Annotated in this window: 99 protein-coding genes, 1 tRNA gene and 1 pseudogene (2 of these 101 only partly in view); 60 read left to right on the forward strand and 41 right to left on the reverse strand. The window is 34.9% G+C overall.

Features of this window, described 5'->3' with window-relative positions; all coding sequences use genetic code 11:
- From coaBC to BXU11_RS14645, 5 genes are all read right to left on the reverse strand, one after another.
- Nucleotides 1-1005, reverse strand: partial view of a bifunctional phosphopantothenoylcysteine decarboxylase/phosphopantothenate--cysteine ligase CoaBC gene (gene coaBC / locus BXU11_RS14625; protein WP_024980825.1) — the 5' portion only. Its footprint begins 237 nt before the window's first position; 1005 of the gene's 1242 nt are visible here — the first part of the coding sequence; its start codon is at nucleotides 1003-1005; its stop codon lies off the left edge, out of view.
- Nucleotides 1006-1013: 8 nt separating this feature from the next.
- Entirely contained in the window at nucleotides 1014-1331 is a 318-nt protein-coding gene (locus BXU11_RS14630; protein ID WP_024980826.1) for a DNA-directed RNA polymerase subunit omega, read from the reverse strand.
- A gap of 9 nt (nucleotides 1332-1340) precedes the next feature.
- On the reverse strand, nucleotides 1341-2135 hold the full coding sequence (locus BXU11_RS14635; RefSeq protein ID WP_024980827.1) for an outer membrane protein assembly factor BamD: 795 nt from the start codon (nucleotides 2133-2135) through the stop codon (nucleotides 1341-1343).
- Between the two features lie 138 nt (nucleotides 2136-2273).
- Nucleotides 2274-3149: a 4-hydroxy-tetrahydrodipicolinate synthase gene (gene dapA, locus BXU11_RS14640; RefSeq protein ID WP_078213080.1), complete on the reverse strand. Its 876-nt coding sequence runs from the start codon at nucleotides 3147-3149 to the stop codon at nucleotides 2274-2276.
- A gap of 17 nt (nucleotides 3150-3166) precedes the next feature.
- Nucleotides 3167-3685 carry a hypothetical protein gene (locus BXU11_RS14645; RefSeq protein ID WP_078213081.1) on the reverse strand — a complete coding sequence of 173 codons (519 nt, stop codon included), beginning with the start codon at nucleotides 3683-3685 and terminating at the stop codon, nucleotides 3167-3169.
- Nucleotides 3686-3732: 47 nt separating this feature from the next.
- Between BXU11_RS14645 and BXU11_RS14650 the strand changes: the two genes are divergently transcribed.
- The 6 genes from BXU11_RS14650 (at nucleotide 3733) to BXU11_RS14675 (ending at nucleotide 10434) form a co-directional block, all read left to right on the forward strand.
- Complete coding sequence (locus BXU11_RS14650) at nucleotides 3733-4512, forward strand: 5'-nucleotidase C-terminal domain-containing protein (protein ID WP_078213082.1); 780 nt, start codon at nucleotides 3733-3735, stop codon at nucleotides 4510-4512.
- 27 nt (nucleotides 4513-4539) lie between these two features.
- The gene (locus BXU11_RS14655) at nucleotides 4540-5460 is read left to right on the forward strand and encodes a bifunctional UDP-sugar hydrolase/5'-nucleotidase (RefSeq protein WP_024980831.1); all 921 of its coding nucleotides are present in this window, start codon (nucleotides 4540-4542) and stop codon (nucleotides 5458-5460) included.
- Between the two features lie 259 nt (nucleotides 5461-5719).
- Nucleotides 5720-7009, forward strand: coding sequence for a DEAD/DEAH box helicase (locus BXU11_RS14660; protein ID WP_078213083.1), 1290 nt, complete (start codon nucleotides 5720-5722; stop codon nucleotides 7007-7009).
- Nucleotides 7010-7337: 328 nt separating this feature from the next.
- Entirely contained in the window at nucleotides 7338-7895 is a 558-nt protein-coding gene (locus BXU11_RS14665; protein WP_078213084.1) for a hypothetical protein, read from the forward strand.
- Between the two features lie 140 nt (nucleotides 7896-8035).
- Nucleotides 8036-9361: a hypothetical protein gene (locus BXU11_RS14670; protein ID WP_078213085.1), complete on the forward strand. Its 1326-nt coding sequence runs from the start codon at nucleotides 8036-8038 to the stop codon at nucleotides 9359-9361.
- Nucleotides 9362-9555: 194 nt separating this feature from the next.
- Nucleotides 9556-10434, forward strand: coding sequence for a glycosyltransferase family 2 protein (locus BXU11_RS14675; RefSeq protein ID WP_078213086.1), 879 nt, complete (start codon nucleotides 9556-9558; stop codon nucleotides 10432-10434).
- A gap of 181 nt (nucleotides 10435-10615) precedes the next feature.
- Here BXU11_RS14675 and BXU11_RS17710 read toward each other — a convergent pair whose 3' ends face one another.
- Nucleotides 10616-10783 (reverse strand): hypothetical protein, encoded by a 168-nt coding sequence (locus BXU11_RS17710; protein ID WP_189318538.1) that lies wholly within the window; start codon nucleotides 10781-10783, stop codon nucleotides 10616-10618.
- A 143-nt stretch (nucleotides 10784-10926) separates the two neighbouring features.
- On the opposite strand from BXU11_RS17710, the gene BXU11_RS14680 reads away from it, so the two are divergent.
- Nucleotides 10927-11613: a porin family protein gene (locus tag BXU11_RS14680; protein ID WP_139363518.1), complete on the forward strand. Its 687-nt coding sequence runs from the start codon at nucleotides 10927-10929 to the stop codon at nucleotides 11611-11613.
- 466 nt (nucleotides 11614-12079) lie between these two features.
- On the opposite strand, the gene BXU11_RS14685 is transcribed toward BXU11_RS14680, so the two are convergent.
- Nucleotides 12080-12778: a pseudouridine synthase gene (locus BXU11_RS14685; protein ID WP_078213088.1), complete on the reverse strand. Its 699-nt coding sequence runs from the start codon at nucleotides 12776-12778 to the stop codon at nucleotides 12080-12082.
- 129 nt (nucleotides 12779-12907) lie between these two features.
- Complete coding sequence (locus tag BXU11_RS14690) at nucleotides 12908-14443, reverse strand: YifB family Mg chelatase-like AAA ATPase (RefSeq protein ID WP_078213089.1); 1536 nt, start codon at nucleotides 14441-14443, stop codon at nucleotides 12908-12910.
- 221 nt (nucleotides 14444-14664) lie between these two features.
- On the opposite strand from BXU11_RS14690, the gene BXU11_RS14695 reads away from it, so the two are divergent.
- The 5 genes from BXU11_RS14695 to rlmH all read left to right on the forward strand — a co-directional run bounded on the left by BXU11_RS14695 (nucleotide 14665) and on the right by rlmH (nucleotide 21704).
- Nucleotides 14665-17664: an amidohydrolase family protein gene (locus tag BXU11_RS14695; protein WP_078213090.1), complete on the forward strand. Its 3000-nt coding sequence runs from the start codon at nucleotides 14665-14667 to the stop codon at nucleotides 17662-17664.
- Nucleotides 17665-17705: 41 nt separating this feature from the next.
- Nucleotides 17706-19010 (forward strand): amidohydrolase family protein, encoded by a 1305-nt coding sequence (locus BXU11_RS14700; RefSeq protein ID WP_024980838.1) that lies wholly within the window; start codon nucleotides 17706-17708, stop codon nucleotides 19008-19010.
- Nucleotides 19011-19016: 6 nt separating this feature from the next.
- Nucleotides 19017-19391 carry a PH domain-containing protein gene (locus BXU11_RS14705; RefSeq protein ID WP_078213091.1) on the forward strand — a complete coding sequence of 125 codons (375 nt, stop codon included), beginning with the start codon at nucleotides 19017-19019 and terminating at the stop codon, nucleotides 19389-19391.
- Nucleotides 19392-19687: 296 nt separating this feature from the next.
- A complete protein-coding gene (locus tag BXU11_RS14710; protein WP_078213092.1) occupies nucleotides 19688-21013 on the forward strand; it encodes an ammonium transporter in 1326 nt (441 codons plus the stop codon).
- Nucleotides 21014-21230: 217 nt separating this feature from the next.
- Nucleotides 21231-21704, forward strand: coding sequence for a 23S rRNA (pseudouridine(1915)-N(3))-methyltransferase RlmH (rlmH, locus tag BXU11_RS14715; protein WP_078213093.1), 474 nt, complete (start codon nucleotides 21231-21233; stop codon nucleotides 21702-21704).
- 282 nt (nucleotides 21705-21986) lie between these two features.
- Here the strand turns inward: rlmH and BXU11_RS14720 are convergent, their stop codons facing one another.
- Together BXU11_RS14720 and BXU11_RS14725 are read right to left on the reverse strand one after the other, a co-directional pair.
- Complete coding sequence (locus BXU11_RS14720; protein ID WP_078213094.1) at nucleotides 21987-23567, reverse strand: NADP-dependent glyceraldehyde-3-phosphate dehydrogenase; 1581 nt, start codon at nucleotides 23565-23567, stop codon at nucleotides 21987-21989.
- A gap of 49 nt (nucleotides 23568-23616) precedes the next feature.
- Nucleotides 23617-23931 carry a rhodanese-like domain-containing protein gene (locus BXU11_RS14725; RefSeq protein ID WP_024980843.1) on the reverse strand — a complete coding sequence of 105 codons (315 nt, stop codon included), beginning with the start codon at nucleotides 23929-23931 and terminating at the stop codon, nucleotides 23617-23619.
- A 282-nt stretch (nucleotides 23932-24213) separates the two neighbouring features.
- On the opposite strand from BXU11_RS14725, the gene BXU11_RS14730 reads away from it, so the two are divergent.
- From BXU11_RS14730 to cydB, 10 genes are all read left to right on the forward strand, one after another.
- Nucleotides 24214-24843, forward strand: coding sequence for a Crp/Fnr family transcriptional regulator (locus tag BXU11_RS14730; protein WP_078213095.1), 630 nt, complete (start codon nucleotides 24214-24216; stop codon nucleotides 24841-24843).
- A gap of 220 nt (nucleotides 24844-25063) precedes the next feature.
- Entirely contained in the window at nucleotides 25064-25849 is a 786-nt protein-coding gene (locus BXU11_RS14735; protein WP_024980845.1) for a sulfite exporter TauE/SafE family protein, read from the forward strand.
- A gap of 77 nt (nucleotides 25850-25926) precedes the next feature.
- Nucleotides 25927-27342 (forward strand): rhodanese-like domain-containing protein, encoded by a 1416-nt coding sequence (locus BXU11_RS14740; protein ID WP_078213096.1) that lies wholly within the window; start codon nucleotides 25927-25929, stop codon nucleotides 27340-27342.
- Between the two features lie 116 nt (nucleotides 27343-27458).
- Nucleotides 27459-27662 (forward strand): DUF2892 domain-containing protein, encoded by a 204-nt coding sequence (locus BXU11_RS14745; RefSeq protein ID WP_024980847.1) that lies wholly within the window; start codon nucleotides 27459-27461, stop codon nucleotides 27660-27662.
- A 2-nt stretch (nucleotides 27663-27664) separates the two neighbouring features.
- Nucleotides 27665-28498 carry a methyltransferase domain-containing protein gene (locus BXU11_RS14750; RefSeq protein WP_078213097.1) on the forward strand — a complete coding sequence of 278 codons (834 nt, stop codon included), beginning with the start codon at nucleotides 27665-27667 and terminating at the stop codon, nucleotides 28496-28498.
- A gap of 286 nt (nucleotides 28499-28784) precedes the next feature.
- Nucleotides 28785-28973 (forward strand): hypothetical protein, encoded by a 189-nt coding sequence (locus tag BXU11_RS14755; RefSeq protein WP_078213098.1) that lies wholly within the window; start codon nucleotides 28785-28787, stop codon nucleotides 28971-28973.
- 11 nt (nucleotides 28974-28984) lie between these two features.
- Complete coding sequence (gene trxA / locus BXU11_RS14760) at nucleotides 28985-29287, forward strand: thioredoxin (protein WP_078213099.1); 303 nt, start codon at nucleotides 28985-28987, stop codon at nucleotides 29285-29287.
- Nucleotides 29284-29478 (forward strand): hypothetical protein, encoded by a 195-nt coding sequence (locus BXU11_RS14765; RefSeq protein ID WP_078213100.1) that lies wholly within the window; start codon nucleotides 29284-29286, stop codon nucleotides 29476-29478. Before trxA ends, BXU11_RS14765 begins: the two co-directional genes overlap by 4 nt.
- Before the next feature lie 103 nt (nucleotides 29479-29581).
- A complete protein-coding gene (locus tag BXU11_RS14770) occupies nucleotides 29582-30922 on the forward strand; it encodes a cytochrome ubiquinol oxidase subunit I (protein WP_078213101.1) in 1341 nt (446 codons plus the stop codon).
- 21 nt (nucleotides 30923-30943) lie between these two features.
- On the forward strand, nucleotides 30944-31981 hold the full coding sequence (gene cydB / locus BXU11_RS14775) for a cytochrome d ubiquinol oxidase subunit II (protein WP_078213102.1): 1038 nt from the start codon (nucleotides 30944-30946) through the stop codon (nucleotides 31979-31981).
- A 13-nt stretch (nucleotides 31982-31994) separates the two neighbouring features.
- On the opposite strand, the gene BXU11_RS14780 is transcribed toward cydB, so the two are convergent.
- The 9 genes from BXU11_RS14780 to BXU11_RS14820 form a co-directional block, all read right to left on the reverse strand.
- Entirely contained in the window at nucleotides 31995-33941 is a 1947-nt protein-coding gene (locus tag BXU11_RS14780; protein ID WP_189318539.1) for a PAS domain-containing hybrid sensor histidine kinase/response regulator, read from the reverse strand.
- A gap of 329 nt (nucleotides 33942-34270) precedes the next feature.
- Nucleotides 34271-34681 (reverse strand): ankyrin repeat domain-containing protein, encoded by a 411-nt coding sequence (locus BXU11_RS14785; RefSeq protein WP_078213104.1) that lies wholly within the window; start codon nucleotides 34679-34681, stop codon nucleotides 34271-34273.
- A gap of 228 nt (nucleotides 34682-34909) precedes the next feature.
- A complete protein-coding gene (locus BXU11_RS14790) occupies nucleotides 34910-35665 on the reverse strand; it encodes a hypothetical protein (protein WP_078213105.1) in 756 nt (251 codons plus the stop codon).
- A gap of 230 nt (nucleotides 35666-35895) precedes the next feature.
- Complete coding sequence (locus BXU11_RS14795; protein ID WP_024980857.1) at nucleotides 35896-36846, reverse strand: phosphoribosylaminoimidazolesuccinocarboxamide synthase; 951 nt, start codon at nucleotides 36844-36846, stop codon at nucleotides 35896-35898.
- Nucleotides 36847-36929: 83 nt separating this feature from the next.
- Nucleotides 36930-39287: a prolyl oligopeptidase family serine peptidase gene (locus BXU11_RS14800; RefSeq protein ID WP_078213106.1), complete on the reverse strand. Its 2358-nt coding sequence runs from the start codon at nucleotides 39285-39287 to the stop codon at nucleotides 36930-36932.
- 184 nt (nucleotides 39288-39471) lie between these two features.
- Complete coding sequence (locus BXU11_RS14805; RefSeq protein ID WP_078213107.1) at nucleotides 39472-40083, reverse strand: hypothetical protein; 612 nt, start codon at nucleotides 40081-40083, stop codon at nucleotides 39472-39474.
- Nucleotides 40084-40108: 25 nt separating this feature from the next.
- Nucleotides 40109-40924, reverse strand: coding sequence for a Cof-type HAD-IIB family hydrolase (locus tag BXU11_RS14810; protein WP_024980860.1), 816 nt, complete (start codon nucleotides 40922-40924; stop codon nucleotides 40109-40111).
- A gap of 198 nt (nucleotides 40925-41122) precedes the next feature.
- Complete coding sequence (locus BXU11_RS14815) at nucleotides 41123-41629, reverse strand: hypothetical protein (RefSeq protein ID WP_139363519.1); 507 nt, start codon at nucleotides 41627-41629, stop codon at nucleotides 41123-41125.
- A 110-nt stretch (nucleotides 41630-41739) separates the two neighbouring features.
- Nucleotides 41740-42690: a PhoH family protein gene (locus tag BXU11_RS14820; RefSeq protein ID WP_078213109.1), complete on the reverse strand. Its 951-nt coding sequence runs from the start codon at nucleotides 42688-42690 to the stop codon at nucleotides 41740-41742.
- A 107-nt stretch (nucleotides 42691-42797) separates the two neighbouring features.
- On the opposite strand from BXU11_RS14820, the gene BXU11_RS14825 reads away from it, so the two are divergent.
- From BXU11_RS14825 to dnaN, 5 genes are all read left to right on the forward strand, one after another.
- Nucleotides 42798-43625, forward strand: coding sequence for an S-adenosyl-l-methionine hydroxide adenosyltransferase family protein (locus tag BXU11_RS14825; protein ID WP_024980862.1), 828 nt, complete (start codon nucleotides 42798-42800; stop codon nucleotides 43623-43625).
- A gap of 39 nt (nucleotides 43626-43664) precedes the next feature.
- Nucleotides 43665-43961 (forward strand): putative quinol monooxygenase, encoded by a 297-nt coding sequence (locus BXU11_RS14830; RefSeq protein ID WP_024980863.1) that lies wholly within the window; start codon nucleotides 43665-43667, stop codon nucleotides 43959-43961.
- An 80-nt stretch (nucleotides 43962-44041) separates the two neighbouring features.
- The gene (gene gldF / locus BXU11_RS14835) at nucleotides 44042-44767 is read left to right on the forward strand and encodes a gliding motility-associated ABC transporter permease subunit GldF (RefSeq protein WP_024980864.1); all 726 of its coding nucleotides are present in this window, start codon (nucleotides 44042-44044) and stop codon (nucleotides 44765-44767) included.
- Nucleotides 44767-46452, forward strand: coding sequence for a gliding motility-associated ABC transporter substrate-binding protein GldG (gene gldG, locus BXU11_RS14840; protein WP_078213110.1), 1686 nt, complete (start codon nucleotides 44767-44769; stop codon nucleotides 46450-46452). Before gldF ends, gldG begins: the two co-directional genes overlap by 1 nt.
- 103 nt (nucleotides 46453-46555) lie before the next feature.
- Nucleotides 46556-47674, forward strand: coding sequence for a DNA polymerase III subunit beta (gene dnaN / locus BXU11_RS14845; RefSeq protein WP_024980866.1), 1119 nt, complete (start codon nucleotides 46556-46558; stop codon nucleotides 47672-47674).
- 269 nt (nucleotides 47675-47943) lie between these two features.
- Here the strand turns inward: dnaN and BXU11_RS14850 are convergent, their stop codons facing one another.
- Nucleotides 47944-49716, reverse strand: a complete 1773-nt coding sequence (locus tag BXU11_RS14850) for a DNA mismatch repair protein (protein WP_078213111.1) — start codon at nucleotides 49714-49716, stop codon at nucleotides 47944-47946.
- A 408-nt stretch (nucleotides 49717-50124) separates the two neighbouring features.
- On the reverse strand, nucleotides 50125-50775 hold the full coding sequence (locus tag BXU11_RS14855) for a DUF1349 domain-containing protein (protein WP_078213165.1): 651 nt from the start codon (nucleotides 50773-50775) through the stop codon (nucleotides 50125-50127).
- A gap of 190 nt (nucleotides 50776-50965) precedes the next feature.
- Between BXU11_RS14855 and BXU11_RS14860 the strand changes: the two genes are divergently transcribed.
- Entirely contained in the window at nucleotides 50966-51724 is a 759-nt protein-coding gene (locus BXU11_RS14860; protein ID WP_078213112.1) for a response regulator transcription factor, read from the forward strand.
- A 173-nt stretch (nucleotides 51725-51897) separates the two neighbouring features.
- On the opposite strand, the gene BXU11_RS14865 is transcribed toward BXU11_RS14860, so the two are convergent.
- Nucleotides 51898-53709, reverse strand: coding sequence for a long-chain fatty acid--CoA ligase (locus BXU11_RS14865; RefSeq protein WP_078213113.1), 1812 nt, complete (start codon nucleotides 53707-53709; stop codon nucleotides 51898-51900).
- Between the two features lie 809 nt (nucleotides 53710-54518).
- On the opposite strand from BXU11_RS14865, the gene BXU11_RS14875 reads away from it, so the two are divergent.
- Together BXU11_RS14875 and BXU11_RS14880 are read left to right on the forward strand one after the other, a co-directional pair.
- Complete coding sequence (locus BXU11_RS14875) at nucleotides 54519-55352, forward strand: helix-turn-helix domain-containing protein (protein WP_078213115.1); 834 nt, start codon at nucleotides 54519-54521, stop codon at nucleotides 55350-55352.
- Nucleotides 55353-55423: 71 nt separating this feature from the next.
- A complete protein-coding gene (locus tag BXU11_RS14880; RefSeq protein WP_078213116.1) occupies nucleotides 55424-55975 on the forward strand; it encodes a cupin domain-containing protein in 552 nt (183 codons plus the stop codon).
- A 348-nt stretch (nucleotides 55976-56323) separates the two neighbouring features.
- Here the strand turns inward: BXU11_RS14880 and BXU11_RS14885 are convergent, their stop codons facing one another.
- Nucleotides 56324-58174 (reverse strand): hypothetical protein, encoded by a 1851-nt coding sequence (locus BXU11_RS14885; protein ID WP_078213117.1) that lies wholly within the window; start codon nucleotides 58172-58174, stop codon nucleotides 56324-56326.
- A 278-nt stretch (nucleotides 58175-58452) separates the two neighbouring features.
- Nucleotides 58453-60315 carry a hypothetical protein gene (locus tag BXU11_RS14890; protein WP_078213118.1) on the reverse strand — a complete coding sequence of 621 codons (1863 nt, stop codon included), beginning with the start codon at nucleotides 60313-60315 and terminating at the stop codon, nucleotides 58453-58455.
- 409 nt (nucleotides 60316-60724) lie between these two features.
- Between BXU11_RS14890 and BXU11_RS14895 the strand changes: the two genes are divergently transcribed.
- Nucleotides 60725-61249: a hypothetical protein gene (locus tag BXU11_RS14895; protein ID WP_078213119.1), complete on the forward strand. Its 525-nt coding sequence runs from the start codon at nucleotides 60725-60727 to the stop codon at nucleotides 61247-61249.
- A gap of 251 nt (nucleotides 61250-61500) precedes the next feature.
- Here BXU11_RS14895 and BXU11_RS14900 read toward each other — a convergent pair whose 3' ends face one another.
- Nucleotides 61501-62361 (reverse strand): EamA family transporter, encoded by an 861-nt coding sequence (locus BXU11_RS14900; protein ID WP_078213120.1) that lies wholly within the window; start codon nucleotides 62359-62361, stop codon nucleotides 61501-61503.
- A 149-nt stretch (nucleotides 62362-62510) separates the two neighbouring features.
- Between BXU11_RS14900 and BXU11_RS14905 the strand changes: the two genes are divergently transcribed.
- Complete coding sequence (locus BXU11_RS14905; protein ID WP_139363520.1) at nucleotides 62511-64934, forward strand: AsmA-like C-terminal region-containing protein; 2424 nt, start codon at nucleotides 62511-62513, stop codon at nucleotides 64932-64934.
- Nucleotides 64935-65182: 248 nt separating this feature from the next.
- On the opposite strand, the gene BXU11_RS14910 is transcribed toward BXU11_RS14905, so the two are convergent.
- From BXU11_RS14910 to BXU11_RS14935, 7 genes are all read right to left on the reverse strand, one after another.
- Complete coding sequence (locus tag BXU11_RS14910; protein ID WP_078213122.1) at nucleotides 65183-66646, reverse strand: magnesium chelatase; 1464 nt, start codon at nucleotides 66644-66646, stop codon at nucleotides 65183-65185.
- Between the two features lie 255 nt (nucleotides 66647-66901).
- Complete coding sequence (locus BXU11_RS14915; RefSeq protein WP_078213123.1) at nucleotides 66902-68020, reverse strand: VWA domain-containing protein; 1119 nt, start codon at nucleotides 68018-68020, stop codon at nucleotides 66902-66904.
- Between the two features lie 275 nt (nucleotides 68021-68295).
- The gene (locus BXU11_RS14920; protein WP_189318540.1) at nucleotides 68296-68961 is read right to left on the reverse strand and encodes an META domain-containing protein; all 666 of its coding nucleotides are present in this window, start codon (nucleotides 68959-68961) and stop codon (nucleotides 68296-68298) included.
- A gap of 162 nt (nucleotides 68962-69123) precedes the next feature.
- Nucleotides 69124-69504 carry a YchJ family protein gene (locus BXU11_RS14925; RefSeq protein WP_078213125.1) on the reverse strand — a complete coding sequence of 127 codons (381 nt, stop codon included), beginning with the start codon at nucleotides 69502-69504 and terminating at the stop codon, nucleotides 69124-69126.
- A complete protein-coding gene (locus tag BXU11_RS14930) occupies nucleotides 69494-69721 on the reverse strand; it encodes a hypothetical protein (RefSeq protein WP_024980883.1) in 228 nt (75 codons plus the stop codon). Before BXU11_RS14930 ends, BXU11_RS14925 begins: the two co-directional genes overlap by 11 nt.
- Nucleotide 69722: 1 nt before the next feature.
- Nucleotides 69723-69875 (reverse strand): hypothetical protein, encoded by a 153-nt coding sequence (locus BXU11_RS17880; protein WP_169733397.1) that lies wholly within the window; start codon nucleotides 69873-69875, stop codon nucleotides 69723-69725.
- Nucleotides 69848-70417 (reverse strand): hypothetical protein, encoded by a 570-nt coding sequence (locus BXU11_RS14935; protein WP_078213166.1) that lies wholly within the window; start codon nucleotides 70415-70417, stop codon nucleotides 69848-69850. The genes BXU11_RS17880 and BXU11_RS14935 overlap by 28 nt, the downstream gene beginning before the upstream one ends.
- A gap of 91 nt (nucleotides 70418-70508) precedes the next feature.
- On the opposite strand from BXU11_RS14935, the gene BXU11_RS14940 reads away from it, so the two are divergent.
- The 5 genes and pseudogenes from BXU11_RS14940 to BXU11_RS14960 all read left to right on the forward strand — a co-directional run bounded on the left by BXU11_RS14940 (nucleotide 70509) and on the right by BXU11_RS14960 (nucleotide 72933).
- Nucleotides 70509-70754: a hypothetical protein gene (locus BXU11_RS14940; RefSeq protein WP_078213126.1), complete on the forward strand. Its 246-nt coding sequence runs from the start codon at nucleotides 70509-70511 to the stop codon at nucleotides 70752-70754.
- A 163-nt stretch (nucleotides 70755-70917) separates the two neighbouring features.
- Nucleotides 70918-71358, forward strand: a complete 441-nt coding sequence (locus BXU11_RS14945; protein ID WP_024980886.1) for a KTSC domain-containing protein — start codon at nucleotides 70918-70920, stop codon at nucleotides 71356-71358.
- Nucleotides 71359-71526: 168 nt separating this feature from the next.
- Nucleotides 71527-72273 (forward strand): DUF4369 domain-containing protein, encoded by a 747-nt coding sequence (locus tag BXU11_RS14950; RefSeq protein WP_078213127.1) that lies wholly within the window; start codon nucleotides 71527-71529, stop codon nucleotides 72271-72273.
- An 18-nt stretch (nucleotides 72274-72291) separates the two neighbouring features.
- A pseudogene (locus BXU11_RS14955) lies at nucleotides 72292-72678 on the forward strand (peroxiredoxin family protein); the annotation flags it as partial.
- Between the two features lie 174 nt (nucleotides 72679-72852).
- Nucleotides 72853-72933 (forward strand) — tRNA-Tyr (locus BXU11_RS14960).
- Nucleotides 72934-72985: 52 nt separating this feature from the next.
- On the opposite strand, the gene BXU11_RS14965 is transcribed toward BXU11_RS14960, so the two are convergent.
- Both BXU11_RS14965 and BXU11_RS14970 read right to left on the reverse strand, forming a co-directional pair.
- Nucleotides 72986-73681, reverse strand: a complete 696-nt coding sequence (locus tag BXU11_RS14965; RefSeq protein ID WP_078213129.1) for an SIMPL domain-containing protein — start codon at nucleotides 73679-73681, stop codon at nucleotides 72986-72988.
- Nucleotides 73682-73733: 52 nt separating this feature from the next.
- A complete protein-coding gene (locus BXU11_RS14970; protein WP_024980890.1) occupies nucleotides 73734-74372 on the reverse strand; it encodes a rhomboid family intramembrane serine protease in 639 nt (212 codons plus the stop codon).
- A gap of 110 nt (nucleotides 74373-74482) precedes the next feature.
- Here BXU11_RS14970 and BXU11_RS14975 point away from each other — a divergent pair, with 110 nt between their 5' ends.
- Complete coding sequence (locus BXU11_RS14975) at nucleotides 74483-75352, forward strand: lysophospholipid acyltransferase family protein (protein ID WP_078213130.1); 870 nt, start codon at nucleotides 74483-74485, stop codon at nucleotides 75350-75352.
- A gap of 57 nt (nucleotides 75353-75409) precedes the next feature.
- Here the strand turns inward: BXU11_RS14975 and BXU11_RS14980 are convergent, their stop codons facing one another.
- Nucleotides 75410-76897: an aminotransferase class V-fold PLP-dependent enzyme gene (locus tag BXU11_RS14980; RefSeq protein ID WP_078213131.1), complete on the reverse strand. Its 1488-nt coding sequence runs from the start codon at nucleotides 76895-76897 to the stop codon at nucleotides 75410-75412.
- A gap of 283 nt (nucleotides 76898-77180) precedes the next feature.
- A complete protein-coding gene (gene glmM / locus BXU11_RS14985; protein WP_078213132.1) occupies nucleotides 77181-78569 on the reverse strand; it encodes a phosphoglucosamine mutase in 1389 nt (462 codons plus the stop codon).
- Between the two features lie 148 nt (nucleotides 78570-78717).
- Between glmM and BXU11_RS14990 the strand changes: the two genes are divergently transcribed.
- The 12 genes from BXU11_RS14990 (at nucleotide 78718) to BXU11_RS15040 (ending at nucleotide 93911) form a co-directional block, all read left to right on the forward strand.
- The gene (locus tag BXU11_RS14990) at nucleotides 78718-79302 is read left to right on the forward strand and encodes an ACP phosphodiesterase (protein WP_078213167.1); all 585 of its coding nucleotides are present in this window, start codon (nucleotides 78718-78720) and stop codon (nucleotides 79300-79302) included.
- Nucleotides 79303-79393: 91 nt separating this feature from the next.
- Nucleotides 79394-81076: a gamma-glutamyltransferase gene (gene ggt / locus BXU11_RS14995; protein ID WP_078213133.1), complete on the forward strand. Its 1683-nt coding sequence runs from the start codon at nucleotides 79394-79396 to the stop codon at nucleotides 81074-81076.
- 2 nt (nucleotides 81077-81078) lie between these two features.
- A complete protein-coding gene (locus tag BXU11_RS15000) occupies nucleotides 81079-81753 on the forward strand; it encodes a DNA alkylation repair protein (protein ID WP_078213134.1) in 675 nt (224 codons plus the stop codon).
- A gap of 2 nt (nucleotides 81754-81755) precedes the next feature.
- Nucleotides 81756-83555, forward strand: a complete 1800-nt coding sequence (locus BXU11_RS15005; RefSeq protein WP_078213135.1) for a chloride channel protein — start codon at nucleotides 81756-81758, stop codon at nucleotides 83553-83555.
- 74 nt (nucleotides 83556-83629) lie between these two features.
- Nucleotides 83630-84367, forward strand: a complete 738-nt coding sequence (locus BXU11_RS15010) for a hypothetical protein (protein ID WP_024980898.1) — start codon at nucleotides 83630-83632, stop codon at nucleotides 84365-84367.
- A gap of 63 nt (nucleotides 84368-84430) precedes the next feature.
- Nucleotides 84431-87511 (forward strand): hypothetical protein, encoded by a 3081-nt coding sequence (locus tag BXU11_RS15015; protein ID WP_078213136.1) that lies wholly within the window; start codon nucleotides 84431-84433, stop codon nucleotides 87509-87511.
- 113 nt (nucleotides 87512-87624) lie between these two features.
- Nucleotides 87625-88578, forward strand: a complete 954-nt coding sequence (locus BXU11_RS15020; RefSeq protein ID WP_078213137.1) for a Fic family protein — start codon at nucleotides 87625-87627, stop codon at nucleotides 88576-88578.
- A gap of 94 nt (nucleotides 88579-88672) precedes the next feature.
- Nucleotides 88673-89422 carry a LytTR family DNA-binding domain-containing protein gene (locus tag BXU11_RS15025; protein ID WP_078213138.1) on the forward strand — a complete coding sequence of 250 codons (750 nt, stop codon included), beginning with the start codon at nucleotides 88673-88675 and terminating at the stop codon, nucleotides 89420-89422.
- Nucleotides 89406-91445 carry a two-component regulator propeller domain-containing protein gene (locus tag BXU11_RS15030; RefSeq protein ID WP_223253747.1) on the forward strand — a complete coding sequence of 680 codons (2040 nt, stop codon included), beginning with the start codon at nucleotides 89406-89408 and terminating at the stop codon, nucleotides 91443-91445. The genes BXU11_RS15025 and BXU11_RS15030 overlap by 17 nt, the downstream gene beginning before the upstream one ends.
- Nucleotides 91446-91568: 123 nt before the next feature.
- Nucleotides 91569-92333, forward strand: a complete 765-nt coding sequence (locus BXU11_RS18135; protein ID WP_223253743.1) for a sensor histidine kinase — start codon at nucleotides 91569-91571, stop codon at nucleotides 92331-92333.
- Nucleotides 92334-92513: 180 nt separating this feature from the next.
- Entirely contained in the window at nucleotides 92514-93629 is a 1116-nt protein-coding gene (locus BXU11_RS15035; protein ID WP_078213139.1) for a GTPase, read from the forward strand.
- Nucleotides 93630-93656: 27 nt separating this feature from the next.
- Nucleotides 93657-93911: a hypothetical protein gene (locus BXU11_RS15040; RefSeq protein WP_078213140.1), complete on the forward strand. Its 255-nt coding sequence runs from the start codon at nucleotides 93657-93659 to the stop codon at nucleotides 93909-93911.
- Nucleotides 93912-94013: 102 nt separating this feature from the next.
- Here the strand turns inward: BXU11_RS15040 and BXU11_RS15045 are convergent, their stop codons facing one another.
- Together BXU11_RS15045 and BXU11_RS15050 are read right to left on the reverse strand one after the other, a co-directional pair.
- The gene (locus BXU11_RS15045) at nucleotides 94014-94298 is read right to left on the reverse strand and encodes a DUF2442 domain-containing protein (protein ID WP_078213141.1); all 285 of its coding nucleotides are present in this window, start codon (nucleotides 94296-94298) and stop codon (nucleotides 94014-94016) included.
- 7 nt (nucleotides 94299-94305) lie between these two features.
- Nucleotides 94306-94554: a DUF4160 domain-containing protein gene (locus BXU11_RS15050; RefSeq protein ID WP_078213142.1), complete on the reverse strand. Its 249-nt coding sequence runs from the start codon at nucleotides 94552-94554 to the stop codon at nucleotides 94306-94308.
- Between the two features lie 213 nt (nucleotides 94555-94767).
- Between BXU11_RS15050 and uvrA the strand changes: the two genes are divergently transcribed.
- The 7 genes from uvrA to BXU11_RS15085 all read left to right on the forward strand — a co-directional run bounded on the left by uvrA (nucleotide 94768) and on the right by BXU11_RS15085 (nucleotide 106120).
- Nucleotides 94768-97599, forward strand: coding sequence for an excinuclease ABC subunit UvrA (uvrA, locus tag BXU11_RS15055; RefSeq protein ID WP_078213143.1), 2832 nt, complete (start codon nucleotides 94768-94770; stop codon nucleotides 97597-97599).
- Between the two features lie 64 nt (nucleotides 97600-97663).
- On the forward strand, nucleotides 97664-98200 hold the full coding sequence (locus BXU11_RS15060) for a hypothetical protein (protein WP_078213144.1): 537 nt from the start codon (nucleotides 97664-97666) through the stop codon (nucleotides 98198-98200).
- Nucleotides 98201-98369: 169 nt separating this feature from the next.
- Nucleotides 98370-99098, forward strand: coding sequence for a TIGR00730 family Rossman fold protein (locus BXU11_RS15065; protein ID WP_078213145.1), 729 nt, complete (start codon nucleotides 98370-98372; stop codon nucleotides 99096-99098).
- A gap of 319 nt (nucleotides 99099-99417) precedes the next feature.
- Nucleotides 99418-102246 (forward strand): aminopeptidase, encoded by a 2829-nt coding sequence (locus BXU11_RS15070; protein ID WP_223253744.1) that lies wholly within the window; start codon nucleotides 99418-99420, stop codon nucleotides 102244-102246.
- Between the two features lie 188 nt (nucleotides 102247-102434).
- The gene (locus BXU11_RS15075) at nucleotides 102435-104843 is read left to right on the forward strand and encodes a thiamine pyrophosphate-dependent enzyme (RefSeq protein WP_078213146.1); all 2409 of its coding nucleotides are present in this window, start codon (nucleotides 102435-102437) and stop codon (nucleotides 104841-104843) included.
- Nucleotides 104844-104960: 117 nt separating this feature from the next.
- Nucleotides 104961-105641 (forward strand): peptidoglycan DD-metalloendopeptidase family protein, encoded by a 681-nt coding sequence (locus tag BXU11_RS15080; protein WP_078213147.1) that lies wholly within the window; start codon nucleotides 104961-104963, stop codon nucleotides 105639-105641.
- Nucleotides 105642-105643: 2 nt separating this feature from the next.
- Nucleotides 105644-106120: a nuclear transport factor 2 family protein gene (locus tag BXU11_RS15085; RefSeq protein WP_078213148.1), complete on the forward strand. Its 477-nt coding sequence runs from the start codon at nucleotides 105644-105646 to the stop codon at nucleotides 106118-106120.
- 57 nt (nucleotides 106121-106177) lie between these two features.
- On the opposite strand, the gene BXU11_RS15090 is transcribed toward BXU11_RS15085, so the two are convergent.
- Genes BXU11_RS15090 through hutH form a run of 3 tightly spaced genes read right to left on the reverse strand, consistent with a single transcriptional unit; the run spans nucleotide 106178 to nucleotide 109704 of the window.
- Nucleotides 106178-107467, reverse strand: coding sequence for an inorganic phosphate transporter (locus tag BXU11_RS15090; RefSeq protein WP_024980907.1), 1290 nt, complete (start codon nucleotides 107465-107467; stop codon nucleotides 106178-106180).
- 28 nt (nucleotides 107468-107495) lie between these two features.
- Nucleotides 107496-108140 carry a DUF47 domain-containing protein gene (locus BXU11_RS15095; protein ID WP_024980908.1) on the reverse strand — a complete coding sequence of 215 codons (645 nt, stop codon included), beginning with the start codon at nucleotides 108138-108140 and terminating at the stop codon, nucleotides 107496-107498.
- A 49-nt stretch (nucleotides 108141-108189) separates the two neighbouring features.
- Nucleotides 108190-109704, reverse strand: a complete 1515-nt coding sequence (gene hutH, locus BXU11_RS15100) for a histidine ammonia-lyase (protein ID WP_078213149.1) — start codon at nucleotides 109702-109704, stop codon at nucleotides 108190-108192.
- Nucleotides 109705-110504: 800 nt separating this feature from the next.
- Here hutH and thrA point away from each other — a divergent pair.
- From thrA to thrC, 3 genes are all read left to right on the forward strand, one after another.
- Nucleotides 110505-112952, forward strand: a complete 2448-nt coding sequence (gene thrA / locus BXU11_RS15105; RefSeq protein WP_078213150.1) for a bifunctional aspartate kinase/homoserine dehydrogenase I — start codon at nucleotides 110505-110507, stop codon at nucleotides 112950-112952.
- Nucleotides 112953-113056: 104 nt separating this feature from the next.
- Nucleotides 113057-113980, forward strand: coding sequence for a homoserine kinase (locus tag BXU11_RS15110; RefSeq protein WP_078213151.1), 924 nt, complete (start codon nucleotides 113057-113059; stop codon nucleotides 113978-113980).
- A gap of 318 nt (nucleotides 113981-114298) precedes the next feature.
- On the forward strand, nucleotides 114299-115343 hold the 5' portion of the coding sequence (gene thrC, locus BXU11_RS15115) for a threonine synthase (RefSeq protein ID WP_078213152.1). It continues 251 nt past the right edge of the window; 1045 of the gene's 1296 nt are visible here — the first part of the coding sequence; it begins with the start codon at nucleotides 114299-114301; its stop codon lies off the right edge, out of view.

A 115343-nucleotide genomic window follows, 5' to 3' on the forward strand; every position in this document is an offset into this window, starting at 1 on the left:
ACCTACTAAAAATTGTTGTTGCTTAATACCTCCTAAAGCCGCAAGAATATCTTGTGTTTTTTCAAGTTCTAAAACAAATTGATCTGTGTTTTTTTTAATTTTTTGAGTTGCTACATTTTTAGGTCGATAATCTGCCACAGCTGCCGCTGCGATGGCAACATCAACAGTAGGAAAAATTTCCATGCAAGCATCGTACATTTCTTTTGCCGAAACAATTGGAAAAAGACGTATGGAATCATACTCCGTTTGACAATGCGTAGGTCCAGCAACCAAAAAAACTTGAGCCCCTAAAGCAGCTGCTCTGTTCGCAATATCAAAACCCATTTTTCCTGAAGAATGATTACCTATAAAACGAACTGGATCAATAGCTTCATAAGTTGGTCCAGCAGTAATTAAAATTGATTTTCCACGTAAGGGTAACTGCTTTTCAATATCTTTTTCGATAAAAGTAAGAATGTTTTCAGGTTCAGCCATACGACCTTCACCAGAAAGTCCACTAGCTAACTCTCCACTTTCAGCTGGAATCATGATATTCCCATAAGATTGTAACTTTTGAAAACTCTGAAGTGTCGAAGGATGCTTGTACATATCCAAATCCATTGCTGGCGCAAAATAGACAGGGCATTTAGAGGAAAGATAAACAGCAAGTAACAAATTATCACAAGTGCCATTCGCCATTTTTGACAAAGTGTTGGCCGTTGCTGGTGCGATAACCATTATATCGCCCCAAAGTCCAAGATCAACATGATTGTTCCATAACTCTTTGGCTTCTGGATTATGATCAACAGTATCGGCTACTTCTTTATCATAAAAAGTAGAATATACTGGGTTTTTGGATAAAGCGGATAATGTTAATGGGGTTACAAAATCCTTAGAAGCAGGTGTCATGACCACTTGGACTTGAGCACCTGCTTTTATAAATAGACGTACTAACGAGGCGGTTTTATAGGCAGCAATTCCACCAGAAACACCTAGTAAAACCTTTTTGCCTTTTAAAACAGACATCAGTACTATTATTTGTTTGTATCTCTGTGGTAAATTTTACCGTCTAACCATTCTTGTACGGCTAATGCGTGAGGTTTAGGTAATTTTTCATAAAATTTAGAAACTTCAATTTGTTCTTTATTTTCAAAAACTTCCTCAAGACTGTCATTATAAGTAGCAAATTCTTCAAGCTTTTCTGTCAATTCTTTTTTAATTTCAGAATTGATTTGGTTTGCTCTTTTAGCCATAATGGTTATTGCTTCATATACATTACCAGTAGGTTCTTCAATTACAGTTTTATTGTAGGTAATTGTATTTACTGGAGCATTCGTCTTCTTTAAATCCATGACTTTATTTTATTTAGTAAATTTTTGTAACTCGTTTTCAATTTTAGCCAACATTTCATCAGCTTTTTCTTTATATTCTGTATCGGCTTTATAGCGTATCAAAGTGGCATGAGCCAATTTGGCTGCTTGCAATCTTTCTTCCATTTTTTGCGAAATACTATTGATTGCTAGGTTATATGCCGAATCTAATTTATAATATAAAGCTTTCTCTTTATAGGTAGTACCTGGATAATCAGCAATAAAATTATCTAATGAAATCAATGCTGATTTGTAATCCATAATTTTATTATACCCAATAGCATTTTCATAAACCTTCTTTTCGATCTTTTCGTTTAGCGTACGCATCGTTGCATTAGCTTCTTTTAAATACTCCGAATTCGGATAATTATCTATGAAATTCTGCAACTTTTCAATGGCTTTAAAAGTATCCACTTGATCCAAACTGTACACTGGAGAAAGCATAGAATAACATTTTGCTCCTAAAAAAGAAGCTTCTTGCACTTTCTCACTTCTAGGATAATTAGAAGCAAAACTTTCAAACTGATACCCAGCTAATACATATTGTTTGGTTTTGTAATAGGCTTGAGCATACATATAAAACATTTTCTCGGCCTGTGGCTTTCCACGATACGCTGGTGCAATTTGTTCAAAAAGTCGAATAGATTTAGAATATTTACCTGCATCATATAGCTTCTCAGCTAACTCATATTTCACTCCAACATCCTCGGTTTTTAAAGCTTTTTGATATTCTCCGCAAGAACCCAAAACTAGAGCAAGAATTAACAATGCAACTATTTTCTTCATTTAATTTTCTTTTTATTACAATTTAACACCAAATAGTTAAAAATCAAACACAACTTTGGCTGGCAAATTTAGTTATTAATTTAGCGACTACAAAATATATTTTTATTTAAAAAAAAGCTTACTTTTTAAAGTGCCTTTTTAAAACTTTTTTACAAAATCATGAATTCTTTTTGAAAGATTCTCATCAACCGAAACTAATGGAAGACGCACCACATTCTCTGCAATGGCTAATGCTTTAAAAACTTCTTTAATTCCTGCTGGATTGCCCTGTTCAAAAATCATATCAATACTATCTGCTAATTTATAGTGTAACTCAAACGCAGCATCTACTTTTTTATTTAAACCAAGACGAATCATTTCTGAAAATTCTTTAGGAAAACCTTGCCCAATTACTGAAATCACTCCTGCTCCACCTGCTAAAACCATCGGCAAGGCGATCATATCGTCACCGGAAATCACCAAAAAATCTTTCGGTTTGTGTTGAATAATTTTCATAGCCTGAACCAAATCACCAGCCGCTTCCTTTATACCTATTATATTAGGAAAATCAAAAGCCAATCTCAGTACTGTTGAAGGCAACATATTGCTTGATGTTCTGCCTGGTACATTGTACAATAAAACTGGGACAGGAGAAGCTTCGGCTATAGCTTTAAAATGTTGATAAATTCCTTCTTGGGTTGGTTTATTATAATATGGAGAAACCGACAGTATTGCCTGAAATGCAGATAAATCTCTAGTCTTTAATTCCTCAACTATTTGCAATGTATTGTTCCCTCCTACCCCTAAAACCAAAGGCAACCTGCCGTTGTTTGCAGTAACTATGGTTTCGATAACTAATTCTTTTTCTTGAGCGCTTAAGGTCGCGTTTTCAGCTGTGGTTCCCATAACCACTAAGTATTCGATTCCATTTTCAATAGAATAGTTTACTATAGTATTTAAAGCCTCAATATCAACGGAAAAATCTGACTTAAAAGGCGTGACTAAAGCAACACCGGTGCCTAATAATGCTTGCATAATGAAAATAAATGGTATTAGTTTGTATTAATTTGTTTCAAAACTCGAACAAATTCTTGCACGAATTGATTGTAATTGTTTGCATTTGTATTGATCATTAGATCATTCAACCTTTGGTTTGCAGCGTAAAAACCAACTTTAAACCGAGCTTTTGACTGATAAGTAATCCACTCGAGCAATCCATTGCTAGTTTCGTAGTAACTTAATAGGACATCAAAAGGATTTTGAACAAACTCATTGACACATTTCTCTTGAATTTTCATGTCGAAACTAACACTATTCCAACCAAAAACTGGATATTGACGTACTGACTTCAAATCTTTTGAGTTATTAAAAGCCAATACAGCAATGTTGTCACCATGAAATCCTTTCTCAATTAAGGCATTTATCAAAGCACTAGTTTCAGCAAAAAAAACCTCATCCACCAATATGCCAATCGTTTGTACCTTTTGTTCTACAGTAAACCCTCCTGATTTTAACAAGCTATTTTTTAACTTCTTTTTTAAGTAAAAATCTTTAAGATAATTGAAAAACATACTACTTTTACGGTGGCACAAAATTAATTAATAAAGTCACATTATACATGGTAAAACTAAAAAACTATATTCGAATTTTTAAACTTTTTGTTATATCCTTAACATTTTTTTCAATATTTTCATGCGCTTCAAAAACTTATCAAGTAACAAAGATTGAAGGCAAAAGAGTGTCTGTTACTAATGCTTTATCAACTACCGAAAGTATTGAAAACTACATTAAACCTTACCGCGAAAATATTGATAAAGATTTAAACACCGTTTTAGCCTATTGTCCTGAAACACTAGACAAAAGTAGCGGCAAATGGCAAACTACAATTGGTAATTTAATGGCAGATGCTTGTGTGGATCGAGGCAATATTATCCTAGAGGCAAGAGAAAATAAAAAAATAGATATTTGTTTATTGAATCACGGTGGTATTCGAGCCGCATTGCCAAAAGGAAACGTTACTACAAGAACTGCCTTTCAAATTATGCCTTTTGAAAATAGTTTGGTAGTCATTACTTTAAAAGGAGAAACCGTACAAGAATTGATTCAATATTTTATCAAAACAAAAAAACCACAACCCTTGTCGGGACTTACTTTTACCATAGACAAAAACGAGCAAGCCAAAGACATCAAGATAAATGGAATCCCTTTTGATCTTACAAAAGAATATCAGGTAGCTACTAACGATTATCTTGCAAGCGGAGGTGACGAGATGAGTTTTTTCAAGAAAGGCATCAAAACTTACGATTTGAATTACAAACTACGCAATGTGTTAATTGATTATTTTAAAATGATAAAAACGATACCGGTTTTAAAAGACACTCGAATTACAGAAGAATAACTATCAGTTGTATCAAAAAAATAAATTATGAAAAGAAGAGATTTTATTCAAAAAACTGCTGCTAGTTCTGCTTTATTAGCCTTACCAAGCTTGCCATTATTAAGTTTTTCAAAACCTGATATAAAAAAAATCACCATACTACATACCAACGATGTACACAGTCATATCGATCCATTTCCAGCTGATGATCCTAGAAATGCTAATATGGGTGGCGTTTCAAGAAGAGCAGCTTTAATTGATTCAATCCGAAAAGAAAATCCTAATGTCTTGTTATTAGATGCTGGCGACGTTTTTCAAGGCACTCCTTACTTCAATTATTATGGAGGTGAATTAGAATTGAAATTAATGAGCATGATGCAGTACGATTTGGCTACTTTAGGCAATCATGATTTTGATAATGGATTAGAAGGGTTTTATGCCCAAATGCATCATGCTAAATTCGATTTTATTTCTGCTAATTATGATTTTAAAAATACTATTTTAAACTCACACATCAAACCTTATAAAATATTCCACAAAGATGGGATAAAAATTGGCGTTTTTGGTTTAGGAATTGAACTTCAAGGTCTAGTGGACAAAAAAAATTACAAAGAAACAGTGTACCTAGATCCAGTTGAAATCGCTCAAGACATGACACGTATTCTTAAACATGAACAGAAATGCGACTTGGTAATTTGCTTATCACATCTAGGTTACGATTACAGAAAAGGTGCTGATGATGCTAAAATTTCAGATATAAAATTAGCTCAAAAAACTCAAGATATTGATTTGATCATTGGCGGACACACTCATACTTTCTTAGAAAAGCCAACCATTGTTAAGAATGCCATTGGCAATGAAGTCTTAGTCAACCAAGTGGGCGCTTATGGAATCCACCTTGGACGCATTGACTTTTATTTTGATTCCAATAAACAAAATACCGCTAAAGGAAGAGCGATCGTTGTTTAACGATAGCTACAAAAATCAATTAAAATTCTACAAAGAAATACCTGTTATTGGGTATTTCTTTGTTTTAGAAAACCACCTCAACCAAACCTCACCATCTATACTTTTATATTGAATACCTCAGCAATATAAGAGACCAACACAAGTAGAAACATCTCTAAACAGTTAAAATGCTAGAGCTTTTCAAATTAAATCAAAAGTCATAACAGACAACTTTAAAGAAGTGATCTAAAAAATAGAATTTACTTCAACAACACACCATATGTCATTTAACTCATTAGGTCTATCTGATGCTTTATTAAAAGCCATCAGCAAAAAAGGATACACTACCCCATCGCCAATTCAACAAAAAGCTATTCCTCCAGTTTTAGAAGGCAAAGACGTATTAGCATCTGCACAAACAGGAACAGGAAAAACTGCGGGTTTTACGTTACCCATCTTGCAATTATTATCTCAAGGCCAACACTTACGACACCGCCCCATTAGGGCTTTAATATTAACTCCAACTCGAGAATTGGCAGCTCAAATTCTTTCCAACATCAATGAATACAGTGAGTTTTTAGATTTACGAAGTGCAGTTATCTTTGGAGGTGTCAATCAAAATCCTCAAGTTAGTCAATTGCGTCAGGGTGTGGATATTTTAGTAGCAACTCCAGGACGTTTAATTGATTTACAAAATCAAGGCCTAATATCACTTTCCAAAGTAGAAATTTTAGTTTTGGATGAAGCAGACCGCATGCTCGACATGGGTTTCTTGCGAGATATTGAACGCATTTTAAAGATACTTCCTGTAAAAAGACAAAACCTAATGTTCTCGGCAACCTTCTCCAAAGACATTAAGAAATTGGCTATGGGTATTTTGCACCACCCTGTTCAGGTCGAAGCTACTCCAGAAAACACAACAGTAGAAGCGATCATTCAAAAAGTATTTCCAACTGCAAAAGAGAAGAAAACTGAATTAATTATTAAACTTATTTCCGAAGGCAACTGGAAGCAGGTTCTAGTCTTTACCCGAACTAAACAAGGCGCCAACAAGCTCACCGAAAGCATGATTAGCGCTGGTATTAAAGCTGCTGCTATCCATGGCAATAAAGGGCAAGGAGCTAGAACCAAAGCCTTAGCGGGTTTCAAAAACGGAAGTCTAACCGCTTTAGTTGCTACAGATATTGCAGCTCGTGGTTTGGACATCCCCTTGTTACCTCATGTTGTTAATTTTGAATTACCTAACATTCCCGAAGATTACGTGCACCGTATCGGTAGAACTGGACGCGCTGGAGCCAATGGCGAAGCGATTTCTTTATTTAGTCCTGACGAAACTGTTTTCTTACGAGATATCGAGAAATTGATTGGCATCAAACTGCCCAAAGAAAACATTAAAGGTTTTGAACCCGATCCCAATGCCTCTACCGAGCCCATCAAACAAGGACAAGGAAGACAACAGCGCCACTCTACTCCAAAAAAACCAAAAACAGATACTCCAAACAGAAGTAGTTCTACTAGTTTTGGTACGAGACGTCCTTCTCAAAATAATGACAGACGTTCTAATAGATAAGTAATTGATATTTTTCTTAGGAGCAGAAGGATTTCGTTTTTTGAAGAAAGCCTCCTCCTGCTATACTCTACAATCCTTGTGAGGGCTAAACGCAAGCCCTCACAAGGATTTTCGTTACTATCGGGAATAGGAAACCCAAAACCTTTGGTTGGAAGTATAACCCGAAAAGAAACAGTTTTTATCTTTTTTTGTAAGTAAATTTTGTTATATTTGAAAAAACAAAAAGATTTTTTTTTTGCTTAGCTACCCTGGTTGTTGGTGAGTAGTTAAAAAATTGTTTCGCTTATACACTAGTTATAGGGCATTTTATAAGACGACTAACAAACAAATGACAGTAATAAAAAAGACAATTGAATTTAAAGTTTCTGAGTCAGTTGACCTGAGAAAAATGACAATAGGTTATTTTCAAAAATCGGGCTTTAAGAACGTAGACAACAAGAACACTAACAATAGAATAATATTTGAACGTGGTTCAATGTCGTCAAATTTGTGGACGTTTAATCCGCTGAAATGGAAATCGACAATCGACATTGAAATTAGCGGACAACACGTTAAGGCAAACTTTAATATAAATGCGACAGGTCAAATTCCAACAAACAAAGACGAATTGCTTTGGGAAACATTCATTGGCAATTATCAGAAATATTTGCTTGACTCAAAGTTTGACTTCCTTGCTGAGAACTCAAAGAATTTAAAAACAACTAAAAGAAAAAATTTAGAATATATATGTTGGGCTGCACTTGGTGGACTAATTGGCGGACTACCAGCAGGACTAATTGCATATTGGACAGGAATAAATTCAATTGTTTCTGTTGGAGCAGTAATGGGAGCTCTTACACTAATGACAAAGAAAATCACTGACGACAAAAAGAAAAACGCCCTATAACACACGCTACAAGCAAGCTGGGCAATTGGCTTAATTTGAAAATAGTTTATATTTAACACATTTGTTTTTAACCGAAAGATTACGCATCTTTAATCCCAGCCTGCGTGTAGCGCGGGAACGTTGTACTATATTATTAAAAAATGGACTTCATAAAAAACATTCAAAATTGGAAAAAATTCCCAAGTATAGAAACTTTAGGCTATTTTAGTCCTTTAGGAAACTATATTTATCTGAACGAATATATTGATGAAAAAGATTTTGAAAAAAGTTTAAAAAATCCTCTTTTAGACAGGAATAGATTTAGTGTGTTTATTCACGAATATCAGCATTATTTGGACCAAGTAAGCACACTTTGGGGTGTAAAGAATATTTATAAAATTTATAGAGCTTTTGATGCAGCCATAATGCCAGACGAATATAAGTTCTTCAAATTTAGAGACTTAAATTTAGAATTAAAAAGGAACTATTTTTTAGATTATTATACAGAAACATATAATCATATAGTTGGTGATTACCAAAATAGATGGAAATTTCAGATTACATCTGGATTAAGATTCGACCACAATGGAAACGTTAATGAAGACTGTCCAATACCATTTATATCTTTCGCAACAAATCAAGATGTAAAAATAAGTAGAGTTCCAATAAGTGTAGTTTCGCTTTTGGAAACAACAGCAACTAATGCTGAATATGAATTTCAAATAAGTGCAATTTCTAACCTTGAATCACCACATAGAGAATTACAACTTTCCGCAATCTCAAAAAAATTAGAAAACAAATTATATCATCCTGAACTAACGCTATATTCTGCAGCAGTTCATTTAACATCAGTCAATCTTAAAATTGACAATCCTATAACCGCTTATAAAATATCTTCGCTTTTCGCGAAAATAGCATTAAATATTCCTACTTCCTTGTTTTCATCAATAACAATTCCGAATGAATTTAACTCAACAGATGAATGGAACAAGAGAAGTAAAAAGATGGTTGAAAATTTAGACCGTGGATTTACATTTTATTTACTGATTCGCAATTATGTAGATAAGTTTGGAGTTTATAATGATACAGAAATTGACGTCGAAAATATCCTTTCAGCATCAGATCTTCCTGAAGAAAAAGAGCTGCTAAAAATAATTTCTGAAGAAATTCAAAAACTAGACTACGATACAATCCTTGAAGGGAATAATTTTAATCGTATGATAATAGAAAAGGTCTTTTTTGGTTCTAAATTCAGAGAACAAACCGGAATTGGACAACAAAATGAAAGAGAAAATTTAACAGAGTTTATTAGAGATAAATTTCATTTAATATTTAATTCAACTTATTTTGAATATGAAGATTTAGAACTTCAACCAATTTTCATGAAATCAATGAAACAAATGGATTTAACCAGAGAAGAATGGTTTAGATTATATACTTTTTGCGAAAAAAGAATAGACAGCTTTAATGAAGTATGCGGAATATAACATCGTACAACACACGCTACAAGCAAGTTGGGCATTTGGCTTAATTTGAAATTGGTTTTGTATTTGGGATGATTTGGCAAATCCGAAAATAGGGCTTAATTTAGTCCCAAACCCGCTGTAGCGCGAGAACGTTAGCAGTAATCTTGCCAAAAAACAGGAGAATTCAAAAATAACTAATTACACAGAATTCATTTATGACAATGATAAGTCGGTTGGGATTTAAACCAAACAAAATAAAAAATATTAAATCAGAAATACTGAAATCAACAAATGAAATTACAATCGTAATTCCAGTTAAGAATAATCAAAAAGGAATTGAATTATTTTTAGAAGAATTTTTAAAAACTCAAAAAATAGAAAATTATCCTAATGAGATAATAATAGTTGACAATAATTCTGAACCAAGTTTAAAAATCGAAAAAAATAATTATCCTTTTTCTCTGAAAATTTTAAGTTGCACTAAAATTGAACCTGCAAGCGCAAGAAATTTTGGAGTTAAAAACTCAAGAACAGAATGGATACTTTTTACTGATAGCGATTGTATTCCAACTGAAAATTTATTAATAGGATATTTGAAAAAACAAAATAATTCGGTTGGATACGCTGGAAATATTATTTCTGAAAGTAGCGATTTAATTTCAAAGTATTATGAAAATCAAGAAATACTTATTCCACCAGAAGTTTATGAAAAAGGAAAAGAACCAAGACCAGATTATTTAGTAACAGCAAATTGTTTGGTTTGGAAAAAAGCGTTTGAAATCGTTGGAGGTTTTAATGAAGAAATTAAAATTGCAGGGGGTGAAGATATTGATTTAGGATTTAAACTTTTAAATATCGGTCAGCTTTCATATGCTTTAGAAAGTATTTCAAAACATAATTTTGGAGGTGGAATAAAAGATTTTAAAGAACGATTTATTCGTTATGGATTTGGAAACAAAATTATAAGCGAAATATATAATTTAGATTTAGAACCAAAATTATTTAAACCAAATAAAAAAACTTTAGCGAATTTTTTTTTAGCGTATTTACAATATAAGTGGTTAAAAAAAGGATATAAAAAGAAAATTAGTTAAACAAAAAAGACTACTGCCAACAGTTAGGGTTTCGTTGCGGCTGCAAGCCGAACAATGAAACCCGTGTAGAACGGAACCGCTCTACTTCCATGACACTATGGGTTTATCGAAAAAATTTTATAGAGAATACAAGAGGCAACTGCGCCTCTTTTTTTTGGAGAGTAGGTTTTCATTGGTTTTTCTAGTGTTTTCCTTTGCTTTTAAAAATTCGAGAGGTAAAACCAAGCGATTCAAGGGAGAGGTACTCTACGAAAGCTTCGATAAAACGAACAGGATTATCAAGAGTAATTGTATCTTCTAAACTACTTATTTGCAGTTGATGACGGGAGATTCCTTGTATGTGTTGCATTATTAAACATACAACTTTTCTTTCTTATCATAAACATTTTTGACTACTTTTGGTATAACAATAAGCGGAGGTTTTTTCACAGACTGACGTTGGGCGATATTTTACCAAAAAAAACAGAAAACAAAAAACAGAAAACAAAAACTATGAGAAAATTATTTTTGAGCATTTCATTTCTATTAATTTCATTTCTAAATTATTCACAAAATTCAAAGATTAAATTTGGAATTCAAGCAGGATTAAATTATTCAACATTATTAGGATATGATGTTCCTAAAGAATTTAGTCCGCTTTATTCTGAAAGTCCAGCATTTGCTTTTTTAGGAGGAATAAATTTTGAATATCAAATTAAAGAAAATTTGAGCTTAAAATTTGAGCTTAATTACGAACGAAAAAGTCAAAAAGCAGAGAATAATATTGAAATTAGAGATATTAATGGATTTATTGAAAGTTATAATTTCACATCGAAAAAGAATTATGATTATTTAGTTTTACCAATAATGATAAAATACAGTTTTAGTAACAATAACAGTTTCTATGTAAATGGTGGGCCCTTTATTGGTTTTCTATTAAAATCATTTGGAACTAATGATTTAGAAAATATTGATGGACTAAATAATGATTCTGTTGATACTACAAATCTTAACAACAAAACCGATTTTGGATTATCTGTTGGATTAGGAAAAACCATTGAGATAAACGAAAAAAACTCAATTTTTATAGAGATTAGAGAAAATCTAGGTTTGACTAATACAAGTAAAAATAAAGTTTGGGGAAATGGAGAGGCAAGAACTAATTCATTGAATTTAATAATTGGATACCAGTTTAACTAGATATTTAAAAAGCATAAGTTATATGAACTAAAAACTTCGATCTACATTCTATTACTGTTAATCTTTTCAAATTGTTCGAATTCAGAAGATTCAGCAACAAACGCATATAAAGGATTATGGATAATAAACAGTATTACACCAGAAATTCCATCAGATCCAAATCTGCCTGATTGTCGAATGATGAATGATCAAATTTTTTTTGATGGTTTAAATAATATGACATGGAGTTATCCAAAACCCTAACGCGCGGATTTTAAAAAAAAAGTCCCTCAATATACGATAGCGCGGATTTGCACACGAACGAAGTGAACTGACGAAGTAATCCGTGCCCACATAGTATAACAACAAACTGAAAGTAAAGACAAAGTCTCAAGAATAGATCAAAAATCTAAAATGGCAACTCAGTTTCTCTTAATTCTTCAAATAGTAGTTATACAAGACAATAACATTTTATAGTATTAATTATTTATTCATACTTTTTCAAATCTAGAGTAAGAATAGCCCCTACTCTACTAAACTCTTCATTAATCTTTGCATTCAAGATGAGTTGTTCGTTGGTTATGGGATGATTAAAAATTAACTGATGCGCATGCAACATCATTCCTTTGAGGTCATAATTTTCTAACCATAACTTATTTTGTTTGTTACATCCATGTGGCCGACTTCCTAAAATGGGATGAAAAATATGTTTGAAATGTTTTCGCAATTGATGCATGCGTCCTGTTTCAGGAATCGCTTCGACCAAACAATATCGCGAGGTGGGTTTATTGTTAAATGCTAACGCAACTTCGGCATTTTGCAAACGATGAAAATAGGTTATTGCAGTTTGTTTAACCTCATCATCATTGATTAAATCATAATCTATGGTAAGCTCCTCGGGCGACCAACCCCGTAAAATAGCCAAATATTTTTTTTCGACTTCGCGTGTAGCAAAACGATCATTCATAATTTTCAAAACCTCTTTATCCAATGCAAACAACAAAACCCCAGAAGTTTTGCGATCCAACCGATGAATAGGATACACATGTTGCCCTCCTATTTGATTTCTCAATTCTTGAATTGCATAAACTTTTGCATCGCGTGCATAAAATGATTTGTGAACCAACAACCCACTTGGCTTATTTATGGCTATAATAAATTCGTCTTGGTAAAGAATTTCTAACATTTGGCAAAAGTAAAAGAGATTCCTATTGAAACCTCTTTTACACCTTATTTATTTCTAAGCCTTTCTCGTATTTTCAAGAGCCCACAAATCTGCCGTCAAAAATCGTTAATCAAAAATCTTAAATCCATTTTAACCTAACCACCCTTCTCTATCTAAACTTCTATATTGTATCGCTTCGGCTATATGCGAAGACATTACGTTGGGAGACGCTTCAAGGTCAGCAATAGTTCTAGAAACTTTCAAAATTCTATCATAAGCTCTAGCCGAGAGATTCAAACGCTCCATAGCTGTTTTCAACAACTCTTTTGAAGTAGCATCCAAAGCACAAAACTCCCGAATATGCTTGGTGTTCATTTGAGCGTTATAATGAATGTTTTCTAACGATGCAAAACGTACACTTTGCAATTCTCTAGCAGCCGTAACTCGTTCTCTAATATCCACACTACTCTCAGCTTTTCGATCATCAGACAATTTCTCAAAAGGCACCGGAGTCACTTCGATATGGATATCAATTCTATCTAAAAGCGGTCCCGAAATTTTACTCAAATACCGTTGCATTTCGTGTGGTGAAGACGTTTGAGGAGCACTCGGGTCATTAAAAAATCCACTCGGACTTGGATTCATACTCGCTACCAACATAAACGATGAAGGATAAGTCACTGTAAACTTTGCTCTAGAAATCGTTACTTCCCTATCTTCCAACGGCTGACGCATCACTTCCAAAACATCCCTTTTAAACTCGGGCAATTCATCCAAAAACAACACCCCATTGTGCGCCATCGAAATCTCACCGGGCTGAGGATAACTTCCGCCGCCTACCAAAGCCACATTCGAAATAGTGTGATGCGGACTCCTAAAAGGCCTTTGATTCATTAGTCCCACTTCTTTCAATTTGCCTGCAACACTATGAATTTTAGTGGTCTCAAGTGCTTCTCTGAGTGTCATTGGAGGTAAAATACTAGGCAAACGTTTCGCCAACATCGTTTTTCCCGCGCCTGGAGGTCCAATCAAAATAATATTATGCCCACCTGCAGCAGCGATTTCCATACAACGTTTTATGCTCTCTTGCCCCTTCACATCCGAAAAATCAAATTCAGGAAAATCTAAGGTTTTATAAAATTCTGCTCTTGTATCAATTCTAGTGGGTTCAAGCGTTCCTTTTCCTTCCAAAAAATCAATAACTTCTTGTACATTTTCAACACCATACACATCCAATCCTGCAACTATAGCGGCTTCTTTGACGTTTTGCTTCGGCAGAAAAAAACCTTTAAAACCTTCTTCTTTGGCTTTTATCGCAATAGGCAATGCGCCTTTAATAGGTTGTAAACTTCCATCCAAAGACAATTCACCCATAATGACATATTCGTCCAAAACAGCAGTAGAAATCTGTGAGGAAGCCACTAAAATGCCCACCGCCAAGGTCAAATCATAAGCAGAACCTTCTTTTCGTAAATCGGCCGGAGCCATATTAATCGTAATCTTTTTTCCGGGCAAGGCATACCCATTATTTTTGAGCGCTGCCGCAATGCGATAACTACTTTCTTTAATCGCATTATCTGGCAAACCCACCAAATGATAGCCTACCCCATTATCAATATTAACCTCTACAGTGATAGTTGTAGCTTCGACTCCAAAAACGGCACTTCCAAAAACTTTAACGAGCATATAAATAATCTTTTGAATAAAAGTAAAATAAAATTAGACACCATAACAGTAATCAACTTGTTAAATTTAAAAAGTATTCTCAAAAACTTAAAAAAATAAGCTACAAAAAAATAAAATTTTAGCATAAAATATTGTTCAGCTATAAAACAGACGTTAAAATTTAAATAGACCTTCTAAGTGTTACTAATTTTAGTATTTTTAAAAAAATTAACTAACCCATTATGAAAAAACTTATAATCCTACTCTTTTTTGGTGTTTTTGTAGCAAAAACACAAGCACAAGAGTACTTTCCGAATAACGAAAGTATTCCAAACAAAAACAATTATTACACAGCTTTTACCAACGCAAAAATCTATGTTACCCCTACTCAAATCATTGAAAAAGGAACATTACTAATCCAAAACGGTAAAGTAGTAGCATCAGGAAACTCAGTTGCTATCCCTAAAAACGCGATGATAATTGACGCTGAAGGAAAATCAATTTATCCTTCTTTCATTGACATGTATACTAGTTTTGGTGCTGAGAAACCAAAAAAAGCCACATCTGGCGAAAGAGGTTCTTCTTATGACACCAAACGCGCAGGCTATTATTGGAACGAAAATATTCGCTCAGAGATCAACGCTTACGAAACTTTCGCTTACGACGAAACCAAAGCTGAAGAATTATTAAAAGCTGGGTTTGGCGTAGTAGGCACTCACATTCAAGATGGAATTGCCAGAGGAACTGGAGCCATAGTTGCTTTGAATAACAGCGATAAAACCAATCGAATTTTGAGCAACAAAGCCAGCCAACACTTTGGTTTTACTCGTAGTGTAACTACCAATCAGTCCTACCCTTCTTCTTTAATGGGTATGATGGCGTTACTTCGTCAAATGTATCACGACAAAGAATGGTACAAAAATGGAAATGCAACAAACAAAGATTTATCCTTAGAAGCTTTGATTGCTAACGAAAAATTAGTTCAAATTTTTACAGCAGAAGACAAATTGAATAGTTTAAGAGCCTCAAAAATTGCAAAAGAATTTGGCTTAAATTATATCCTCAAAGGTGCTGGAAACGAATTTGAACGCATTCAAGAAATCAAAAAAACGAATGCTAGTTTTATCATTCCGATTAACTTCCCAGAAGCTTACGATGTTTCAAATCCGTTCAATGCCAACCAAATGGAGTTGGCCGATTTGCGTTTTTGGAATCAAGCACCTAGCAACTTAAAAGTACTATCTGAAAACGGAATTACTTTCGCATTAACTACAGATAAATTAAAAAAGATAGAGGACTTTAGAGGGAATTTATTAAAAGCCATTCAATTTGGCTTTGACCCGACCAAAGCGTTAGAAGCTTTGACTACTACTCCAGCTGCTTTACTTGGAAAAAGCAATGAAATTGGAAGCTTAAAAACAGGAAGTTATGCCAACTTCATCATTACCTCTGGTGCTATTTTTGACGAAAAAACCATCGTTTTCGAAAACTGGGTACAAGGCAATAAATATGTGATTAACGATTGGACTGTAAAAGATATTCGTGGAGAGTACGATTTGACCGTAAGTAATGAAACCTATAAGTTAAAAATTGAAGGTGAAGTTGCCAAACCAAAATCGGATATTACAACCGCTGATAAAAAGAAAGTAAAATCAAATTTGACTTTTGCGAATCAATGGGTTACGCTATTAATCAAATCTAATGACGATGTAAAAACCAATTTTTCAAGACTAAATGGCTTGGTAGACACTACCGAAAACTTATCTGGAAAAGCCATTTTAAACAATGGTTCAGAAGTGACATGGTACGCCAAAAAAACTGCGCCATTTAAGATTGTAAAAGACTCAAGCGCCGTTGAAAAACCATTCGCGGTTCAGCCTGTTACTTATCCAAACATTGCTTACGGAAATACTGAAATCCCAAAAGCACAAACGCTATTGTTCAAAAATGCAACGGTTTGGACCAACGAAAAAGAAGGAATTCTAGAACAAACCGACGTATTGGTTAAAAACGGTAAAATTGCTGCCATTGGAAAAAATCTTTCAGATGGTGGAGCTACTGTCATTGATGCCAAAGGAAAACACTTAACTAGCGGTATCATTGACGAACACTCTCACATTGCTATTTCGAATGGTGTAAATGAGGGCGGACACAACTCAAGTGCTGAAGTAACTATCGAAGACGTAGTCAACTCCGAAGACATTAATATTTACAGAGATTTAGCGGGTGGTGTTACTACATCACAATTACTACACGGTTCCGCTAACCCAATCGGTGGTCGCTCGGCAATCGTAAAATGGAAATGGGGAATGGAACCAGAAGAATTGTTATACAAAAACCAACCAAAATTCATCAAATTTGCCTTGGGTGAAAACGTAAAACAATCCAACTGGGGCAACGTAAATCCAACTCGTTTTCCTCAAACTCGTATGGGAGTAGAACAAGTATTTACGGATTACTTTCAAAGAGCCAAAGAATACGACTTAGCTTGGAAAACATACAATACAAGCGGTAAAAAGGATAAAACAAAAGCGCCAAGAACCGATTTGGAATTACAGACTTTAGCAGAAATTTTGAACAACAAACGATTCATAAGCTGTCATTCTTATGTACAATCAGAAATCTTGATGCTAATGAATGTGGCAGACAAAATGGGCTTCAAAGTTAACACCTATACCCACATTCTTGAAGGATACAAAGTGGCTGACAAAATGAAAGAACACGGTGTTGGAGCCTCAACTTTCTCTGACTGGTGGGCTTATAAATTCGAAGTAAACGATGCTATTCCACAAAACGGTCCGATTATGCATAACCACGGATTAGTAGTGGCCTACAATTCCGATGATGCTGAAATGTCAAGAAGATTAAACCAAGAAGCTGCAAAAGCAGTTAAATATGGTAATATTTCGGAGGAAGAAGCTTGGAAATTTGTGACTTTAAATCCTGCAAAATTATTACACATAGACGACAAAGTAGGAAGTATTAAAGTAGGTAAAGATGCCGATGTAGTACTTTGGAACAACAATCCTTTGTCTATTTATGCCAAAGCAGAAAAAACGTTAATCGAAGGTGTAGTATATTTTGACAGCCAAGTAGATGAAGCCAAAAGAGCTGCAAATGCTAAAGAAAGAGCTCAATTGATTGGTCAGTTATTGTTAGAAAAAAACAAAGGAATGGCCACACAAACTCCTAAAAAAACAATCAAACCTGAGTACGAATGCGATACAATGGAAGAATTGTAATCCAAACTAGTATGCACTACGAACACCAAATTTTAAAAAAGATGAACATAAAAATAGCACTTTTATTGGCCACTCTAGGTTTCTCAACACTTAGTCAAGCCCAACAAATACCTGCGCCACCACAATCACAATCGATACTTATCCTTAATGCCACAGCACATTTAGGAACAGGTGAAGTTATAGAAAACGCAGCCATTGGTTTTAAAGACGGAAAAATTACTTTGGTTGCCAATGCCCAACAAATAAAATTAGCCAAAGATGCGTACAATACAACAATAGATGCCACCGGAAAACACGTCTATCCTGGATTTATCGTACCCAATTCTACTTTGGGATTGGTAGAAATAGACGCGGTAAAATCTTCGGATGATGAGGAAGAAATTGGAACTTTTAATCCCAACGTTAGAAGTATTGTGGCCTACACTGCCGATTCAAAAGTGATTGAAACCGTTCGCCCAAACGGAATTTTGATGGCTCAAATCACACCAAGAGGAGGACGAATCTCTGGTAGTTCTTCTATCGTACAATTAGATGCTTGGCACTGGAAAGAAGCACTAATAAAAGAGAACGATGGTATCCACATTAATCTTCCTGCTACTTTTAGAAGAGGTGGCTGGTGGGCAGAACCAGGTTCTATCGAGCCAAATAAAGAGTACAACAAACAACTGCAAGAATTAAATGCTTTTTTCAAAAGTGCGAAAGCTTATTTAGGCGGTACCTCAGACAGCAGAAACTTAGTTACTGAAGCTACGAAAGGCCTATTCGACGGAACTCAAACCTTGTTCATTCACGCTGATGAAGAAAAACAAATAACGGATGGTATTCAATTAGCTCTTGAGAACGGAATTAAAAAAATGGTGATTGTTGGCGGATTCGAAGCCTATAAAGTAGCACCGCTTTTGCTTAAAAACAATATTGGTGTACTTTTAAGAAGAATTCACGATATGCCTACCAACGAAGACCAAGATATCGATTTACCCTATAAAATGGCCAAAATATTAACTGATAAAGGAATTCTGGTTGGTCTAGAAAATAGCGGAAGTAAAGAAAGAATGAGTTCAAGAAATCTCCCTTTTTTAGCAGGAACTTGTGTAGCTTATGGCTTAGACAAAGAAAAAGCGTTACAATTAATCACTTTGAATACCGCTAAGTTATTAGGTATTGACCAACAATGTGGTTCATTAGAAGAAGGCAAAGATGCTACACTTTTCATCTCAGAAGGCGATGCTTTAGATATGAGAACTAACAAATTAACCCATGCCTTTATCCAAGGAAGAATGATTAGTTTAGCGACGCATCAAACAAAACTTAGCGATAAATACAAAGCAAAATACAATCAAAAATAAAAAACTATGGGACTATTCAATGCCATTTTAGGAAACGCCTCAGAAGTAACTATCGAAAGTGCTTCTAAAGAGTTTGAACCAATATTAATTGAAGGCGAAGTAATCGAAAAAGCCTTCCGATTAATAAAAGATATGTTTGTTTTCACCAACAAAAGATTAATACTAGTCGAAAAACAATTAGTAGGTTCCAAAGTAGACTATTTATCGATTCCTTATAAAAACATCAAAAAATTCTCAAAAGAGAGTGCCGGAATCTTAGACATGGATGCCGATTTAAAAATTTGGTTGAACAATGAGCCTAATCCTATTACCAAACAATTTGGTAAAGGTGGCAATAATATCAACGAAGTATATCGTATTTTGAGTGAGCATACTTTATAAATAAAGGATTTTTTTTTTGAATTTAAAAAGGAGACATTTCGCAAAATGTCTCCTTTCTTTTTATACAAAAAAGAGAACATCAAGGCCTTGACCACTCAAAATTTTACTTTTTTTCATTTAAAGAAAAAAACTCGCATTAATAAAATGCAAAATAATTCATCAAAAATAAAAACTACCCTTAAAATTCAAGGGGTAAACTATCAAATTAATAAAAATTAATTTTTAATTATGATTTTTTATAGGGGTTTAAAATGATTTTATATTTTTAGCCTATAATTAAACTAAAACTAAAAAATATGCGAAAAATTATTTTGAGTGTGATACTGATCACAATTTTGGTATTATCCATTTTTTCAATCTATTTCCAAACCGAAGCTGCAACATTAGGCGCTCACGTGGTAGCCTTAAAATTAGATACCGGTGATACCGCATGGATGATTGTTGCCTCAGCTCTAGTACTATTAATGACACCAGGTCTTGGATTTTTTTACGGAGGTATGGTTGGCAAAAAGAATGTAATTAGTACTATGTTACAGAGTTTCATGGCTATGGTCATTGTTACTGTATTATGGGTAGTAGTTGGATTCGGATTATGCTTCGGTCCTTCTGTAGGAGGAATTATTGGAGATCCTTCAAGTAACTTTATGTTTCAAGGAGTTAACGCTTCAACCGCTTGGGAATTAGCACCAACTATCCCGTTTATATTATTTGCCTTCTTCCAAGCCAAATTTGCGATTATCACACCCGCATTAATCACTGGCGCATTTGCAGAGCGTGTTCGCTTCTGGGCTTACTTATTATTCATGGTTTTATTCATATTATTCATCTACGCTCCATTATGTCACATGACTTGGCATCCTGATGGATTATTCTTCGGATGGGGAGTATTAGACTTCGCTGGAGGAACTGTAGTTCACATGAGTGCTGGATGGGCTGCTTTGGCAGGTGCCATGTTCTTAGGCAAAAGAAAAGTACAAAAGGTTAACCCAGCTCGTATTACTTATGTATTATTAGGAACTGGTTTATTATGGTTTGGCTGGTTTGGTTTCAATGCAGGTTCTGCAGTTGGAGCTAGTGGCTTAGCTTCGCAAGCTTTAGGAACTACAACTGTTGCTGCTGCTGCTGCTGCAATGACATGGGTGTTTTTTGACAAAATTCAAGGACATAAATTATCAGCTATGGGTGCGTGTATTGGAGCTGTTGTTGGTCTAGTAGCCGTAACACCTGCTGCAGGTTTCGTGACTATTCCTCATGCAATTGCCATTGGAATCATTGCTAGCGTAGTAAGTAATGTTGTTTGTGGCAAATTCCCTAAAGGAAAAATTGATGACGCCTTAGACGTATTTGCTTGTCATGGTGTTGGTGGTATGGTAGGAATGCTTTTAACTGGTGTTTTTGCATCAAAAGCAGTAAACCCAATAGTTGGTGACAACGAAGGTCTTTTATTTGGTGACGCAACTTTATTTTTAATTCAATTAAAAGCTTTGGTACTAGTGTCTGTTTTCGCTTTTGCTGCTTCTTATGCTTTATTCTTTATTGTAAACAAAATTACTCCATTACGTGTAAGTGAAGATAAAGAAGAACTAGGATTAGACATTTCTCAACACGGAGAATTTCTATAAACTACAATGCCCCAAAACCAAAAAAAATAGCTGTTTCAAAAGAGACAGCTATTTTTTTCATTTCAAGTATGTAGCAATTACAATCTTGATTTAGCGATAAAAATTTAAATAATCAAGACCACACCAAAAACAACCTTCTTGAATAAGTTGTAAACCACAGGTAAAATCACCTATTTTCATCTCAATTTTCTACTTTTGCAAATTGAACACTATACAGATGAATATCAAATTAATCACTATTGGAAAAACGGATAATAAATCACTTCAAACTTTAATTGATGATTACACGAAAAGATTATCTTTTTACATCAAATTTGAACTTGAAATCATTCCAGACATTAAGAATGTAAAAAACTTATCCGAAAGTCAACAAAAAGATAAAGAAGGACAACTTATTTTATCCAAAATAACACCAACCGACCAACTACTACTTTTGGACGAAAATGGTAAAAAGTTTTCAAGTGTTTCATTTTCTCTTGAACTTCAAAAAAAAATGAATTCAGGTATTAAAACCTTGGTTTTTGTAATTGGAGGCCCCTACGGATTCTCTGATACGGTTTACGCAGCAGCACAAGGCAAAATATCTCTCTCAGACATGACCTTTTCGCATCAAATGGTTCGACTGTTCTTTATTGAGCAATTGTATCGTGGCTATACTATTTTGCGAAACGAACCCTATCATCATCAATAAATTTTAATTCTTATAAAAAAAGCTGTCTGAAAATTACTTTTCGGACAGCTTTTTTTTGTTGTTTTATGAATACTACGCTTAATTCTTTCTAGCACGGAATTTTGCGTTAGGGATTACTTCACTTATACTATTTTCATAGGAGTTCAGTATACTTCGTTTGCAGTAAAAATCCTTTTTGAAGCTTTTTCTGCCTCAAAAAGATTATAACGTAAAGCCCGACCCTTGTGGTAACGCCCAAATAGTGCGATTTAAAAAAATATTTTGTACTGAAATATCAATGTATTACAAAATATAATCGGTATTAATAAAATTGGATTCTTTGCTATTCAATAATTCTTGCAAAATTGCATTGTTATAAGCATTGTCTTTAGAAGCCACAAAGGTGCGGATAGAAAAAGAACGCAAAGCATCATGAATACTCAAGGTACCTACAGCAGAATCTTTACGACCTGTAAATGGAAACACATCCGGACCTCTTTGACAAGAACTATTCAAATTCACTCTACACACTAAATTAACCAAAGCATCAATTAGCGGGGCAATGGTTTTGATATCTTGACCAAAAAGACTCACTTGTTGTCCATAACTAGAGGCTGCCATGTCATTTAAAGGTTCTTGAATATCTTTGAAAGTCAAAATAGGAACGATAGGACCAAATTGCTCTTCGTGATATACACGCATGTCTTTATTTACTGGAAAAACAACCGCTGGAAAAATTGAATTCTCTGTTCTTTGACCTCCTTTTGCATTGATCACTTTAGCACCTTTTGCGGTAGCGTCATCAATTAATTCTTGAATATAATTTGGCTTTTCTACTTCAGGCAGTGGTGTTAACATTACACCTTTCTCCCAAGGATTTCCGTATTTCAATTCATCGACTTTGGCTGCAAAACGAGCATTAAACTCTTCTGCAATAGATTCGTGTACATATAACACTTTCAAAGCGGTGCATCGTTGTCCATTAAAAGAAAGCGATCCTGCGATACATTCTTGAATTGCTAAATCCAAATCGGCATCTGGCAAAACAATTGCTGGATTCTTGGCTTCTAATCCTAAGATTAAACGTAAGCGATTCTTGTTGGGATGCTGGTCCTGTAAAGCTATCGCAGATTTACTATTTCCAATCAGAGCCAACAAATCTACTTTACCGGATTGCATTACTGGCGTAGCCACTTCTCGGCCTCTACCATACAAAATATTAATAACCCCTTTTGGGAAACTATTTCTAAACGCTTCCAACAAAGGAGATATTAATAAAACACCATGTTTTGCTGGCTTAAAGATTACAGGATTCCCCATTATCAATGCAGGAATCAGCAATGAAAAAGTCTCATTTAAAGGATAATTGTAAGGACCTAAACAAAGAACCACTCCTAATGGCCCTCTTCGTACCATTGCATTTACTCCCTGTACTTTTTCAAAATGAGCACTGCGACTATTCAATTCCTTAAGACTTTCAATGGTATCATAAATATATTCTACCGTTCTATCAAATTCTTTTTCGGAATCCCCTAAGGATTTTCCTATTTCCCACATCAACAACTTGACAACTTCTGTTCTGGTGCTTTTCATTTGCCCCACGAAGTTTTCCATACACTTAATACGATCCGAAACTTTCATAGTAGGCCATAAACCTTGCCCATTTTTGTACGCATTATAAGCCGCATCAACTGCCTCTAGGGCTTCTGTTTCACCCATAAAAGGTATAGATCCCAATAAAGTAGGTTCATAATTTGGTGTAGAAGAAATGGTAGAATAAACTGGAGTTGTTTTCCCTGTCCACTTTTTCAATTCTCCATTCACCAAAAAGGTGTCTTGATGTATTACATTTTTTATTTGATATTCTTCAGGAATCATAGTCATTACTTCATTTTGTTTAAATTGATTTTTTTTGATGGAGCTTCAATACTTCTTATTCTGGAGCAACCACCTCGCCATTCCAGTCCAAAATACCTCCCATTAAATTGAAAGCATTTTCAAAACCTAGTTCGTTCATGATTTCACAAGCCTTTGCACTTCTTGCTCCCGAACGACAATATACATAGTAGCTTTTGGTTTTATCTAACGCTTCAAGAGCCGAAATAAAAATGGGCCCTTGATGAATATCAATATTTATAGCTGATGCTATAATACCATCATTGTATTCTTGTTCAGTTCTTACATCTAGTATAACTGCATTTGAATCGGCTTCTAATTGCTCAATCCAATCTTCTTGTGTTAAATTCATAGTTGTCTTTTTGGTAAAAATACAATGTTTTACAAAAACAAAAAGGGGCAAAATTGTTAAATGGATAATAATTCAATGAAAACGATATCGTAAAATACAAACAATAATAAAACTTATTTTTTTGCCATTTTACAAACAATAAAGCAAAATAAATCCCAAATTTTAAAACTCTTATTTAAAAAATAACAGATTATCAATTGCATAAGCAAAAATCAACAAAAATAGCACTAAATTATTTCCATTATATTTGTATGGACAAGAACAACCAATCCGTATTTTAAAATGAGTACCCATATAAAACAAACCTTTCCTTCTTTTTCTAATTCATTACTTGAGCAAATTGACCAAAATGCAAAAGAACAAGTTTTTCCGGCAGGAACAGTAATCATGCGCACAGGACAATACATTAAAAATACAATGCTTGTCATTAGTGGTAAAATTAAAATCTACCGTGAAGATGAGGATGGTGGCGAATTTTTCATGTATTATTTACAACCCGGTCAAGCTTGTGCGCTTTCAATGGTTTGTGCCACACGAAGCGAAAAGAGCCAAATAATGGCCAAAGTAGTCGAAGAAGCCGAAGTCATAACGATACCTTTGAGCTTAATGGACAAATGGATGATGGAGCACCGCTCTTGGTACGAATTTGTTGTAGCCACCTATCGCAACCGTTTTGAAGAAGTTTTAGAAGTATTGGACAGTGTGGCTTTTAGAGCGATGGATGAACGCTTGGAATTTTACTTAAAACGTCAAGTAGTCTCATGCGGATGTAACGATTTAAAATTATCCCATCAAGAAATTGGTAGTGATTTAAACACCTCTAGAGAAGTAATTTCTCGACTGCTAAAAAAAATGGAACAAAGAGGATTGTTAAAACTTCATCGCAACCATATTGAACTTTTGACTTTATAAAACCAATTACAGCTCTATACACAAATATACCATAAAGATTCATAGACAAACCCATAGTTTACCTATTGTTTTTTCTTTTAGCAACATGTCACTTATTTGAGACAATCGACAACAAAATACGACACTATACTAAGTGTATTGTTGTCATTGCCTAGTAATGTGACTAAAATTACACTATCCACCAAAGTAAAGTAACATCTTTGCATCATAAAATCTAATTATGGAATATATCGGCTATTTAGCGTCTATTATTATTGGCTTATCCTTGGGGCTTATTGGAGGTGGAGGATCTATTTTGACCATACCAATTTTGGTATATTTATTCAAAATCAACCCGGAATTAGCCACTAGTTATTCTTTATTTATTGTTGGGTTATCTTCCTTATTTGGGTGTTTTAGCCATTATCGAATGGGGCATTTAAAAATCAAAGCCGCTTTGTATTTTGCAGTACCGTCAGTGGTTTCTATCTTGATAATAAGAGAAGTCATTTTTCCAAAAATCGCTTCAACCTTATTCTCAATTGCAAGTTATCAAGTCTCAAAAGACTTTTTAATTATGATTGTTTTTTCGGTTTTAATGATTTTAGCCGCCGTTTCTATGATCCGAAAAAATCTTCCTGAAATTACAGCTACAACCACCAATTACTCACAATTGAGTTTTATTGGTTTTATTGTTGGCATTATTACGGGCTTTTTGGGCGCTGGTGGCGGTTTTTTAATCATACCCGCTTTACTTTTTTTTGCTAATCTCCCCATGAAACAAGCCGTTGGCACTTCATTGTTAATTATTTTTATTAATTCAGCCATTGGTTTTGCAGGTGATGTATATATAGGCACGCCAATCAATTATGCTTTTTTACTAACCATCGCTGCGATGGCCTTTATCGGAATTTTGATAGGTACGCGACTCTCTAAAAAAATAGATGGCACCAAACTCAAACCTCTTTTCGGCTGGTTCATATTAGTAATGGGAATTTACATCATTTCAAAAGAGCTCTTTTTTTAGTCATAACTTAGTAACATTTATCACATTATTTATCAAAATTCAATGCTACTTTTGTATAGCAAATAAATCCAAATACCATGCAAATAGAACAAATTTATACCGGTTGTTTAGCGCAAGGAGCGTATTACATTACTTCAAATGGCGAAGCGGCCATTATAGACCCGTTACGTGAGGTACAACCCTATTTATCTCGTTTAGAACGCGATCGTGTACAGCTAAAATACATTTTCGAAACACATTTTCATGCAGATTTTGTATCAGGTCACCTAGATTTAAGTAAGGCAACTGGCGCACCTATTGTTTATGGACCCACTGCTAAACCAGAATTCGAGGCACTAGTTGCCACAGATCATCAGGTTTTTGAAATCGGAAACATCAAAATCAAAGTATTGCACACCCCTGGTCACACCATGGAAAGTTCCACTTACTTGCTGTTGGATGAAAACGGCAAAGAACACGCTATTTTCTCTGGCGACACCTTATTTATTGGCGATGTTGGACGCCCAGATTTAGCTCAAAAAGCAGCAGCAATGACACAAGAACAATTGGCTGGTATTCTTTTTCATTCTTTAAGAGACAAAGTAATGACCTTGTCTGACGATGTTATTGTGTATCCCGCTCATGGCGCCGGCAGTGCGTGTGGCAAAAACATGAGTAAAGAAACCGTTTCCACCATTGGACAACAAAAAGCGACCAACTATGCTTTGAGAGCTAACATGACCGAAGCTGAATTTATCAAAGAGGTAACCGATGGATTATTACCTCCACCCGCTTATTTCGGAATGAACGTTGCTATGAACAAAAAGGGATACGAAAGTTTCGAAAAGGTATTACATAATGGAATGAGAGCGCTATCGGTAGCCGACTTTGAAAGAATAGCCGAAGAAACTGGCGCTTTGATTTTAGACACCCGAAACAATGGAGATTTTTGCAAAGCCTTCATTCCACAATCCATAAATATAGGCATCAATGGTGATTTTGCTCCTTGGGTGGGAGCCATGATCGCCGATGTACAGCAACCTATTCTTTTGGTAACAGAACTCGAAAAAGTAGAAGAAACCGTCACTCGATTAAGTCGTGTAGGTTTTGACCAAATTTTAGGGCACTTAGAAGGGGGATTTAAATCGTGGGTAAAAGCAAATAAAGAAATTGACACCATTAATAGAATTACTCCTGCGGTGTTTGAAGAAAAATTAAATACGGCAAACGACCTAATCATAGACATTAGAAAGGAAAGCGAGTACAGTGCTGAGCATGTTGCAGAAGCCTATAACAAACCCTTGTCTGCAATCAACGATTGGATTACAACTATAGATCCGAAACAACATTTTTACATGCATTGTGCCGGTGGTTATCGAAGCATGATTGCTGCCTCAATCTTACAAGCACGCGGCTTTAGAAACTTCACCGAAATTGAAGGTGGTTTTAATGCTATTGCCAAAACAACGGTCCCAAAAACAGATTTTGTTTGCCAAAGTAAAGTGTTGAAGTAAAAACAAGACAATAGATTAAAAGCCATGAAGCAAAACAAGTGAGGAAAATATAATTGAAACTCCCACACTTATTTTATAATACACTGAAATTAAACCATTAACTCAATCAAAGCATCATGAAAAAAAACATGGGAATAACCGATAAAAGAATTCGAGTGTTGATCGCGATTGTAATTGCTTCGCTTTATTATACTAAAGTGATTGACGGAACCATGGCGATAGTATTATTAGCACTGGCTATTGTGTTTTTGTTGACTAGTTTTATTAGTTTTTGTCCATTGTATTTACCCTTCGGGATATCGACCATTAAGAAAAAATAAGCATGAAAGACTTGAATTGTTGCGTAACGAGTTGCGAGAAACCGTTAGACGAATCCTATTGGAATTTGCAATACCAATCTCAAACCACAGGTTGGGATTTGGGTGCGGTTTCGCCTCCTATTAAAGAATATATCGATCAGTTGAAGGATCCCAGTATTTCGATACTAATTCCGGGCTGTGGCAATACGTATGAAGCTGAATACCTCTTAGAAAAAGGGTTTACCAATATCACCGTAATTGATATTGCGCCAACTTTGGTTGAAAAATTAAAACAAAAATTTAAGAATACTACTGCTATACGAGTACTTTTGGGTGATTTTTTCGAACTTCAAGATCGTTATGATTTGATTCTGGAACAAACTTTTTTCTGTGCTTTGCCCCCGCACATGCGTCAGCAATACGTTTGGAAAATGCATCAACTTTTGACAGAAAATGGCAAAATAGTAGGATTATTTTTTAATCGTGATTTCGAAATAAGTCCGCCTTTTGGTGGCAATCAGAAAGAGTATGAAAAATTATTTGCGCCAGCTTTTGATCTAAAAACACTCTCGGTGTGTGTGAACTCGGCTTCACCAAGAGCTGCTACAGAACTGTTTTTTATTTTTCAAAAAAAGGCAAATATAATTGTACAATACTTTACGCTACAAGGAGTTACTTGCTCGAATTGCACTAAAACGATTCTTGATAAAATACACGCTATTCCAGGTGTAGTTGATGCACAAATCAATGCTTCTTTTTCGGATTTGATTGTCACTAGTACCAATGAAATTGCGTTAAAAACCCTAATTGACTTACTAGCCTATGAGCCCGAATATAGTATTGCACTACAACTTTAAATTGGAGTATTAGCATAATGTTTTGTGTCCTTTTATACAAAAAATCTAGCTTTTAGAGTAGAACTGGAATGATTTGATATCATTTAACAATAGTGATTTCAATAACAGATAGAAAAAATGATACTAGAAAAGCAAATTGTTTCTCTATAACCCCGGTAGGAGTGGCATCCTTTGCTTTTTTGATTAAAAAAAAAGCAAAGATATAGCGGATAACGGGACGATGTTGCCTGAGAAGCCTCATGTGCCCGTTTCAAAAAATTAATAAAAATTACACTTTAAGATAATAATGAAGACACAATTATTTAGCAACTGGCACTTGATGCGCTGGATTAGATTGGCTTTTGCCTTGTTTTTGTTAGTTGAGGCGTATGCTACACGAGAATGGTTTTTTATCATTTTCGGCTTGTTTTTCCTGCTTCAAGCTTTGTTTAACGCAGGTTGTGGTGCCAATGGTTGCGCTATGCCAAAAAAATAATTTGAGATACCATGAATAATTTTCAACAATTGATAGCTTCAGACCAAGCTGTTTTGGTCGATTTTTTTGCTACTTGGTGTGGCCCTTGTCAAATGCTAAGTCCAATTTTGAAACAAGTAAAAGAAACACTTGGAGAACGCATTACGATTATCAAAATTGATGTGGATAAAAACCAAGCAATCGCTTCGCAGTTTCAAGTACGCGGGGTACCCACAATGATTTTGTTTCAAAACGGCGAGCAATTGTGGCGTCAATCGGGTGTGGTAAGCAAGGACGAATTGATCCAAATTATTATAGCGAAAAGCAACACATGAGCAAGCAAGGAATTGTGGCCGCCGGGATTGGAATTTTGGTGGGCTTAGTAGCTGGTTATTGGTATTATTCGGCTATTGGATGTGCTTCTGGAAGCTGTTCTATCACCTCGAATCCTATCAACAGCACGTTGTACGGAGGACTCATTGGAGGGCTAATCGGAAGTTTTTTTGAGAAAAAACGAACAAAATAGGGTTTTCTCAATCGTTTTCTTAAGTTTTTATTGCTATATCTCAAAAAAAAAATGAAACTTTCTGTATTCTGATTTATCTTTGTGTGTATAAAAAACACAGAAAATGGACGTAGAAATTTTAGCTCGTATCCAATTTGCCTTTACTATTGCCTTTCATTATATCTACCCCCCGTTAAGTATTGGTCTTGGACTTCTTATTGTACTTTTTGAAAGTATTTACCTAAAAACAGGAAACAAAGAATATGAAATTCTGACTCGTTTTTGGATTAAAATCTTTGCCTTAACCTTTGGAATTGGTGTGGCTACAGGAATTATCATGGAGTTTGAATTTGGTACCAATTGGGCCGTTTATTCAAGGTACGTTGGAGATATTTTTGGAAGTGCTTTAGCTGCCGAAGGATTATTCGCATTTGGATTAGAAAGTACCTTTTTGGGGATTTTACTTTTTGGTTGGAATCGAGTAAAACCTTGGGTACATTTGGTTTCAACTATTGGTGTGTTCTTAGGATCTATGTTTTCGGCCGTTTGGATTGTTGTGGCTAACTCTTGGCAACAAACTCCAGCAGGCTATCACATTGTAGGTGAAGGACTCAATGCCCGAGCTGAAGTCACTGACTTTTGGGCAATGGTTTTCAATCCTTCTAGCGTAGACCGATTAATTCATACTTGGCAAGGCGCTTTCTTGGCTGGTGCTTTTTTAGTGTTAAGTGTTCATGCTTATTACTTGCGAAAAGGACGTTTTGTAGCTATTTCAAAAAAAGCTTTTCCTATTGCTTTGGTTGTGGCCACCGTTTTCTCTTTCGCCCAATTACTTTCTGGTCATAGCTCAGCTGATGGTGTAGCGGTAAATCAACCCGCAAAATTAGCAGCCATGGAAGGGCATTTCGATAAAGAAGCCCCAGCAGACCTATATCTTTTCGGTTGGGTAAATAAAAAAGATCAAACTGTAACGGGACTAAGTATTCCTGGAGGTTTATCCTTTTTAGTACATCAAGATTTTGAGGCGCCCATAAAAGGTTTAAACGATTTTCCTGAAGAAGATCGACCAGGGCAAATCAACGCCGTATTTCAGTTTTATCATATCATGATTTCTATTGGTATGTTCTTGATTGCACTTACCTTTTTTGCCTGTTATAAATGGTACCGAGGCACATTGTATGAAACAAAATGGCTTTTAGGTGTTTTTGCTTACGCTGTACTCTTACCACAAATTGCCAATCAAGTTGGGTGGTTTGCAGCCGAAATGGGGCGCCAACCTTGGGTGGTGTATGGCCATTTAAGAACCAGTCAAGCGTTTTCTCAAGAAGTTTCATCGCAACAAATTCTATTTTCTTTGATTCTTTTTACCTTGGTATACACACTTTTATTGCTTTTATTTATTTATTCTGTAAATAAAAAAATAAAACACGGCCCTTACGAACATTCAGATATTGCTTTAAATTAACCCTTTTTTATTACAAAACAAATGGAATATTTTTTAGGTACTGATTATCCTACCCTTTGGTATTTAGTTATTGGCTTATTATTTTCTGGTTATGCTATTTTAGAAGGATTTGATTTTGGAGCGGGCGCTTGGCATTTATTTTTCAGAAAAGACATCAGTCGTCGAATTGCCATCAACGCAATTGGTCCGGTTTGGGATGCGAATCAAGTTTGGCTGGTTATTGGTGGAGGCGCATTATTTGCTGGTTTTCCGGTAATGTACGCCACAATGCTTTCGGCAATGTATGTTCCGTTTATGATTTTTTTATTTTTTAATATTTTACGCGCTGCAGCCATCAAATTTAGAAGTGCTGAAGAAATGCTCTGGTGGCGTAAAACTTGGGATATTATATACTGTACCTCTAGCAGTATGATTGCTTTTTTACTTGGCGTTGTTCTTGGAAATATTTTACAAGGATTAGCCTTAGGACCCAATTTTAGCTATAAAGGTGGAGTGATTCTTTCATTTTTGAATCCCTATGCAATCATGGTTGGGTTCACTACCCTATCATTATTCATGACGCAAGGTGCTATTTATTTGTTGCTAAAAACCGAGGGGACACTACATCAACGATTAACTTTTCTATTAAGAAAAGGAATGATTTTTTTCATTGTTAGTTTTGGTATCACTTCTTTGTACACTCTGATTTTTATTCCTGGAGTAACCGAAAATTTCAGACAAAATCCACTCTATTTTGCTGTGCCTGTAATTTCATTTTTAGCCGTAGCCAACGTCCCCCGATTGGTTTCAAAAAAAGAATACATGAAAGCATTAATTTTTTCGTCGTTAACTATGTCTTTATTGCTAATGTTGGTGGCTCTTCACCTCTACCCAACCTTGCTCTTATCAACTATTAATCCAGAGTATAGTGTTACTATTTACAATGCTGCATCGTCTCAAAAATCATTAGGGATTATGCTTACCATTGTTGCCATTGGTGCGCCGCTGTTAGGAGCATATTTCTTTTTTCTCTATAAAACCTTTAATGGAAAAGTAAAATTAGACGATACTAGTTATTAATCAATATAAGATATTATTGAATCCATTTTTGAATAATTTGTTGAAAATCTTGTACCAAAATAGGTTTAGAAAGATAGTCATTCATGCCAAATTCAATACATTTTTCACGCTCACCATTTAAGATTCCAGCCGTTAAAGCAATGATAGGAATGTTTTTATATTGAGGTAATTTTCGGATTTCGGCAGTAGCCTCATAACCATTTTTCAGGGGCATTTGAATATCCATTAATATCAAATCAAAAAGTTTGTTTTGAGCTAACTGAATCGCTTCGTCTCCATCATTTGCCTCAGAGATGATAGCATTTGGAAATATTTTTTTTGTCAGTGTTACAGCCAGATAGCGATTTACTTTGTTATCTTCTACAATCAAGACCTTAAAATCATCCCAATTGATTTCATTCGTTTTCTCCATTACAATAGTATCATAATTATTTTGTGTCTGATTTGGTAATTCCTTCAAATTTACGGTAAAATAAAAAACACTTCCTACTCCAACTTGGCTATTTACCTTAAGCTCACTTCCCATTAATCCTAATAACTGATTGCAAATCGTTAACCCAAGACCTGTCCCACCAAATACTCTTGAAGTTGTGGTATCTTCTTGAACAAAAGACTCAAAGATCTTGTCTTGATTTTTTTCTTTTATGCCGATCCCCGTATCTTTAACGGAAAATTGAATAGCAAATACACTTTCTTTAAACCCACCAACCACCTGTATATCAACATGTATTTGACCAATAAATGTAAATTTAATCGCATTACTAATTAAATTCACCAACACTTGTTTGAGACGTAAAGCATCAGCGTATACAAAACAAGGGACATTTTCGTGAATGGTTACCGATAATTCAACTCCTTTTTGCTGTGCTTGAAATTTAAAAAGATGAATGGCTTGCTGCACCAATTCGTACAGATCAACTTGTTCAATATTTAGTTGAAATTTCCCTGCTTCTATTTTGGAAAAATCAAGAATACTATTAATAATGCCTAGCAATGTAATTGCCGATTCGTTGATTGTTTTCAAATATTCAACTTGGTGTTCGTCTAAGTTGGTTGCAGATAATAAGTTTGAAAAACCAATAATACCATTTAAAGGAGTGCGAATTTCATGACTCATATTCGCTAAAAATTCTGATTTGGTTTTATTGGCTTTTTCAGCCTTTTTTTTAGCTTTAATTAAAGCTATTTCTAGTTCCTTCCTTTCTGTAATGTCACGGATTGTACCGACTATAACATAAGGAATCCCAGAGGCATCACATTTCAAGGATCCTTTACCGTGAAACCAGCGCTCTTTTCCGTCGGAAGGTCGAATAATTTTGTATTCTTTATCAAATGGATGTTTTTGAGTCAATACATCATCCATAATATAATGCTCTAAATCTTGTTTGAAATCAGGATGAACCAAATCAAGCCACATGTGCGAATCAAAAGAGTCAGCTGAGGAAATACCCAAAAGTGTATCTAGAAGCGGAGAGCGAGACCATTTTGCGTTTTTTAAATCTATACTATATGTACCAATACTGGCAATTTGTTGGGTTTCTGTCAAAAACTGTTCTTTTTCTATCAATAAAATTTCAGCCAATTTTCGATGAGAAACATCTCTTAAAATAGAAAGTATTGTGTTATTCGTTAATAATTTAGAGCGAATTTCCAAGTACAGAATAGTGCCATCATTTCTTTTTACTTTCCTTTCCGATTGGACAGATAACCCTTTTCTTAATTTTTTATATTGAAAAGGCTTAATTAAGAGCTCGTCATCGAAAACAAAATCATAGATCGATTTGGTTAACAATTCTTCTTCGGTGAAACCAGATATCGTACAAGTGTTGTCGTTTACACTCAAAATCTGCCCATCAAAAGTAGTTACAACAATAGCATCAAGCATTTGTTTGACCAAAACACGATATTTTTCGTCACACTCTTTTTCTTTTTCAACTTGCGTTACCGAATTTGATATCATAACCTTACTGATTAAAATAGTAACAATTAAATTCGAAGATATATTGGACATACAAAGTAACGAAATTTACATAATTATTTGTTCTAAATCACAAATAAAACACTAAAATCATAAAAATCACAACACTATAATGCTATATAAAGAATAATTAGCTTAAAAATTTAAGACATTGTGAAAAAAAAGAGGTTGTCTAAAAATAAAGACAACCTCTTTTTTTAAGTAAAATATTTGAATAGCTAACATGAATAATTTTCATATAAAAACTTTTCAGAAAGACATCTGGACTTTTTGTGACACTTTCTTGTTGTACGATTGATAATTCATTACAATTAGCGCTGTACTATAGCGTTGGCGTGATTTAATTGAAGAAAGACAAAAGCCTCTTTTGCATTGGATAATTGAGCATACTTGGCAGCATCGATACCGAAATTTGTTTTCTCATCTACCTTTGCTCCTTTGGCAATTAGTAATTTCATGATTTCGACTTTGTTGTATCGCGCTGCAATCATTAAAGGTGTTAAACCGTATGATTTTTCATTGACATCAGCACCAAAGTCTATTAATTTTTTGATGAATTCCAAATCGCCTTTATAAATTGCGACGTGCAAAGGTGTTGCTTCTCCATATGTAGGAGTCATAACTTTTACTTTAGCAAATGATTTAACGTTTGCCGCTTCTACTTTTGTAGCAAAACTTGACAGTACTACTACTAAACCTAAACAGATGATTGATTTTTTCATGATGATTGTGATTTTTGATTATTGATTGATGATTAAAACTCTATTCAAAAGTAAGGTATTTTTAATTATGTGTATTACAAGGTACTATTTATTAACTAATAATTAACTCACTGTTTAAACACTTGATTTTTAAGAACATTAAAATTAAAACAACCTTAGACTATAGACGTTACCCAATGGTTAATGTTACAACACTTTAAATAAATTAACTTTTATTTTACTTTTAACTTATTGATTAGATTCGATAATCGTATTATCTAAGTAATCTGTAATTACTAAATTCTTTTCGGTCAAAGGATGATAAGGAGTCACGATTGGTTCGTCAAACATTTGTAAAGTTTCAATCCAATTAAAATCTAGAGGCACTTCTGACAAAGCATTGTCCTCACCTACTACATTAAAGTCTACAGTATTACTTTCAATAGTTGAAGAAGGCAAAACTATAGCTTCATCATACATTGCTAACGTATTGATCCCATCAAAATCTAATGTTTGGGTTTCATTTTGATCTACGTCTCCTATTATTGTATATTCTTGATTTAATCTATATTCAAAAGTATACTCTTTGTTTGATGTAAATGGTATTTCGATAGCTTCTTCCTCATATGATAAAGTATTGAATTTATGAAAATCTAAAGCTCTAGTTTCGTCTTTTTCTGTTTCTTCAATGATAGCACTTTCAAAAGAAATACTTTTTTGAGTTGATGAAATCAATTCTAAAACTGTAGGGGTTTCTTCTAAAACAAGTTCTGGCTTTACTAAAACTATTGGACTTTCCTTTTTAACTTCAAAATTTGTTTTAGCCAATTGAACTTTAGAAAAATCTACTGTTGCTTTTTGGTATTCATTTTGTTTAAAACTAGAATTGATTTTGGCTGCTCTTCTAGTTCCTATTTTACCGAAATTATTTTTGTCTAAACGAATTTCTAAAGTTGAAATTAAAACTACTGAAACTGCTACTGTGTAAATGATTGATGCTTTCATGATTTTTATTTTTTTAGTTTTTTGATTTGTTGTTTTAAATAATAATATCCTATGCAAATATATATCTTTTAAACAGTATCTTGTTTTGCATAGTACCTATATTTAACAAATAATTAACAAAACACAAAAGATAACCCGCTAAAAACAAGGAAATTGAACTATTTACAAACGAAAAAACCTCATACTATTTTCATAGCATGAGGTTTTAAAGAATATGTTTTAGTATCGTTTTATCCTTTTAAATACTCCAAAACATTGTTTTCGATACGTTCATTAATATTTGTAATATCAGCTTTCACAAACTTTTCGCCAATTATATTTTCATACAATTCAATATAACGATCAGAAACTGATTCGATGTATTCCTCTGTCATTTCTGGGATTTGCTGTCCTTCCTTACCTTGAAAACCATTTTCAATCAACCAACGACGCACAAACTCTTTAGATAATTGCTTTTGCTCTTCCCCCTTTTCCTGTCTTTCTTGGTAGCCTTCAGCATAAAAGTAACGAGAAGAATCTGGCGTATGAATTTCATCTATTAAAACGATTTGTCCCTCTTTAGTTTTACCAAATTCATATTTAGTATCTACCAAAATCAAACCACGACTTGCTGCAATTTCAGTACCTCTTTGGAACAAAGCACGAGTATACTTTTCAAGTACTACATAATCTTCCTCGGTCACGATACCGTTTGATAAAATAGCTTCTCTCGAAATATCAGCATCGTGTTCACCATTATCCGCTTTGGTAGTTGGTGTAATTATAGGTTCAGGAAATTTATCATTTTCCTTTAGGCCTTCTGGCATTGCTACTCCGCAAAGTGTTCTTTTTCCCAAAGCATATTCACGAGCCGCATGCCCCGAAAGATATCCACGGATTACCATTTCTACTTTGAAAGGAGTACACAAATGACCAACAGCCACACTTGGATCTGGAGTAGCCACTAACCAATTTGGAACAATGTCTTTAGTCAATTCCATAAACTTAGTAGCAATTTGATTCAGAATCTGTCCTTTGTATGGAATACCTTTTGGCAACACTACATCAAAGGCTGAGAGTCTATCTGTAGCGACCATTACTAAAAGATCATCATTGATATTGTAAACTTCACGAACTTTACCGCGATAAACGGATTTTTGATTCGGAAAATTAAAATTGGTAGTCGTAATCGTTGTACTCATTGTGTTGTTAGTTGTGTGTTTTTTTTAAGATCGCAAATTTAAAACTATTTCTAGGAGCAAGCAAAGAAAAGCGTTGGTATAATTTACTTGGTCTCTTTTTTTCCGATGGTTGATTCGAACAATTGTAAAATTCTACTGTATTCGTCTATCCAAGAATAAGTCTCTCTAAAGCCATGAGCTTCTACTGGAAATGAAGCCAAGCTCCAATTCTTCTTTCCTAGTTCGATAAAACGTTGAGAAATACGAACAATATCTTTGTACTCTACATTGTCATCAACCATTCCGTGAAGCATTAACAGATTTCCTTCCAATTTATCTGCGTAATATATTGGAGAACTTTTCTGAAACGAAATAGGATCCGTTTCAGGGAAATTCAAAATATTACCCGTATAGCCATGATTGTAATGTGCCCAATCGGTTACAGAACGCAAAGCTGCTCCTGAAGCAAACTCTTTTGGAGTCGTTAGCATCGCCATCAAAGTAATAAAACCTCCATACGATCCACCATAAATCCCTACCCTGTTTGGGTCAATTCCGTATTTGTCTACTAATACTTTTTTTCCATCTATATGATCTGAAAGGTCTTTTCCTCCCATAAAACGATAAATACCCGTTCTTACCTCTCTTCCATACCCATCACTACCTCTGTAGTCAATATCTAGTACGGTATAACCTAAATCCGTCAACAAGTTATGGAACATGTATTCTCTATGATAATTACTCCAATAATTGTGAGCATTTTGCAAATACCCAGCACCATGTACAAAAATTACTGCTGCTTTATTTGCTTTAGTTTCTTCTGGCTGGTACACTCTTGCATAAACGGTAGCACCATCTTGTGCTTTATAGGTAATCACTTCTGGTTTTCTCCATTTGTAGCTTCTGAAAGCTTCGGTAGTAGAACTTGTAATAGGACTAAGTTTTGCGTTTTTTATATTAGGCGCCACATATAATTCCCAAGGTTTGTCTTTATAAGAATAACGAACCAATAATGTCGTTTCATCAGGAGACATGCTTACTTCATGCGCTCCATCGGCAGTCAATATTGGTTGCAGAACGGTATCATTGACATTCAATTTATAAAACTCACGATTTCCAGGATGCGTAGTATTGGTCGACAAATAGAATGTTTTCTTATCTTTTGACAAGGTAACGTCACGAACTTCCCATTTGCCAGTTGTTACTTGTGTTTTCTTTTTTGTCTTCAAATTATAGGTATACAAATGAGAAAAACCCGTAGCTTCAGATTGGAAATAAATGGTTTCATTGTCATACAAAAAGCCCAAATTACCCGAACCAAATGAATAGGAAGGAATGCCAGGTCCTCCAATCCAAGCCTCGTCATGTTGGTGGTCTATTTCTTCGAAAGTACCGTTTTCTAGATTCAGATTCACCAACCAACGCTCTTTGTTGTCTTGGCTTCGGATTTCTACCACCGCAAAGGAACCCGTTTCGTTGTAGACTGGGTCTTGCGCAATAATTAACTTTTCTTCTTTGTCTTTCTTTTTCAGATTATCATATAACGCATAATATTCTGGTTGGTCTTTTATATGTGATAATTTTGAAAAATTAATCATGTAAACCGTGTCTTTGGCTACATTATAAATCCCCATTTTTGAATTGACTAGGTTTTTGACAGACACTTTTTCTTTAGTCTCAGGTGATTGGTTGTATCCGTCGGCAGTGATAAACACTTCCATTTTTTCGCTTTTCGTTTTAGCTTCCTCGGTTAGTCTGAAAGTAGCATATTGACCATTTGGGTTCATTTTAAAAGCCTCCAAATTATCCTCACCATACCAATATTCCTTTGGAAAATCCGATTTTATGGCTTTGGCTCTTTCAGCGTTCCATTTCTTTTTGGCTTCTTGGTCTCTAATAAATTGAAATAACTCGGTTTGTTGTGTTTTTAAAAATGCTTTTTCTTCTTCCTTTTTGGGTTTTGAAATTCCTTTTTTAAAATTAGTCATCTGAAGTAACGTTCCTGCTTTTGTATCCAACTGCATCAAGTTATCATTTTGCCCAAAAAACAAAACTCCTTCTTTACTTCCTAACTCTAAATTAGTGATAGAAGCAGTAGTAGCATATATTTTTTTGGTCACTTTATCTTTAATACTATAAGAAAAAATAGCGCCTTTGTTGCTATAATAGCCGACAGTACCACTCTTGTTGATTTTGATATTGTATCGAGAGAACGCAGCTTCTTCAGGTGTAGCCAATTTTGGTGCTGTGGCTCCTTTTTGCCAAAAATACGTACTTGCTCCCCATTCTTTATTAGGATTCCATTCAAAAAAAACTTTTTGGCCATCTACTGACCAACGAGGATTTTCGGGTTGCCAGCCAATGAAATCATTTCCTTTCATGATTTCTTCTAACTTAAGTGATTGGCTGAATCCAAAAAAGGAAACTAACAGTAAAAAATAGGGAAATTTGGTTTGAAGCATAGGTATTGTTTGAAATTATTTTTTTTGAGTTATTGTTTTGTTATCATTAATAACGACATGAATAGCAGAATACTAATACACTGGACTAAAGCTATTTATTAGAGAAATTTTAATCAAAATAAAAACTAAAACTACCTCAGATTGTTCTGAGGTAAGGCCTTAAAAAGAGGTAAAAGTAACGTTTTTATTTATTTAATAGTTCGAGAAATCCTTGGCCGTTATTACTGATGGATTGCAATAACTCGGTTTCAGAAACATTATTTAAAATTTTGATCTTATCAGTTGTCGTGAGATAAAAAACAGATTTCAAATTAGTATTGGGATCTAATACATACACCACTGCTTCTCCATTTTCATTTTTTTCTTGAAGAAAAGCCGGTATCCAAGAATCATTTTGCATAAACAAAATAGGGATTTTCGGTGGAACAACTGGAACCACTTCGTCTTTTTTTTCTTCTTTAATAAGTTTTTGTTTCGCTAACTCCTTATGTTTTTCGTAGCCTGGTAAATAAATTCTCAAGTTATTATCTATGGTATCACTAATTCGTTTAAAAAAACTAAGACGAACCAAAAAACCACAAACTACAAGAAAAGCAATCAATAAAATGACCCCAAAAACGTTTGCCATATTTTTTCCTAAAATAGTTTCTAAACCAAAATACTTGGCCATTCCACTACCAAATTTTGCAAAAGCGCCAAATACTTTTTGAAAAATAATCATTAAAACATAAAGGGGTAAAAGAAATAAAACACCTGCAATTGCGTTGTTTTTTAAATCGTTCCAAAGATCTTTCATACTGTTTTTTTTTTAAAGATTAATATTAAATATCGAAATGGTTCATTAGATAATTAGCTACCGCATCTTCTTTATTCGACCCAATAACTTCGAGCTGTCCTAACTTATCTTTTAAAGTATCGGGTGCGTTTTTCATAATCAACCCTTTTTGCACGGAGGCCAACATTCTTTCGTCATTAAATCCGTCTCCAAAGGCCATAGTATTTTGAAAAGAAAAACCTTCCCTATCTAAAATTTTAGCGATAGCCACGCTTTTATCAACAGATGTATCCATAAATTCTAAGCAAAAAGGCAAACTAAAAGCATGGCATAATTTATCGGAGTGATGTTCTAATATTTTGTCTTTGAGAGTTACTAAAACTTCATGTTGATCATGAGTAAAAAAAAGTTTGATGGCACTATAATCAGTAATTGTTTTAAAGTCAACGACCCTAGGCGGATAAGAAGCGTCTCGTTGAAAACTATTGATTTTATTGTTTGTTTTAGAAGTCAACCATTCTTTTTCTTTAAATAAAACCGAAGTAATTGATGGATCAATATCCAATTCAAAAACAGCTTCAATTATTTCACTTTTAATGTTGTAAGCAAAAATAAGTTCTTCTTCAGGACAATGAATTCGTGCTCCATTGGAAGTCACTAAATAAAAAGGGATCTCTAAATCACAAACAATCGCTTTAGCATCCAAATGATGACGACCAGTTGCGATAATAATCGTGTAACCTTCAAGATGTAATTTTGTAAAAACGCTTTTGGTATAGGGTGAGATTTTATGGTTCTCATTTAAGAGTGTGCCGTCTAAATCAGAAACAATTACTTTTATAGTGTGATCTTCAAACTTCATGTGCTATCTTCTTTTTTGTACAATTTAAAAAAATAAAAGCAAAAAGAAAAACGAACTGTTCGCCTAACTTTCTGGTATTACAGCGAGTTTGGAACTAAATTAAGATTTATTTTTCGGTTATCACTAAACATCCAAATACAAAACCATTTTTCCATTAAGCCTATTGCCCAAATCCGTTGTAGCTGTTCTGTTTAGTGCCTATTTTTTCAGTATGAATTTAGTTTTCTTTATTTCTTCAACAAACATTTTTTCCGTTTTCTGATTCAAAATCTCAAATCGAACTTCTCCAGAGTAGTGAATAAAACCCAATAAGTTTTCCTTTTCGTCTAAAAAATAATAATAGGCAAACTCTCCGTCGCATCTTGTTAAAACAAAGAAATGTTTAATAAATTCGGACAGTTCTGCTGTACTTACTTTTACAGCACCATTGAAACGTTTTCCAACTTTGTGATGTTTGAAATAAGCCACGGAATCAATTAACGCCTTATAATCTTTTCTTTCTTCAGTAAATTTTGAAATCCAATTTCTGTTATAATCTCCAAAAAAAATTACATTTTCAACTTTCAGATTTTCATAAAGTTTGGAAAGTTCTGCTGATAATATTTTAGTTAGACCAGCATCTGATTTGTATTCCAATTCAAACCAATTATGAGAATATATTTCCGGATAAAAAGATATTTCCTCATCTTTTTCAAAAACTCTCAATGGAAATTTTCGGTATTTAATTAAGCAAATGTCTCGGGCAATTTTTTCTAGCATAATTTTGGTTTGGCATTACACATAACTTTCTGCTTATATTACTAAATAATATGGTTTTAATCATTATTCTCGATTTGCTTGTAGGCATCGATTACTTTCTTCACCAATCGATGACGTACAATATCCTTGTCATCCAAATAAATAATTCCTATTCCTTCTATATCTTTCAAAACTAATAAAGCTTCTTTAAGTCCAGAAATCGTCCTTCTAGGCAAATCGACTTGTCCTGGATCACCAGTAATCATAAATTTAGCGCATTTTCCCATTCGAGTTAGGAACATCTTCATTTGAGAGTGCGTGGTGTTTTGCGCTTCATCTAAAATCACAAAAGCATGATCTAAAGTTCTACCGCGCATGAAGGCTAAGGGTGCAATTTGTATAATCCCTTTGGTGATTAGATCTTCAAGTTTTTCATTGGGGATCATATCTCTAAGCGCGTCATACAGTGGCTGCATGTAAGGATCTAGTTTCTCTTTCATGTCACCGGGCAAGAAACCAAGATTTTCTCCTGCTTCAACTGCGGGACGGGTAAGGATAATTTTTTTGACTTGCTTTTCTTTTAAGGCTTTTACTGCCATGGCTACTCCAGTATAGGTTTTTCCAGTTCCTGCTGGACCTACAGCAAACACCATGTCGTTTTTGTTCAAGGTATCTACCAACAATTGTTGGTTGGGTGTCATGGCTTTGATGATTTTGCCACCAACACCATGCACTAGAATTTTATCATAGTCCAATACTTTGCGATTATCCTGAGCATCATTCATAATCACTCGCTCAATTACATTCAAATCGATAGTATTATATCTGGTAAAATGCAACATGAGGCGCTGGAACTGCTTTTCAAATTCATCCAACACTTCTTTTTCGCCAAAAGCTTTTAAGGTAGAGCCACGTGCCACTATTTTTAACTTGGGATAATATTTCTTAATCATTTCAAGATGAGTATCTTGAGTGCCCCAAAAATCTTTTGGAGCAATATCAACAAGCTCGATGGTTCTTTCGTTCAAAATGGAGTAGTTTTTAATTAAAAATAATAGCTGAAATTAGTAGCTTTGCATATCTCAAATTTAAGCAAAATAGCTTAAAATTACCTGAAATAGTTATAAACAAAATTATGTCAATAATTACTCTTACTACCGATTACGGCTTAAAGGACTACTTTGTAGGCGCCCTTAAGGGTAAGATAGTATCGACAAATCCTGATCTTACAATTATTGATATTTCGCATGAAATAGATCCTTTCAACACTGTGGAGGCGAGTTATATAATAAACGCCGCCTACGCAAACTTTCCAAAAGGAACAGTTCACCTAATTGGGGTTGATATAGAATTAAACAATGAAAATCAGCATATTGCTATGCAATGGAATGATCATTTTTTTGTAGCTGCTGATAATGGTATTTTAAGTTTATTATGTCAAAAAATAGTCCCCCAAAAAATAGTTGCTATAACCATTCATGACCGATTGCATCACGGCGCCACAGACCTAGATGTTTTTGTTCAAGTCGCTTGTCATTTAGCCAAAGGAGGCTTATTGAATGTAATTGGCAAAGAAATCCAATCCTTGAAAGAGGTTACTGAAATGCAAGTCACTTTGAATGACAAAGGAGATCGCCTAACCGGTTCAGTTATGTATATCGATCATTTTGGTAACGTGGTTTCCAACATCAGCAAAAAACAATTTAATGAAACAGCCAAAGGGCGTAATTTTGAAATTTTATTAAAATCAAAAAGTATCAAGACAATACTCCCATCCTATTCGGCCATTGCCGCCTCTGGTAAATATCCCATGAAATATTATGAGGGAGAAAAGTTAGCCCTATTCAACGAAGCTGGGTATTTAGAAATTGCCATTTTCAGAAGCAACCCCTCAAAAGTGGGTTCTGCCAATAGCTTATTGGGGCTCAATTATAGAGATCCTATAACTATTCAATTTACCTAAGTCAGAATAAAATTAATAATCATTCAAAAGTCATTTTAAATGTTGGTACGAATCGTAAAATTGAGTTTTCTTCCTGAACATATTACTACTTTTTTAGAGAATTTTGAGTCCATAAAACACCAAATCAGAAACACACCGGGCAATTGTTTGTTAGAATTGTATCAAGACCAAGCCAATCCGAATATCTTTTTCACCTACAGCTATTGGGAAACCGCATCGGATTTAGAAAATTATAGACAATCGGCTTTTTTTAATGACGTTTGGACCGACACCAAAAAACTCTTCAATGCCAAACCCGAAGCCTGGAGTGTCCATAAATTAGAAAGCTTGGTGTAAAACTAGTACAATTCATAAAGACTCTAGGTTTTCAACTTAAACAAATATCGCATCATATAAATTGAAACTGAATTATAAAAATGAAATCAATCATACTAAGAGAAATAAAATCCTTTTTTGGTTCCCCTGTGGGCTATTTGGTTATTGCTTTATTCCTGCTGCTTAACGGATTATTCCTTTGGGTATTTGAAGGCGACTACAATATCCTGAATTCTGGCTTTGCCGACATGACCCCTTTCTTCACATTAGCGCCTTGGATTTTACTTTTTTTAATTCCGGCCGTAACCATGCGCAGTTTTTCGGACGAGAAAAAACAAGGTACTTTAGAATTATTATTAACCAAACCACTAAGCATTTGGGAAATAGCCTGTGGAAAATTCTTTGGGTCGCTACTGCTAATTGTAATAGCAATTGTACCTACTTTTCTCTACGTGTATATCATTTCCACTTTAGGTTTTCCGGAAGGAAACATTGATATGGGGAGCACAATTGGATCGTATGTTGGCTTGCTATTCTTAGCGGCTGGTTACACAGCTATTGGTGTATTTACCTCCACACTTTCTGAAAACCAAATTGTTGCTTTTATTATTGCAGTCCTTTTATGTTTCGTGTTTTATTTTGGTTTTGAAGGATTAGCTTCGGCTCTTGGAAATTGGAGTTCGTGGATCACAGTAGTTGGCATGCAAAACCATTATAAAAGTATGAGTCGTGGTGTGTTGGACACTAGAGATATTCTGTATTTTGTAAACATCACTATTGTATTCCTAACGTGTACCGTTTTTAATTTAAAATCTTTTAAAGCGTAATGAAAACTATTAAAAAAAGCCATTTAACTCGCTTACTCTATACTTTTGCTGTTTTATTTGTACTACAATTCCTTGGTTCGCTTGTATTTTATCGTTTGGATTTAACCAAAGACAAACGCTACACCTTATCACCGACTTCATTAAATATTTTAAAAGAAGTGAAAGACCCTATGTCGATCAAGGTCTATATGGAAGGTGATTTACCTGCTGAATTCAAGCGATTACAACAAGAAACCAAACAAATTCTAGAAGAATTTCAAGCCTACAATAGTAGTATTGTCTTTGAATTTGTAGATCCTCTAGCCCATCCAGACGAAAGTACTGAACTCATCAAAGACTTGTACAAAAGAGGACTTACTCCAATAAACATAACCGTTGATGATAAAGGGAAACAATCCCAAGCCATGGTATTTCCGTGGGCTATTGCTACTTATGACGGCAAAGAAGTAGCTATCCCGTTGCTAAAAAATCAAATGGGTTCTTCTACTACACAAAAAGTCATTGGTTCAGTACAGCACCTAGAATATTCTTTTTCTGAAGCTTTTAATAAAATCACGAAAGCCAAACAGAAAAAAGTAGCCATCATTAAAGGTAATGGAGAACTCAAAGAAGCTTTTATTGCTAAATTTTTATTACAAGTAAGAGATCGCTATTTTATTGCTCCTTTCACTTTAGATTCTGTTGCCAAAAACCCAGATGGTAGTTTACAGTCTCTCCATGAATTTGATTTGACCGTCATTGCAAAACCAACCGAAGCGTTTACTGAAAATGAAAAACAAGTCCTAGATCAGTACTTGATGCAAGGTGGAAAAACCATTTGGTTAGTAGATCAAGTGGTAGCCGAATTGGATAGTTTATACAATCCCTCTGGAGCAAGTTTGGCATTCCCAAGAGATTTGAATCTAAATGATATGTTCTTCAAATACGGCTTCCGCATCAACCCGGACCTAGTAAAGGACGAACAAGGTAGCCCCATACAATTGGCCTCAGGCGAACCTGGAAGCGCTACACGTTTTCAACAATTCAATTGGAAATTTGCACCATTGGTATCTCCAACCAGCCAACATCCCATTGTAAAAAACTTAGGAGGTATTAAATTGGATTTTGCCAATTCAATTGACACACTCAAAAACGGCATTAAGAAAACTGTTTTATTACAATCGTCTCCGTATTCCAAACGTATCGGAACACCAACAGCTATTAATTTATCGATGGTTTCAGAAACTACAAGCCCTGCTGATTATCCTAATACAGGAGGCATTCCTTTGGCAGTTTTACTTGAAGGAACGTTTCATTCCGTATTCGAAAATAGAATTAAAGGCTTTGAACAATCTAATTTCAAAAACCAAAGTGTACCCACTAAAATGATCATCGTTTCGGATGGTGACATCGTTCGCAATCAATTGGATAAAAATGACATGCCTGTCGAGCTAGGTTACGATCAGCGTAGTGGAAATTTATACGACAACAAAGATTTTTTAATGAATAGCGTCAACTATCTCTTAGACGACAATGGACTTATTAACATTCGTAGTAAAGATTTAGACCTTCCATTACTAGACAAAGAAAAAGTATATTCCCATTATACATCGATTCAAATCCAAACTATTGGGCTTCCAATTTTAATTTTAGGCGTTTTTGGATTACTATTTGTGTATCTTCGCAAACGAAAATACGCCCGATAAGTGTTAATAAAAAAATGTAAATGTAAAACTACTTTACAATATATTTGTAATCAGGTATTCTAGCCTGTTGAAATTTAGAATCCAATAAAATAAAACAATACCCATGAAATTTATAGTATCGAGTTCGTACTTATTAAAACAATTACAAGTATTAGGCAGTGTGATTAACAGCAGCAATACTTTGCCTATTTTAGATAATTTTTTATTTGAATTAGACAATACACAATTGACTGTATCTGCTTCGGATTTAGAAACCACCATGTCAGCATCGTTAGCCATCGATTCTACTAGCGTAGGTAGCGTAGCCGTACCAGCCAAATTACTTTTAGAAATTTTAAAAACGTTCCCTGAGCAACCCTTAACTTTTACGGTTGAAGAAAACAGTACTATAGAAATAAGTTCCAACTCTGGAAAATATGCACTGGCTTATGCTGCTGGCGATGAATTTCCAAAAGCTGTACATTTAGACGAACCTTCTGTAACCTTGGTACCTGCCGATGTATTGGCTACGGCTATCAGCAAAACGATATTTGCAGCAGGAAACGATGATTTACGACCAGTAATGTCTGGGGTGTTTTTTCAATTTTCTCCAGAAGGATTAATTTTTGTTGCAACCGATGCTCATAAATTAGTAAAATATGCACGTACCGACGTGACCGCTTCAGAAGTGGCTGATTTCATTATGCCCAAAAAACCATTGACTATTTTAAAAAACATCTTATCCACATCAGATGCCGAAGTTAAAATAGAATACAACAACAGCAATGCTACTTTTTCGTTCGATAATTATAACTTAATGTGTCGTTTAATCGACGGAAAATATCCAAATTACGAAGCGGTTATTCCAAAAGAAAACCCAAATAAATTAGTAATTGATCGCAGTTTGTTTTTAAGCTCTGTGCGTCGTGTGGCAATTTTTTCTAACAAAACCACCCACCAAATCCGTTTGAAAATTGCGGGTGCCGAATTGAATGTATCTGCTGAAGATATTGACTATTCTAACAAAGCCGAAGAGCGTTTGACTTGCGATTACCAAGGAGACGACATGCAAATTGGCTACAACTCACGTTTCTTAACCGAAATGTTGACCAACTTACAATCCGATATGATTATGCTTGAAATGTCATTACCTAACCGCGCCGGAATTTTAACTCCTGTAGACGGTTTAGAAGAAGGCGAAACAGTGACCATGCTAGTAATGCCGGTAATGTTGAATAGCTAATTAAACGCCTTTTACAACTAACCAAAACCAATTATTGTTATCAAATCCGTAATTCCTAACCAGTTTTACGGATTTTTTTTTTTGAATCAAAAAAGAAGATTGCATTTCATGCCTGCTTTGCCATAAATAATCCAACGGATTGAAATCTGTTGCTAAAAAAATTCAAACACAAAGATTCACAAAGTAGACACGAAGCGCTCTAACAATTAAAATAATTCAACGGATTAAAATCCGATGCTACAAAATGAAACGTTCCTCCGGAACTTTTATTAGATGATGTCCATTTTTTTCATTAAAAAGGTCGCGCTTTTATTTTGACAAATACCATCACGCAATTGATAATCAAAATACAATTCATCATTCTTTATTTCGACCTCAAAACATTTGTTAGCCAAAATCTGTGGAAACTCATTGGTGGTCAAGCAAACTTCAATATCATGCGTGGCAATAGCTCCAATCGCTTTCTTACCAATTACTTTTTTTACCACCTCTATTGTTCCGTTGCGCTTATCGTCAGAATTGGTACCACGTAAAATTTCATCTAGTAAAACAAAAGCAGGACTTTCTTCTAATCCATTCATGATTTGTTTGAGACGTTTGATTTCTGCAAAAAAGTAAGACTCACTATCCGATAACGAATCCGATAATCGCATAGAAACTAAGATAGGCAAAGGATGTATACATGCTTTTGTAGCACAAACCGGCGCACCCATTCCAGCCAAAACCATATTGACGCCTAAGCTTCGTAAAAAGGTGCTTTTGCCTGACATGTTAGAACCTGTTAAAATTAAAAACGATTGGGGACGAAAAGTAACCGTATTCCCTACTCTAGTTTGTGGATTCAATAACGGATGGCTCAAGTTTTCAAAAGCAATTTCATATGTAGCATTCAATTCTGGAAAAGCAAAATCAGGATTATTGAACGAAAAATTAGCTAAACTATGCAACATTTCAAAATCACCAATCACTTGCAAACTTTGCTCTAAATGAGCAGCATGTTGCTTTTTCCAGTTAACAATTCCATGTAAAACATGAATATTATACAAGAAAAAACCGTTGAATAAAATAGCCGTCAAAAAATTACTCGTGCTGTCCATTTTACCAAACAAATCAGATAATTGCTTAAGTTGTTGGCTAACTTGCTGCTTATCGTGTACTAATTGCTTTTGTAATTCTATGGTCTTAGTACTAGTAAACGTCTCGTTTTCTATCTTTTCGATTAGTAAACTATAATTGTACACAATTGTATTAATTTCAGAAGAATGCGCTGTTTCAGCTAAAATACGTTTTAAAAACAGCCCAGAAATTGCCAAGTTAAGCATGAACATAAGACCAAATAGCTTAGCTAAGACCAAACTCGAAGTAACGCCATATCCAATAGCCAATCCGGCAAGAACCACGGGAGCAACATAACCAACCACTAAGGCAACTTTACCAACTGCTTCACTATTAAAAATGCTCCAGCGTAATAACTTTTGATACTGTACCTTACTATCTCCGCCTACTTTGGCTATCGCCAAAAAGGACTGACGCCAATCGATTTTGTCGCGTAACTCTTTAACTGCTTCTTGAGTCTCAGCTATGGCAGTAGCGGTATTTATTTTTAACAAATGTGATGCTAAAGTATTTTTACCCATAAAAGTGCCCGTTCTATTCAAGCTTTGAAACAACGATTGCTCTCCAAAAATATCCAGATCGTACGCGTACGGATGATGAAAATCATTGTATTCAATACCGTTTTCAAAAGGAATGCTTTTTCGTTCTAAAAAATTAATTTCATCCGAATTGATTGCGACTAAAGCTTCGGTGATTTTCTTTTGATACGCTATTCGAGTGTGCCAACGCATCAGTACAAAAAAAGCTACAACCGACAAACTTCCTAAAACAACTAAACCAAAACTATCACTTTTTTGATAACCATAAATAGCCACGATCACTCCCAAAACAGCTGCTAAGCGCCCCAAACTGATCCGATTGTATTGCAATTGTAGTTGCTTTACTTGCGCTTCAAAATGTGCTTTATTTTGTATGTAGATTTCCATTTTTTTCTGTTAGATGAAAAGCAAATATAAGCGATTCACCCACATCAAACGAAAGAAAAAGGAAAAAGACGAATTGCTCTGAGGACTGCATCTACAAATAACTTCGAATGGAGTATGTTTTGAAAACTGAGCAATTACAAAAAAAGTAATGAGAATACTTGTAATTGTAACGATCATTCATGGGTACAATGCACTATCAATTTCTTTCACTAATATCATTTAAAAATCTAAGATTACCATTGCATTTAATAGTAAAACTGACTATTTCGTATTAGTTTGTAGTTGTTTAAATCAGTATAAAACCATTGCCGTCATAAAACAATCCCTACACAATTAATTTTCCATTAAAAAAGTACTAAGGTTTAAACCAACCCCAGTACTTTCTTTACTTGTAACAATGTTAACACTTTAATTTGTATTATTTTTTAACCACTGCAATCTTCTTTTATCCGCAACATGCTTGACTTGAAAACCTTCGAAACTCGCAGTAAATCCTGCACCATCTGGCGATGCACCCATTAATCCTACTTGTACCGGCACATTATCTTGCAGCCATGCTACTCTCATCAAGACATACTCTTTATCATCAAAAGAATAGAATACTTCAACCGCATCTAAACTTCTAACTGCTTTGATCCACAAATAAGGCACTTCTTTCTCTAAGGTAATAACATTCCAATCTGAAGTTTTATGAGTGACAACAGTACTAAGATTATATTTTCCGTTAACAAATTCTATCCCTGTTTTAATGTAATTTTCGTGATCAATGCGCAACATTAAACCAGATTGATCAAAACGACTTTTATATTTTGCAGATATTTTTACTTTTGCTTCAAATTCTCCTCCGTAAGTAGCATAATAAAAAGGTGCATCATCGATTGTAAAACCATAATGCGTAATTCTCCAATAATCACTTAATGGGGTAACATTCATTTGTAAACTGTTGTTTTTGATACTCCATTCTTTGGGTTCATTAAACCATTGCATTTTCTCTAATGTTTGTGCTTTTGAAAAAAAACAAACCATTACTAACAATGTTGTTGCTAAGGTATTTCTCATTTTATTCTTATTTAAATTGTTTACGCGATACAACTGAAGTGTTAAAAACATTTAAAATAAAGTGGTTTATAAAAATTCAACCTAGAACTTTTACTACTTTTAAATGTATTCATGTCATTAACATAGAATACAAAAATAACATTACCAATCGAGGTGTTCAATACTGATAAATAACCATATTTAGATTCAAATGAAAAATGAAAATAAAAAAAAACTAAACAGTGAATTTTCGTCCTTACATGGAAGCAAAGAAGCTTGTTCAGATAACCTTGAACATTACAGAAACATCGCTTCACAATATGCAGAAATTGAAAATGCTATCGCTATTTTGAGTGATATAAATACCAATAGAAGCTATATGTATTTTGGAAAATTTGCTAAAGAGCTTAACATAGAGCATTCAGATACATCTAGTCAAATAGATTCTATTTGGGAAGATCAGATATTAATATTACTACATCCTGATGACCTAAAAAAGAAATATCTTCACGAATTACGTTTTTTTCATCATTTCACAAAACTGCCAAAAAAGATCCGTTTTGATCATTATCTTATTAGTAAAATAAGAATGCAAAATCATTTTAGAAACTATATCCCTGTAGTGCATAGAATGTTTTACATAGCAGACACCAATAACAATACATTAAGATTTGCTTTGTGTTTGTACAACCCAATGGTTATTGATTTCTCTAGTAAATGCTACATAGTAAACTCTAAAAACGGTCAAAAAGTAGACCTCGATAGCAATAGCGATACTAACATCTTGACCAAAAGAGAAAAAGAAATACTTAACTTGATCGACAAAGGAATGATGAGCAAATCCATTTCTGAGTCGTTATGTATTAGCATCAATACAGTGAATAGACACCGACAAGAAATATTAAAAAAACTCCAAGTAAAAAACTCTATTGAAGCCTGTAGGATTGCTAAAGACTTACATTTAATGTAAGCTTTTTTGAAAACCAGATAGCGAATTTGCACAAAAAAAGTGAACTGATGAAGTAAACCTTGCCCACAAAGTGCATCAACAACCTAAAACAAATAAGTTATATACCATTAAAACAGAAGTATTCTTAAAACTGATACTTCTGTTTTTTTTTAATAAAAACAAAAACTATCCTGCTATTCTTGATATAACGCTTCTATTTGATCTTTGAATTTATCCAAAACTAATCTTCGTTTTAATTTTAAAGTTTGAGTAAGAAATCCATTTTCTACCGTGAAAGATATATCAGAAAATATAAATTTCTTCGGGATTTCATAACCTCCGTATTTATTTTTCAAACTTTTTCTAATTTCAATACCAACAAATTCTTGAACGGAAGGTAAATGAATTAATTTATCCACTTCGGTTTTAATATTTAAAAACTCTGCTGTTTTGCGCAATGTAGCATGATCCGGGACAACCACACAAATATTATAAGGCCTTCCATCACCATAAATCATTGCTGATTCGATATACGGTAATAAAACAATATCCTCCTCTAGTGCTGAAGGAAAAACATATTTACCATTTTCTAGCTTAAACTGCTCTTTTAGTCGGCCAGTAATATATAGAAATCCGTCAGCATCTAATTTTCCGCGGTCACCAGTCCTTAACCAACCATCTTCAGTAAATACTTCTTTGGTAGTTTCTGGCTTGTTATGATATCCAACCATTAGATTAGGTCCCGATACTTGTATTTCACCATCTTCACTGTTGTCATCCACCACTGTTTTGTCGATACGAATTTTAATAAACTCAAGAGCGCTACCAACACTTCCTTTACGGTTTAATTCTGGACTATTCATCGTTATTGCGGGAGAGGTTTCACTCAAACCATAACAGTTGTATACCGAAATACCAATGTCAGCGAAAAAATTCGTTACTTCTTCATTCATTTGAGCACTTCCGGTAATACTGGCTACTAAATCACCTCCAAAACGTTCTTTAATTTTAGAAAAGACCAGTTTCGAACCCACCCAATACATCAATTTGGTCCCGATCGGTACACGACCTTCGTTAAGACGATAATCACGGGCAGCCTTTAAAGAATTTTGAAAAAGTTTAAGTTTAAATCCACCTTCATCTTTCATTTTTTGATGGATACCTGCGTAAATTTTATTAAAAACTCGAGGAACAGCAATCAAAAATGTAGGCTTCACTTTTACAAAATCATCCGCAAGCGTTTCCATACTCACCATAAACCCAATAGAACCTCCAAAAAAGAGCCAATTATAAAGTTCTGCAGTTTGGCCATAACTATGTGCCCAAGGCAAAATAGACAAACTTACCGATTTCTCACTAAGGTGATTTGTGTATCTTCTGAAACCAGCTCTAGCATTTGAAACCAAATTACCATGAGTTAACAAAACTCCTTTAGGCTCAGAAGTAGTGCCTGATGTGTAAATTAAACAAGCAATCTCGCTAGAAGAAGGAATATACGACGAAACAAAATTAGTACGGCCTATTGCTTCCAAATGATTCATACTTTGATCACCAATGGTATCAATAATATAAATATGTTCTAAAGCAATTGCACTTTCTTTTAAATTCTTAATTTGTTCATAGATACTAAAGCTTGAAACCAGTAAAAACTTAACATTGGCATCCTTTATAATGTATTCCCAAGTACCGTAATTCTCACTTTCATACATAGGAACAAATCTTGCCCCTAAACCATAAGTTGCAAAGGCAGCCACAGCCCAATCTGCGCGGTTACTACAGATGATCCCCACAGCATCGCCTTTTTGAATATTCAAATGCGCCAATCCACCCCTCAAATCATCCACACGCTTACCAATAGCACCGTAAGTAACCCAGTTGAAAACTCCTGATTTTAAATCCTTTGTCCCAAAAAAAGAATTGCTGGTAAATTTATTGGTCGCTAATTCAAAAAGCTCGACAAGATTGTCAGGCTTTTCAAGTATCATATCATTATTATTGTTTTTCATCACTATAGTATTACAAAAACTACACCTACTACGATTATTGTAAACCTTCTAATAAAAATGCAGTTCAATTTAAAGTCTGTAAAGGTAAGGCCATTTATTTTTTTCACTGTACTTAATTATAAATTTAAGCGTAAAACTTACCATTAGTAGCGACGATATATCAAAGCGCACGAAAGAAGTGAACCGAAGAAATAATCCTTACCTGACAAAGACGCATGACTTTATTTTTTTTTGATAATTCTTGAAAAACGAAAATGCGATATAAGTCTCAACTCGCGACTTTTTACTATAACTTCCTTTAGAATAATTGTCTTTTCAAAAGGGATAAAAAACTACAAAATAACCGTTGGCCATTTTTTTTAGTTTTTGGATTTACTTAAAATAGACATTTAGGAATTGACAAACGAATCTCATGTTTTTGTAATACACTTACGGAAAAGTAAGAACACTTTAAGTCCTTTTCGTATTCAAGAACAGCATCAATGAATACGAAGTCTTGAGTCTTCTTGGAGCAGGTCATTTTCTGCACACCACACGAGTCGTCCCGCTGTACGCTATATCTTGCTGTGCGAACCCCGCACAGCAAGGATGCCGCTCCCATCGGGGCTAGTCTACAACGTTTAGTTTTCATAAGTAATAAACAATCGAAACCCATAACAATAATCATAATAAAGCCTTCAGAACCTACCATTCTGAAGGCTTTTTAATTTAAACAACATTCAAAACAATCACCAAAAAAACCTCATTTACAATAACTTAGCAATTCAAAGCAATGATTTTGTACCTTTACTTTTCTAAAAAAGTAATGAATGGCCTTATTAGAATTACAGCCCTCTGTTGCCTTGCAAGAATTCATTCGGGTTTATCGAATAATACATTTTGTATTTGATTCTAAGGCAACGCTTCCTTTTAAGGCTTATCCACCAAGAGCCGAACACTGTTTGAGCTTTTATCCCAAGGACACCGAAACCGTTTCTTATACCAAGAGCGCTACAAAGATTAGTAATTTGAAGAGCGTACTTATGGGGCAACAAAGTGAAATTACGAATCGTTACGTGGGAAATGATTTTTTGGTGTTCCAAATCGTTTTTCGTCCTGGAGCTTTATATAGAATCACTGGCATTCCATCTTATGAGCTTACCAATTCCTATATTGATGCAGAAACTGTCTTTCAAAAAGAAATAAAGAATATCAACGAACAATTGCATCAAGCCAAAGATTACATTCAGATGAAAACTGTTATCGAATCTTTTTTATGGCGTCAAGTCCAACATCAAAAAAAAGAGGCGCATCGGTTGGATAGGGTTTGTAATACCTTATTGAGCGCTACTCAAAATTTTAGTATCGATTCACAAGCGCAAGCTGCTTGTTTGAGTCCACGTCAATTTGAACGAAAGTTTGTAGAACGTATGGGAGTTTCTCCAAAATATTTTAGTAAAATCATTCGATTTGAAAGCACTTTCCGAATGAAAAACAAATATCCACACTACGATTGGCTAACCATAGCCATACAATGTGGATACTATGATTACCAACATTTAGCTAAAGATTACAAAGAGTTGACCCACCACACCCCTGCTGCATTTCATTTATTGGATTTGAATTCTCCTGAGCGGAAATTTGGTGAAGCGGATACCTATTAAAATGTCGTTTTTTTACCATTTATTGCTAAAATTTCATAGCAAATTTGTACTGTAACCAACAACAAAAGACTATGAAACGAAGAAATTTTATTACCGCATCAGCCGCTACCCTTCCGTTATTGGCTTTAGGACACGAGTTGCCTACTCCTTCCACAAGAACCACAAAAGGATTTGTTGTAAAAGCCAACCAAAGTAGGTTTGAGGAAAAAAACCTCATCAACGGCAGTAGTCCCAATAATATCAAAATTGCATCCAAAGATACCGATGGTGCGCTTAGTATATTTGAGTACATTGGAAATGAAAAAGGTGGACCTCCCTTGCATATTCATCCTAATCAAGATGAGATTTTCTTTATTGTAAGTGGTCACTATCTCTTTCAAGTAGGTTCGGAACGCTATCAACTACAAACAGGAGACACTATTTTCTTGCCGAGAAATGTTCCTCACACCTTCGCACAAGTATCGGCCACGGGGAAAATGTTTTTTCTTTTTCAACCTTCAGGAAAAATGGAAGATTTCTTTAGAACAATTGGCAACCTCACAACGCCTCCAAAACCAGAAATAGCCGCTAAAATCTTTGAAGATCATGACATGAAGATTATGGGACCTCCTTTGGCGTATTGATGGAAAAATAAGCAAATTACTAAGGTGTTATAAAACATACACTAATCTAACTTATGTTTTGCTTTTCAAAAGGGATAAAAAAACTAAAAACAACCGTTGTTACATTACCTATGATAATCAAACTCAGCTTATAAGCAAACCTCTATATTTTGGAATACCTCAACTGAAAAATTTAGGAGACTTTTAGTATGTTTACAGCTCCAATATAGCATAAAAAATGTGCAAAGTTAGATCACTTTGTGCAGTTTAGGTAATAGTAATCAAGAAGAAGAATATTATTAAAAAACTTCGCAAATTCTATTCTTTACGGAGTTGGTTATATTCAAATTAAAAGTAGTGATGCTGTATTTAATTATACAACCATTGGTCTTTTAATTTAGCTTTTGATGCATCAGTAAATTCAATTTTATTTCCATCTACTTGATTCAGTTTTACTTTTCCTTTCAAGTCAATTGTTTTTCCTTTTCGAATGACTTTGGCTGTGTAGTCGTCACCATCTTTTAGATTAAAAGCCAAAATAGAAGCTAATTTACCACTATCAGGACCTTCAGGTTTTATGCCTCGTAAATCAACAATTTCATCATTATCTTGAAATCCTACGGCTTTTAAAAATTCATTTTTGCCATCTAAAGTAGTTATAAACACTTTGTTTGTTTTGGAGTCCACTTTAAAATAAGTAGTGGTTCCCAATGAAAAAGCCATTTGAACTGGTACCTTCACTTTTTTCAAAGAAACGCCCACCTTTGCTAAATAAGAGCCATAATCTATGGGTTTATTTTGAACTACATGATTTTGAAGAAATACGCCCACTTCTGGATAGGTTAATTTTGTAAAAATCGGAATCAATTCCTCGTCCTTAAACGCTTTTTCTGCTCCGTAAAGTTTTGACAACTCTCCCATTACACTCAAAATACCTCTTTTCCCATTGCTTTTTTCTCTGATAATAATATCCAAACACATCGCAGCCAGTGTGCCTTTGTTATAGAAATTCCCAAACTGTTTGTTGACTACAGGGTCGACTACGTTCTTGCTTACTTCAGTTAATGACATGGTATCACTATACAAAGTAGAAGCAAAATTTATCTTATCTGCTATTACATCGTAGAGCGCTTGTTCGTTTGCCATACGTTTATTGGTTTTGAATAACACCGAAAAATATTCCGTAAAACCTTCATACATCCACAAATGTTCCGACATTTTCGGAGTATTGAAATCGAAAAACTGAATCTCTTTCGAATGCACGTTTAAAGGAGTAAAGGTATGAAAGAACTCATGCGAAATGGTATGCTCCAATCCTGTGGCTTGCATATCGTCTTCAAATGTGCCAGTGGTGGAACTGTTGTGTTCTAGGGCACCTGTACCTTGAGCATCATCTTCTGTTCTTGCAGTGAGATACACCAAGACCGCATATCTTTTGGTGGTATTAATCGCTTCTAAAAAATCTTTTTGAGCTATCATTGTTTTTTGCAAAGCTGGCATTAGGAATTTTGAAGTCACCTTTGTATTTCTGGGTGAATACACGTGGAGCACGACCTCCATATCATCAATTGTAAAGGTTGAAATATCAGGTTTGGCATACATAATGGGACTATCGATTAATGTTGCATACCGAGTCGTTTTAAAAACATCTTTGGTATCACTCGTATCCTCATCTACCATAGCTGTTGTTCCAGTTAATTCTTTGGGATGTTCAATAGTTAACACAAAAGGTTTCTCTTGTTGATTCTCAAAATAACCTACAAATCCACCTAAATTCAAATAGAAATTTTGACCTTTTAGAATATTGGTTCCTGCTGGCGAAAAGGCTACGCTTTCATTTTTACTCATTTGAACAACTTCTTGGTCAAAAGTGTCATTTACTAAATATTCAACGTGGTCTAATTTTTTAGCATCGGTAATCACCCACGTATTGACATCTTTTTTAGTTACAGGAAGCGTCTTTCCGTCTTTGTCAAGAGCTTTGAAATCTTCAATATACCTTCCATAATCTTGCAAAGCATAAGTGCCTGGAATAATTTTTGGCACCTGAAAAGTAATCGTTGAAGCATCAAAAGCAGCAGGCTTAACCACGACTTTTACTTTGTCATTTGAAACATTCACTAAATCCAAAGTGGCACTCACTTCATTCGTTGGTGTCGATGTGGAGCAACTCCAGAGCATTAATTGAGAAAGGAAAAGCAGTATTACTAGTTTTTTCATAGTTTATTGGTTTAAAACATCAACTCAACTCTTTTACACTTAAAAAAACTTAAAAATCAAAAATTTAATTATCGCATCGATTTATTATCCAAAACTTTCATCTCCATTACAGTTCCTTTTTTGGTAGCGTACTATCCTTCGCAGTTCAACTATTAAAAGGAAAAACTAACCAATACACAGAGGAAAAGAATGCAAGTGTTTTTGACAGTTGCTTTCTCTTTTATTTTTAACAGTTTTAGGTTTAATCGGCAATCTTTAGATTTTGTGATCGTAAACGATTATCCTTTTAACCACAATTGGTTCAAAGCTTGTTTGGACGTATCTGTATAGCGGAATCCATCGCCTTCTGATGTATTTAATTTTACTGCCCCACTCAATTGTTTTTCGCTACCATTTCGAATAATTTTCGCCTTAAATGGTGCCCCTACTTCTAACCCATAAACAGGCATCATTAATTTGTTGATGTCTTCTCCGTTTACTGGGATTCCATTTAATTCAATTACTTGATCATTATTTTCAAAACCAATTGCTTTGATAAATTCATTTGAGCCGTCTTTGGCATCTATATAGACATTTTTCTTTTCATCCATTTTTAAGAACATCTTATTATCAAAATAGAATGCGATTTTAACTGGTATTTGTACTTTAATGGTAGATACCCCTACTTTTGATAAGTATTCGTTATAATTGATAGGCACTCCTTTTACAATATGTGTTTGCAAAAACTCCCCTACTTCTGGATAGGTAATTTTTGTAAACTCTGCTATAAAGGCATTGTCGTCGAAGGGTCTTGTTGGTCCGTATATTTTTGATAATTCACCCATGACGTTCAGAATTCCGCGTTTACCGTTACTTTTGTCTCTAATAATAACATCCAAGCACATGGCCATCAACGCTCCTTTTTCGTAGACGTTGGGATATTGTTTTTTCATCGCAGGAACCAAAACGTTTTTACTCATTTCAGTAAAAGACAAATCGTCTTTGAAGTAGGTTCTTGAATTCAATAACTTTTCGCTCATCGTATTATAAAAAACAGGGGCATCAATCAAACCTTCTTTTACTTGAAATAGATTGGCGAAATATTCTGTAAAACCCTCGTACATCCATAAATGTTGTGACATCTGCGGTTGATTAAAATCAAAATCGTGTATTTCTTTCGAATGTACTTTAAGCGGTGTTAGGGTATGGAAAAACTCATGAGAAATTACGTGAATCAATTCCGTTATTTTCATATCATCCTTAAAAGTGGCCGTAGTTGAAGTATTATGTTCTAAAGCCCCCAAACCTTTAGCATCATCGTTGTTCATTGAGGTGATATATACAAGGATTGCATACTTTTTAGTGGTATTAATCTTGCCCAAGAATTTTTTCTGTGCGGTTATCATTTTCTTTATATCGGGTAGCAGCGCTTGTGAATTAATGCTTTTATTGCGTGGTGAGTATACGTGCAAATACACATCCATTCCGTCTACAGAAAATGAAGACACATCTGGTTTGGCATACATAATAGGACTATCCACTACTTCAGCGTAGCGCGACAATTGAAAAATGTCATTTGTATCACTAGTATCTGTATCTATTAATGCAGTAGTTCCCACTAAATCTTTGGGGTGATTTACTGTTAGTTTATAAGTAAAATCCTTTTGATTGTCAAAATACCCCACAAATCCACAAAGGTTCAGCATAAAATTTTCACCTTGTAAAATATTAGTTCCCGCTGGAGAGAAAATGGTGGTAGAATTTTCGGCAAATGCTTGCCCTTCTTCAGAATCATAGGTGTCGTTGACTAGGTATTCTAAACGGTCCAATTGATTGGCATTAGAGATTGTCCAAGTATTGACATCTTTTTTAGTCACTGTAAGTTCTTTTCCTGATGCATCATAGGCTTTAAAATCGTCAACATAACGCCCATAATCAGCAATTGCATACGTACCAGGAATAATCTTGGCTAATTGATACGAAATTGTTGTTGCCGTAATTCGTACTGGCTTTACCGTCACTTTTACTTTATCATTTGACACATTCACTAAATCTAATGTAGCTTTTACTTCATCTTTAGAAGAACGAACTGTATCCTTAGTAGTTGAACAACTCCATATTACTAATTGTAACAAGAGTACCAGTAATAAATGTTTTTTCATAGTAAAAAATTTTAGAGATAAATTAAGTCGACTGTATTATTAAAATAAACTAGGAAGTAAATTTCTATTTTCAACAGTAGTAAATTTAACATATTATTCTCAATATTAACACATTAGGAAAATAAAATTAATCCAATGATAGTTTTTTAAACTATATCCAACTTATAAAACCTCATAAATCTTGGCTTTTTACAATTTCTATTAAGAAAATAAACAGTACTGTATTTACTTTTTTCCAAAAACAGGCTGTGCATCTGATTTACAACAACTTAACTTTAAAAAAGTTTTAATTTTAGTCTGAATAAAGTTGTGAATCCTATTAAAGCTTCTTGATTTTATTTTTAAGTGCTACAACTTATATTTATGTAGTTTTTTATAACTTACAACAAGTTAATTCTACCCAATCACCATGTCAAGACGAGATCGATTAGAGCAAATGCCATTGTACCAAAAAGCCCTTCAAATTTTAAAAATTACGATGGGTTTAGTAGAAATAGTTCCAAAAGACAATGAATACCTTCAAGAAACCACCGTGTGTTTTATGATGGAAAACGCGATGTTGCTAGCGCCAAAAATAGCAGGAGCTAGCGCTATTGATTTGTACGATTTAAAGATGGAAAATGCTACTCTTGTTCGGAAGGCGGCTAGAGATTTGTATGTACAAGCAGGAAGTTTGCGCTATGAAGAAAATATTCCCGACCAAGATTATATTCGGTTATTGAGAAGTGAAATTGAAGAGTTCCGGCTTTTATTTGTGGACTGGGTTGAAAACTTTGACCAATGGAATTACATCAAAGACGATTGGGGATTGTTCAATCCGCCTGGAGTAAGTGCACACGACAAAGATCCTGATGAAGATATTCCGTTTGATCCTGATGCTTTTTTTGAGAATATGGGAGATAGTGAAGAGGAGGAAGACGATGAGGAGGAATGAAAATGGTGTTGATTCTCTAATTCTGTCAACGTTGCGTTTGCATCGCGGTTTATTAAAACAATACTTTTCTTTAAACGATGATGCTGTTTTTTTGTTATGAAAACAAAACGTCTCGCCTAGCCCCGATTGTAGCGGAAATCCTTTTTTTAGACCTGACAGGTTTTAGAAACCTGTCAGGTCTAAAAAAAAGATTGTAGCGGAAAGCGGGACGACTCGTGTGGTGCGCAAAGATGTGGTGCTCCTAGAAAAGATTAAGTATTTAATTGAGCATACGTGAGGAGGACAATGGCTAATAAGGCCAAGAAAATCCCCAAATAGTTCTTCTGGGAAAGTTTTTCTTTAAAAATTAACACACCAATGAGACTGCCCAAAACGATGACGCCCATATTCATTCCTGCAAAAACAGTGGACGGATTTTCGGAAAAGGCTTGGTGCGCCTTGAGGTAAAAATAGATGTTTCCAAAATTGAATACGCCTACAGCAACTCCCCAAAGGGCATTGATACCCGAGATTTTTTGGCGTTGGATAAAAATTTCGTAGCCCACTACGCCACTCATAATCACCAAAGCCAACGCAAAAATGACTAAAAGCGAGGTGGTAAATGGCAGTTGCGTTTGCAAGGCGATTTGTTTGAACAAAATATCGATGACTCCAAAACCCAGCAACACCATAGCAGGATAGCCCCAATTGGAATTGCTATTGGCGGTGGGTTTAGACAAAATAAGCAGTAAGGCTGGAAATCCTAATCCAAAAGCCAAGACTTTGAGGGTACTAAATTGCTCCCCAAAAAGCAACCAAGAAGCAAGTAACGGAATAAACAACGACAAGCGCTGTGCGGCATCAGTCTTGACAATACCCATATACCGAATGGATTGTGAAAGCAATAAAAAAACACTCGGCAACAGCAGTCCGAGAGCAAGATACAACGGCCAAGGCGCTTGTTCAAGTAGCGTATCGAATTGTGGTGGAAAACAAAAATAACACAACAACAAGGCAATCGCATAATTGGTCGCAATAATGGCTTTACTGTTGAAAGCAGCGTGATTTCTGAACCACTTGAAAAGTACGCCTACGGTAACACTGCAAACGATACTTAAAATTAAAAAGAGCATAACAATTGGATTATTTACCAAAAATACAAATTCTATTGTGGTTTTCTTTCTGTAAAGAAAGGCATAGTTTGCGTTTTACTTCCGTAAGTGGCTTCAGTTGATTATATTTGATTCAAAATGAAGCCTTTTCAATTCCAAAACATTTTACTATGACAGAAAAATGGTGGCCAATAGGCAAAAAAGTGGGTAAAATTATCCTATTCTTGACGATGCTTCTTTTTATTGGCTATGGTGCTTTGGGTTGGTATGTAAGCTCTCATCATAATGAACTGCTAAAAGAGGTGCGTCGGATTGCCAATGAAAATTGCAAAGGCGAAGTAACAATTGGCGACCTTGAAGTACTCTTTTTTCGTGGATTTCCCAACATAACCATTGCTGTAAAAGAAGTAAGTATCAAAGACAGTTTGTGGGCACAACATAAAAGAACGTTGTTGCAAGCCCCTTCGATTTATGCCGAAATTCAGCCTTGGGCGGTATTCCTAAAGAAGATAAAATTAGACCATCTTTCCATCAATGATGCCGAAGTACAATTGTATTTAGACACAAAAGGCTATAGCAATACCTCCGTTTTTTCTAGTGCACCAAAAACCGACACTACAAGTTCAAGTTCGTTGTCATTGGATTTGAATCACCTAAATTTCAACAATGTTTCCTTTGTTTCTGATAACCAATTCAAGCATAAAAAATTTGATTTTGTTATCGAAAAACTTCGGATAGAAAAACATACAACTTCAGAAGGTTGGGAAGCTGATATTTCGTTAAACACCTTAGTGAAAAGTTTGACATTTAATACACAACACGGAAGTTTTGCTAAAAACAAAATCATTCAAGGAGCTTTACAAGCAAAATATTCCGAAAGTAAAGGCTCAATTGCAATTAATACTCCTGCTTTATCTATTGGAGAAGACGTTTTTCAAATTCAGTCGCATTTTGGGATTAGCAAGACCAACAGTTCCTTTTCTATTGCTATTACCAATCCAAATATTCGCTGGCAAGCGGCTTATAAACTGTTGTCCAACAACATTAGCAGCAAACTCAACCCTTTTGATTTTAAAGACCCTTTTGGCGTGCAATGCACTATTGTTGGCGACTTGAACAAAGAAGGCGACCCCAACATTCGAGTGGAAGCTAATATCAAAAATAATGAACTGAGCTACTTCGACCATCAAGTAACCGATTGTACTTTTAAAGGCATTTTTACCAACGAATACCAAAAGAACAAAGGCATAAGCGATGAAAATTCGGCAATCTTGCTCAATGATTTTCGGGGAAAAGTCCATTCGATTCCGTTTACCACCAAAAATATGATGATTTTGGATTTGAAAAAACCCATCGCCTCGGGCGCATTTATAAGCCGTTTTGATTTGGCACAACTCAATCAAACGATGATTGGCAAAACCCTGTCCTTTGGGAATGGAAAAGCAGATTTGCGTCTTACGTTCAAAGCTGATGTGGTGAATTTAGAAATGCAAAAACCTTTTCTAATTGGGTCAGTCGTGATTCAAAACGCGAGTGGAACGCATATAAGTTCAAAGAAAAAATTCAAAAATAGCAGTGTTGATTTATCGTTTACTTCAAAAGAATTGAAAGTCAATAAAATCGTATTGAACACCCAAAATAGTGCCTTACTGATGAAAGGTCAGTCTGCTAATTTTTTAAATTTTTACTATGATACACCAGAAAAAATTATGGTAAATTGGGACATTCAAGCTCGAACAATTGATTTACAAGACTTCAGTTTCGGAAGTAAAAAAACGGCTAATCTAAAAAAATCAACTTCTATTACTCCTGACTTTATCAATATTTTACATCAATCCAACGCAACAGTTCATTTAAGAGCTGAAAACATTGTTTATAAAAAATTTAAAGCACGAAATGCGATAGCGCAAATTAATGTAGTTCCCGACCGTACCATCTTAAAAGAGGCTTCGCTACAATTTGGCGGTGGTTCATTAATGGTAAACGGAATGGTTTCGTATCAAAACAAAAACAACCACTTCAACGCAAAACTTAACGCAAGTAAAGTAAACAGTGCAGCCTTACTGAGCGCTTTTGATAATTTTGGTTCCAAAGCTCTCACTCCAAAATCCGTTTCGGGTTTAATTTCTGTTTCGGGTGTTTTGGATGGCTACTTTGATAATAACATTACTATCGTTAAGCGTTCTCTAACCGGAAATTTAAAACTTAACCTGAATAATGGCGCTTTGAACCAATTTGAACCTTTGCAAAGAATTGGAAAATACGCCTTCCCGTTTCGGAATTTTAATCGCGTAACTATTAATCCTCTTACAATCAACATTGTTTTTAAAAATGGTTTTGCCAACATTGCTCCTACACCAATAAACACATCTGTATTCAATTTTGATTTAGCAGGAAGTTATGGTTTTTATGGAAATTCTAATATGCAACTCGATGTTCATTTGCGAGACCCTGCAAAAGACGAAGAGATAACCAATAAAAAAGTAGTCCAAGAAAATAGAAAAAAAGGCATCACCCTACACCTTCAAGCCATTGAAGAAGGCAATGCTCCGTTTAAAATCAAACTGCGCTACAAAAACGAAAAACTGCAATAAAAAAGGGTTTAGCTTTTACACTAAACCCTTTTACAATTTATCTCCAGTGTTGCGGAATGGTTTTTACCACATAGAAACATAGAATTTGTAGTTTTTTTAAAAGAAATAGATAGACGTTATACTATTCACATAGCTAATCTATGTGAGAAAATAGAGTTATTTCTATTTTTTCTAGGTTGATTTGCTTTAATCTATGATTCTATGTGGTTAATTCTCTATCTTAATTTGTATTTTATCCAACAGGTTATTTATAATTTACTGATGTAACTCCCAAACGGATCCTTGAACTGATACCCTTCAGAAAAACGATCTTTGCTCAACTTTTTATACGAAGCCAACCCCCACAACAAGAACTCTTTCATAAAATAATAATCTTCCTTGGGTAATTGCGGTTGGTATTTTTTGATAATGACTTCTAATGGTGTAACACTATCCAAAATAGTTTCATACTCTTCTTTGGTGGCATCGTCCAATAATTCAAAACCACTTTCGGCAAAAAACCATTCTAAAGTATCGGTATAAGCCGTTTTTTCTCCTTGTTTTTCCAATTTTTCAATCTTTGGAAAATAGCCTGGAAAAAAAGAATGAATGGCATCGTTGATCAAATGCTGTGCTACCGCGGCTGCGCCTTCTTGCTCACCTTCGTAAACCAATTCTACTTTTCCGGTTATGGCAGGAATAACACCCATAAAATCAGACAAACGAACAGATGTAGTGCTTTCACCCGCTTTTAAAGCACGACGCTCGGCAGTACTTATCAGGTTTTCGTAGGCCGTGATACTCATTCTAGCACTCACGCCACTTTTTGGATCAATAAAATCGCTATCACGAGCTTCAAAGCTAATTTGTTCCAACAAATCTTTGGCCAAAGAAGGCACATACACCACATCGGTTTGACTGCTTTCTAACTTGGCTTCTTGCTGTGTGATGGTGCGAGCAATAGCTATAGTTTCGGGGTAATGCGTTAAAATTTGAGAACCAATTCGGTCTTTCAATGGCGTAACAATACTCCCACGATTGGTATAATCTTCTGGATTGGCGGTAAAAACAAACTGCATATCCAAAGCCATTCTTAACTTATAGCCTCGAATTTGAATATCACCTTCTTGCAAAATATTAAACAACGCCACTTGAATTCTAGCTTGTAAATCGGGTAATTCATTGATGACGAAAATACAGCGATTCGCTCTTGGAATCATCCCAAAATGAATCACACGATCATCCGCATACGACAACTTTAGATTCGCCGCCTTGATAGGATCGACATCGCCAATTAAATCGGCTACTGTTACGTCTGGCGTCGCTAATTTTTCATAAAAACGTTCGCTTCTTGGCAACCATTCAATGGGAGTTTCATCACCTAACTCGGCAATCAAATCCTTGGCGTAACGAGAAATCGGGCGGAAAGGATCATCATTAATCTCAGAACCCGCCACAAATGGAATGTATTCGTCCAATAATTCGACCATCTTTCTAGCCAAACGAGTTTTGGCTTGCCCGCGAAGTCCTAGCAAATTGATATTGTGTTTCGACAAAATAGCGCGCTCCAACTCTGGAATCACCGAATTTTCAAATCCGTGTACCCCTTCAAAAGTCGGAATACCTGCTTGCAATTTCTTCCTCAAATTATCGCGCAATTCTTCTTTAATCGTTCTTGGCTGATAACCCGATTCTTTTAATGCGCCTAAAGTGGTATTATTTTCTATTTTCATATGTAGATAATTATTGCTTTTCTAAGGTCATTAAGTAAACTTCTCAATTGGTATTGAATGCCTTAAATTATATTTTTTTAACTTCTTTCTTAAAATTGCTTCCTAAAAAACACACCCCCAGCCCCTCTCAAGAGGGGAGTAGAAAAAACAATAAAATCGTTATAGTTTATTGTTTTGATTCTCTTTTACTAATTTCTATTTTCTGACTTCTATTTTCTTCTTTCTGAACACTGCCTTCTGCCTTCTGAACACTCCCTACTTAATCCTCTTCTTCCTATTCGCTTCATAATCCTCAAAAATCATTTCTCCCAGTCCTTTCAAACCCGTATAAAAGGCTTTTCCTTGATTGGCTTCGGTAAAATAAGTCACGAATTTTTGCAGATACGGATCATTCGCTATCATAAAAGTGGTGATAGGAATGTGTAATTTTCTAGCTTGCTGTGCCTGAGTGTAGCATTTGTCTACAATGTATTGGTCTAAGCCATTACTATTCATATAATACGAGCCATCTTTCTCCCTCACGCAACTTGGCTTCCCGTCAGTAATCATAAAAATTTGCTTGTTGGTGTTGCGTTTTCTTCGGAGTAAATCCATAGCCAATTGCAAACCCGCGACAGTATTAGTATGATAAGGTCCAACTTTTAGATACGGCAAATCCTTAATCGCAATCGTCCAAGCATCATTTCCAAAAACCAAAATATCCAAAGTATCTTTTGGATAACGTGTTGTAATCAGTTCAGCCAATGCCATCGCTACTTTTTTGGCAGGCGTGATGCGGTCTTCGCCGTACAAAATCATACTGTGGCTAATATCAATCATCAAAACCGTACTCATTTGGGCTTTGTATTGGGTATCTTCGACCACCAAGTCGTTTTCTGTAAGTTTAAAATCGGCTACCCCATTATTGATTTGGGCATTGCGCAAACTTTCTGTCAGCGAAATACGTTCCAAACTATCCCCAAAATGAAACTCACGAAACTCACCCGTATGTTCATCGCCATTGCCACTGTGTTTCGCTTTATGATTACCATTCCCGGAGCGTTTCATAGTACCAAAAATAGTATCCAGCGCTTGTTGACGAATAGCGCGTTCGGTTTTGGCCGTAATGCCCGTTCCAGTTGTGCCGTCGTCTTTCAGTTCCTCACGGATGTAGCCTTTTTTCTTTAAATCTTCAATAAAATCATCAATGGTATAACTGGCATCGGTCAATTTATATTCCTTGTCCAATTCGCGCAGCCAAGCAATCGCCTCGTCAAAATCGCCCGAAGTATGCGTAATTAATTCTTTAAAAATAGGAAACAAACGATCAAACGGCGACTGAAATGGCGCTTCATACGTCTTAAAATAAAATCCAGCACGGTTTTGGTTTTTCATCACAAACAACAAATAGGATTAGGAATCACAATATTTTCATTACAAACTTCGCTCCTATTTTGGAGCAGAAACAATAGGCTTTTTAGCCAGCATCGTCCCGTCATCCGCTATATCTTTTTCTTTTTAAAGAAAAAAGAAAAAGGATGCCGCTACTACCGGGGCTAAAGAGCAACAATGGGCCTTTCGATTGGCAAATTAAAAATACAGCATTTTGATTCGGTTGTCTGCCGAACGTTTATTAATTTTAAGTTAAAAGGAAAAGAAGGTTAAAAACGCTAATCTACTTTTTTAAAAACCAACTCAATTCCAGACGGATTAGTCAGCGTTAATCGCATATTGGCAACTTGGTAGGTCGTACTGCTCTGTAGCGAATGGAGTAGTTCACTTTCTCTATTTTGGGAACCACAAGCCATTTCAGTAGTAGTTATATTTGTGAAGCGTAACAACCCTTTTTCAAAAAAGAGTTTCCCTTTCATTCGGTTACAACCCGCATAACCCATAAAGGTTCCTTCTGTCGTGTTGATTTCTAGATAAGGTAATTCTTTGCTGAATTTGTTGATCGACATATTTTCTCCATTCATCTTTTCTAAGACCCAAATATCATGCAGTTTCGGATCCACTACATAATAACCACAACCTGAGAATGTAGCATTTAAGTCATTTCCTTTATACACTTCTACCCTAACTTGATACGGCAAAACAGCGCCAGACATGGTATTAGTACACTGATCCTGCTCGATAGTAATAATCATCGTCCCTCTTTCGGTCGATACACTGTAACGTTTTACATTAGCATCCATCGCTCGTACTGGCTCAACATGCGGAGCATTGAATGCTTTGAAATCAGGCAATAAAGAAGTAAACTCAATTTGATTTGAGCTAATTTTCAAACTCCATTCAGGTTCATTCCCCATTGCTCGAAAATAAATTTCTTTTTCCATATTCTCTTTTTGTAATTGATACGCTCTAGTAGGTTGCTCATTAGCAGTTATAACAGGCTGCGTTGCTTGCGTTTTACAACTGCAGAGTAAAAAAAGGAAAAATAAAGTACAACAATATCGCATCATGATTGAAAATTTTAAAGGAAATAAAACAAAAAACATTTATAAGAACACACCATCAACATAAAACCAGTGCCCGTCAACTTTCTCAAAAGTGGAACGTTCATGGTGGCTATATTTTTCACCATCAGGCCCGGTAAAAAAAGCTTGAAATTCAACGATTGTAGCATCAAAAGCAATAATTTCTAACTTTTCCCATTGGTTTTCGCTAGCCCAAAGTAAAATTTCATCTTTAGAAAAAAGGCTTCTAGTACTCTCGTGTGTAGTCGCTATCAAATAGTCCGCATTTTTAACTACGTAAGCACTATACCTAGAGCGCATTAAAGCTAGAGCGGTTGGCGCGGTTTCGTAGCCTAAAATGTATTTTTCGCAACACGCTCCAAAAGCATTTCCTGAGCCGCACGGACAAGTATTATTGTGCATCCTCAGGATTGATTTTTTGAAACAACTGATTCAACAACACTTGATATTTGCTGATTTCGATTAAATCAGCATCATCTTCTGAATGATCCAAAAGTTCATCTAATGCTTCGCTCACTTCGGTCAATTTATTATTGGCTTCTCGGTTTTGTTTTTGTGCTATCAAGTCGATAATTTCTTGCACTTGTATTTTCAATTGGTCAAACGGATTCTGGCTCATATTATTCATTATTAGACGCTTGGTCTTCGTTAAACTTTTTTACAATTTCTTTTAATTTCGCTTTGCGCTCCATAGCCGCTTTCTTGGCCTTATCTTGGGCTTTGTGCAACTTGTCGTTGTGTTTCTTTATGTTTCTTTCGTTGTTTCTTCCCATTGTATGCTACGTTTTATTTCTTCAAGAGAGCGCTCAGTATAGATAAGTTTCTCAATTATTTTTTTTCTTAATTCGTCTATATCTTCATAATCAAAATACTTTGCCCAGTTGGTCAATTCGAACAAATTCCGAATTTGCTTGATTCTTTTGGTAGTCTCAAAACTGGTTCGAAGCACCGCTTTTTTATCATAATTAGGATTTTGTTTGTGCTGATAATTTACGGTTCGCTTAGCGTAATCTGCTGCAATGTAATACAGCTTTTCTTCTGCGTTATCAGGATAAAAATCCTCCCAACGCGCAAATCCAACTTTAAATTTAGAGTTTGTGGCGGGTTCCAATGGTTCCAAACGCCATTTACTATTCGCAAATCGCCCCCAATGATTGGATAAACGAAACATTCCTTCAGGAGTGTAATAATATTTACTCCCCGAGGCACTATGATATTGCAAAACCAATCCCTCAATTTGCTCCAAAGCAACTTCATAAAAAACACAAAAAGTGTTTTTAAAAGATTGTGGTGCGGGTCGAAAAACATTTTTCATAGCCACAAAGGTAAGCAGAATAACCAAAACGAATATAATAGCCATAATTATTGTGTATCTTTGCCCTTTATAAATTTGAAGTTTCAGAATCATGGAAAAAGGAATACCAAGCAAAATGCTTAAAAAAGGAGTATATACAGGAATTATAGAACAAGACGAAGACAACAACTTTTTTTGTGGTACTTATTTACTTGATTATAAAATGGCTTTACAATTTAAATTAGGCGATGTCATTACGATCAAAACCATTATCGAGAATCCAAGCGATAAAAGTTATGATAAGTATCCCAAAAAATCAAAAAACTTTGACAAGGCCAATTTGAAACCTGAACAATAAACAGTCACATAACACACAATAAATCAAAAACTTAAGTTTGTTTTTGATTTTTTTTTGGTCCTAAACTAAAAAGATAAAAAAAAGTGTACCTTTGCAAAAAATTTGTCAAAATTGAATTCTAATTCATTCCTTTAATAGTAAAAGACAATAAGTTACCTTATTTATGAAAAAAATCGTTGAATACCGCAAGCTACTAAATGTAGACAAAACTGTAGACCTTAAAGAGTTAAAAACTATTTATCGCAATGCGATGAAAGATGCGCATCCTGATAAATTTCAAGGTGATGAAGAAGGATTAAAAGCTGCTGAAGAAAACAGTAAAAAAATCATTGAAGCTTACCACTTCTTAGTAAGCATCAATCCTGAGACCATTAAACAAAATTTACCTGAATATACTGAAACTATTGCTACATCAACCATTACTGACTACAAATTTGTAGAAGGTCGTTTGATTATCAATTTCTCTAACGGAAGTGTATATGAATACATCAGCGTACCAAAAGCAACTTACGTGAAAATGGTAAATGCAGATTCACCAGGACGATTTGCAAAAAGACACATTCTTAATGCATTTACTTGGAGAAAAACCATTAATCAAGACTAATCTTGCAAAAAAATAGTTTAGAAAAGCACTCATTTTGAGTGCTTTTTTATTTATATCATAAATCTTACTTAAAAAAAGAACGGAATAACAAAATTTTAGGTGGCAATAGTGTGCGTAATTTATAAATTTAAATACTTTTGCAATCAAATCTAATAACATAACTCAAAAATGAAAAAAGTCATTTTATTATTATCTGCTTCTGTTGTATTATTTTCATGCAACAAAGATTCTTACACTATTTCTGGTACTGCAAAAGGGATCGAAAATGGAAAAACTATTATTTTAGAAAGTCAAGATGACAAATTAGGCGTGATCGCTATTGACACAGTAAAAGTTGAAAACGGAAAATTTGAAATCGAAGGTAAAGCTACTGAGCCTTCTTTCCATTTAATTACTGTTGAAGGAATTCAAGGAAAATTGCCTTTCATTTTAGAGAATGGATCTATTGAAATCGTAATCAATAAAGATACACTTCAAAAATCTAAAATTTCTGGAACCTACAATAATGACGAGTTTACTTCATTTAACGAAGAAATCAACAAAGTTCAAAAGAAATTAATTGATTTTCAAACCGCTAACACTCAAAAAATGAACGACGCTCAAGCTAAGAAAGACACTGTGGTGATCAATAGTTTGATGAAAGAATTCATGGCTATCCAACAAGAAGTAAGTACAGCGTCTAAAAACAAATATGTTTCGTATGCAGAAACACATCCAAAATCTTTCATTAGTGCTTTAATCATTCAAGGAATGTTGAATGATCCATCAACCGATGTTAAAAAAGCGGAAAAACTATTCGAAAGTTTAGAAGATGATTTGAAAAACACAAAACCTGGTAAAGCGATCAAAAATCGTTTAACTGAAATGAAAGCACCTACTGTTGGAGCAACTCCAACAGCACCAGCTACAAAATGAAGATCAGATTTTGCTGCGCCTAATCCTGAAGGCAAAGTAATTAGCTTAAAACAAAGCTTAGGTAAAGTCACTATTGTAGATTTTTGGGCCTCTTGGTGTCCACCATGTCGCAAAGAAAATCCAAATATGGTAGCTTTATACAAAGAATTACACCCTAAAGGTTTAAATATTATTGGAGTCTCTTTAGACAAATCTGCCAAAGCGTGGAAAGAAGCTATTGCTAAAGACGGCTTAACTTGGACACAGGTCTCTAATCTTAAATTCTGGGATGAACCTATTGCCAAACAATACAATGTAGAGTCGATACCTGCAACGTTTGTTTTGGATGCTTCTGGAAAAGTAGTAGCTCAAGGTTTAAGTGGCGCCGAATTAAAAGCAAAAATAATGGAGCTTTTATCCAAATAATACAAGTACAATCGTATATATAAAAAATCTCCCTAGTGGAGATTTTTTTATTTCACTCACTCCCAATACATTAAAAAATTCCCTAAAAATTATTGCATTTTTTGTTTGGAAAGCTAAAAAGTGTTCTTATATTTGCACCCGGTTAGCGCAGCGAGCAAGACTTGCTGAGAAATTGGGGAGATACTCAAGCGGCCAACGAGGGCAGACTGTAAATCTGCTGTGAAAACTTCGCAGGTTCGAATCCTGCTCTCCCCACAAAAAAAGTCCCGATGCAAATCGGGACTTTTTATTTATACAAACTTCTCGTTTATTCTAAAATAAAACTCACACTCACATTTACTACAATCGCAATTTCTCCAATGGCTAATGTTTCTCTTGGAGTAGCTTCAGCAGCATCACTCATAGTAGCCTTCATTGCATACACAGGTGTAGGTGACGGATAGTAATTTGAAGAGTTATCCGATATCGTTAACGCCTTACCCACTTTTTGTCCCAATACAGACACAAAATCATCTGCTTTGGCTTTCGCATCCTTCATGGCTAATTTTCGAGCCTCAGCTTGATATTGTGCCAATTTTGAAGATTGAAACGTAACGCCATCAATTCGGTTAACTCCAGCATCTACCAATCCTTCCATTAAACTATCATACTTAGTCAAATCTTTCAACAAAATCTCGATCGTTTGACTTGCATTATAGAAACGCTTTTTAGATTCATATTCGTATTGTGGGTTTAGAGCAACACGACGAGTTTTATAATCTTCTGTTGGTAAATTTATTTTTTTTATAAACTTTAAAACAGCTTCAACTTTTAGGTCATTCTCTTTCTTAACATCTTTGGCGTTGGCTCCTTTGGTTTCAACAGTTATTACAATAGCTGCTTGGTCTGGAGTTACCTTTACTTTTCCTTCTCCGCTTACACTAATTTGTGGGACAGGTTTTGTTTCTTGAGCTTGAACAAATAATGTTGAAGTGATCAACAATAAGGCTAGTAGTTTTTTCATACAGTTTATTTTTAAATGATTTTATTACAAAACGAAAGCAAAAGTAATGCCATTATAATTTTCCTCTTTTTTCCAAAACAAATAAAAGCACAATAGGAATCGCTAAAAGCAAGACCATCAACGAATGTTCAACTAACAATTGTGGTTCTTTTACCAAAGTAATTACATAACCACCAACAGCCCCACCAAAATGTGCGGTGTGACCAATATTGTCGTTTTGCGCTTTCATACCATAAATAGAATACAAAAGATAAAGTATCCCAAATAAATAAGCTGGGATCGGGATTACGAAAAATAAACCCAACATCATATCGGGTTGCAATAAAATAGCGGAATACAAAACCCCTGTAACAGCCCCTGACGCTCCTACAGCCCTATAACTATAATCGTTTTTGTGAAAAGACATCGTGAGCAAACTTCCAAACACTAAACTCCCAAAATATACTAGGACAAACGAAAAATTCCCCATAAACCCAAGCACAACTGGCGCAAAAAAATACAGTGTCAACATATTAAAAAGCAAGTGAGACATATCCACATGCAAAAAACCTGAAGTCAGCATTCTTATTTGCTCACCAGCACGAATACTTCCTACGTGAAATTCATATTTTCTAAAGAAATAAGTATCGTTCCAACCTTTGTAACTTACTACAACATTGGCCAAAATTAGGCCCAATAAAATCATGTTCATAAAAAATGCATTTAGTTATTGGTAAAGATAGTAATCTTACATTTTTTAACCCTCGTTGGCTTAACTTATATTATTTCCTTTTTTGAGCTATATTTGCATAAAAAAAATACATGCAACTTCTTGTTTACATCCTAGTTTTCCCATTCCTATGGATGATTTCGATACTTCCTTTTCGCGTTTTCTATTGGTTCTCGGATCTTATTTATTTGATAGTGTATCGAGTAGTAGGTTACCGCAAACAAACGGTGCGTGACAATATTGCTTTGGCACTTCCACACTTGACCACAACCGAACGATTAGCTATTGAAAAGAAGTTTTTTAGACACATGTGCGATATGTTTTTAGAAATGATCAAAACTTTGAGCATTTCACATAAAGAAATGGACAAGCGTTTCAAAATCACCAATATTGAATTGGTAAAAGAATTTGAAAACAAAGGCAAAAGCACCATTTTAATGACCTCTCACTATGCCAGCTGGGAATGGCTCATGACACTGAACAACCAAACCAAATTTTACGGAGTTGGGGTGTATAAAAAAATCGCTAACAAATACTTTGATCAATTGGTGCGGGACATCCGTTCACGATTTAATGCAGAATTGGTGGAAACGACCAAAGCCATTCCGTTAATGCGAGACAATGAAAAAACTGGCAAACTATTCATGTATGGCTTAGTGAGTGATCAATCACCAAAACTTGATAGAGCCTTCCATTGGCATAAATTTATGGGAATTGAAGTACCTGTTCATACAGGTGCCGAAATGCTAGCAAAACGATATGATTTTAATGTTCTTTTTGTAGATGTAAAAAAAGTAAAAAGAGGGTATTACGAAGCTACTTTCGTAAATATTTCCGAAGATCCAACCAGCATTCCGAACTTTGAAATGACAGAGCGTTATTTAAAACTAGTCGAAAAACAAATCCTAGATGCACCTGAATATTATTTGTGGACACATAAAAGATGGAAACACAAACGTTAATCCATAAAAAAACTCATTACGAACTGTAATGAGTTTTTTTTTATGGAAATTTAATACCTACTTAGCAAACCATTGTTCAACTAATTTGTTTTCGAATGAAGTAGCCTTTTGATGCAAAAACTCATTGGTTTCGGCATTATATTGATATTCTTTGGCCCATTCTTTATGATTTTCAGCTAAAGATTGAATAGCATTACAAACGTATTCTATTTCAGCTGAAGTTGTAGTCGGATGAATAGACATTCTGATCCAACCTGGTTTACGGATTAAATCTCCTAAACTAATTTCATTAACCAACTTATGAGACGTTTCTTGATCTACGTGTAGCAAAAAGTGACCGTAAGTTCCTGCGCAACTACATCCTCCTCTTGTTTGGATTCCGAAACGATCGTTGAGTAGTTTCACTCCTAAATTAAAATGCAAATCGTCTATAAAAAACGAAATCACACCCAATCGCTCTTGATGTTGTCCAGCTAAAATTTTAATATTTGGAACATTTTGTAATGAATCAAAAACATAGTCCACAATTTCGTGTTCGCGTTTCAAAATATTGTCAATACCCATTTCGTCTTTCAACTGAATAGCCAAAGCTGTTTTTATCACTTGCAAGAAGCCTGGTGTTCCTCCATCTTCCCTGTCTTCAATATTGTCAATATATTTATGTTCACCCCAAGGATTTGTCCACGATACGGTTCCACCACCCGGACAATCCGGCACCATATTGTTGTACAATTTTTTATTAAAAACCAATACTCCTGAGGTACCTGGCCCACCTAAAAATTTGTGTGGAGAAAAGAAAATAGCGTCCAAATACGCCTCTTCATCTTCAGGATGCATATCGATGGAAACGTAGGGACCTGAGCAAGCAAAATCCACAAAACATACCCCATTATGCTGATGCATCATTTTGGCAGCCTCGTGATATGGTGTGCGAATACCTGTAACATTAGAACAAGAAGTGATGGAAGCAATTTTTAATGTTCGCTCTTTATATTTTTCAAGTAATACTTTTAGATTTTCTAATGAAAAAAGTCCGTCTTCTGTAGAAGGAATCACTTCAACATCGGCAATGGTTTCTAACCAAGACGTTTGATTGGAATGGTGCTCCATATGAGAAATAAAAACTACTGGTTTTTTCTCGGCTGGAATAGCTACAAAATCTTTTAAATTTTCAGGAACTTTGATCCCTAAGATACGTTGAAATTTATTCACAACACCTGTCATTCCTGTTCCATCTGTGATTAAAACATCATTTTGATTGGCATTAACGTGTTGCTTTATGATATTTCTAGCGTGATGATACGCCTTGGTCATAGCTGTTCCAGAAACGGTAGTTTCCGTATGTGTATTAGCGACAAAAGGTCCGAAGGCATTCATCAATTTTTCTTCGATGGGGCGATATAATCTGCCGCTTGCTGTCCAATCGGTGTAGATTATTTTTTTTCGTCCAAAAGGTGATTCAAATTCTTGCTCAATTCCGATGATGTTTTTGCGAAATTGCTGAAAATATTGTTCTAATTGGGTCTCTTTTAAACTAGTTGTCATTATTTGTGTCATTTGCCTACAAATATATTGTATTTGATTGAAAACGTAGGATTGATTTTGGTTTTAACATTAATAAAAAACCTTTTCAATACTGCTACTGAAAAGGTTTTTCTTGATTTATAATGCTAAAAAATGAAACCAAAAAAGCCAATTGTGACTCTTTTACCCCCGATAGGAGCGGCATCCTTTGTTTTTTTCTTTAAAAAAACAAAGATATAGCGGATAGCGGGAATCCTGTTTCCTGATTAGCCTTTGTTTCGGTCCTAAAAACTAAACTTGTGTTTTAGATTCCAGCGACTGCTTTGATTTCGTCAATGATTCGCAACGCTAAATCGTCGGCCAATTGTTGTGTAGCAGCTTCGGTATAAATACGGATAATCGGTTCTGTATTTGATTTTCTTAGGTGCACCCAATTTTCGGCAAAATCTATTTTCACTCCATCAATGGTCGTGATGTTTTCTGATTTATACTTATCGGTCATCGCTACCAAAATCGCATCCACATCAATTTGAGGCGTTAATTCGATTTTGTTTTTACTCATATAATATTCTGGATACGAAGCACGCAACTCAGATACTTTCATTTTTTTATTGGCCAAATGCGTCAAAAATAAAGCCACACCCACCAAGCTATCGCGTCCGTAATGCAATTCAGGATAGATGATTCCACCATTGCCCTCTCCTCCGATGATAGCGTTATTTTTTTTCATTAATTCCACTACATTTACCTCGCCTACTGCACTCGCTTCGTAGCTGCCGCCGTGAGCAACAGTTACGTCTCGCAACGCTCTTGAAGAAGACATATTCGAAACCGTGTTACCCGGAGTTTTGCTCAACACATAATCCGCACAAGCAACTAAAGTATACTCTTCGCCAAACATTTCGCCATCCTCAGAAATGAAAGCCAAACGATCAACATCTGGGTCTACGACGATTCCTAAATGCGCTTTCTCTTCGACTACTAAAGCTGAAATATCCGTTAAATGCTCTTTTAAAGGTTCTGGATTGTGTGGGAAATGACCATTCGGTTCGCAGTACAATTTTACGACTTCAACCCCCATTTGCTCTAATAATTTTGGAATGATGATTCCGCCAGATGAATTTACTCCATCGACTACCACTTTGAAGTTGGCAGCTTTTACTGCTTCAATATCGACTAATGGCAAATTCAATACTTCATCGATATGAATATCCATATAAGCGTCATTGATGGTGATTTCGCCCAAATTATCCACGTCAGAAAAATCGAAAGCTTCCGCTTCGGCAATGGCTAATATTTTTTCACCATCGGCACCACTTAAGAATTCTCCTTTTTCGTTAAGAAGCTTCAAAGCATTCCATTGTTTTGGATTATGAGAAGCAGTCAAAATAATTCCACCATCGGCTTTTTCCATAGGAACTGCTACTTCAACGGTTGGTGTCGTGGACAATCCTAAGTCGATTACATCAATGCCTAAACCTAATAAAGTATTCACCACTAAATTGTGAATCATAGGTCCAGAAATACGAGCATCTCTACCAATTACAACGGTATTTTTTTCTTTATTGCTATGTTTTTTTAACCAAGTTCCGTAGGCCGAAGCAAATTTTACTGCATCTACAGGAGTTAAATTGTCACCCACTTTTCCTCCAATGGTTCCTCGGATACCTGATATTGATTTGATTAATGTCATTTTATTTCAATTTGGTTATAGCTACAAATATAAAAAAGTTGGATGGGCTAATAGTCTTTCCAACGAAAAGTTTTTAGTTAAGGAAAATGAGGCTTCTATTGTGAGGCTTTTTAAAGTTTGTATCTTTGAAAATAGTCAAAGCAAAACAATGAACTTTCTCGCGCACATTTTTCTTTCGGGTGATGATGAATTACTCAAAATAGGCAATTTTATGGCCGATGGCATTCGTGGAAAACAGTACGAGCACTTCCCTTTGTCCATACAAAAAGGCATTCGTTTGCATCGCTTTATTGATACTTACACGGATGCGCATCCCGTATTTAGACAAAGTACACAAAGACTGCACTCCAAATACCATCACTATGCTGGAGTGATTGTTGATTTATTTTACGACCATTTTTTAGCCAAAAATTGGAATACTTATTCTGATGAAAATCTAGAGGAGTATACCGAAACTTTTTATCAATCGTTAAGAGACAATTATGATGTGCTATCAGAAAGAACCAAAGGAATGATGCCTTACCTAATAGAGCACAATTGGTTATTGAGTTATCAAACAGTAGAAGGGATTGGTCGGATTTTGACACAAATGGATAATAGAACCAAAAACGCATCCAAAATGAGGTTTTCCTCGAATGAATTGGTTGAATTTTATTCCGAATTTGAAGAAGAGTTCACTATTTTTTTCAAAGATTTACAAGAACAAGTTACCCTAAAAATGCAACAACTATGAAATTGCCATTAACAACAGGTTTTTTGAAAACAAACACCGATAAATACAAGGCGATACCATATATGACAACTAATAAATAACTTTTATATATATGAAAATTTTTCAATTTCTTTTTCTTTCTATTCTCTGTAGTTTTTTGAGTGAAAATGTCGATGCGCAAACTGGATTAATCGCTGAAAAAGCTATGGTGGTGTCTGCACGAGAAGAAGCTTCTAAAATAGGGGTAGAAATTATGCAAAAAGGCGGCAATGCTTTTGATGCTATGGTGGCTACCGAATTGGCTTTGGCAGTTGCTTATCCGTATGCAGGCAATTTAGGCGGTGGAGGATTTATGGTGTATCGCAAAGCCAATGGCGAAATTGGTTCTTTAGATTACAGAGAAAAAGCACCTTTGGCAGCCCATAAAACGATGTTTTTGGATAAAGAAGGTAACGTCATCAAAGGAAAAAGTACCGAATCACCTTTGGCCATTGGTGTACCCGGAACCATCGCTGGTGTTTTTGCTGTTCATAAAAAACTGGGAAGTCTGCCTATGTCCGAAATACTAAAACCTGTAATTGCTTTGGCAGAAAAAGGGGTTGTAGTTACGCGCAAACAAGAGCGCCGATTAAATGATTATCGAGAAGAAATAATAAAAGTAAATGGGACAAACACCTTATTCGCACAACCTTTTAAAGAAAAAGATACCATAAGATATCCCGCTCTAGCCGCAACGCTAAAGCGAATCGCAAAAAATGGTCGCGATGAATTTTACAAAGGACAAACGGCTAAAACGTTAGTGCAGTACCTACAACAAAAAGGAGGCATCATCACAATGAAGGATTTAAAACAATACGAAGCCAAATGGCGCACTCCGTTGTCGTTTCAATACAAAGATTTAAAAATCATCTCTATGCCTCCACCAAGTAGCGGTGGTATTTGTTTGGCTGAAATTTTTAAAATGATTGCTCCCTTTGATTTATCTAAAATGAGACATAATTCAACAGAGTCCATACAAGTAATTGTAGAAGCGGAACGCAGGGCTTATGCCGATAGAAGTCACTATCTTGGCGACCCCGATTTTGTTAAAATCCCAATTAAAGCATTGCTAGCAGATGACTATTTACAGCAACGTATGAGTAGTTTTAGTTTCGAAAAAGCCACCTTGTCCTCAGAAATCAAAGAAGGAAAAGTGAACTATAACGAAAGTACAGAAACCACTCATTATTCAATAGTAGATGCCGCTGGAAATGCGGTGGCTGCTACCACAACCTTAAATGATGGCTATGGTTCCAAATACTATTGCGATGCTTTAGGTTTTTTCCTCAATAACGAAATGGATGATTTTAGTGCCAAACCAGGAACACCAAATATGTTTGGTTTAATTGGAAACGAAGCCAACAGTATTGCTCCAGGAAAACGAATGTTAAGTTCTATGACTCCAACTATCGTTGAAAAAAACGGGCAATTATTTATGGTAGTAGGTTCGCCGGGTGGTTCTACTATTATTACGTCAGTTTTACAAACGATTCTTAATGTTTACGAATACAAAATGAATATGCAACAAGCTGTAAATGCGCCTCGTTTTCATCATCAGTGGTTGCCTGATTTGATTACGTTTGAACCAAAAACATTCGACACAACTACTTTTGAAAAACTAAAAACAAAAGGCTATATCATCAACGAAAAAACGACTCCTGTCATTGGCAAAGTCGATGCTATTTTGGTTTTACCTAATAAAAAACTTGAAGGTGGAGCTGATTTTAGAGGTGACGATACAGCGGTTGGCTTTTAATTATGGATTTCATTACAGCCTTAGAAAAAGAATTTATAGCGCAGGCGAATACAGCACAAAGTAGTGCTATGGAAGCGTATATGAAAAATCATTTTCCGTTTTTTGGTATTCCAATGCCACAACGAAGAGCAATTTTAAAGTCAGTTAGTGCCAAATATTCAGATGATATAAAAGCAAATGCGCGAACGCTGGCGCTACAACTTTATGAAAGACCGCAAAGAGAATTTCATTATTGCGCAATTGAACTTTTAATTCAGAATTGTAGCAAAAAACAAGTTATAAATGACATTCAGTTGATAGAACAACTACTACTCACCTACTCTTGGTGGGATACTGTCGATACGATTAGTAAATATTTATTAGGACGCTATTTGGCTCAATTTCCTGAGCAAACAAATATGGTAATCGAAAAATTTTCTAATGCTTCAAATATCTGGTTGAACAGAAGTACACTTTTATTTCAATTAGACTATAAAAAGAATACCAATTTTACTATCTTAGAAGCTGTTTGTGAACACTTTAAAGTAAGTAATGAGTTTTTTATTCAAAAAGCAATAGGCTGGGCATTAAGAGAATACAGTAAAATCAATCCTATAGCTGTCCAGAACTATGTTACAAGTACCAATTTAAAACCATTAAGCAAAAAAGAAGCTTTGCGAATTATAGAAAAACAATAATTATGACTATTAAACTCTTTTTTTTTACTGTAGTTGATCGCCTTGAATCACTGATTGCTTGGAGTCAAAGTAAAATAACCAACAAGCAGTTTATTTTTTTATCTAGTGTTTTAGTGGGTATTTCGGCTGGAATAGCTGTTATTTTACTTAAATATTTTGCGCATTCTGTATTTACTTTTGCCAATTACATCAATGGTATTTTACAACTCAATTTTATCAATAGTATATTACCCATTATAGGAATTCTACTAACCGTTTTAGTGGTCGACAAACTATTGGGAGGCTCGATCGAAAAAGGAACTTCTCAAATATTATTTGCGGTAGCCAAAAAAGCCAGTATAATTCCCAAAAAACAAATGTATGCTCAAATAGCCACGAGTTCCTTAACTGTTGGTCTAGGAGGTTCGGCAGGGTTAGAAAGTCCAATTGTAATTACGGGAGCCGCTTTTGGCTCTAACTATGCTCAAAAATACAAATTGAGCTATAAAGATCGCACCTTACTTATTGGTTGTGGTGTAGCCGCCGGAATAGCTGCCGCCTTTAATGCTCCCATAGCAGGTGTATTGTTTGCTGTTGAAGTATTATTGGTTGACGCCAGTATTGCTGCCTTTACTCCCATCATGATAGCAGCAGCAACGGGGGCCATGGTATCAATGGTGGCACTTGACGAAAGTATTCTGTTGTCATTTAATAAACAAGAACATTTTACGCACATTAATATCTTTTATTATATTTTACTAGGGCTTTTTACAGGCTTAATTAGTGTCTATTATTCCCGAAATTTTCAGAAAATAGAACGTCTTTTTCATGTTTCAAAACTTTCCATTTATAAAAAAGCATTCATTGGTTCCAGTATTTTGGGTGGCTTGATTTTTATTTTCCCTACGCTTTTTGGTGAAGGTTATGAAAGTATTCGGGTGCTTTCTCAAAATGACCCAGGAAGAATTTTAGAACATACCTTATTTAAAGATTTTAGAAATAACAATTGGGTTTTATTATTATTTATTGGCGCTAGTATGATGCTCAAAGTCTTTGCCACTGGATTAACATTAGGCTCTGGAGGTAATGGAGGGAACTTTGCCCCTTCGCTTTTTCTAGGATCCTATATTGGTTTTTTCTTTTCGACCCTTTTAAATCAAATTGGATTGACTAAACTGCCGGTGAGTAATTTTACAATTGTTGGAATGGCAGGCATACTAAGCGGTTTGTTTCATGCCCCGCTAACTGCTATATTTTTGATTGCCGAGATTACTGGCGGCTATGGATTAATGATTCCGTTAATGATCGTGGCTTCTACCAGCTATGCGGTTTCAAAACGTTTTGAAAAACACTCCATGGATGTAAAAAGCTTAGTTAAAAAAGGAAATGCCTTTACTAGTAACAAAGACACCAATGTCCTGTCCATACTTGAAACCAAAAGCATCATTTCAACCGACTATTTAACCCTATTCCCAGAGGATAAATTAGATCGCTTGGTAGATTTGATTTCTAATTCAGATCAGGTGATTTTTCCAGTAGTCAATACTAAAAATGAGTTGGTTGGTATTGTTCAATTTCATGATGTCCGAGAAATTATTTTCAATCCGTACAGAGTAAAATATACCACGATAAAAGAAATCATGACGCAACCTCTTGCTACAATTTCACCCACAGACCAAATGGAAAGCGTTATGAATAAATTTGATCAAACCAAAAAAGCTTTTCTTCCTGTAGTACAATTTGGACAATATTATGGCTTTATCTCAAAATCCATTGCATTAGAAGCCTACAGAAGTAAATTAAAAGCCATGACCATAGATTAATTTTTTTTTTTTGTAACAAAATCAAAATCAAGCCTACTAACAACTAAAATTCAAACCATTAAAACTATACACTTATGAAAACCTTAAAATTAACTGCATTAGCATTGTTCCTTTTAACAAGTGGCACTTCACTAATCGCTCAAACTGCAGATGAAATTGTTTCTAAATACATTACTACTATCGGTGGTGCCGAAAAGCTAAAAGCACTAAAAGGTGTCAAAATGGAAATAGCTGCTAACGCACAAGGAATGGAAATTCCGGTAGAACTTGTTCAAGAAGCTGGAGGAAAAATGTATTTAAAATTCAATCTTCAAGGGAAAGAAATTACTCAAATTGCTTCGGATGGAGAAAATGTTTGGAGTACCAATTTTATGACCATGAAAGCTGAAAAAGCAGATGCAGAAACCACCGCTAATACAAAATTAAGCAATGGCGATTTTCCGGATCCTTTTTTGGATTACAAATCTAAAGGATATACTGTAGAATTAATGGGTAAAGAGACCAAAGAAGGAACAGAATGCTTCAAAATCAAATTTACCAAAAAACCAATTATGGTAGATGGCGTTAAAACAGACGATGTAACTTACTACTATTTTGATACCGATAATAATTTACCTATCGCTACCGAAACTGAAATTAAACAAGGTCCTGCAAAAGGTCAAAAATCAATTTCGACCATGAGCGACTATCAAGAAGTGGATGGCATTTACTTTCCTTTTGCAATGAACCAAGGTGGCCAAACTATGACCGTTAAAAAAGTGATTTTAAACCCTTCAGTTGATGCAAAAGCATATGCTTTCCCAGCGCAATAAACTAAAAAATACTAACCCAGAGTCCTTATTGTTTGATAAGGACTTTTTTTAACTTTTAACTTTATGAAAAAAACCACCCTTTGGCTTGCTTGCATAGGAATACTATCAGCGAGCAGTGTACTAGCACAAGATAAAATAGTACTTAAAGGTAAAGAATTGTTTGGCGACATGCAGGCCAGACACCTTGGACCTGCTTTAATGAGCGGAAGAATTACAGATATAGAAATGCATCCAACAAACAATAAAATTGTTTTTGCAGGAACAGCCGGTGGTGGTGTTTGGAAAAGTAACGATGGGGGTGCTTCGTTTAATTCGGTATTCGATGATCACATTCAATCCATAGGATGTGTGGCTATTGATCCTTCAAAACCTGACCAAAACATTTGGGTCGGAACTGGAGAAACGTGGACTAGAAATAGTGTTTCTATGGGAGATGGGATATACAAATCTACCGATGGCGGACAAAACTGGAAAAATATGGGCTTGCCAAAATCAGACCGTATTAGTTCCATCATTGTAGATCCAAAGAACAGCGATATTGTTTGGGCTGGTGTTCTTGGCGCATTATGGGGTGATAGTGATGAAAGAGGTATTTACAAAACAACTGATGGTGGAACTACTTGGAATAAAGTGTTTTTTGTAGACAACAAAACAGGCTGCTCCGACTTGATTATTGACCCTAAAAATAGCAATATTATGTATGCTTCTTTTTGGGAATTCCGAAGAACGGGTTGGTCATTCAGCTCAGGAGGCACTAAATCTGCTTTGTACAAAACAACCGATGGCGGTAAAACTTGGAACAAAATTCACAACGGATTCCCTACTGGACAATTAGGTCGAATAGCTATTGCTGTAGCTCCTTCAAATTCCAACATTTTATATTCCGTTTTAGAAACCGAAAAAGCGGAATTGAACGGATTGTATCGTTCTGATGACGCTGGAGCTAGCTGGAAACACTTGAATAGTGATTTTGGATTGGTTGTACGTCCTTTTTACTTTTCAAGAATTACCATTGATCCAAAAAACGCAGATATCGTAGTGAAAGGCGGATTAAATGGTTCTATTAGTAGAGATGGTGGAAAAACCTTTAAAAATCTTGGCTACATGCACTCTGATATTCACGATATTACTTTTGACAATAATGACAGTAACAGAATGTATTGTGCTACTGACGGTGGTGTATACAGAAGCTGGGATGGCGGAAACACTATGGAAATGGTCAGCAATTTACCTGTGTCACAGTTTTACCATGTTAGTATTGATGACAAAGAACCATTCAACGTTTATGGAGGTTTACAAGACAATGGTTCTTGGTATGGTCCGTCAAAAAGTCCCGGAGGAATAGAGTCTAGAGACTGGACAAGAATTGGTCAAGGTGATGGCTTTAGGGTGATCAAACATCCAACAAAGAACATTATTTACAGCGAAATGCAAGGAGCTGAAAATGTTTGGCGTTACAACACAGATACACAAGAATTAATTACAATTCAACCTTTGGCAGTAAAAGGCGATCCAAAATTGCGTTTCAATTGGAATGCACCAATGGAAATTAGTAAAAAACAACCCGATCGTTTTTATATGGGAAGTCAATACGTTCACAAATCAGAAGATATGGGGCTTACATGGACCAAAATCTCTCCGGATTTAACCACCAAAGATCCATTAAAAATGGACACTACAAAATCAGGTGGATTATCTGTTGACAATTCTGGTGCAGAACAACATTGTACCATTTTTACCATCGCAGAATCTCCTCTGAACGAAAAAGTAATTTGGGCAGGAACCGATGATGGTAATGTACAAGTAACAAAAGATGGTGGAAAAACATGGACCAATGTAGTGGCTAATATCACTGGACTTCCAAAAAACACTTGGTGCTACCACATTGAAGCTAGTACGTTTGGTGAAGGAAACGCTTATGCTGTTTTTGAAGGCCATGCCAAGAATGATTACACACCTTACGCCTACAAAACAACTGACTTTGGTAAAACTTGGAAATCCATCATTACGCCTGATATCGATGGTTTTGTGCGTAACATTCAAGAAGATTTTACCAATGAAAACTTATTGTTTTTAGGAACCGAAAAAGGATTGTATATCACAATTGATGGAGGAGCTAACTGGTCTCATTTTACTAACAAAATGCCATCAGTTGCAGTACATTATATGGAATTGAGTACCAAAACTAATTCGTTGGTTATGGCAACACATGGACGTGGTGTTATTGTATTAGATGATATTACGCCATTGCGCCAAATTACACAAGACATTCTGGCTAAAGACGTTCATTTCTTTACATTGAAACCTGCTGTTATCGAAGAACAATCAAGCTTTGGTTCTACGGCTACAGAATTGGAATTTGTGGGCAGTAATCCATACACAAGTGCACAGATTATCTACTACCTGAAAAAGAGACATACTTTAGGAAAAATGGACCTTGAAATTCAAGACGAACAAGGCAATAAAATTATTAGTTTGCCTGCTGGTAAACAAAAAGGGATTAATGTAGTAACTTGGGATTACAACATGAAAAACCCAAAAATTGCTGCTGCCAAAACCTTATCCTTTGCAGGATTTACTTCACCACGCGTTCAAGAAGGAAATTACAAGGTAGTATTAACAAAAGGAAAAGAAACCTTTACGCATGCTTTTAAGGTATTGAATGACCCAAAAAGTAGTATTTCATTATCCGATAGAGCCAAACAAAAAGAAACTACACGAGAGTTGTTCAACAAAAATGAAGAACTAGCTTACGCAGTGTATGAAATTGATGAAACCGTTAAATTACTAGATCAATTGATCGCTAAAAATAAAGGTTTTGCAAAAAGTGGTACAAAAATCAAAAACGATTTTGAGACTGTAAAAGCTAAAATGGTAGTTACTACTGGTGATGGCTACGTAGCTTCGGCAGAACCACAATTGAGAGAAAAATTAGGTGCGCTTTATGCTTCTATCGCTGGGAATTTCACGGCTCCTTCGCCCTCTCAATTAGAGAATAAAGAAGCTATCCTACAACGTTTTGATAATGAAATGAAAGAATTTAAAACTATCAAAACTAAAAACGAAGCCACTTATTTGAAACAAGCCAAAGAACAAAATATTCCATTTTCTCTAAAAACGTATGCAGAGTTTGTAGCAGAATAATTAAATTTTCAAAACCAAATCAGTAAAAACGCTAACTTCGGTTAGCGTTTTTTTTATTATCGGATATGTAAATATTTTTATTTATCCGATATTAGTTGTACTTTTGTGAGGTTATGTGGAAAATAGATTTAGGATATCGCGAAGAATTTCAATCAACTTTTGAAAGATTGTACCAAAAAAAGCAAGATTTGCAAAATAGCAGACCCTTGCCTACTATCGCTTTGAATAAAATCAAAGAAAGTTTATCTATAGAATGGACCTACAATTCCAATAGTATAGAAGGAAACACCTTAACACTTAGAGAAACACAAATGGTCTTGCAAGAAGGAATTACTATTAAAGGGATTTCCTTGAGAGAACATTTTGAAGCACACAACCACGATAAAGCCATTGATTACCTTTTTTCGATAATCAATGATAACTATGTATTACGAAGTATTGATATATTATCGTTACACGGTTTGGTATTACGCTCGATTGAAGATGATTTCGCAGGCAGATTACGTAATGGAGGTGTTCGTATCTCTGGGGCTAATTTTGTTCCTCCTAATGCAAACAAAGTTTCTGATTTACTAGATGAATTGATTGACTTCATTAACACCAACCCTTTAAATCTCAACGATATTGAGTTGGCAACTATCTTTCATCACAAATTAGTTTGGATTCATCCTTTTTTTGATGGCAATGGAAGAACCGTTCGTTTGAGTATGAATTTGCTATTGATGCGATGTGGTTTTCCACCAGCTATTATCCTCAAAAACGATAGAAAAAAATACTATGAAGCCCTCAATCAAGCCAACAATGGTAACTATCAAAAACTAATACTTTTGATGAGTCAAGCATTGGAACGAAGTTTGAATATTTACCTTAATGCTATGCCTGATAGCAACAACGACTTTCAGACAATAGCTACTATTATTAGTGAACCAAGCAGCCCTTACGGACAAGAATATGTTAGTTTATTAGCTCGAACGGGAAAAATAGACGCCTACAAAGAAGGACGAAATTGGTATACCACCAAAGAGGCCATTGAAGCCTATATCAGCTCCAGAAAAAGAAAGCGCTAACCCAAAAAGTTGGCGCTTTCTTAAGAAAAACTTTCTAAAATATTACTTAAAAAGTTATATTGCATAAAATTATTCTAATCATTATTCGTGTTATATGTTAATAAAAGCAATCATTATTGATGATGATTATAAATCCAGAGAGCTAATTCATAGTTTTTGCAAAATCTATAGCGATAATAAAATACAGATATTAGACTTATGCCATTCTGTTGACGCTGCAATTCTTTCTATCGAAAAACACCAACCTGATTTAGTTTTTTTAGATATTGATATGCCAGAAAAAAATGGCTTTGAATTATTGAATCATTTTACAATAGTACCTTTTGAAATTGTTTTTGTGACGGGTCACGACAATCAGTATACAAGAGCCATTGAAATCAGCGCACTAAATTATTTAATGAAACCTATTAATCCTCTAAATATTAAATCAATTGTAGAATACTTTGAAAAGAAAGTAGCCTTAGAAAATAGCATTAATCAATTAGCCATCTTAAAAAACAATTTGAAGGGTGAAAGAACAACATTAGTCATTCCTGACAAAGATGGTTTTAAAGTTTTGACTGTTACTGATATCATCAGTTGCGAAACTGGAAATGGCACAGGTAAATGCAAAATTGAAACAACCAAAGGAAATATTATTATTTCAAAGCCAATAAATAAAATGATTCAATTACTACCTGCATCCATTTTCTTGAGTGTAAGCAGTAGTGCCATAATCAATAAAAAAATGGTGGAATCCTTTAATGGTAAAGATTTTAATTTAAAAATGAATAATGGCCGTATCATTAAAGTTTCCGATAGAAAATTCAAAAAAAAAGAATTAATTGATGCACTTTCAAACTAAAATTTTATCTCTCTTTTTATTTTTTTTAATATTTCCTTTTTTTGCTCAATTCAAGCCTTCAAAAAACTACACCACAGCTGATGGTTTGCCCAACAATGCTGTTAGGTCTCTATATTTAGATAAAAACCAAGACTTATGGATTGGCACGGAGAACGGAATTTCAAAATTAGAAAATGGAGCATTTACTAATCTAGTACTTCCAAAAAACTACACAAACAATAGTTGTTGGGACATTACACAGGACAAAAGTGGAGCAATGTGGTTTGCTAGCTATGGTGGTGGAGTCTATAAATTTGACGGTAAAAATTTTAGGTTATTTAATAAAAAAAATGGATTGCCTGTGGATAGATGTCGCAAAATATTGGCATATAAAAACAATATTTTTGTAGGCACAGAATTGGGTGTGGTTATAATCGATATTCACACCAATAGACTTAGTGTTCCAAAAGGGATAAAACCCCATTTTGGTGTATTCTTGGTTTCCGATTTTTTTATTTATCACAATGAAGTTTATTTTTCAACGATAAACGAAGGCCTCTTTAAGATTGCTTACAAAAACAACATTCCCGTTATCGAACCTATTCATGAATTTCAATTTACCTATAGTTTAGGATTTTATGATAATACCCTATTTAGCGGAAATAAAGGATTTATCGACAGTTTTAATATTCAAGAATTAATTAAAGGAAAAGCTACTTCCAAAAAAATTGGAAAAACCATCGTTTGGGATTTTGCAAAAGACAAAAAAAATAACCTTTACATAGCTGCTTGGGGTGTTTTTGATTTGAGTGGCGGACTTTACTCGATTACCAATAATCAAATATCCAATATTTCAACACAATACGGAATTGAATCCAAAAACTTGTTGAATGTGGTTTATAGTTCCAAAAAAGACATTCTTTACGTTGGCTCAAAGGACCAAGGGATTTACGAAATTCAATTGGACAAAACCATTGATTATAATCCATTTAACAACAAAGCAATTGTAGATTTTGAAACTTTAGGCGCTAAAAAATTAGTACTTCATCAAGATGGAATTGCATTTTTGAATCCTGATAATTCTATTTCAAGAACAATTTCTTTAACTGATTTCAAAAAGTTTGAATTACAATTTATAAAAAAATCAAAACTAAAGCTCCCTAGACACGAAGATGGATTTTATGAACTAAATTATAAGATTCCAGCACCTGAAATCGAGTTTTATGAAATTCTAAAACATCAAAAGTCTTTCTGGATTAGTAGCAATATAGGTGTTTTCGAAATGAATTTTGAAGGTAAAATCGTTAATTACATTCCCATACACAGTTATAAAATCGGATTTACCACTGATGATAAATTCATAGAAACTATTCCTTATGCAGGTACTCGCGTTTATGAAGATGTGTATCGAATGAAAGCGAAACACTTTTCAGAATTTGATAAAAAAACTCCTGTAGACATTGTTGGAATTTTAAATACTAACAACAAAACCTATTTAATATCGGTATTTCAAGGATTATTTGTTCATCAAAAACAGAAATTCCAATCGTTACTACACGACAAGCTTTGGAAAGAAAATAAGCTTAAATTCATAACCAAAAACCAAAAAGGCAACCTTATCATTGCTTCAGAATTTGGAACTGTTACCATAATTGATGATTCCAATTCCTTTCGAATACTAAAAACCATTCCGAAAAACCAGATTATTGGCAATACCACCACCTTTCTTGAAAGTTACAAGGATTTCATTTTTATTGGTACCGAAAAAGGCATCAACATCTATCACGACGGAATCGTTCAATTATTTGATAAAGAGCAAGGATTAAAAGATTGTGTTATTACCAGTTCACACATTTGGCAGGACCAATTATTTCTTGGTACCAAAAAAGGTTTTTACACTTTGAACTTAGACAAACTTACAACGAAAAAAAACACCGTTTCTTCTATCGAAATCCGAGCCATTGCCATCAATTCGATTCCTATACATCAAACTAAATACAAATGGTTTTCCTATGATTCTGACCAATTAATTTGTGATTATTAACACAACACCTTCGCTTTAGATTTTATACCAAAAGGGCATCTGTTTCCCAACAAACTAAAATTCAGATACCGATTAAACAAAACAAATCGTTGGAGTCCATATTCCGATAAACCTTTTGTTTATTTGTCCTATTTGCCCAATGACACCTATCATTTAGAAATTGAAGCTTTAGATTTGAATGCAGGAAAAACGACTCGTTTCGATGTTTTAAAAATCAAAATTCAACCTCCTTTTTGGAAAACAGGGTGGTTTTATTCTTTAGTTGGAATCCTATTGATTTTTAGTGCTACTTTTATAATTCTAAGAATAAAAAAGCGAACCAAACAAAAAGCCGAGACCGAAAATCAAATTGCTAAAGCAAAACTAGAAGCCTTATTGAGCCAAATGAATCCGCATTTTACATTCAATGCTTTAAACACAATTCAGAGTTTTGTTTTTAATAAAGATGCTCATAATTCAGCTATTTATATTAGTGAAGTCGCAAGTTTGATGCGACAAACATTGGACAATTCGGCTAAACAAACCATCACAATCGAGGACGAAATCGAGTATTTAGAGACTTATATTGCCATAGAGAATCAGCGATTTGATAATCGTATTCAATATGAAATACTAGTTGATGATCCCATAGATACAGCAGAAACTAAAATTCCAACAATGTTACTACAGCCTTTTGTGGAAAACATTTTCAAACACGCTTTTGATGCAGATTATCCAAATCCAGCTTTTAAAATCGAGTTTATTTTGCTTGAAAAAAAACTTTTACAAATCGTAATTTCTGACAACGGAAAAGGCAATACAAAAACCACAAAAACACATATTTCCAAAGGGATTGCAATAGCCAAAGAACGCCTGCAAATTATGCAACCCACCAATTTTGCCCCATAAAAATTGATTTTTCAAAAAACGGAACTACTGTAACTATCCTATTAATTATTTAACCCAAAAATAAATTATAGCTCAGAATACCCATTTTACAGGATAGAAACCCGAATCACATTTTTGGGTTTTTTTATTGTTTTTTATCTTTTTAGATTTGGATACTAACCAAAATAAATTAGAATAAAAATGGAAGTAAAATCAGCAAAGAAAGGAATTTCAGAATTTATCGAAAATTTAAAAAACGAATATGATGCAATAAAAAATACAACTGTAAATATTGCTATTTCTGGACAAAGTGGAGCTGGAAAATCATCATTAATTAACGCAATTGTTGGCAAAAAAGTAGCAGATGTAGGAATAACAGAAACTACTTTACAAATTAAAAAATATACTAGTAACGGTATTCATTTCTCTGATTTACCAGGATGTGGAACTGAAAAATTCCCAGTAAAAACATATTTAGAACATTGCAATCTAGAAAATTTTGACGCCGTAATTGTTGTAACTGCAAATCGTTTTTATGAAAATGATATTTGGTTAATAAAAGAAATGATTAGAATTGGAAGACCCGTTTATGTGGTTCGAACAAAAATGGATGAATCTATCATAAACGGAAAGTTCGATGATAACTTAACCGAATATGAAGTATATGAAAAAGTAAAAAATGACCTTAAAAGTAATATCGATAATATTCCAGTTAAAGGTATTTACTTGACTTCGTCAAGAGAGCCTTTAAAAATGGATTTATCAATATTATTAATCGACATTGAGCATAATTTAACAGGAATAAAAAAGCAAAGTTTTATGTGTGATGTTGCACCTTTGAATGAACAAATTTTAGAAGAAAAAAGTGTTATTGCAAAAAAGGCTGTCGCTTATGGTGCATATTCAGCCGCTGCAAATGGAATCAATCCAATTCCTGGTTTAGATATTGGTTTAGATGTTGCAATTTTGATGGCGATGTCTAAAGAAATTGAAAGTATTTATGGATTAGATGAAAAGAGCATTGATGTATTATCAAAAAGGATGGGGAATTCAGCCAATCTTACCGCTATAAAGGCAAAAGCTGGTCAATATGCTGCTAAGTTTATTGCAAAAGAAGGAATCATATTGTTATTAAAAAGATTGTCATTAAATATTGGATCTAAAGAAGTATTGAAGTACATTCCATTTGTAGGGCAAATTGCAGCTGCGGGAATTGGATACAAAATGGCAAATAGTTTTGGTTCTGATTTAATAGATGAATCGCACGATTTTGCAAAAGAAATTTTAATCAAAAGTGAAGCAGAAATTATAAAATAACTATTATTAATCTCTAAATTTTGTATTATGCTATTTCAACTAATATTAGATATAATCGTGTTTTTAATAAAATGTATAGTTTGGATTTTAGCTGGATTGGTAGCTATTCCCTTTGGGATATTTATACTGCTAAACAATTGGTTTCCTGTTTTTACGCATGATGGAGGTTTTTGGTTTTGGTCAGTTTTCGGTATCCTTACTTTTGTCGCTTACATAGTGCTATGGAAACCACTGATTTGGGTCGTTGGAATATTCCAGATGTTAGGAGGTATGGGGGAATAGCATAATACAACTCATTCTAAATTCAAAAAATTATTCAACTCACAAAAAAACGCTAACCAAAATTAGCGTTTTTTTTGATTTTACAACAAGATTTTCCAATTTCTATGAATCTATTGTTATTCCATTATGAAAAATAAATTCTGGAGAAATATCATAATTCCATTTTTCATTATTTGAAGTAGTGATTATATTTTTCCAAAAAATCTCTCCCATATCGCCTATTGCTACGCTTTCAAAAGTAGCCTTATTTTTTAGTTGATCTATCCCTTGAAAATTAGAATGTTTTTCTATCAGAGGCAAAATATCTAATTTCTTTAAAATGCCATTATTCAATTCACATACGATAGAATATGGCGTTACTTCTATTATTTTTTTCACTTTGAACATATCTAACCTATTTTAAAGGTGCTACTTTATGGAACTCTTTAGAATTCCACATTTCTAAAAGCTCGTCTTTATGAATTTCAGCCCAAGCCTGAACTAATTTCATTTTACTAATTGGTAAATCTCCATTCAATAAATTACCACTTTCTATCAAAATATTAGCTTCAAATTCTCCGTATTTCACTTTAAAATGAGGAGGATTATGGTCATTAAAAAACATATAAATGATTATTCCATAAAAACGGCTTATCTCTGGCATATCTTTTTACTTTTCACAAAGTTAGGAATATTTATGCAGAATTGTTATTTATACTGAATTAATATCATTACTCACATAATTCAAAGTTACAATCAATATCGTTGCAATTTGATAAATTCCATTAAAATTAATGCATCCTTTTTAACACAATCTTCCATACTGTTCTATCAAAAGTAGTAATCAAAATGGTAACTTTGCTTTTTTGCAAAAATTATGCTAGATACAAATAATACGATTGAAGTTCAAGGTGCACGTGTTCACAACCTAAAAAACATCGACATTGCTATTCCTAGAGAAAAACTCGTAGTCATAACAGGGCTTTCGGGTTCGGGAAAATCTTCCTTGGCTTTCGATACTATTTATGCCGAAGGACAACGCCGCTATGTAGAAACCTTTTCAGCTTATGCCCGACAATTTTTAGGAGGATTGGAACGCCCTGATGTTGATAAAATCGATGGTCTTTCGCCTGTGATTGCTATTGAACAAAAAACGACTAGCAAAAGCCCGCGTTCTACCGTGGGAACAATTACTGAAATATACGATTTCTTACGTTTGTTATATGCGCGTGGTGCTGATGCCTACAGTTATAATACGGGAGAAAAAATGGTTTCCTACTCTGATGAGCAAATCAAAGAATTAATCATTCAGGATTTTAATGGAAAAAGAATCAATATTTTAGCTCCAATCATTCGAGCGAGAAAAGGACATTATGCCGAACTCTTCCAACAAATTACCAAACAAGGTTTTCTAAAAGTAAGAGTTAATGGCGAAATTGTAGACATTACTCCCGGAATGAAACTCGACCGTTACAAAACACACGATATAGAAATTGTAGTGGATAGAATTGTAGTTGATACTTCTGATGACATACAAAAACGTTTGTCCGAAAGTATCAATACTGCTATGCATCACGGTGAAAATGTATTGATGATTTTGGATCAAGACACCAATGAGGTACGTTATTTTAGCCGTAATTTGATGTGCCCCACTACTGGAATTTCATATCAAAATCCTGAACCCAATTTGTTTTCTTTCAACTCACCCAAAGGAGCTTGCGAACACTGCAATGGATTAGGAACTATTAATGAAATCAATACCAAAAAAATCATTCCCAATCCAAAGTTGTCCATCAAAGCTGGTGGCTTTGCTCCGCTTGGAGAATATAAGTCGTCTTGGATTTTTAAGCAATTGGAAACTATTGGCGAAAAATTTAATTTTAAAATAACGGACCCCATCGAAAAAATTCCAGCTGAAGCTATGGAAATGATTTTGAATGGTGGCAAAGAAAAATTCGCAGTTCAATCTAAAGATTTGGGCGTTACGAGAGAGTACAAAATTGATTTTGAAGGTATTTCGCATTTCATCAAAAACCAACACGACGAAAGTGGTTCTACTGCTATCAAGCGTTGGGCTAAAGAATTTATGGACGAAATTGCTTGTCCGGTTTGCGAGGGCTCTCGCCTTAAAAAGGAAGCTAATTATTTTAGAGTAAACGAAAAGAATATTTCTGAATTGTGTACTATGGACATTTCAGAATTGACCGCTTGGTTTTTGGATTTAGAAAATCATTTGACAGACAAACAAAAACGAATTGCAACAGAAGTCATCAAAGAAATTAAAGATAGATTAGCGTTTTTGATGAATGTTGGGTTAAATTATTTGGCGTTAAGCCGAAGCTCAAAATCACTTTCTGGTGGTGAAGCACAACGTATTCGTTTGGCTACCCAAATTGGTTCGCAATTGGTAGGTGTGCTTTATATTTTAGACGAACCGAGCATTGGTTTACATCAAAGAGACAATGAAAAACTAATTCATTCGCTAGAGCAATTGCGTGATATTGGCAATTCGGTTTTGGTCGTTGAGCACGACAAAGACATGATTGAACGTGCCGATTATGTAATTGATATTGGTCCAAAAGCGGGAAAATATGGCGGAGAAATCATTAGCATTGGAACCCCACAAGAAACCTTAGCATCCAATACTATAACTGCACAGTATTTGAATGGAAAAATGAAATTTGACATTCCAGAAAAACGCCGAACTGGCAATGGAAAATTTCTAAAACTAACTGGAGCAACTGGAAACAATCTAAAAAATGTTTCTATAGAAATTCCGTTAGGGCAAATGATTTGTGTAACAGGCGTTTCGGGAAGTGGAAAATCTACCTTAATCAACGAGACCCTCTACCCTATTCTGAATGCTTATTATTTTAACGGAGTCAAAAAACCACAACCTTATAAAAAGATTGAAGGTTTGGAACATATCGATAAAGTAATTGATATTGACCAAAGTCCAATTGGAAGAACACCGCGTTCTAATCCTGCGACTTACACTGAGGTTTTTACCGAAATTCGTAATTTGTTTACGATGACTTCAGAAAGTATGATTCGGGGCTACAAAGCGGGACGCTTTAGTTTTAATGTAAAAGGTGGTCGTTGCGAAACCTGCGAAGGTTCAGGGGTTCGAACTATCGAAATGAACTTTTTACCCGATGTGTATGTAGAATGCGAAAGCTGTCAGGGAAAACGTTTTAATAGAGAAACCCTTGAAATTCGCTACAAAGGCAAATCGATTTCGGATGTGTTAGATATGACGATTGATGAAGCGGTACCGTTTTTTGAAAATATCCCAAAAATATATAGAAAAGTCAAAACCTTGCAAGATGTTGGTTTGGGTTATATCACTTTAGGACAACAAAGTACCACGCTTTCTGGTGGTGAGGCGCAACGTATTAAACTAGCAGGAGAATTATCTAAAAAAGATACAGGAAATACTTTCTATATTTTAGACGAGCCTACAACTGGTTTGCATTTTGAGGATATTCGGGTGTTGATGGATGTGATTAATCGATTGGTGGATAAAGGCAATACCGTTTTGATTATCGAACACAATATGGACGTTATAAAACTCGCAGATTACATCATTGATATTGGTCCAGAAGGCGGAAAAGGTGGCGGACAGCTCGTAGCCAAAGGCACACCTGAGGAAATCATTAAAGTAAAAAAGAGTTATACTGGTCATTTTTTAAAGAAAGAATTGGTTTAAATTCCCCTTCTTTGGAGGGGTTGGCAGAAAGCTTAAAAGAAGAGGAGAATCCAAAAGAAACATAATGGAAATTATAGAATTTATTAAAAATCTAGAAAGCAAAACAATTTCGACAATCTTATTTTTAATTGTAGTAGTTTTTTTTAGTGGCAGAATAATAATTAAGAGTAACAAAATGACATTGGAATTAAAAATACTAATATGTTTAATATCTTTTGGTACAATATTCTTAATCTATGACCGACTTAAAAGCGACACAGAATATAAAAGAATTTACACAAATTATTCTCTTACTAAAGGTAAAATCTTAGAATATTTTGTGGCTAATATGAAAGATTACAAAGGAAATCCAGGAAATTCTATAAAATATACTTATATAATAAATAATGACACTTTAGAAAATAGTTATTATGAAAATATCTTTGTGGAAATTCCTGATGATAAACCAGATTTAAAAAACGATTTCTTGGTCATTTATGAAAATGGAAATTTTAAAAATAGTTTTATTTTGTTAAATTATCCAATTAAAAATTCAAGCGAATTTATATATTACCAAAAACAATTTAAAGATAAAATACCTGATAACGTATTTAAAAATTAAGCAAAAAGCCATCTGCCAACCGCCGTTTGGCAATATGGCGGGTTTAGTCTTAATTTAAAGTTGGTTTTGTGTCTGAAAGTTCGGTTATTAACCGAAAGTTTAGGCTTCCCTAATCCGCCACATCGCCAAGCGGCCAAACGAAGTAAAAAAATAGCTAAAATTAAAAATTATGAAATTAGAAGATTTTGATAACGACGAAGACAAAGTAATTCAAGACAAATTGAAACGAAAAACGTGGAATGAAATTCGTACGAATGATAGCTGGGCAATTTTCAAAATTATGTCCGAATTCGTTAACGGGTACGAAACCATGAGTCGCATTGGACCCTGTGTCTCTATTTTTGGTTCGGCACGTTTAAAACCCAATACACCTTATTATTTGCTGGCTGAAAAAATTGCTTACAAAATCAGTAAAGCGGGCTATGGTGTAATTACTGGCGGTGGCCCTGGAATTATGGAGGCAGGAAACAAAGGCGCTCATTTAGGTGGAGGAACTTCGGTTGGATTGAATATAGAATTGCCGTTTGAACAACATTTCAATCCTTATATTGACCACGATAAGAACCTGAATTTTGACTATTTCTTCGTGCGCAAAGTGATGTTTGTAAAATACTCACAAGGATTTGTTGTCATGCCTGGTGGTTTTGGCACCATGGATGAATTGTTTGAAGCGATTACTTTAATTCAGACCAAAAAAATTGGCAAATTCCCAATCATTTTAGTAGGTACTCAATTTTGGTCAGGCTTAATTGACTGGGTCAAAAGTGTTTTGGTTGAAAGAGAACACACTGTTAGCGAAGACGATTTGAACTTGTTTAAAATCGTTGATACAGAAGACGAAGTGCTAGATGTGTTGGATAAATTTTATAAGAAATACGATTTAAGTCCGAATTTCTAAAGTTACAAAACTGCCTTTGATAGGCAGTTTTGCTTTTTATCATACCCTTTTGGACTTACTATCTTAAATGACAATGCTTTAAAAATTGCTGTAAGAAATTTTATTTTTTCTTTTAATAACATCAATTAATAGATCGTTTGAGTTATTTTTAAATAGTTTTTTGAAAGAATAGCATTAACTTTATTGACGCACAACAACTAATTTAATTCAACAAATTTACTTAGATTGGTTGAATGCTATATTAACATTCAAATCCGCTTTTTTTTGAACTATTACCAACTTTAGCCCTATTGTCTACCACCAAACCACCACAAAATTGATGCGTTATTTTACCATTATTCTTAGTGTTTTTCTGTTTTTTTTATCAGCATTGATAAGAGCACAGCATCAAATACAACTGAAAGCTGCGGTAAATTGGACAGAAAAATCAATTTATGTTGAGCAACAAATTGATTTTGTAAATAGTAGTCAAGACACCCTAAAAAGTATTACTTTAAACGATTGGAACCATGCCTATTCGGGAGTAAACACCCCGTTAGCAGGTCGCTTTTCGGATGAGTTTTACCGCGGTTTTCATTTAGCAAACAAAGAAGAATATGGTAGTACAAAAAATTTAATTATTCAAAACGAAACAAATCAAGCGCTCACTTGGAAACGATTAGCAAAACATCCAGACTTAGTTGAACTCTTTTTAGAACATCCTTTGCTTCCCAATGAAACTATAAATTTTAAACTCTTTTATTCGGTCAAAATCCCTAATGAACGCTTTACTGGAATTGGATACACGGCTAAAAAAATGGTGTTAAAAGATTGGTTTTTAATGCCTGCACGGTACGAAAATCATCAATTTATCACCAATAGCAATTATGACCTCGAAGATATTGCCAATGCGTTATCCAATTGTACAATTGAGTTAAAAGTACCTTTGCATTTTGCCATAACTTCAGACCTGAACATTACGCAAGAAACATCTGACACTAATGCAACAACCTATACTTTACAAGGTAAAGACCGAAGTACTTTCAACTTGTATATCGAAACCAAAAATAGTTTTGTTAGCTATAAAAATGATTTTTTAGAAATTCAAACGAACCTAAAAGATTACCAAATAGATCCCATTCAAAAGGCTATAATAATTGATCAAATTGCCAATTTTGCACGTTCTCAACTTGGCACGTTATCCGAAGAAAAGATTACGGTATCTCAAACCGATTATGACCACAATCCTTTTTATGGTCTCAATCAACTGCCTTCATTTTTAAGTCCCTTCAGCAATAAATTTATTTTTGAGTTACAGTTTTTAAAGACGTTTTTGAACAACTATCTCAAAAACAGCTTACGTTTAGATCCCCGAAAAGATCATTGGATCATTGATGCCATTCAAATTTATAGCATGATGCAGTATGTTGACTTGTATCATTCGGAAAGTAAAATGCTAGGATCTATTGGCAGTATCAAATTATTAAAAAGTTATCATCTAGTCAATTTAGATTTCAATGAACAATACAGCTATTTTTACATGCTCATGGCTCGAAAAAACTTGGATCAGCCCTTGAGTAATTCCAAAAACAGCTTGATTAAATTTAATGAACAAATCGCTAATAAATACAGAGCTGGTCTGAGCTTTCGATATCTAGATGCTTATCTTAATAATCAAATAGTGTTTAACGCCATAACTGATTTTATGGCACTAAATAAAAAACAACAAACTTCCACTACTGATTTAAAAGCAATCCTAACGGAACATGCTAAGCAACCTTTAGATTGGTTTTTTGACACCTTAATAGACTCCAGAAAATTAATTGACTACAAGTTTGAAACCGTCATTAAATCCAAAGATAGCCTTAGGTTTGCTCTAAAAAGTAAAACAAATATTCATGTTCCTATACCCATTTATGGACTAAAAAATGGTAGTGTAGTTTTCAAAAAATGGATAGATGTGGCTAAAAATCCAGATTCATTATATACGGTTCATAGCAATGATGCCGAGAAAATCATTATCAACTATAAAAACGAAGTTCCAGAATTCAACTTGAGAAATAACTGGAAAAAACTAGACGGTTTTTTTCCGAACAACCGACCTATAAAATTTGTGTTTTTAAAAGACCTAGAAGACCCCTATTACAACCAAGTTTTATATACTCCGGTTTTAGGTTTCAATGTATATGATGGTTTTTCGCCTGGCATCCGTTTACACAACAAAACCATTTTAAACAAACCATTTACTTTTGATTTTAGTCCAATGTACTCCATAAAAGCCAAAAATTTTTCAGGTTCAGGTTTTTTTACTGTAAATCAATGGTATCGGGATAGCCGTTTGTATAATGTTCGTTATTCATTGGGCGCATCCTATTTTCATTATGCTCCAGATGCAACCTATTTGCGATTGAATCCGATGATACAAATGCAAATTAGAAATCAAGATATTAGAGACAACCGCAAACAATTGATTGTTCTGCGCCATGTGATGGTCGAACGCGAAAAAAGTGACATTGTAAATGACAATTCCTTACTCAACTATTCTGTTTTTAATGCTCGATACATTAATTCAAAAACAGAAATTACGAACCATCTAAGTTTCAATACAGATTTACAACTCTCCGGAGCGTTTGGAAAAACATCCATCGAGATTGAATATCGAAAACTGTTCCGAAATAATCGCCAAATTAATTTGCGTTTCTATGCAGGACATTTTTTATACAACACATCAAGAAGTTCAGATTTCTTTAGCTTTGCTCTAGATCGGCCTACCGATTATTTATTTGATTACAACTATTATGGTCGATCTGAAAGTACCGGTTTTTTTAGCCGACAATTTATTATGGCTGAGGGCGGATTTAAATCAAAATTAAGTACTCCTTACGCAAATCAATGGCTCAGCAGTTGCAATGCCAGTTTTAGTATTTGGAATTGGATTGAATGCTATGGCGATGTCGGTTTCATAAAAAATAAAGGAAATAATGCTCAATTTGTGTATGATAGCGGGATCAGATTGAACCTGGTACCCGATTATTTTGAACTTTTTTTCCCTATGTATTCCAACAATGGATGGGAAGTAGCACAAGAAAATTATAATCAGAAAATTCGCTTTGTTGTTACATTTGACCCAAGTAAACTCATTAATCTATTTACAAGAAAATGGTTTTAAAAACGTTTAAAAACAGAACAAAATATGCGTAATTTTCAATATTTTAATAATTTATAACATAATTTAACAAAACTAACCTATAAATAAAGCATTTTGATTGAAAATAATTTAATTTTATTTTATATAACGAATTATGAAAATCACTTGTTTTTAAGTAAGTTTGCATAAAATTACTATCTATCAAGATCATGGTAAAAGAACAACACAACTCTACGTTAACTTTTGAAGATTTTAAAACAGAAGTTATATCAGATTATAAATTAGCCGTAACTAGTCGTGAATGCAGTCTTTTAGGACGCAAAGAAGTATTAACGGGAAAAGCTAAATTTGGGATTTTTGGGGATGGTAAAGAAGTTCCTCAATTGGCCATGGCCAAAGCTTTTAAAAACGGGGATTTTAGGTCAGGCTATTACCGAGATCAAACCTTTATGATGGCCATTGATGCCTTAACACCTGTACAATTCTTTGCAGGACTATATGGTCACACCGATCTTGATTTTGACCCAATGTCAGCCGGAAGACAAATGGGAGGCCATTTTGTTACCCATAGCTTAAACGAAGATGGTTCTTGGAAAAACCTAACACAACAGAAAAATTCAAGTGCTGATATTTCTCCCACTGCCGGACAAATGCCTAGATTATTAGGATTGGCCCAAGCTTCTAAAATTTACAGAAACGTTTCTGGTATTACAAACGCCGCTAATTTTTCAATAAATGGAAATGAAATTGCTTGGGGAACAATTGGTAATGCCAGCACCTCCGAAGGTTTATTTTTCGAAACCATCAATGCTGCCGGTGTTTTACAAGTGCCGATGGTCATGAGTGTTTGGGATGACGAATATGGAATTTCTGTACACGCCAAGCATCAAACTACAAAAGAAAACATTTCTGAAATTCTAAAAGGATACCAAAGAGATGAAAACGGCAAAGGCTACGAAATTTTCAGAGTAAAAGGATGGGATTATGCTGAATTGATCGCAACCTACGAAAAAGCAGCCGCTATAGCCCGTGAACAACATGTCCCAGTTTTAATCCACGTACAACAACTTACCCAACCACAAGGGCATTCCACCTCGGGATCACACGAACGTTACAAAGACAGTGATCGTTTGGCTTGGGAAAGAGAATATGACTGTTTGCGTCAAATGCGTCTTTGGATGATTGCCGTCAACATGGCTTCGCCAGAGGAATTAGACAGCATTGAAAGTGAGTGCAAAAAAGAAGTTCTTGAAGCAAAAAAACAAGCTTGGAACAACTTTATTCAACCCATTATCAATGAGCAAAAAGAGTTAATTACCTTATTAGAGATCTATGCTGCAACCAGCACCAACAAAGAGTTCATCAGCAAAAACATAGCAGAACTTAAAGCAATTAAAAACCCTTTAAAGAAAGAAATTTTAATTGCTGCTCGTAAATCGTTACGATTATTGATCAATCAAAAAGGACATCAAGAAGTATCGGAATGGATTACAGCATACATTCAAAAAACACAGCCAAAATTCAGTAGTAATCTTCATTCTGAATCCGAATTTAATATTCATTCCATTCAAAAGGTCTCTCCTACTTTTAATGAAAATGCAAAAGCCGACACCGACGGACGAATGATTCTTCGTGACAATTTTGACGCCTTGTTTAGCAAACATTCTGACGTTTTAATTTTCGGAGAAGATGCAGGAGCGATTGGTGATGTCAATCAGGGTCTAGAAGGCATGCAAGAAAAATATGGAGAATTACGTGTTGCCGATACCGGAATTCGAGAAGCTACGATACTTGGACAAGGGATTGGAATGGCCTTAAGAGGTTTACGTCCAATTGCTGAAATTCAATATTTAGATTATTTATTGTATGCTATCCAAATCATGAGTGACGATTTGGCCACTTTACAATACAGAACCGTAGGCAAACAAAAAGCCCCTTTAATTGTCAGAACACGCGGCCACCGTTTGGAAGGAATTTGGCATTCGGGATCTCCAATGGGAATGATCATAAACGCATTGCGAGGCATGCATGTATTGGTTCCTAGAAATATGACTCAAGCTGCAGGATTTTACAATGCGCTTTTGGAATGTGACGAACCCGCATTAGTCATTGAATGTTTAAACGGCTACCGATTAAAAGAAGTGGCTCCAACTAATTATGGCGAATTCAAAACTCCAATTGGAGTAACAGAAACTTTAAAAGAAGGTACCGACATTACTTTAGTGTCTTACGGTTCCACTTTACGATTGGTACAACAAGCAGCCAATGAACTGCTGGAAATGGGAATCAATTGCGAAATCATTGATATCCAATCCTTACTACCTTTTGATATTAATCATGACATAGTAAAGAGTTTAGCAAAAACCAACCGTTTACTAGTAATTGATGAAGACCTTCCTGGAGGAGCTTCCGCATATTTATTGCAACAAATCATTGAAATCCAAGATGGTTATAAATATCTGGATAGCAAACCAGAAACGCTTACAGCCAAAGCACATCGTCCTGCTTACGGAACCGATGGAGATTATTTTTCAAAACCATCTGCAGAAGATATTATCGAAAAAGTGTATAGCATGATGCACGAAAGTAATCCAGCAAAATTTCCTAGTTTGTACTAAAAAACGATCACTTATAACTACTGCCGTTTCCACTAAGAAACGGCATTTTTATTTTTAAAAAAAACAAACGTTTTGTGAGGCATTATTTTTATTATTTTTAAAAATCAATAAAAAGAAATGAATACACTTGAAGCCATACTACAAAAAAGCGAAGCAATAAAAGTAATTGCATCTGATGTCCCTTACTCCAAATACGTACCGTTAGATTTATCTATTCAAAACCAAGAATTACTAAAGCATAATCTGACTACTGCTACTGATTTTGAAAACTATATAAGAAATTATTTAAAACAAAATCAAGGCGTAATCGCCTATGGAGGATATAACGAAACAAGAAATCTATACAAAAGAAGTAGCGTATTTAATTCCTCCGAACAAGAGGAACGAAACATTCATATCGGTTTAGATTTATGGACAACTGCCGATACTCCAATTCTAGCAGCTTTAGACGGAAAAGTTCACAGCTTTCAATGCAATAATCAATTGGGAGATTATGGTCCTACCATTATTCTAGAACACAAAATAAACAATCATCAATTTTACACTTTATATGGTCATCTATCATTAGAGAGCATTCAAAAGCTATCCAAGGAACAAGTTGTAAAAAAAGGAGAACAAATAGCCACATTAGGAAAAGCAAGCGTAAATGGAGACTATGCCCCTCATTTGCATTTCCAAATCATCAAAGACTTACAAAAAAAAGTAGGTGATTATCCTGGCGTATGCAGTCCAAGCACACTTCCTTTTTATCTTAAAAATTGTCCAGATCCTAACTTATTATTAAAAATCAACTCATAATCATGCATCCCAACGAACAACTCATCCATAAATTCTACACCGCTTTTCAAAATAACGATGCTCTTACCATGAAGCAATGTTACCACACTGACATTCAATTTAGTGATCCTGCTTTTGGACTTTTGAAAGAGGAGCAAGCCAGTATGATGTGGAAAATGCTTTTAGAAAGAGCCAAAGGTGCTATAAAAATAGAATATACCAATGTGAAAGCAGACGAAATCCATGGTAGTGCTACATGGGTTGCACATTACACTTTTTCACAAACTAACCGAAAAGTAATCAATCCTATCTCCGCTGAATTTGAATTCAAAGATGGGCTTATATACAAACATAACGACAATTTTGATGTATGGAAATGGTCCAAACAAGCACTTGGATGGAAAGGCTTTTTATTGGGATGGACAGGCTTTTTTCAAAAGAAAATTCAAGAAAAAGCATTGTATTCCTTAAAAAAATATAGTGAGCGACAAACCTCATAAAAAAAGGCTATCAAGAAAAAATTCTTCATAGCCCTTTTTAATATATTGTTTGTTATTCTACAAAAAGATACTTAGTATGTAATAAGTAATTGCTGCTAACAATGCTGAAATTGGAATGGTTAACACCCAAGCCCACATCAAACTTACGGTTACTCCCCAACGAACTGCCGAGACTCTATTCGTCAAACCTACTCCAATAATAGAACCAGTTATGGTATGCGTTGTACTTACTGGAATTTTTAAATGTTCTGTAAAATACAAAGTCAAAGCTCCCGCAGTTTCTGCAGCAACACCTTCAAAAGAAGTCACTTTAGTAATTTTAGAACCCATTGTTTTTACAATTTTCCAACCACCGCTTAAAGTACCTAAGGCGATAGCAGAATAACAAGCCAACGGAATCCATTGTGGCATATTAGAACCTTCACCATCATCATTAGGTAAAATAACATTCAACCAATCTGGCAATGATTCTTGAGTTACACCACTAGTATGAATATACACTGCTACAGCAGCTGCAATAATTCCCATTACTTTTTGAGAATCATTCCCTCCATGTCCTAAACTAAAAGCAGCGGAAGAAAGCAATTGGAATTTTTTTAACCAAGAGTTTGCTTGATGAATATTCAAATAACTAAAAATCAAACAAAATGTACTGATGGACAAAACAATAAATGCCACTAGCAACCATTTGATATTATGCGCTTCAAATGCCACGCTCCAAAATTGAGAATCTGGGAAACGAGGTTTTTCAATATCAGCAAAATATTTCATTTGCTTCTCAACAAACCAAACCGTTACCGCCATTAATGATAGAGTAAAAATCTTTGGATAAATGCTTTTCTTAGAAGAATTCAACAACCAAATCGAGATCAAATAAGATATTAAAGCTCCTAACAAAGGGGCCAAAACAATGAAGGCAATCACGATTAAAACTCCTGAAGGTAATCCACCATCTTTTCCTTCTTTGAACCAAGTTACAACTCCAAAACCAGCATGAGCAATAGCAGCACCTGCAAATCCACCAATTAAAGTGTGGGAAGAACTTGAAGGAATCCCTAACCACCATGTCAATAAATTCCATATGATCGCAGCAATAACACCAGCTAAGATCACAACTAAATTGATATCCATGGTACTAGCGGTTTTAGCCACCGTATCGGCTACCCCAAAACCAAAAACCCAGTAGGCTAAAAAGTTAAAAAACGCAGCCCAAAGTACCGCTTGAAATGGCGAGAGCACTTTAGTAGCTACCACTGTAGCAATAGCATTGGCGGCATCATGAAAACCATTGATATAATCAAAGATTAAAGCCAAAACTATAATAACTATTAATAAAGTAAATTCCATAATTGTATTTTATATAAAGAACAAAAGTTTAGGAATGTTTTACAGTGATAGACTCTAAAACACTAGCTACACTCTTACATTTGTCTGTAGCTGTTTCTAAAACTGACAGTACCTCTTTATATTTAATGATATTTTTTACATCCGTTTCGTTTTCGAAGATTTCAAAAACAGCTTTGTTGTAAACGTTATCCGACTTGTTTTCTAACTTATTAATTTTAGCACAAGCATTGGTTATGGTTTTCATGCGCTCTAAATTTTTCAACTCTTTCACCGCTTCATCAATATGATGACAAGCCTCAAGATTGATTTCTGTCAATTTACGAATCGATTTGGTGATTTTATCGACTTGATATAAACGCATTCTACTAGCCGCACCATGTAAATTATCAGCTACGTTGTCAATAGATGTAATTAAAGAATAAATATCTTCTCTATCAAATGGAGTGATAAAATTTCTACTCAACTCTAAGTTCGTTTGACGGGTAATATCTTCTCCACGTTGTTCTAATTCATCAATTTTCAAAAACAAAACTTCTCGTTCTTTCAAAGGCAAATTAACCGCTTCATGTAAATTCGAAGCCAATTCAATTAAATTACTAGAAGCTTCTTCGAAAAGTGGAAAGAATTTTTTGTCTTTTGGTACTAAAAATTGGAATAAACTATTAATTGTCATTTTTTATAGATTTAGAGTTGCAAAATTAGTTCATTATTTGCGGCTAATGTTAGCTTAATGTTATCAATTCGTCATCAATATGAAAACTATTCAAGAAGGAAATTGTCTTCTCAATATCGTAATGTAAAATTCGATCTTCATTAACAAATGGCACTTCTTGACGATACGAATTCAAGAACATTTCTATAAAATTACTAGACTGTAAAGGTCTTCTAAATTCTATGGCCTGCGAAGCGTTCATCAACTCAATCGCCAAAATACGCTCTAGATTATCCAATACTCGAAGACATTTTGTAGCTCCATTCGCCCCCATACTTACATGATCTTCTTGACCATTACTAGACACAATACTATCCACACTTGAAGGCGTTGCTAATTGCTTATTTTGACTCACAATACTTGCTGCGGTGTATTGCGGAATCATAAAACCTGAATTCAATCCAGGATTATCAACCAAAAAAGCTGGAAGATTTCGTAAGCCAGAAATTAATTGATAGGTTCTTCTTTCTGAAATACTTCCCAATTCAGCCAAAGCAATTGCCATAAAATCGAGCGCCAATGCCAGAGGTTGACCGTGAAAATTACCTCCAGAAATAATTTGATCACTTTCAATGAAAATATTTGGATTATCGGTAACCGAATTTATTTCGGTCTTAAACACTTTTTTCACATACTCCATGGCATCTTTTGAAGCGCCATGAACTTGAGGTATACATCTAAACGAATAGGGATCCTGAACATGTGCTTTGGGCTGCGCCACAATCTGACTTCCTTCAAGGAAATCATTCATGCGCTGTGCTGTTTGAATTTGCCCTTTATGAGGACGAATAAAATGAATCAATTCAGTAAACGGTTCTATGCGTCCATCAAAACCTTCTAAGGAAATTGCCCCAATTAAATCTGCAAAATAGGATAACTTATGCCCTTTAATTATAATATGAGCGCCGTAAGCAGCCATAAACTGAGTTCCGTTCAACAAAGCCAAACCTTCTTTGGATTGCAAAATAATAGGCTCCCAATTGAAACTAGCTAATATCTCTTTGGCAGCTACTTTATTCCCTTCAAAATACACCTCACCTTCTCCAAGTAAAGGTAGTGACAAATGAGCCAAAGGCGCCAAATCACCCGAAGCACCAAGGGACCCCAAAGTATAAACTACAGGATAAATTCCGTTGTTATAAAAATCCACCAAACGTTCAACCGTTTGCAATTGCACTCCAGAATGACCATAACTTAAGGATTGAATTTTAAGCAATAACATCAACTGAACAATAGCAAAAGGCACTTCCTCACCTGTACCACAAGCATGCGATTTAACTAAATTCTCTTGAAGTTTAGTAAGGTTTTCGTTAGAAATTTTAACATTACACAACGAGCCAAAACCAGTATTAATGCCATAAATAGGTTCGTTATGAGTAGCCATTTTTTTATCCAAAAAATCCCGGCATTTTTGAATATTCACTTTAGCCTCTTCAGACAAAGCAATAGTCTTTTGAAAAACAACAATCTCTTGAAGTGCTTCAAAAGTAAGGAGTTCGGTAGAAATATAATAGGTATTATCCATTTTAAGAATCGTTTAAGCGTCAAAATTGAATAAATTCGCAGTAATAAGCAACTGAAAATAGAAATAATTAAATTCAATCCGTCATTTTAACATTTACCTAGTCTGCTACTCCATAACATACAAATGCTGTTTATTCCGCTAGTACCAGCAACAGCCACTTCATTCTGAATTCTTTTCGACTCACATGTCTTTAGTTCCTACGTCTTATATCCATTAAGCACAGTGTTTTGCGTTAGGGATTGTAGTGAAAATCCTTTTTGAGGCTTTTTCAGCCTCAAAAAGATTGTAACGTAAAGCCCGGCCCTTGTGGTAACGCCCAAATAGTAAGATGTAAAAAATAAGTATATTTTGATAGCATTAAGCGATAACTAGCCAAAAACAAACTTACACAAGAGTTTTATTTTAGGTTAAAAACAGAATACCCTATCGGACAAGTATGATTAATAAAGCGTATATCACAATTATTTCACAGCTAAAATATATTTAATGTAATTTTAAGAAAATTTGTCAGTATATTTTAAAATATTCGTAAAAAGACACAACAGTTACAAATCTTTACAAAAAAACTGTACTTTTGAAAAATCACAATGGAAAACACTAATAGCATATACACACTACACATGACAACGCCAACTGGGGTTGCTTTTGCTGTTAGCACCATTTCTACCGCTACTACTACTACTACTACCCTTTAGGGGTATACACTTTTACATATCATCCGATTTACATCTCCCCTATTCTATAGACAATAGACTAATGGGAGGCAGCAAACCTTAGCATTCAATTAAATAAAACACAAAATGAGAGTATTAAAATTTGGCGGAACTTCTGTAGCCAATGCCGATAATATCAAATTAGTCTTAGCCATAATTTCAGGAAAAGCAGAAAAAGAACCACTTGCAGTAGTTGTTTCTGCCTTAAGCAAAGTCACAGATTTACTACAACTAGCTGCTTCTAAAGCCGCACAAAACGACGAAAGTTTTAGAGACATCGTTTTAGAAATTGAGAAAAAACACTTGGACACCTTAAAACAACTAATTCCAGTTAGCGAGCAAAGTGCTTTGTTGAGCCACATCAAACGCATCATCAATCACCTAGAAACATTGTTGGATGGTTGTTTCTTGTTAGGTGAATTATCTCCAAGAACTGCCGACACCATTTTAAGTTTTGGAGAATTATTATCTTCATTCATCATTGCTGAAGCTTTAAAACAAAACTTAAAAAGCAGTAGTTATAAAGACAGTCGTGAACTCATTAAAACCAACGCAACTTTTGGAAAAGCAAGCGTGAATTTTGAAGTAAGCAATCGTCTCATCCAAGATTACTTTGCAAACAATGATGCTAAAGTAGTGCTCCTTCCAGGTTTCATTGGAGCAACAGAAGATGGAATTACTACTACTCTAGGACGTGGTGGTTCAGATTATTCAGCGGCGATTCTTGCTAGTGCATTAGCAGTTGATGAACTAGAAATTTGGACAGATGTAAACGGAATGTACACTGCCAATCCTAAATTGGTAAAACAAGCACAACCTATTGCCACTATCTCTTATCAAGAAGCAATGGAGTTGTCTCATTTTGGGGCTAAAGTTTTATATCCACCAACTATTCAGCCGGTATTAAGAAAAAACATTCCAATACTTATTAAAAACACTTTTGAGCCAGAAGCAGAAGGCACTTTTATTTCGAATACAATTGCTGCTAATGGTTCACCTGTAAAGGGAATCAGTCATATTGACAACATCACACTTATTACGCTCGAAGGCTCGGGTATGATTGGCGTGGCGGGTTCTTCTAAACGTCTTTTTGAAGTATTGTCAAACGAAAACATCAATGTTATTTTCATTACGCAAGCCTCGTCAGAACATTCCATCTGTATTGGTATTTTGAATTCTGATGCAGAAAATGCAGAAATCGCCATCAACAAAGCGTTTGAAATTGAAATTACTCAAAACAAAGTCGAACCTTGCATCGTTGAAAAAAACCTATGCATTATTGCTTTAGTAGGCGAAAACATGAAGAACCATCAAGGGCTTAGCGGACGTATGTTTAGTACACTTGGGAAAAACAATGTCAATATTCGAGCGATTGCACAAGGGGCTTCAGAGAGAAATATATCTGTGGTCATCAATGAAAGAGATGTTAAAAAAGCCTTGAATACTTTACACGAAAACTTCTTTGAAGAAAACATCAAGCAACTCAACTTATTTGTCATGGGTGTGGGCAATGTTGGGGAAAAATTCATGGAGCAAATCCAGCAACAAAAGAAATTCCTAAAAGAGAATTTAAAAATCAATTTGCGTGTTATTGCTGTTTCTAATTCTAGAAACATGTATTTTGACGAAGAAGGCATGTCGCTCAAAGAATGGGCATCCCTTTTAGCAACTGGTGAACCCGCAAATGCCGAGGCTTTTATTGCTAAAGTAAAAGAACTCAATTTACGCAACAGCATATTTGTAGACATTACTGCCAATGAAAGTGTGTCTAAGCTTTATGAACAATTTTTAAGACAAAACGTAGCAGTAGTGACTTGTAACAAAATTGCTTGTTCATCGGCGTATGCCAACTACCAAAACCTTAAAAATTTATCCAGAAAATACAATGCTCCTTTCTTATTCGAAACCAATGTAGGTGCAGGATTACCAATTATTGACACAGTAAAAAACTTAATTGCATCAGGCGATAAAGTGCACAAAATACAAGCGGTTTTATCAGGAAGTTTGAATTTCATCTTTAATAATTTCGGTCCAAATTATTCTTTTCATGATGTAGTAAAAGAAGCAGGCGTTCAAGGATTTACAGAACCTGACCCAAAAATCGATTTAAGCGGAGTTGATGTAGCAAGAAAGATTTTAATCCTTATTAGAGAAAGCGGTTATCAAATGGAAATTGAAGACATAGAAAATCTTTCTTTCTTACCAGATGAATGCATGAAAACCAATAACAATGACGATTTCTTTAAATCACTTCTAACAAATGCCTCCCATTTTGAGCAATTATTAAAAGAAGCTAACGAAAAAGAATCCCGTCTCAAATTTGTTGCCCAATTCGAAAACGGCAAAGCCAATGTCGGATTGCAATTCATCGCCAAAGACCATCCGTTTTATAACTTAGAAGGAAAAGACAATATCGTGTTATTCTACACCGATCGTTATGTAGACCAACCGTTATTGATTAAAGGCGCTGGTGCTGGTGCTGCGGTTACGGCTTCAGGAATTTTTGCCGATGTCATTCGAATTGGAAATGTGTAGCTCCCTAACTCGCCACGGCGAAGAATCTCGAGAGCTTAAAATAAATATTAACTAATAAATCCTCTGTACTCCTCCCTTTTGGGGAGGTCGGGAGGGGCTGACTTATGAAAGAAATAAAACTATTTTGCCCGGCTACTATCGCTAATCTTTCTTGTGGATTTGATGTCTTGGGCTTGTGTTTGGCCACTGCAGGCGACGAAATGATTGTGCGAGCTTCTACCGAAAAAGGCGTTCGCATTACCAAAATCGTAGGGGCCGATTTACCTTTAGAAACTGAAAAAAACGTTGCTGGAGTAGCCGCTTTAGCCCTGCTAGAAGCTTTCGAAACAGAACTAGGTTTTGAAATCGAGATCTACAAAAATATCAAAGCTGGAAGCGGTATTGGAAGCAGTGCAGCGAGTTCAGCCGGAGCTGTTTTTGGAATTAATGAATTGCTAGGCCGCCCTTTTTCACGCAAGGAATTAGTACAATTTGCCATGCAAGGCGAAAAACTAGCCAGTGGCAATGCCCATGCTGATAATGTAGCCCCTTGCCTTTTGGGAGGCTTCACATTAGTAAGAAGTTCCAACCCTTTAGATATTATCAAAATCGACAGTCCCTCAGAATTATACGCCACGGTAGTTCATCCACAAATTGAACTCAAAACATCGGATGCGCGTTCGGTTTTGAAGCAAACTGTTTCCCTAAAAAGTGCCATTACACAATGGGGGAATGTGGGTGGTTTAGTCGCTGGCTTGTACACCCAAGATTACGAACTTATTGGGCGTTCATTGCATGACGAAATCATAGAACCCGTTCGCAGTATGTTGATTCCGGGTTTTGATGCCATCAAACAAACCGCTTACGAAAACGGTGCTTTGGGCTCTGGAATTTCAGGTTCTGGCCCTTCAATTTTTGCATTAAGCAAAGGCGAAACCAACGCTCAAAAGATAGCCGATGCCATGAGTAAAATTTATGAGGAAATGAATTTGCCCTACGAAATTCACGTGTCGAAAATCAATCCAGATGGAGTTAGTATAATAGCATAGCCCCCTAACCCCGAAGGGGAAAATATCATTAAGTTGAGAGATTTTAGATTGAAGATTAACGATTCTTGATTTTAGATTTTGGAGCAAGTGAGTAAAAATTATATCATTTTCAGCATCTTAAACATCAAAAATCGTTAATCAAAAATCAGCAATCATTTTATCATTTAGTCCTTAACTTAATAACATTGCCAAATGGGGAATACAGTTTTATTCAAGCAAAAGAACAAACCATAAACTAATCACTAAGGACTAATTACTAATTACTAATCACTAATTACTGTCAGCTCGAGCGCAGTCGAGAGCGACTATTCACTAAAAATGAAATACTACAGCTTAAACCATAATGCACCCAACGTTTCTTTTGAGGAAGCGGTGGTACAAGGACTGGCCTCCGATAAAGGCTTATATTTTCCTGAATCGATTCAACCTTTAGCGGCCGACTTTTTTGAAAACATCGAAAATTTATCCCACGAGGAAATCGCTTTTCAAGCCATTCAGCAATTTGTGGGCGACGAAATTCCAGCCGACACACTACGAAAAATCATAGCCGAAACGCTTTGCTTTGATTTCCCTGTAGTGGAAGTAGAAAACGGGATTTATTCTTTAGAATTATTTCACGGCCCAACGATGGCGTTCAAAGATGTTGGTGCGCGTTTCATGTCGCGTTGCATTGCTTATTTCAACCGAAACGACCCTTCCAAAAAGAATACAGTATTGGTAGCTACTTCTGGAGATACAGGCGGCGCCGTAGCCAGTGGTTTTTTGGGCGTGACTGGAGTGGATGTCGTGATTTTGTATCCATCAGGTAAAGTGAGCGACATTCAGGAACGCCAATTGACCACTTTGGGACAAAACATCAAAGCCCTCGAAGTAGATGGTGTTTTCGACGATTGTCAGGACATGGTCAAAAAAGCTTTTTTGGACTCTGAATTGGCCGCTGTTCATTTAACTTCTGCAAATTCTATCAATATTGCACGTTGGCTTCCCCAAATGTTCTACTTTTTCTTTGCTTACAAAGCCTTGAAACAACAGCAGAAACCCTTAGTCTTCTCTTGCCCGAGTGGAAATTTTGGCAACATTTGCGCGGGTATTATCGCTAAAAAATTGGGATTACCTATCGAACATTTTGTAGCTGCTACCAATGCCAACGATACCGTACCGCGTTTCCTAGAAAATGGCGTTTACGACCCAAAACCTTCCATCGCTACGATTTCGAATGCTATGGATGTGGGCAATCCGAGTAATTTTGTGCGCATCCAAGAAATGTATCAACATGATTTGAAACAATTCGAAAAAGACTTTTCATCCTACACCTTTAGCGATGCCGTGACACTCGAGGCCATGAAAACCATCCAAGAGCAAA

Source organism: Flavobacterium sp. LM5 (genome assembly GCF_002017945.1).
Lineage (GTDB): Bacteria > Bacteroidota > Bacteroidia > Flavobacteriales > Flavobacteriaceae > Flavobacterium > Flavobacterium succinicans.

Coding starts and splice junctions, on each gene's coding strand:
- BXU11_RS14630 (WP_024980826.1), bottom strand. CDS start 1,331: ATGGATTTAAAGAAGACGAATGCTCCAGTAAATACAATTACCTACAAT.
- BXU11_RS14635 (WP_024980827.1), bottom strand. CDS start 2,135: ATGAAGAAAATAGTTGCATTGTTAATTCTTGCTCTAGTTTTGGGTTCT.
- dapA (WP_078213080.1), bottom strand. CDS start 3,149: ATGCAAGCATTATTAGGCACCGGTGTTGCTTTAGTCACGCCTTTTAAG.
- BXU11_RS14645 (WP_078213081.1), bottom strand. CDS start 3,685: ATGTTTTTCAATTATCTTAAAGATTTTTACTTAAAAAAGAAGTTAAAA.
- BXU11_RS14650 (WP_078213082.1), top strand. CDS start 3,733: ATGGTAAAACTAAAAAACTATATTCGAATTTTTAAACTTTTTGTTATA.
- BXU11_RS14655 (WP_024980831.1), top strand. CDS start 4,540: ATGAAAAGAAGAGATTTTATTCAAAAAACTGCTGCTAGTTCTGCTTTA.
- BXU11_RS14660 (WP_078213083.1), top strand. CDS start 5,720: ATGTCATTTAACTCATTAGGTCTATCTGATGCTTTATTAAAAGCCATC.
- BXU11_RS14665 (WP_078213084.1), top strand. CDS start 7,338: ATGACAGTAATAAAAAAGACAATTGAATTTAAAGTTTCTGAGTCAGTT.
- BXU11_RS14670 (WP_078213085.1), top strand. CDS start 8,036: ATGGACTTCATAAAAAACATTCAAAATTGGAAAAAATTCCCAAGTATA.
- BXU11_RS14675 (WP_078213086.1), top strand. CDS start 9,556: ATGACAATGATAAGTCGGTTGGGATTTAAACCAAACAAAATAAAAAAT.
- BXU11_RS17710 (WP_189318538.1), bottom strand. CDS start 10,783: ATGCAACACATACAAGGAATCTCCCGTCATCAACTGCAAATAAGTAGT.
- BXU11_RS14680 (WP_139363518.1), top strand. CDS start 10,927: ATGAGAAAATTATTTTTGAGCATTTCATTTCTATTAATTTCATTTCTA.
- BXU11_RS14685 (WP_078213088.1), bottom strand. CDS start 12,778: ATGTTAGAAATTCTTTACCAAGACGAATTTATTATAGCCATAAATAAG.
- BXU11_RS14690 (WP_078213089.1), bottom strand. CDS start 14,443: ATGCTCGTTAAAGTTTTTGGAAGTGCCGTTTTTGGAGTCGAAGCTACA.
- BXU11_RS14695 (WP_078213090.1), top strand. CDS start 14,665: ATGAAAAAACTTATAATCCTACTCTTTTTTGGTGTTTTTGTAGCAAAA.
- BXU11_RS14700 (WP_024980838.1), top strand. CDS start 17,706: ATGAACATAAAAATAGCACTTTTATTGGCCACTCTAGGTTTCTCAACA.
- BXU11_RS14705 (WP_078213091.1), top strand. CDS start 19,017: ATGGGACTATTCAATGCCATTTTAGGAAACGCCTCAGAAGTAACTATC.
- BXU11_RS14710 (WP_078213092.1), top strand. CDS start 19,688: ATGCGAAAAATTATTTTGAGTGTGATACTGATCACAATTTTGGTATTA.
- rlmH (WP_078213093.1), top strand. CDS start 21,231: ATGAATATCAAATTAATCACTATTGGAAAAACGGATAATAAATCACTT.
- BXU11_RS14720 (WP_078213094.1), bottom strand. CDS start 23,567: ATGACTATGATTCCTGAAGAATATCAAATAAAAAATGTAATACATCAA.
- BXU11_RS14725 (WP_024980843.1), bottom strand. CDS start 23,931: ATGAATTTAACACAAGAAGATTGGATTGAGCAATTAGAAGCCGATTCA.
- BXU11_RS14730 (WP_078213095.1), top strand. CDS start 24,214: ATGAGTACCCATATAAAACAAACCTTTCCTTCTTTTTCTAATTCATTA.
- BXU11_RS14735 (WP_024980845.1), top strand. CDS start 25,064: ATGGAATATATCGGCTATTTAGCGTCTATTATTATTGGCTTATCCTTG.
- BXU11_RS14740 (WP_078213096.1), top strand. CDS start 25,927: ATGCAAATAGAACAAATTTATACCGGTTGTTTAGCGCAAGGAGCGTAT.
- BXU11_RS14745 (WP_024980847.1), top strand. CDS start 27,459: ATGAAAAAAAACATGGGAATAACCGATAAAAGAATTCGAGTGTTGATC.
- BXU11_RS14750 (WP_078213097.1), top strand. CDS start 27,665: ATGAAAGACTTGAATTGTTGCGTAACGAGTTGCGAGAAACCGTTAGAC.
- BXU11_RS14755 (WP_078213098.1), top strand. CDS start 28,785: ATGAAGACACAATTATTTAGCAACTGGCACTTGATGCGCTGGATTAGA.
- trxA (WP_078213099.1), top strand. CDS start 28,985: ATGAATAATTTTCAACAATTGATAGCTTCAGACCAAGCTGTTTTGGTC.
- BXU11_RS14765 (WP_078213100.1), top strand. CDS start 29,284: ATGAGCAAGCAAGGAATTGTGGCCGCCGGGATTGGAATTTTGGTGGGC.
- BXU11_RS14770 (WP_078213101.1), top strand. CDS start 29,582: ATGGACGTAGAAATTTTAGCTCGTATCCAATTTGCCTTTACTATTGCC.
- cydB (WP_078213102.1), top strand. CDS start 30,944: ATGGAATATTTTTTAGGTACTGATTATCCTACCCTTTGGTATTTAGTT.
- BXU11_RS14780 (WP_189318539.1), bottom strand. CDS start 33,941: ATGATATCAAATTCGGTAACGCAAGTTGAAAAAGAAAAAGAGTGTGAC.
- BXU11_RS14785 (WP_078213104.1), bottom strand. CDS start 34,681: ATGAAAAAATCAATCATCTGTTTAGGTTTAGTAGTAGTACTGTCAAGT.
- BXU11_RS14790 (WP_078213105.1), bottom strand. CDS start 35,665: ATGAAAGCATCAATCATTTACACAGTAGCAGTTTCAGTAGTTTTAATT.
- BXU11_RS14795 (WP_024980857.1), bottom strand. CDS start 36,846: ATGAGTACAACGATTACGACTACCAATTTTAATTTTCCGAATCAAAAA.
- BXU11_RS14800 (WP_078213106.1), bottom strand. CDS start 39,287: ATGCTTCAAACCAAATTTCCCTATTTTTTACTGTTAGTTTCCTTTTTT.
- BXU11_RS14805 (WP_078213107.1), bottom strand. CDS start 40,083: ATGAAAGATCTTTGGAACGATTTAAAAAACAACGCAATTGCAGGTGTT.
- BXU11_RS14810 (WP_024980860.1), bottom strand. CDS start 40,924: ATGAAGTTTGAAGATCACACTATAAAAGTAATTGTTTCTGATTTAGAC.
- BXU11_RS14825 (WP_024980862.1), top strand. CDS start 42,798: ATGTCAATAATTACTCTTACTACCGATTACGGCTTAAAGGACTACTTT.
- BXU11_RS14830 (WP_024980863.1), top strand. CDS start 43,665: ATGTTGGTACGAATCGTAAAATTGAGTTTTCTTCCTGAACATATTACT.
- gldF (WP_024980864.1), top strand. CDS start 44,042: ATGAAATCAATCATACTAAGAGAAATAAAATCCTTTTTTGGTTCCCCT.
- gldG (WP_078213110.1), top strand. CDS start 44,767: ATGAAAACTATTAAAAAAAGCCATTTAACTCGCTTACTCTATACTTTT.
- dnaN (WP_024980866.1), top strand. CDS start 46,556: ATGAAATTTATAGTATCGAGTTCGTACTTATTAAAACAATTACAAGTA.
- BXU11_RS14850 (WP_078213111.1), bottom strand. CDS start 49,716: ATGGAAATCTACATACAAAATAAAGCACATTTTGAAGCGCAAGTAAAG.
- BXU11_RS14855 (WP_078213165.1), bottom strand. CDS start 50,775: ATGAGAAATACCTTAGCAACAACATTGTTAGTAATGGTTTGTTTTTTT.
- BXU11_RS14860 (WP_078213112.1), top strand. CDS start 50,966: ATGAAAAATGAAAATAAAAAAAAACTAAACAGTGAATTTTCGTCCTTA.
- BXU11_RS14865 (WP_078213113.1), bottom strand. CDS start 53,709: ATGAAAAACAATAATAATGATATGATACTTGAAAAGCCTGACAATCTT.
- BXU11_RS14875 (WP_078213115.1), top strand. CDS start 54,519: ATGGCCTTATTAGAATTACAGCCCTCTGTTGCCTTGCAAGAATTCATT.
- BXU11_RS14880 (WP_078213116.1), top strand. CDS start 55,424: ATGAAACGAAGAAATTTTATTACCGCATCAGCCGCTACCCTTCCGTTA.
- BXU11_RS14885 (WP_078213117.1), bottom strand. CDS start 58,174: ATGAAAAAACTAGTAATACTGCTTTTCCTTTCTCAATTAATGCTCTGG.
- BXU11_RS14890 (WP_078213118.1), bottom strand. CDS start 60,315: ATGAAAAAACATTTATTACTGGTACTCTTGTTACAATTAGTAATATGG.
- BXU11_RS14895 (WP_078213119.1), top strand. CDS start 60,725: ATGTCAAGACGAGATCGATTAGAGCAAATGCCATTGTACCAAAAAGCC.
- BXU11_RS14900 (WP_078213120.1), bottom strand. CDS start 62,361: ATGCTCTTTTTAATTTTAAGTATCGTTTGCAGTGTTACCGTAGGCGTA.
- BXU11_RS14905 (WP_139363520.1), top strand. CDS start 62,511: ATGACAGAAAAATGGTGGCCAATAGGCAAAAAAGTGGGTAAAATTATC.
- BXU11_RS14910 (WP_078213122.1), bottom strand. CDS start 66,646: ATGAAAATAGAAAATAATACCACTTTAGGCGCATTAAAAGAATCGGGT.
- BXU11_RS14915 (WP_078213123.1), bottom strand. CDS start 68,020: ATGAAAAACCAAAACCGTGCTGGATTTTATTTTAAGACGTATGAAGCG.
- BXU11_RS14920 (WP_189318540.1), bottom strand. CDS start 68,961: ATGGAAAAAGAAATTTATTTTCGAGCAATGGGGAATGAACCTGAATGG.
- BXU11_RS14925 (WP_078213125.1), bottom strand. CDS start 69,504: ATGCACAATAATACTTGTCCGTGCGGCTCAGGAAATGCTTTTGGAGCG.
- BXU11_RS14930 (WP_024980883.1), bottom strand. CDS start 69,721: ATGAGCCAGAATCCGTTTGACCAATTGAAAATACAAGTGCAAGAAATT.
- BXU11_RS17880 (WP_169733397.1), bottom strand. CDS start 69,875: ATGGGAAGAAACAACGAAAGAAACATAAAGAAACACAACGACAAGTTG.
- BXU11_RS14935 (WP_078213166.1), bottom strand. CDS start 70,417: ATGAAAAATGTTTTTCGACCCGCACCACAATCTTTTAAAAACACTTTT.
- BXU11_RS14940 (WP_078213126.1), top strand. CDS start 70,509: ATGGAAAAAGGAATACCAAGCAAAATGCTTAAAAAAGGAGTATATACA.
- BXU11_RS14945 (WP_024980886.1), top strand. CDS start 70,918: ATGAAAAAAATCGTTGAATACCGCAAGCTACTAAATGTAGACAAAACT.
- BXU11_RS14950 (WP_078213127.1), top strand. CDS start 71,527: ATGAAAAAAGTCATTTTATTATTATCTGCTTCTGTTGTATTATTTTCA.
- BXU11_RS14965 (WP_078213129.1), bottom strand. CDS start 73,681: ATGAAAAAACTACTAGCCTTATTGTTGATCACTTCAACATTATTTGTT.
- BXU11_RS14970 (WP_024980890.1), bottom strand. CDS start 74,372: ATGAACATGATTTTATTGGGCCTAATTTTGGCCAATGTTGTAGTAAGT.
- BXU11_RS14975 (WP_078213130.1), top strand. CDS start 74,483: ATGCAACTTCTTGTTTACATCCTAGTTTTCCCATTCCTATGGATGATT.
- BXU11_RS14980 (WP_078213131.1), bottom strand. CDS start 76,897: ATGACAACTAGTTTAAAAGAGACCCAATTAGAACAATATTTTCAGCAA.
- glmM (WP_078213132.1), bottom strand. CDS start 78,569: ATGACATTAATCAAATCAATATCAGGTATCCGAGGAACCATTGGAGGA.
- BXU11_RS14990 (WP_078213167.1), top strand. CDS start 78,718: ATGAACTTTCTCGCGCACATTTTTCTTTCGGGTGATGATGAATTACTC.
- ggt (WP_078213133.1), top strand. CDS start 79,394: ATGAAAATTTTTCAATTTCTTTTTCTTTCTATTCTCTGTAGTTTTTTG.
- BXU11_RS15000 (WP_078213134.1), top strand. CDS start 81,079: ATGGATTTCATTACAGCCTTAGAAAAAGAATTTATAGCGCAGGCGAAT.
- BXU11_RS15005 (WP_078213135.1), top strand. CDS start 81,756: ATGACTATTAAACTCTTTTTTTTTACTGTAGTTGATCGCCTTGAATCA.
- BXU11_RS15010 (WP_024980898.1), top strand. CDS start 83,630: ATGAAAACCTTAAAATTAACTGCATTAGCATTGTTCCTTTTAACAAGT.
- BXU11_RS15015 (WP_078213136.1), top strand. CDS start 84,431: ATGAAAAAAACCACCCTTTGGCTTGCTTGCATAGGAATACTATCAGCG.
- BXU11_RS15020 (WP_078213137.1), top strand. CDS start 87,625: ATGTGGAAAATAGATTTAGGATATCGCGAAGAATTTCAATCAACTTTT.
- BXU11_RS15025 (WP_078213138.1), top strand. CDS start 88,673: ATGTTAATAAAAGCAATCATTATTGATGATGATTATAAATCCAGAGAG.
- BXU11_RS15030 (WP_223253747.1), top strand. CDS start 89,406: ATGCACTTTCAAACTAAAATTTTATCTCTCTTTTTATTTTTTTTAATA.
- BXU11_RS15035 (WP_078213139.1), top strand. CDS start 92,514: ATGGAAGTAAAATCAGCAAAGAAAGGAATTTCAGAATTTATCGAAAAT.
- BXU11_RS15040 (WP_078213140.1), top strand. CDS start 93,657: ATGCTATTTCAACTAATATTAGATATAATCGTGTTTTTAATAAAATGT.
- BXU11_RS15045 (WP_078213141.1), bottom strand. CDS start 94,298: ATGTTCAAAGTGAAAAAAATAATAGAAGTAACGCCATATTCTATCGTA.
- BXU11_RS15050 (WP_078213142.1), bottom strand. CDS start 94,554: ATGCCAGAGATAAGCCGTTTTTATGGAATAATCATTTATATGTTTTTT.
- uvrA (WP_078213143.1), top strand. CDS start 94,768: ATGCTAGATACAAATAATACGATTGAAGTTCAAGGTGCACGTGTTCAC.
- BXU11_RS15060 (WP_078213144.1), top strand. CDS start 97,664: ATGGAAATTATAGAATTTATTAAAAATCTAGAAAGCAAAACAATTTCG.
- BXU11_RS15065 (WP_078213145.1), top strand. CDS start 98,370: ATGAAATTAGAAGATTTTGATAACGACGAAGACAAAGTAATTCAAGAC.
- BXU11_RS15070 (WP_223253744.1), top strand. CDS start 99,418: ATGCGTTATTTTACCATTATTCTTAGTGTTTTTCTGTTTTTTTTATCA.
- BXU11_RS15075 (WP_078213146.1), top strand. CDS start 102,435: ATGGTAAAAGAACAACACAACTCTACGTTAACTTTTGAAGATTTTAAA.
- BXU11_RS15080 (WP_078213147.1), top strand. CDS start 104,961: ATGAATACACTTGAAGCCATACTACAAAAAAGCGAAGCAATAAAAGTA.
- BXU11_RS15085 (WP_078213148.1), top strand. CDS start 105,644: ATGCATCCCAACGAACAACTCATCCATAAATTCTACACCGCTTTTCAA.
- BXU11_RS15090 (WP_024980907.1), bottom strand. CDS start 107,467: ATGGAATTTACTTTATTAATAGTTATTATAGTTTTGGCTTTAATCTTT.
- BXU11_RS15095 (WP_024980908.1), bottom strand. CDS start 108,140: ATGACAATTAATAGTTTATTCCAATTTTTAGTACCAAAAGACAAAAAA.
- hutH (WP_078213149.1), bottom strand. CDS start 109,704: ATGGATAATACCTATTATATTTCTACCGAACTCCTTACTTTTGAAGCA.
- thrA (WP_078213150.1), top strand. CDS start 110,505: ATGAGAGTATTAAAATTTGGCGGAACTTCTGTAGCCAATGCCGATAAT.
- BXU11_RS15110 (WP_078213151.1), top strand. CDS start 113,057: ATGAAAGAAATAAAACTATTTTGCCCGGCTACTATCGCTAATCTTTCT.